A 106,704-nucleotide genomic window follows, 5' to 3' on the forward strand; every position below is an offset into this window, starting at 1 on the left:
GGCAGGCGCGCGAACATAGGCACCTGATGCACCAGTGATAACGGGGCTGGATGCGTGCTCCGTAAGCGATGACAAATCCGACCCGGTAAAGAGTCGGATAGTCCCGTTCCCTGTCGCGTCATCGAGGTACACATACCACGTCGACCCGACATAAACCAGTTCCACGGCCCGGATCGTCGACCCTGCTATGATCTGCCCCTGATCTGTCCATGTGTGCGGACTGCCTGTTGTTGACGTGTAATATCGAACATTCCCGGCGACCTCCGCAACAATCATGTGATTCGCCGCGAGCCCCGTCTTTGCTGCGCCTGCCACAGCGCATCCACGATTGCCTGTCGAAAGCAACTCGGCAGTGTCCGCGTACTCGCTATTGGGGTAACGCTCAGACATCCAGTTGTGAAGATCAGTGATGTCTGAATTAGTCACGGCGACATCGTACAAGACGAAATCCGCCAAGTGAAAAGCCGCCCCGATATCTGTCGTGGGGTGGTTGCCAATCACAAGGTCGCCCGACACTGCGGTATCAATCACCCCGGACGCGCTCACCTGGAACGCAAACTCACCGTCTATCCACACCTGCAAATTCGTGCCGTTGTGGCGAACGATGAGAGTCATCCACCCGGATGCAGTAGGAGAGTCATCCGCAACCGAGAGAGCGGTTGATGGTGCAGCAGCAAGACGGCAAAAAGCCTGAAACGCTCCGCTGAGCACTCGCAACGCAACGGTGGCCGCATTGGTCGCCACTTTGTTAAACAGCCATGTCCCGCTAGATGCCGCCTCTAAGTTTGTTAGTCGCACACGCATTGCGTATGTAACGGCTGAGCTATTGATCGTCGAGTCTGCACTGACCGTCAATCGGCCATCACCACCAGCTGCGGCAAAGCCCACGAACGGCATGTCGGAATAATACTCTGATCCATCCTGGTATGTCGGATGGTCTGTGCCGCTACCCGCTGCATCATTGCCCTCGCCGGATGAGTCAGCCCATGACGTAACATCATCGCCGTCAGACAACGCGGTAAGCGTTGACGGGTCAAGCCAAACCACGCAGCCTGAAATGTCTGTAGGGTCTGCAATGGGCATTCAGTTCGCCCCCTCAATCTCGTAATGCCAAAAGATCGGCGTCGGCTCGTATCGATTAACAGACAGATCCGCTTTCTGCTGCACGAAAACCAACTCCTGTACGTCCGGCAGCCAACACAAACCGACCTGTTCACGTTTGGGCTTGAACACCGATGCGTTGCCGTCACGCCTGCCGCCCCATCCGTACATTTCGCCGTCGAGGTACGGCAGGTTGACGACAATCTCCTGCGTGTGCCGCACTGCGGACGGGCTGCGTCCGTCGAGTGTTTTGACGTACTCGGAAAGCGGGAAAACCAACAGCCGCAATTCGTACCCGTTGGCCGCGTATCCGCCGATTTGATTTCCGTTTTTATCTCTCGGCTTGTAGTCCACCCAGCCGAGCCCAACGCCGACCAACGCAATCAGATTGTCACCGACAATCACCGCGTCCACGATGTCGTCAGAGTGCTTGGCGTGCTGGTAAGGGGCTGAATAGCTATCCCAGATCGCGGGATTGTTCAGCCGGATGCTCTCGCCGTAATCGACCCCATCGTCTGTCGGCAACAGATACGGCAGCGCGTTTGCGCCGTTCCAAAACGCCAGCGGTTCGGCCTCCATCGTGTCGAAGTCGAGCGCAAACGCAGGTGGCCCGAACGATGTTGACCCGCTGCCAGTCATCGCAACGCCGCCGACAATCGCCTCGCATCGCGAGAGCTTCGGGTGTGCTGCTTTCCAGCTATCCGGTAGCTCAACGATGTATTTAGAGATCCTGTTGTGCATTGCGTATCGGTTGCGGCCCGTGTCCGTCAGTTCGCCGCCGATGTCTGTGATTCGAAACAGTTCCCTCCCGCTGAAATCCAGATTGCACCGGCCCAAGTCCAACTGATCGTCCTCGGCAGCGGTATTGTAAAATTCAAACAGCGTGAAATAGAGCTTGCCATCAATCACCGTCAGCCCTTCGGCCTGTCCTTCGCTCGGATCACTGTCATTGATCCCGCTAATCGTTGACGTTGACGCAATCGCTGCCTTTCTCGCCTTGGGGATAGCTTTCGTTGTCGTGGCGATTCTAGGCTCGGGAAATTGCAGCAGCGCCACCGCATCAGACAGCCCGCCGTATTGACCGCCCTGCAAAATTGGTCGCTTGCCCCGAACATAGAACCGCCGATCGCCTGCATAGGCAACGCGAGCCCCAGACGCACCGATCAAGCATACGCCAGCTTCGTCGTAGCAGGTCGTGCAGCCGATGTATTGCAGCGAGATCCCATCGCCTGGCGTATCCGGTTCCGGCTCCACCGACTCCAACGCATCCAGCCGCGATTCAATCGCGTCGAGTCGCGCAGTGATCCCCGAATCGTCGTACACCGGCACGTCGATCGTCACCGGCACCGTTTGTGCCGCCGCGACCGTTGCGAGGGCGAGCCATAGTAGGAGTGTTTTCATGCGTCCTTAAATCCCCAACCCACTAACATCGTGCACGTCAAATGCTCGAATCATGCACGATCCGTGCCCGACTCGCACCCACGCATCGCGTGATAATTTTTCGTAGCCAAACAAACGCCCGTCGGCATACCGCCGGCGTACTGTATCTGCGTTGCATCCGATCTCGTCGGCCAATTGTTCGGTCGTCATGACCGCCGGTGTCGGTTCGACCGGATCGGCAATCATGACCGATACGTTACCGACGCTTTGTGTTTGATGCACCGTCGGCGAAACCGATGCGTGACGTCTGTCCCACGTGATCAACACCAGGATTCCGATCGTCGTCGCCAAAAAGACACCGCAATTGGCAAACCACGCGATAATCTTTTCATTGGTCGTCATCGTTGGTCTCTTCGAGAGTTTCGACTTGTTGACGTAGTTTTTTGTTCTCGCCTCGCAATTCGTCATTCCGTTTCAGAACGGCCCAAAAGACACGGACGAAAAAGATCCACATCGAGCCGATCGCAACGTATGTTGCGGCTAAGACGGTTTTGACAAATCCCAATTCTGACGGATCATTGTTTTGCCCCAGCATTTCATCGTTTCGCCTCGACACGGTGAATCATGTTGTAGTTTTCAGTAGCCGCAGGATGTCATCCGCATCATGCGGTTAGGCTCGGCCGATTGTGTCAGCTTTCGGTCGAGCCGCTTCTACTTCTCCGACGTGGACCGCTCCGGTACGAGACGTTCGATCAACGACACATGCCGCTCGATCGCCGCGCTGTACTCCGCACGCATCGCCGCGCGTTCGACCTGTGCGTCATTCAGAACGACGTAAAGCAACGCAAACGCCAGCCCGCCAAACCCAAGCGGCTGAACCAGTTTGACCCACCACGGGCCGACGGGCTGTTGTTGATCGTCTTCGTTCATTTATCCAGGTCGAGTACGGCTTGCGGGCCACCGACGGCGAACGCTCGCAGTTCGTCATCCGTTGCGCTTTGGATCTCGTCGATTACTTCCCGACGAGCTTCGCGAAGTTCATCCCCGGCCAAGCCGGCTTTCCGCAACGCTTGCGTCACGCGGACGCGAACAGCAAACGGTCGACGTCTGATTGCAGCGACGCGAGCTTCTTCCGTGTCGCCACATGAATCGAGCCATTTGTACAACAGGTCAAAAACCAGATCCCAAGGGATATTCATTGAGTTTTACCTACCAAAAAGGAGTTTTCTGCCGGGGAACCAAATGGTGTTGCGTTGTTGTGACGCAGCGGGTTGCTGCGATGGGCTGCGGATCGGGCATTGTCCGTCCGGGCAGTATTCGTCGGACGCTTCGCCATCGAATGACAATTTCAGAGACGCCGTCGCGGACGGACTGACGCGAGCAGCCGCCGGCGCGGACGTGTAGGGATTAATCGCTAAGCTGGAATGATTGAGGTTGTGAAGATTCCACAACCAATTCCAGTTCAACCCTTCCAGTTGCGATCGCTGATAGACGTACCGATGATCGTCTTCCGGTGTGGTCAAATGGAGCTTTGCCCACGAAGGCGTCTTGGGGCTCATGTCCGCGTAGAGATTACCGTCGTAGCGTGCTTTGATTTCGCGTTTCAACTCGTCGGGCGTCTTGAGCCGCCGGCCAAAGGACACTACCGGCTTTGAGACGGAAGCATTCCCATCACTGACAACATGCTCAACTTTCGCCGGCGAAACGACTTTGATATTTCCTTGTTCAGCACGCGTGGATTGCTGGTCGATGATGATTCGGACGACAGTTTCGCCGGGGCTTTGGTTTTCACCGGCTCCTTTCTCATTGTCTCCAATCGCCGATTGAATTCCTTTCGCTTCCGTTTGGATGCTTTCAAGTTCTTCAATACGTTGCTGCAGCTGGAAGATTCGTTTGGCATTAGGGTCGTCCTTTGGTGGATCGCAAGACTTCGGTGCTTCGAGAATCTTGACTCGAGTATCGAGGTCGCAAATCTGTTGATCGTGCTCATTGACCCTTTCGGTCAATAATTGAAGCGGTGCCGGCGTGTACGTGTCGGCGGCAACCGATGGAAGGGTGAGTAGCAGCAGGACGACGATCGCCAGTGCTGCGATTGTTTTTTGGTTTCTCATTTCGCTATCGGGAATCGAGGTACAGGACGAATACGATGATTGGGAGTGCAAGCAAGTAAACTCCGACCGCAAACGTGAATCCGACGAATGGCAGTGAAAACAGATCATTGATCAGCTTGTAGAATGCATCGCTCATCACACTTTCGGTTTTCGTGCGAGAATGAATTCACCGAGTGAACGATCGCCGTCGAATGCTTCGAAGGATCCGCGGAACACCAGCTCGTTCACCGGTACGTCCGGCTCGTCGGGCTCATCCGGCGTGTGTGGCATCGGACGGTATTGATTGTCCAGCGACGGTGGCGCCGATCCGCTCAGCGAATAACCCAGCCCGCGGGCCTGGCCAAGGTCGGTGTTGTTCGGATACCCGCGCCGGCCGAGCGATTTCGAGTGGATCGACGGGTACATGAGTGCCGAACCATCGCGGTTGTGCGGCAATCCCAACGCGTGCCCGATCTCGTGAGACGCGACGGTCGACAGAAAATTGAGCGACCACGTCCGATCGTTGTCGTAGCGTTGTTCCAGCACCGCGCGACAGTTGGATTGCGCAAGATACGACCACGCGAGCGTCGAACCACCGAGACGACCCAGCCCGGCCCAAATGTGTGCACCGGTCCGACCACGCTGCACAACCGCCGTCAAATCGCTCAGTGCGTAGTTCCAGTTGTTGATAGCACCGATGAATGCTTTCAACGTGTCATCGGATGTCATCCCCGGCGCTTTGTCGAACGCCAAACCGAATTTGATGTTTCGCCGGCAAGCCGTCGGCCAGTTCGCCTCTTGCTTGGCCGACATCGCGGCCCCAGGAACCTCGAAATCAGGGAACCCACAACGCGGCATCGCAAACAGCCTTTCAGTCGCCGGGCCAATGTCGCCGTCGGCCACGGCTAAACGTCCATGCTCTTGAAGCGTCAGTTCGTCCAGCGTTGGCCGCAAGAAATCTTGGTACGATCGCACCGCCGTTGCGAATTCCTTCGACGTCAGCGTGATCTTGTCCAGGTCGGATTCTTCAATCCCGACGGGCATTTCCGTATTGTGAAAATGCCCTTTCTCCCACAGAAACGACTTCAATTCGGTGCCGTTCATTCACTGGCCTCGTTGATGATCGAATTGGTTTTTGACACTACGGCCAAAGCCTCGCCGGGCGTGATCGATTCACTTCCACGGGCGGAATACGCTAAGCCGTACCGAACGGCTTCCAGCGTGTTCGCAATCACGGTCGCGTTGCTCAACCCGCCTTCTTGCATTTTCGCGACCAAGTAATCGCTCAGCTTGCGGCGAAACGGCTGCCAGTTCTCATCAATGACGGAATCGGCCGCGGAGTGCAGGACGTGGTAAACGGTTGCCGTGTTGACCTTGCCATCGATCGCGCCGTCGCGGACCGTTTCGAAAACGAGGGCGTATTTTTGAGCCCCCTTGGGATCGCCGATCGACGCCGACCATTCCGCCGCGTCTGCGGAGATACCCGCCGGCGGTTCGGCCGGCTGCTCGGGATCGGGCTTGGGCTCATCCGGCGATGTCGGCGGCGTCTCGTCACCGTCGCGCAGATCCACAACCGTCTCGATCCGGACCAGCGACGGAACCCCATCGGTATCCAAGACGGTCAGAAAATAGCCCGCGTCGGTGATCGTCAACGGTGGCGGTCCGGCGATGACACCGATCGACCCGACGAGAATGGCCAGCCCCAGCAAAATGTGTTGCGCAATTCGGTTCATCAATAGCCCCACGGATAAGGTCGGCTGGACGGCTCGCCATAACGGTCGTATGCATACTCCCGCACACCACGCCGCACTTGCTCCTGGCGACCGTAGGAAACGAAATCGCTGTGCAGTTGGTACTTGCTCCCGGCGCGGTCGCGGCATGTGTACGTGTCGCCCATGTGAGCCAGACCGCAGAGGGCGACCGCAATGCACGCAACCACGCAGATCATCGCGATGGTCTGGGCGTCTGATTCGGCTCGGCGGTTTCGCATGGGGGCCACGAGTGCGGGGTTGCTGATCAACTCACGCAATAATGGCAAGCCGTTTCTATGCGTCAAACGAGTTTCCGGCCTGGGCGGAATTGGGGCTAGTCGGCCTTGATGCCGCGCAACGCAAGGATTCGCTCCGTGAGCTGATCTCGCAACTCCGTGGCGGCATTGACATCCAGTCCGACCCATTCAGTCGGGTGAGCAAACCTTATGATGATCGTTCCGTGTCGATCATCGTTCGCGATTGCGTATGTCAGTTCTCCGTCGTCATCACAACCAATGCGTCCGTCGGGAAACTTTCGAGAATAGGCCCCTGTCGTCTGTTCGATAAAACGATCGCGTAATGCACCCTGCTCTCGCAGGATCCTTTCCAAGTCTTGCCCATGATGTGGGTTCATAACACTAGCTCTCCAAAGCCCCGCCGCGCCCGCTGCGGCGAGAGGTTCAAAACGCGAGCGGGCCGCGTTGGGTGCGCTAGGCAATGATCAGTCGCACTGTTCGTTCGTAAATCTCGATCGCCTTCCGATCAGCCCTTGCTTCTGCATCGGCAAGCCGGATCTCGGTATCAGCAAGCATCGCAATCTCGCGATCGATGCCGACCTGCGACATGGCGGAAGGATACGGCAGGCTCCGCTGCCGTATCTCGCTCATCTTTGCCGCAAAGCAATACCCGCAAATGTCGGCGTCTCTCGGGTCTGCGAACCCCGTCTCATCGACGTCAATGCCGCATTGCATGCACTTGTATTCCGTGTCGCATCTCATGGCTCCCACTCCTCAAAAACCTCAACCCCGCCCCTGCCCGGATACGCAACACGCGTGCCCACGTAAGACAGCGGCCTCGCTTGATCGTCAACCATCCGAATGTCACCCTCCTCTTCCAGCACGCTGACGATCTCGTACAGCGCCGAAAAGCAAACGTCGTGCTCGGTCCCTCGTATCGCCGCCGCGATTTGCTGGATCGTCATCGGCCCGCGACTGTCGACGATGCGACGGATGCGGATTGATCGGCGTTCGGCCATCCTTGGTTTTGTCATGTCAAAACCACTCCGGCGTGTCGCGGCTGTATTCATCTTTCTTGATGACCTTCTCTTCCAAGCACTTCTCGCAAAAGAAACGATCGACTCGCACAAAGTGCGTTTGGTATCCGCCGCCGTAGCAGTCCTTTTTCTTCGTGTCGAGATGCACGAAGCGATGCTCGCACGGCGGTGGTGGCGGAAGCTCTGACGGCTTCGGCACTGTCGGTCCCTTATAGTTTTCACTCATCACTCCCCATCCTCCAAAACATCACTGCACGCCAAACACACCACCACCTCGGTCGGCAACCATTGCCCCGAGTCGTTGACACAGAAGAACATCCGCGTCATCTGCAAATAGCACCGGTCGCCGCAGCCGCAGCACTCGCTGCCGTCCGGGTCGTCTTGGTCCCAGCGGAAGTCGACGTGCACCGTTAGTGTCGCCATCACTCCCAATCCCTCCGAAACTCCGGGTAACGTTTCCGATCTTCCGCCTCTGGATCCCCAACGGTCCAGGTCTCAATCACACAATCACTCGTCACACGCCACCGCTTGCCGTCATGGTTGACGATCACGCTATGACGTTCGCCGCAGCACACGGGCCGCTGTTGCTTGTCTCGCAGCATCACGTAGCCGTAGCTGATGAACCGCCGCGAGTACGGCGACCATCGCCAGAAAATTAGCTGCGTGAACACGAGCGTGCCGTCTGGCCTGTGGCAGTGGTTCACGTCGATTCTGTCGAAATGGATCGACGGGGTTTCGCACGGGATGGTCAGGGCGAGGAGGAGGAGGATGGTCATTGGTTGGCCTCCTTTTTGGCTAAATGCTCTATCACAATGTCCGCGACGACGATCAGGTGCATGTCGCCAAGCTGGGAAAAGTCAAAGCCAGCGATTGCGTCAAGGGCCGCCTGCCTCAACCCCTCTCGTCCAAGCGGTCCCTGCCTCCGTTCACTTGCCCACTCCACGAAGCTGGCGGGCTGCTTTTGGGGGTCTTGGCTCATTGGTTAGCCTCATCCAATCGAATCCCAATACACGCAGCCGTCCCTGGCTCGCCATAACACGCAATCCAATCCTTGGACCGCATCCAACGCCGTTGAAAACTTACGATCACGCCCGTGCGTCGATGCTTCTTGCCGTAGCCTTTACTCAGCGTCACACGCCGACCGACGCGACACGTTTGCTCGTTCCACCGTTTGCCGTGCTTGCGGTATTCGACCGTTTTGCTGCCGTCGCAGAATGCGTCGTAGTATTCGGTTTTCAGGGGGATGAATAGGCTGGTCATTGCTTCGCCTCCAACTCCCTCATTGCCGCATCAAAATCAAAGTCATCCCATTGGTGGATCCACTCAATCGCACACTTGCGACAGTAGCAGTCCCATTCGTCGTATTCGTAGCTGGTCTTCCGATACCAGCCGCGACTGCCGTTGCATGTGCTTTCGCAGGTTCCGCAGGTGGCGTCGTAGGAGTCGCTGTTGCCCTGGATGAAACCGTTTCGCCTTAGGTCTTCTGTGTCGCTTGCTCTGCTCATTGCTTCGCCTCCGCATCACGAATCCGCCGAGCCTCTCGCAGCACATCGACCAGTTCGCTGTGCCCGTCGTCACGAATGCCGAAGTCGTAAAGCTTGTCCGCCACAAACTGGGCAAACTCTTCCAGCGGGCTGACCGGATCGGACAGCTTCACATGCCCGCACGCACGCTCCCAGTACAGGTCCGCAAATGTTTTCTTTTCACTCACTCTTCAATCCTCACTTTGTCTTCATCAACCAAAACAACCGTCTCTCCAATAACGCCATAGATCCAGCCGCAAAACTGGTCCCTGTATTCGATCTCGACCTCTTCCCGCGACGTGTGCCGGCGATACGGAGAGCAGTCGTCGTCCTTGGCGATCTTGCAGACAGTGCCGGCGGGGATGATGTAGCGGGTCATTTCCAAAAATCCACCATCGACTTCTGGTCTGTCTGCGGCACCGTCGGCCAGCACAACTCGACATTGCCCTGTTTGTGGTATCGGTGGATCACCTCCATCGCCGTCGCGTTCTCCGCTTCGCTCACATGCCCCGCACGCAACGCCGAACCCCACGCTGCCGCGCACTTGATCGACGGGCCGAATCGCCACGACATGCTTTTGAGCGATGAGTCCGCCGGCGGTTTCGCTTGGTCTCGCAACTGTTCGGTGTTTCGCTGCTCGATGCGTCGCGCCGCTTCAACGCCGCCCCATGTGCGAAGCAGGTTTCCGAGTCGGTCGAACTCGTAGTTCTTCGGCATCTCAACGCGACCGTCTAGGATCTCATCCGCAGCAACGCGAACGTCTGACGGCTCCAGGCTTGAAAGCTGCCGGAGCCACGCATCACGCATGCCCTTTTTTTGCGTGTCGGTCAGGTTGTCGTACCACTTCGCGAACGACGGGTATGACCTGCCAATCGACTCGACGATCGGCCCCAGGTCTGATTCAGCTACCATGTGAACGGTTCCTCCTTGGCGGTGCTCCTGCCCTTGCCTGCTGACGCTTTCTGAAAATCGTTATCGCTGTCGAGAATCGACCGAGCGGATTTGCCGAGCGAAAACCGCAGGTCCGCGGCTGCCTTCGCTGGCTCCTTCGATGCCAAGTCCATCAAGTGGACCTCAGCCACAACGGGATCAAGCGGCTTTCCCATTCGAGATTCCCAGGAATCAAGCCATCGCCCCCAATCCTCCCGCCACTCATCCTCCACAGCGGGGTGATTCAAAATCTGCTCGCGCTGCGTGTGTGTGTGTGTAATACTCTTCTCTTCTCTTCTCTTCTCTGGTAACGCAGATGTAACGCTGTCCGCGTTACAATTCTTCCGGTGTGATTCCACCCGTTTTCGAGTTTGAGCCCGTGTTTTTGCAGTTTTTCCGTTGTGTCGTTCAAAGTTCGGCAACAGAAACTGCCCCCCCTCTTCTAGCAGCCAGCCGGATTCCGACATCGCTTTTGCAAAACCTGAAACGCCAGCGAGTCGATCTAGTAACGAGCGTGTAACGCTGCCAGCGTTACCGTCAACGGTCTGTTGATCGGCCCAGATCCAGATTCGAATGAGCTTTCCGGTGACAGCATCGGGGTCAATTCCAAGGGAGTCCGCCATGCGGAACACTTCGGGTTTGTCCGGCGTCGTATTCTCAATCTTGATCCAATCGCCAGCCATTACTGCACCACCCTCTCCCTTAATCCCTCGGCTTCCTTGCACTCGCAGAGCACCACAAGCCGGCGGCACCGATCACATCGGCATTTGTCGCAGATCGTGTTTTCAGTCGGGCCGCCGCAATGGTTGCAGGGTGATGCTTTCCTGGTGCTCATTTCAATTCCGCAAAAAGTAGGTTTTGCTCGTCATTCGACCGCTCCGCAATCGCTGTCCTGCAATTCTTGATTGCTTGCTGGTGGTACTCTGGCTTTAGCTCGCAGCCGTAAAACCGTCTCGGATCCGCGATCAGCTTGCGAGTTTTCGGAGACTTCCCGCCCAGTGCCACGTAGCCCTCTGATCCAATGCCGGCGAACGGGCTGAATACAATCTCGCCGGGGTCGCTGTACAGCAGCACGCAACGCCGGATCACTTCCAGTTGCAGCGGGCAGATGTGCCGTGTGTCTTCGTCTGACTTGGCTGCCTTGGTGTTGAGGGTGTCCGTCTCGTGGATGTCATGCCAGCAGCCCTCCGCCCAGTCGATCCAGTCGTTCCGGGTCACTTGATGCTTGGCGTTGATCTTCCGAGCGTTATCCCCCGGCTTCCGAAACTTGATCAAATAGTCCTGCAACGTGCCCCGCTGCCCCGCACGGTCGGATTCGAGCCCGCTGAATTGCAGTTCCCTGCTACGGGTTCTGATCGCCTGTGATTGCGGGTTCTTGCGAACAGACCAATCGTATTCGTAAACAAGCCCCGCACGTTCCCCGAGTCGAATGTTCAGACCGCGGAAATCAAACAGCCCAACGCCGCCTGATCGCTTCATGCGTGGTATCTGCATCACGTGGACAATCGCAGCCCGACCCGGCTTCAACACCCTTGCAAGGCCATTGAAGAAAAACGATAGATGCAGCTTCGCTTCGTCGCCCATCGAATCCACATTGCCGATGTCGCACTCAGAATCAGAGTATGCGTACAACGCTGGGAACGGTGGCGAGAAGATAGAGAAGTCAACCGACGACTCCGGCATCTCGTCCATCATGTGCGTGATGCAGTCGCCGTGATGGATGTCAAACTCTTTGTTATTGAAAACAGGCATGGCCCACCTCTTTAAATAATTCCTCTTGCTGCTTGGTGTCGGATTCCACGCGATCCGCTTTCCGCAGCACGTTGTCAACAAATGGCATTTCCAGTTCGGTCACTGGAATGTGAACATTCAGCGGTCGGGTTGATCCGATGCGGTTCGACCGCTTGACCGCTTGGTAAAACTCCTCATACGAATCCTTAATCCCGCTGAATACCTGCCGTGTGCAAACCTGAAGATTGAGGCCGAATCCAAGGATTTTCGGCTTGGTAATCAACACCTTCACATCGCCACGCTTAAATCGGTCAATGGCTGACTGCCGGTCTGTTTCGCTGGTCGCTCCATGAACTGACACCGCATCGGGAAACGTCCGCTCCATGCTGGTTTGCTCGTCGTTGTAGTGGCACCAGATGATGGTCGACTCATCCGGCCACGAATCAACAAGGCTGCGGATGAATGCCGGCTTATTTGTCGGTATCCCGTTCTTGCCTTTTGCGATTTGCGAAAGCTTGCCGCGGTCGCCCAGCCCGCCGATACTCGTCGGCATTAAAGTGCCAGTCACTTCCCGAGCCGCTACTCGCTGCTCTTGTGTCATCGGAACTTCGTCAATGTGGATGTGTATCGGCGGCGTTGTTCCAACGTTATCTTTCCAGCCGTATGTCGCTGGGTTCGTCAGAAAGATAGACCAGTCCGCCAGATCGCGATAAAACGGCTTTAGTGCGTGCGGCTTAAGCTCCCATCGGTTCTGCGTCTGTCCGCGATTGATGAAGTAGGACGCGAGGAACTCGTTCACCGTCTTGGCACGGTCCAGAAAGACGGCATGGTTTGCAAACTCAATCCGATCATTCGGTGCCGGTGTTCCAGTCGCACATAGCTTCCATTCGAGCCCCCTGCCAAGCTCGATTAGTCGCGTGCCCCATGCCCCATAGTGACTTTTCAACATTGACGACTCGTCAAGAATCAAAGCCCCGAGATTGCCTGTCGTCAATCCATCGCGTATCGCTTCGTAGTTCGTGACACCAATCTGTGTATCGAACGAATCAGTGCTTGTAAGCCAGTGTTGCAGATCCCTTGCAACAATCCGGCCAATGTCGAATCGTTCGCCGTAAAACGACCGGGCCTCGTCGATCGTCTGCTGCACAACCATTAGCGGCGAAACGATCAGCACCTTCTTTCCGGTAGCTTCCGCAGCGTGCTTTGCAAACTCCAGGATCATTAGCGTCTTGCCAAGCCCGCAGTCCGCAAAGATTGCAAACTTCCGTTTCTGTATCGCAATCTGGGAAATGTCCCGCTGGTAGTCGTATGCGGAATCATGTGGCGTGTAGTTGCACTTTCCGCTGATTGGTTTCGCGCCAAACATGCCAGCGTATTCGTCGGGAATCCATGCCTGCCCGCCCGTGATCTTATAGATTGGGCACTGCCGCACCTGAATGAACTGGCGATAGCTTTCTGGGCTTGATTTGTCAAAAGTCAGAATCACTGCACCACCCTCCGCCGCTCCCAGTTCTCGCGCCGCCGTTTGGCGAACGCCTCGCCCTCGCCGCCGTCGCGGTAATCAATCGCGTCCATCATTAAGCCGTATGCGTAGCACTCGATTCCAATCACCTCACGCAGCCTCACGCAGTCCGCGCAAGTCTTGTGTGTTGAACCGCCCGAGTCTTTCCAAATGCCGCTGACGTACTCGTACCGCTCGCCTGGCAGGATGTCCCGCAAGCACTCACCGCACCGGTGGACCTTGCGAGCCTTCGGTTTGGTGACGGACCCGCGGACCATCGGATTTTCCATGCAGTCGCACATCATTTGCCCTCCGTTATGTTTCGCCGCTCATCGTCGAGCCGTTGGTGCATCACACGCTCCGCCATCGTTCGCCGCCCATACTCCGCCAGCAGCACAGCGTCGGCCGTCCTGTGCGTCCACTTATGCGTCGGGAACAACTCCTGCGCCCTTGCCTTCGTGACGTTCTTGTCGCCCTTGCTGCGGCACCTCATCACCTGTTGCCACTTGGCAGGCGTGACGGTTTCAAAAGGGATCCGGTGGGCAATAAGGAGCCCGCGCAGGAACCCGTAGGATCGCCCGAACTTGAATGTTGACGACACACCCTGCTTGGGCATTGCCGAGACTTGCTCAAGGATGGCAAAACAATAGTCGTCCTTGAGCGGCTCGAATGCCGACAGCCAATCGCTAACGTCCCTTTCGGTCCAATCGTTCCGGGCGTGCATGATCTCGTTGCCGTCGATCGCCACAATCGCACCGCTCGCCCCTGGGTCCACTCCTAGATAGATCACTTGGTTTCCCTCTCCATTGTTCGCACCCTTTGCTTCACCCGATCACACAACGCCTTTCCGCTCACCGCCACCAGGTCCATGACCGTCACGTCGCCACGGTCATACAGCTTCGCCAACTTCGTAATCGCCGCACTGTCGCACTTGCTCGCACAGCCGCCGCCGCTGTCGGTGATGATCTTGCGGATCTTGGCTCTTGCTTTGTTCATTGCTCCTCGCTCGACTCCCATGCCATTTCGATACCAGGCCGGAACGACAGATCCAGCGTCCCCGTCTCGGCAAGTCGTTTCTTCGCCCACGGCTTGAACCGGACGTTTTCCGCCTTCCAAACCCGATCACGAAGCACGGTGCCACCGATCGCCCGCACATCGCCATAGGTGGCCTGTGGCTTCTGGTCGTGCCCGCTGCCAAACGTCAGATCCGCAATCCGCTTCAATTGCGTCTCGTTCATCTTTCGCCAGTCGCCGCCGCACTCGTCGATGATGCGGATGATCTTTTCCTTGCCGTTCGTCATCGGTTCCTCTGTGAATTAAAAAGCCGGTGTGTAAATCGCTCCCCCAGACTTATGTTTGGAGTTGCCACCGGCCGCCCCACGCGGGGCTGTATTGTTAGACTTCCACGTGCCCCCAACGCCTGCCCGCTCGGACATCGTTGATGGTGCTCTTGCTGACTTTCAACACCTCCGCGACTTTCGCGGACGGCAATGAGTCTCGTATGACCACACGCACCCGCATGTCGGTCATCTTCGCTTGTCTACTCTTCTCGCCCGCGGTCGATTCCCAACCGCGTAGGGCGAGTGATCCTCTCTTGCGTCGTGTCACGCCGGACGCCTCCAATACTTCGCCATGCTGCCCATCTGCACCGTCCGCGTGTGGACCATGACGATCCGACCGCACGGGTACTGGATGCGATCCCAGCGGTAATACGTCCCGCCGATGATCTCGGTGTACTGGGCTTGGCCCGCTTGGATCGCGACGAACGAACCGCAGGAAGGTCCGCCGATCAGTTCGGCTTCTTCGTAGGTGATCACTGCACAAACTCCTTCATCCGCTCGTTGAACAGCTTGCCCAACCGCTTGGCGTCAGCCGGCGGCACCTCGTCCGATCCGTCAATCTTTTTCCACGCTTCGTCGATCGCCTTGGGGTCGTCCGATTCGTGCAAGATCGCCTCGCAGTCTTTGAGCCACGATGGCGCAGCGGGTTGCTGCTCTTTCGGCTTCACGCCTAGTTGCTCCTGCCGACGACGACCGGCAAGAATGATTTCTTGACGGTGCGCGTTCTCGATCGACTCGTCGGCTTCCAGCTGGTCCTTGCACGCCTTGAGCGTTTCAACGTTCGGCGCGTTCTTCATCTCTTCCAGCAACCGCAAGACGTTCGGCGGTTTCTCCAACAATCCCACGCTACCGGGGCTGGTCGTGAACGTCGCATCGACTTGCACGTAGGGCGGTTCGGCTTCGTCGAACTCACTCACCAGACCAAGCAGTACGTCAGGACAATACCGACGCACCCAACTCCGCGCCGCCGCGTAGCTCAACTGCTGTTCCGGGTCGCAACCATCCCATGCTGCACCGCCTCGCTGCTTGCACACCGCAAACGGGTCGGTTTGCAACTCTCGGGGCTCTCGTTCGCCCGCGAATCGCCCGCTGCAAATGCACCGCTTTTGGTCGCCCTCACCGATGTAGCGGAACGACAACCGCTCTGCCAATCCGCCGCGACTGTTGGCAAGTGCCGCGTAGGTCTTGCCGTCGAAGTCCAGCTTGCCGTGAACGATAAACGTCGCTTGGGCAAACGCGAAAAGATCGACGCCGTAGCGATGGGCCGCACTGATCACAACCGTTGCGATTGCAATTTGTTTTTGACGGGTGAACCGCTCGACGATCCTGCCTTTTTCGAGTCTGCCGCGAAGGTGGGCGGGTAGCATTTCGCTATCCACGAGCACACCCGCCACGGTCGCGAAGTGTGCAAACTGGGCTGGGTCGAATACCGCGTTGACTTGCTGCGGTTGCTGTGTGGTTTCTGGTGATGCCATTAACTGATTCACTTCAATGCCTCTTCGGAAATGTGGAAATAAGAACCCTGCAGATTGAGCAGCGACTGGTGCCACCCGTCGAACCGTTCGCCGAACTCTGACGAACCGATGTAGCCGATTGGTTCAGCTTGGATGCTGGCCACTTCGTCCCGCATGTTTTCATGCGTTTCGCTTTTCATACGCTCCAGATAATCCTGAACGCGGACACAGGCGTGCTCGTTGTCGTCGGCCCGAACGATCACGCCGCGGAACTCTCCGCCAAGTGATTCAAGACGCCGGAACGTGACGCCGTAGTGTTTCCTAATCGACATGACGCCTCTCCAAAAAACGGCACAAAAGCCAAGCCGGGACTTCCACCAGCGGCACCGCGAGTGCCGCACCGATCGCGAAATGTATAAAGTCAGGATTCATTGGTGGACTCCTCGCCGCGTAGCTCGTTGGCCTCCACTGCCCTTGCAAGCCCGTGTAGTGAGCGATAGAACGCCTGTGATTCTTCAAGCGTCGTGAACTTTGCCGTCACGACATAGTGCTTGGCTGAACCGCAGGATTCACTCACGACAAAGCCAGCCCTGCCAGTGCTGACTACCTCTTTGCACCGCTCCCGCAACTCATCCCGCTCCCGCCGCAACTGCTCGACTTCATCGGGCGTGGGGTCGGTGGGGAGGACTTCGCGGATGCGAACCAGACTGCTCTTGGCCCACGATGGGGCATTCTCTGCGTCGCTGTAGAGGTGAGCCTGCTCGCCGTTGATGTCTGTCCAGATGCTCGCAAGCCACTCCCGCCGCTCACCATCCGGCACGCCGGGGGCGAGCGGGGCATGCAGCCCGTAGTCCACGACGTAATCACAGCCAACCACCGCGGTGTCTTTTTCAGGATCAACTGGGCGACGGCTGCCCTCAATCTCTCGCACGTCTCCCATGATGCACCCGTAGCAGATGTTTGTGACGCACTCGTCCCACCCGTTGTCGCTGGCTGCATCCCTCGCCTCATCCACATACGTCTCGGTTGCAGCCCTCGCTTCTTCTTCTGTCGCGTGTCGCTCCACATTGCCGTCGATGTCAATGCTGATCCACTCCCGCCGCTCACCATCCGGCGCGAGCGGCTTGCGTTTGCGTGGAACGACCAGCACATCGGCAACGTGATCGGGGGCGGGGGCGATGCGACGGCGACGGATAAGCTGATTGGTGTCGTGCGTGTGGCCGATGTCACTTGATGTGGTCCATATGTCCAAGCCGTCGAGATAAAGGTCGTCCCCCTTCTGAACCACTTCACCGTTTTGCAGGAACCGCCATCCATCACCAGCGACCAACCGTCGATGCCAAGCCAACTCCCCGTGCGGGTCCACCCACTCGCTCCCGTCCCACGACTGCTCAGCGTCGGCGATGTCGCATAGGTTGTGATGGGGGCCGGGGTCGGGGGCGGGCTCTGGCGTGTCATACGCATCGACCGGAACCTGGTCGCATCGCTCGTGTGCGTCCCACTTGCGGGCAGCTTCGATGATGCGGTCAAGATCGGATTCGAGCAGCGACGGAAACTGATCGCCGGGATAGCTGTTCGTCCGGTCCCACCTCCACTCTTCCAGCCTGTCGCAACTCGCCGCCAGCGACGTGTCGGGTTCGGGCGGTTCGGGTGGCACTGGCGGAAAGCGCGTCCATGTATCGCCCATGCTGACCTCTTCCCAGTAGATGGGCAGCCATGCACCATTTCGCAGCCACAACACATACTGGTCCGCGTCTGCATCCTCCGCAGTCGGCAGCCTGTCAGTTATCCACTCACTCATCTCGCACCTCAGTTAGTTGTTAAAAAACGCCCCTCCGTGGGCCGGATCCCATCCGCTCCGTTGCACTCATTGCCGACGGCTCCGCCATCGCTCGTATCAGTCACGCTCCAATGGCGTGAACTCCTTGCCGCTGTTCGACAGCCTGCCCTCGATCAGCAGCGGATTGCCATCCGAGTCCCTGATGTGCTCCGCGACCGCTGGCCCAAAGATTTCGCCAATGCCGTCAATGTGGATCTGGCACCATGCCGAGAACCGCTCGGGATGTCCGTTTCCTGGTGGGATTCGCACGCCAAGCGACACCGCGTCTTTATCTAGCGTGTCCTTCCAAGCCCAAAGTCTCATTGATCTCTCCTGTGTTTGATGCTCTTGATTTGCCATTGCATGTAGTCGTAGTGCCTGCTGTCCATGCTGCTGTGCTGGTCGGGCATGTTTGGTGCGTGTTTGAACCAGCAGATACAGACCAGCGCGCCGATCACGCAGACGGGCAGGATTCGGGTTGTTGCCCAGATGACCGCGTAGAATGCGATGTCGATCATGTGTCGCTCCCGGTCGGCTGTGCCCAAGTGGCGTATGCTTCCAGTGCCCAACGTGCCGCAAGGCAGGCCATCGTCAGAGCGAGCACCGCCCGGTGAACGACTTGCAAACTGTCGGTGCAGACCATCACAGCAAGCAGGATTGCACCCGCCGCAGAGATCAGGTTTCCGGCGATGGTTAATGTGGCGCGGTTCATTGCTTGTCCTCGTATGGGTTTTGCAAAAGGTCTTCAAGATGCTCCAGTCGCCAGCACCGCTCACAGCGGGCGGGAGACGTGGTGGCACATTCACACTTCGGAAAATGCGTCTCAATCAAACGCATCCCGAACACATGCACCGGCTCTGCTTGTGCGTCCCACGTCTCGTCCGGTGGCGTGTCTACGCGGTTGCCGTTGGCGTCGAGGATGCGGATTGCTTCGGTGTACAGGCTTGAGGCGTGGGGCCAGTTGGGGTTGGTCATTGGTTCGCCTCGCGATTCCGAAAGAACCACCGCACCGCTTCACGGCACCACAAGAACGCCGGCGTCCACTGCCTCAGATTCGGGAAGTCGCGGCCGTCAACCAATCCGCTGCTATACAGTTCGCTTTGAAACGTATGCTCGCAGAATGTGTATTCCTCAAGCTCCGCCGCGATGCGTGCCCGGTCGCTCTCGGTTCCTTCGGCAGTCTGTTCTTCGGCAAGGAACTCATTCGCTGTATCAGGGTCGTAGGCTTTGACGATGATGTTGTTCGGCACCTTTTCCGCGAAGTAATCAATCGACTCGACCGCCGACGGTGCCCATTCGAACATATCGTTTAACCGCTCGACAACGAGCGTGCCAACGTCACCCGTGACAATCAGCCTGCCGGGTATCGTGGTGATGTTGAACGCATAGATTCCGGTTCCTGGCTTTGCGCATCGGTAGTGCCGGAACAGGCCATTTTCCAAGTCGGTCGTGATGACGTGATCCGCAAACGCCTTTTCGGCCAGCCTCTCAATCTGCTCTTTGATCTTCATCGCATCACCTCCGGCCGACGCCCGCACTCGATCAACCACTGCTCAACAGCACCCCGCGAAACCCGCCAGCCGTACCGGTCCTGCACCCGCCGCGTACAGTAGATGTCGCCGCGGTCGATTAGCTTGCGGATGTCGTCGGGGTCGTGGTTGAGACGGCGGGCGATTTCGGGGATGGATAGGGAGTCGTTCATTGGGGGTTCCTCAGCTTCTTAGATAGGTATGAGTAAACTTCTCGGCACAGTTCGTCCTCGATCGTGTCTGGGTATCGCACCCATCGCGTGCTTGTTGAGAAGTGCGTGCCATCGTCTAGCCAAACGTCGCCGTAGCTTGTCCAGCCGCCTTCGAATTGCGTTCGATCGACACGCGGCATTTCGAACAACGCTCGACGCTTTCGCCCTTGGTTCTCTTTGCTCAGGCATGTGTCACGGGCGATCCTGAGTGACAGCAACTCGCACATGCGGGCAGCGTCTGCACAGCTTCTGCGTTTGCTCATTGGTTGACCTTTACGATTAGTGATTGCCAAACGGTGATTTTTCGGTGCCGTCGCGGTATGCGGGATTGCACAACGCGGTTCGTGTTTTTGCTAAGACGCTGCCCTGCTGCATGCGATGGAATCGCCAGGGATCTCCGAGCGGCACGCAGGGTTGTCAAAGACCCTGCCGTGCATTTCGGGGAAGTTGAGTGCGGCAAACTCGCCTCGCAACTCAATCGCCCGTTTATCAAAAGCCTCTGCCGCCGCTTCCTCGTTCTGGAAGTAACCGATCGTTTCCAGCTTTCGCTTGTGGCGTATCTGAACGCACCAGCAATTGGCGGACTTGTCCCAATGGACGCCAACAAATCGTGACGTTCCTCCGCGCGACCAAGTGTTGACGCTGTTCTGCCACGGTGTAGCTGCACGCAGGTTTTCGCGAACGTTGTTGAGTCCGTTGCGGTCCCGGTGATCAACAACGAACAGCGGGAAATCAAGAATCAGGCGGTGCATCAAGACCGGCCGCCTCTGTCCGTCGCGATCAAAGAATGACGAGCGAGTCCTTGCGTACTTCGTAGCTCCGGGGCATTTCCAGCTTCCATGGAGCTCCCACCGGAACCTCTGCACGTTGTCAATTGACGACTCGTCAATGATTGCAACGGTGTCCTTTACCGGGATCTCTGCAAGGCCGTCTCCGATGAGCCTTGCCTTCAAGTGCTCCGGTATCGCACGCAAAAAAATCCGTACCATTTCACCCGTCCATCAAATGACGAACGGTCGCGGAAGAGTCCGCAAGAGTTCGCCGGCTAGTGGTGTGCCGGCGTTTCGTAGGTCACTCAGATAGTGACCAAAAAGAAACCCGGCGTTTGTTTGACGCCGGGACTTTATCGGTTAGATTTTCATGTGTCAACAATAGTTGACACGATTAAGCAGAAATTTTCTTTCTTGTCGCCGCTTTCAGGGTAAATTGCATGCCGACAGCAGCAGCCATCTTTTCGGCGACTGGGACAGTAGGGTGTGAATCGCCGCGAAGCATCTTGTAGATGTACTCGCGCGAGACGCCGCATTCATCGGCCAAGCATTTGACCGAGATAGCCTTTGAGCTGATCGCCTGACGGACTTTTGTGAGTAGTGCATCCATGATGGCGGACATTATTGGTTGCCTCTGTCGTCGTGTCAACTAAAGTAGACACAGCAGAGGTGTCAAACAAACGCCAGGCGTTGCTTTGCGGGCCTCACGGCTACCGCCCTCTGCTGAGTGACCCCTACACGACTCGACAAACGACCGTCAGAACCGGACTGAGCAACATACGGCGGCGCAAAAGGACAAGGAGTAGCAGGTGGATTGCCTGGGATAACCTGGATGACGATCTACTCTTGCCCCATCAACGGAGGGCGAAAATGCTACTTATCGACTTTTTCGAAACAATCTACATTCCCGCAAGGTTGCGGGGGAAATCGCCGAACACGAGCCGGTTGTACCGGTTGTGCATTCGGCAATTCGGTCGAACACTCTGCAAATCAGCGGAAGTGTCTGACTTGACCGAAATCAATGTCTTGCGTCACTTGGCGAGGCGATCCGGCGTTTCGCCCGCCACTCGCAACAAGGAGCTAACTGAATTGCTTGCGATGTGGCGGCTGGCGAACCAGAAGGGCTTGATCGAAACCTGGCCGGACATCCGAGAAGAGTCGGAGCCGCAGCGTGATCCGATTGCGTGGATGCCCGACGAAATCCAAAGCTTGCTAGCTGCCATCAACCGGCAATCGGGCGAGATCGACGGGATACCCGCTTGGCTCTGGTGGGGCGGTGTTGTCCGGGTCATACTCGATACTGGAGAGCGAATCAGCGCCGTCATGGCGGCCGAGAGCACCTGGATGCAAGGGGGATGGTTGCGTGTGCCAGCGGAAGCACGCAAGGGCAAAACCCGCGACCGATCCTATCGTCTCGCGCCGCAAACTGTCGCCGGGATTGCGATGATTCGCCAGCATTCGCGGCATAAGAAATTGTTTCCGTGGCCGTATAATCGGAATTACCTATGGCAGCGATTTCGCCAGATCGTCGCAGATGCTGGCCTGCCCACTGGGCGGAAATACCAATTCCACGCACTACGAAAAACTGTCGGATCTGCCGTCTACGCCGCTGGGATGGACCCGCAAGACACGCTCGACCACTCAGATCGGCGGACCACGCAGCGGTACATCGACCCCCGTTTTTCGCGGGAAAAGCAGACCTGTGACGTGCTGGCGGAGTTTTTGGCGAACCCTGGGAAGGCGAAAAAGAGGGGGACAGCGTGATGCGTCGTTGATGTTGACATCCCGTTCCATTTCCGTAACATGCGGGAATGATCACAAAACAAATACGCGAAAGCCTCGCATCCGCCATCCAGTCCGGCGACATCACACAGGCCGCCCTGTCTCGCGCGTCCGGCGTCTCCAAACGTGCCGTCTGTGACTTTCTCGCCGGGAGGCATGTCAACTCCGACTCGCTCGATGCGATTGCCGACGCGATGCGGTGCAAGCTGACGGTCCCGAAATCTTTTGCGCGAAATGTGAAAAAATTGAGTGGTGACGCTTGACCCTTCGTTCCGATAGTGTAACATAGGGACATCGAAGCAACCAACCGCCAACCGCCAACCGGAGCAGAACGATGACGACCACGCAAAAAGCTGACGCAATTCTGGCCGCCCTGAAAAGCACAGAAGATCGCTGGGGAGACCGCAAGTTTCCCAAGGCTCGCATCTGGACCGGTGGCGACACCGTCCGCATCTACACCGGCCACGCCAGCGAATACATCACCGTTACCGACGACGGTTGCGAACGATGCAAGGCAAACATGAGCTGGGGCGGAGACATTGACGACGCAGTCGAAAGCGTGGAGGGCTGAGCAATGGACGCTGGAAAGATCAACGCTGAGTGGATGCGAAACGCTCAGAACAACGAAACGACCGGCAGTACGATCGCCGACTGGTTCATCGAGCGAACGAACTCATCTGTCGAGATCGACGAAGACGGCAGCGTGTGGGTTTACGATTCGCAGTCATGGTTGAGCCAGGAGCGGATCGACGAAATCTGCCGAGAAATTGACGCAGCAAACTAACCCGCCAATCCCGCCAATCCCGGCATTCCCACCCCGCCCCGGCGATTGCGGGGCATTTCACACGAGCGAACCAATGACGACTGAAACGAAAGCGAAACTGTTTGCCGTTCGAGCGACCTACGGCAACCAATCAGGGATGATTTCGCATGACTACATTTTCGGCTACGACCCCACCGTGTTTCGAAATCGCGCCGACGCAGAAAATCATGCCGAGTCACTCAAGGAGACTGCTGCCGGATGCAATTGGGGCGACGACGACGCGCCGGAATACTACGTGCAAGAAATCGGACAGGATGAAATGTGGGCGTCTGAGGAGATCGCCCAATGACCCCCACCCTGCACCCCGCCGGCCGCAAGTGCCGCTGCCACGAATGCCGGCACGAGATCCCCCGCGGCGAGCCGGTCGCGAAAGTCAATGGGCGGCTGACGTGCGGGGCCTGTGCCGATCGGTGGGAGTGGGATGGGCTGCGGCTGGAGTGGGTGCGGCGGGAGGTGCGCAAGTGAACGCGGACCCTGAAAAAGTATTTGAGGCATGCGCAGAGTTCGCCCTGTCGTTTAACACTGCCGCCGATCCGCTCGGAGTGTTTGACACGCTGGCAGATTTCTTTGGTCGAGACAAAGAGCTTCGCCAATCGGTCGCGGAAGTTTGGATCCGCAGGCGAAACGAATTTCCGTTCTATTGTCCAGTTGAATTGCTGCGGCGGGATTTTCAACAAGCGGGAGGAACGAAGTGAGACCAGCAAGAGAAATAACCGACGCGGAAGACAACTGGCGAACCGTGCCACTCATCGAGGGCGACCCGCGATTCGTCACGTCTCGTCGTGATTTCGTCGATCCCGAGCCGGTCGGATCGATTGTGCTGATCCCGTTCCGGGTGACTGGGTACGACCGCGACTGCGACGGGTCCGCAATGGCGAGACTGGAGGCGATCGACAAGGACGGGGGCGCTACGGGGTGGACAGAGAGCCACATCGGACTGTTCCCCGATTCCACCCTGGTCACTTCGCCGGGCGAGCTTTTGCAGCTTTTTGAGAATCCACCCACCGAGTCCCCCGATCGTGTACAGTGAATGGCTAGGCCATCCGGCCGAGTGGGCCATACTCGCCGTGATTGTGGCGGTGGGAGTTAGGTGGTTGCGGGTTACTGATTTAGGGGATGAGTGATGCGGAGTGCGGTGCTGTTTGCGTTGGCGTTGTTGGTTGCTGGGTGTGCGAAACCGCAGCCGCTGGATCCAGAGACTGTCGAATACATGGGCCAGTGGGCGCAGGGCGTCGTAAACACCCGGCCATTTATCGACGGTTATGATTGCAGCGAAAAGGGTGTCGCGTTCATCGTCAACCGCTCGTGGCTCACGATGAGCGACGGCGAGAAGGAAAAGGCGGTCGCTGAGGTTTGGGACTATTTCAAGCCGATCGTGGGCACCAATAGGTCCGCCCAAATGTACTTCGGCGACAAGGACGGCAACATCCTGGCGTTCGCAACCGCCGAAATGTACACGGTGCACTAAAACCCAACAGGAAAGACCAACTAAAGGTGCAGGGATGCCAGCGAAATTAACCACCGAGGAGTTCATCCGCCGTGCAAGAGTTGTGCATGGTGATTTCTTTGACTACTCGGAAGTTGAATACACGGGCGCAATGGATCACGTAACGATCATTTGCCCAGTTCATGGCAGGTACAAGCAGTCGCCCAATAATCACTACAGGCAGCAAGGGTGCCCTGCATGCGAGAAGAAGGGCCGGCAATTGCAGCGAGGAGACTTTTTTCGTAAGGCTAGGGCGAAATACGGAGATGACTACGACTATCCGGTGCAAGAATTCTTTGGCGCAAAGACCCCGGTCAAAGTAGTGTGCAAGAAGCATGGGGAATTCACCGCGACTGCTGGCGAACACGTCAGTTGGCGTGGGTGCCCAGAATGCCTGAGGATCAAAAGGGTCGTGCTTTCAGATCACGTTGCTGTGGCAAGAGAATGCAAAACGCCGGTGCTTGGCTTATCAGCGGCGCCGCATGTAAAGGATCTGCTTTTTCTGTGCAAGTCTTGTTTCTCGCGAATCGATCCTCGCTACCGCAGCGGACTCTGTGGTCAGTGCAGGGCGGGCTGGAACATAACCCCGTTCTCGCAGGTTGTTGCACAGGCAAGGCGAATTCATGGAGACACGTTTACCTATGATGAAGAGACGTATGTCTCAACTGTCAAGCCAATGGCGATCAAATGCAGCGCCCACGGAACGTTCCGGCAGACGCCGCAGGATCATCTCAAAGGGCAGGGGTGCCCGGTGTGCAAATCACCAAAAGGCGAAAGGAGGATAGCGAACTGGCTGGCAAAGCACGGAGTTGCATTTAAGCACCAGCACAGGATCCGAGCAGACGGCCGTACCGTTGTTGTCGATTTTTTTGTGCCAGAAGAAAATGCGTTTATCGAATTTGACGGACAGCAGCACAGGAAGCCAGTGAAGCGGTTTGGCGGCAAGGAGGCGTTCTTTAGGCAGGTGGAGCGAGACCAGTGGCTGGACCGTTACGCCGAAATCCAAGGGATTTACCTGGTTCGATTACAGTCACTTGGCGAGATAGAGCCGACCCTTGAAAACTCATTTTGAAGCACGCACCACTAATCACGGGGGCGATAGGTCGTGCCATTATGGCACATCAGAAAAAACCCGCCCCCCGTGGTAGGGGGGGGGCGTCTCGCCGGGGCACAGCACAGCGACGCTTGGGGCAATCCCTGCGATGCGACGCGACTGCTCTGGGCATGACTCGATATAGATTTGCGTGTTGCTCTCAATGCACTGTTGGGCCTTCCATGCGGCCACGTCACCGGCCTCTCGCTCTTGCTTGGTTGACCACGGTCCCATCGTCAATCGATCGTACTTGACACGTCGCCTGCTGAGCCAGTGCTCTGTCAGCCCACGGTATTTCTCAAGCCTCGCTGTGATGATGTGCGGTAGCGTGGCCACGCCTGGGTGCCTGATGATTGGCATGGACCGCATCCGCTGCCGATACATCTTTCCGTCATCGTCTTCGGCGGGGGTGAAATCTGGGCAGAGGATGCCGTCGAAGTCGATCGCAATTCTGATGTCACGCATTAATGCAGGGTTACCCAGCATGTTCCATTCGAACCAATGAGGCAGTGGCAGGATTCGATGGTGCAGGTCCACGCTTCGCGTGCCCTGCGGTGTGGCATAGATCGCACCAAACAGAACGTTGAGTCCAACTAGCCTTGACCTCGCCTCCTTGATTGATCGACCACTCGCCGTTGAGTCCTCCATCACAAGTATCGGACCATCCAAGTTCGGGGCGTTCCGCAGACGCAACCCAGTATCCAGCTTGGTCAGCCCACTGTCGCTGACCGCGTAAAGCGGCAGGCCAAGCCGCACGGCGATGTCTGACGCGACAATCATTCCGCTACGTGGGATTCCAGCGACGCCGGACAGGGGCATCGTCGCGAGTCGTGACGAGAATGCGGCTACATCCGCGCGCAATTCGCTCCAGCTAATCCATGGCGCGTCAAACCAATTGTTTCCGTGTTCTGGCTGCGTGTACTCATCGCGTGACGGATACTTCGGCGGGTTGGCCAAGCACGGCAGCCCCTTGGCGTGGAAATACGATCTGATGTCACACGGTTTTTTGTTCGGGTGCAATTCGGGAATCAGCACACACCCCTTCGATCCATTGACGCTGCCCCAGTGCTCGCAAGATTCGTTGCAGGCGGACTTCACAACCTGCCGCCAAGTAACTTCGCTTCTGGTCGTCCTGGGTCGATCACCCTTGCATTGGTGCGCCCCAAAATAGATCCGGTGGCATTTGTCGCAAACGCTTTGGCTAGTTGATTGTGATCGTCGTTGAAGCATTGTTGGGCGAAGTGAGCGAATTGGCGTCATTCAAAACCGTGTTTGGGATGTCAACGGGGTCAGTGATGCTATCCGCTAAGTCAATTTCCCACTCTCCGCCGTCAGCTTCAATCGTCAAAATAACGTCGCCACTATCACATGTCAGTTCTGCCGCGATTCGATAGATTGAATTGCTGCCGTAGGGATCACAAACGTTCAATCCCTGTTGGGTTGCCTTGCAGAAACCATCCAGAAAGATGTAGCCGCCAATGCACCACATCTCCTCGTCAATGTTGTTGCCGTAGCCATCCCAATTAGTGATCTGCAACCTCGCTTTCAGCCAAAGCGGTTTCCTTGCTTCAAGTACGTTGCAGCTATCCGTCGGCGAAAGACAATTGCCGTCCTCTGCTTGCGGATCGGCGTTCACGCACTCTTCATCACCCGGATCGTTGACCGATTGCAGCGTGAATGATGTATCGGTTGCAGTACAGTCACCGCTTGTTTGGTATCGGATATAGACCCTCTGTGCTGAGCAACTCGGCCGGTCAAGCACCAGTCTGGTTGCCCCCAGCGACTCCACGTTTGCAACCGTTGGCCCGCCCTTCCACCAAATACTCTGGGTGACTATTCCGGCCGTCTCGATCATTACACTATCGGCGAATGTCTCGATTTGAAGCCCGTCAAAATTCGTTCTTGCGTGGTTCGCCGTGACTGGCGTCCCCATCCCCCAATCGTCGACATCGATCTCGACTGTGCCATAGGTTCGCGTTGAGTGGTCGACATTAAATGGTGACGAATTGCAGCCCCATGTTTGCCAATCTTCCCAGTAGAAATAGCTGATGTTTTTGTCGTAATAGAGCCCCGGCGTTCCGTTGTAATCAAGTGCATTTTCGTTCGTGTATGTGATCACTCCAATCGCATCAACGTCGTCGTCGCTGGGATCTTCAAGGAAATATATCTTTGCCGTTCCGTCAAAGGAATAGTCCGCCGGCGGATTTGGGTTTGGGTCCGGTTGCTCGCCCTCAAACGAAAAACGGAAATTACAAATGTCAATCGGCACCAAAATCGTCACCGTCGTGACGCCGCTAACGTCCGTTCGCTCCCACTTGTCAGTGTTGTCACCCCCAGTAACGGTCAGGTCAACGCAGCAGCAACCACAGCCCGGCGAAAATCGCATTACGAGCACGCCTCATTGAGGACGACCAGAAGCTCACCCGCGTAGCCGACCCAGACGAATGTTTCGGCGGTGATGGCAACCGGAGCCCAATTAAAGACCGTTGCAGTGATGTCACTACCGCTGGTGTCCTGCGCGACCTCTTCGTCAACGTCGGTCCCGTCGTAGGATGGGTGATAGAGCGTGCATGTGGCCTTCCCCCACGTCGTGCCGCTCTTGGCCGGGATGCCGCCGACGGGTGTCTTGAAATAGAGCAGTTCGGAGTACCGATCAGCCTGCGGGCCGATGCGAACGCCGGCCGCCATCTGCTTGAGACGCTTGGCAACGTTGCGGTCTGAAAATCCGTAAGTTGCCATCGATCAAGCCTGCAAGAATGCGCTAAAGTCCGTTTCGTCGTACACGATGAAATCGCGATAATCGGGGCTGACTTGCGATCCCTTTTTTATTCCGTCATCGTCAACAAACACGAGCGATCGAATGGGCGGCTTGCTGTCGTCGACGTAAGGCTCCCACACCGGTGCCATTGCCGTACCGGTGTTGACCTTGTTGTCGATCAGCGCAAGAGACTTTTTCCAGCCCTCATCAAGAGGGCTGTGGACGAGGGTGTACGTCACGAGTGCCGCAGTGGTCGCACCGCCGGATAGCTGAACGCTCACCGTCGACGCTTCCACGTCCTCAATCAGCCACGTTCCGGCCGCCTTCGTGCGGTACGTGTCGTCGTTGACCTTGAATTTGCGATCGAGCATCTGTTGATAGGTAATGCTCGATTCGTACTGCGTCAACTTGATCGTCAGAACAGGGATCCGCTCCATCACCGGTTCGGCGAACCATGCACCCGATGGCAGCGTGACCTTCTGCGGGGTCGTCGGCGTCTTGTCCTCGTAGAGCACCTTTTCGATTTCGCCGAGACTCGGCTGCTCTGCTGTCCCGAGATTCGTGATAGCCGCCGGCGGAGCCATCGGTGCGTTCTCGGCCTCCGTCTGGTTGCCGGTGAACGTCTTGTAGGAGCACTTGACTTTCCACTCGCCAAGGTGCTTCGGGTCCATCGTTGCCGTTTTGTTTCGGCAGATCACGAACGGGATCACCTGCCCGCCGAAATAGTAGATCGACGAATTGACCGTCGGCAGCCCCGATGCCGTGATCACGTTGTACGGGTCCACGTCCGCCAGCGAATCACCACCAGACGCCTCAACCGCCACGCGGTATTCCGTCGTCCATGTGATCGAGACGCTATCGCCCTTCCCGGCAAACGACATTTGCCGACCGGTTCGCAGTTCGTGTGGTGTGTAGGTGTACGCCATCAGACCGCTTCGGCTCCCTCCAAATTCTCAATCGCGTCTCGCGTTTGCTCTGACGCTTCCGCAATTCGCTCCGATGCTTCGGCCGTCTTCTCCGCCGCCAGCTTCTGCGCGATCAGTGCGGCCATTCGTTCCTGATGCTGTCGCAATGCTTCCTGGGCCGTCTTGTTTTGACGCTCGGCCAGGAGTTTGTATTCTTCGCGGCTGCCCTTCGTGATCGACGGCGGCAGCTCGATCGACTTGGGCTGCGTTGCGTCGTTGAACCGGTTCGCGGCACCTTTGATTGCCTGGTCACGAACGCCAGACGTCAGTTCCATCTCGTTGATTTCTTTTAGTTCCTCGATCATCTTTTGGAACGGCGACTTGAATTGCTCCTTCAACTCGTCGGTCTTGCGGGCCAGTTCCTCAGCAGCCCGTTCGGCGGCGTTCTTTCGCTCCTCTTCCAATCGCAACTGCTCTTTCAGTGCGTCGTTTTGCTTTTGCGTTGCATCGAGCGACCGCAGTTTGTCCTCGGTCGCGCCCTTGAAGAACAATTGACGCCGCTCGTACTCGCGATTGCCGTACAGAATCCGCTGGTTCTCTTCGTCCAGCTTCATGATCATTTCTTGCACCGCACGGTTGGCCGTCACCCACCGTTTCTCCGGTGGTTCGCCCACGTTCGCCCCTGCCTCCATCGCCGCGTTCAATCGCTCCTGGGCTTTCGTCGCGTTGTTGATCGCCTTTTCCTGGTCCACGACCCCGCCTTGCACCTTGCGGACGTTCTCCCGCATGGTTGCGAATAGATCATTGATCTTGTTGAGCGGCGTCGTGATCAGCGTCGAGAACTCCGCCAGCGGTCCCGTGACGATCGACGTAAGGTTGCGGCGAAGCCGAGAGAATGAATCTGATAGCTGATTCAGCTTGCCCTCGTTCGACTCGCCGAACTTGTCGAGAGCCCCGCCATACAGACCGGTCTTTTCCGTTAGCTGCCGAATGATCTCAGTGACCTCTGCCGCGGCGACACCGCCGCTTCGGATCCGGTCCCGCAATCCGGCAACACTTTCCCCCGTCTGCTCGGCCATCAGTGACAGCAGCGGGAACCCAGCGTCGGCCATCTGGTTGGCTTCTTCCTGCATCAGCCGGCCATTGGACAAGACCTGGCTGTACGCCAGCGAGAGACGCTTGAACGTCTCATCGTTGCCTTGTGCGATGTCGCCAAGTCGCTTCATCGTGTCCATCAGGTCTTCGGATGCGACCTTGGCCCCGAGCAGCCGACCGGATGCCGTAGACAACGCCTCAAACGTCAGCGGCGACTGTGCGGCCAGCCGCTCCATCTCTCGCACAAGTTTGCCGGCGGCGGCACTGCTGCCAGTAAAGACCTCCGCTTGCCGCTGGGCTTTGTCGAGTTGGAATTGGTCCCGCATCCCCTCTTGGGCCTGCCGGAACAATCCGTAGGCGGCAACAGCGGGCACGATCCGTCGCGAGAGCATCCCGAACGCAGACGCCTGCTTCGTTACGCCATCGGTCGCCTTGCCCCGCATCCCGTCATAGATTTCCTCATTCAGTTGTCGCTGCGAGAGCGTGGCCTGAATGGTCTTGGCCCGGAGTTTTGTATGCTGATCGGTCAGGATCCGCATCGTGCGATAAAACTCAGTCGCGGCAACGTTTCCGTTCTTGAACTCCTGCTTCAGCTCCGACATCTGCCGTTCAAGTCGATCGACTTCCGGCGTATGGGATGAAACCAACGCCTTCACGCGGGCCAGACGCTCGGCGGTCTTGGGGAACTTGTTGTTGATCGCCTCAAGTCCACGAGCGTACTCCTGAGCGCTCAGCGCACCGGTCAGGTAAACCCGGTTCAGCGCCGCCGTAGAATCCGCCGCCAGTTCGGTATCCGATGCAGTGGAACGCATCAACCGATTGATCTTGTTGACATCCCGCTGCACCGCACGCACGCCGGCGGTAACGCCCTCGGTGTTGGCGTTGATCTTGAGCGTTAATGCGTTGAGCGTTGTTGCCACTTACTTGACCCGTATCTTGTCGGCCGTCGGGAACATGCCCGAAAGGGCCTTTACCGACTGATTAACCGCTTGCTTCGTTCGCTTCTTTCGCTTCGATTCCCCGATCCAGTCCGATGGCATGAACGACCCGAACTCTTGAATCTCGATCTTCTGCCCGTTCGCCGCGGCGGCCATCGAAATAGCCGCACTGGCGAGCGATGCTTGTGTTGCCGATCGGTGGAACTCAGCGCCCCACGGTTCGATCCGATAGAACGCCTGCCACAGAGCCAACTGACGCTCCGATGCTGAATCAAGCCACGCCTCGGGGTCATCGATCCCGAGAGCCAAGCACAACCGGCAAGCCAGCATCAACCGCCAGTTGTGCTTTAGTTTCCCAACAGCCCTTCGACTTCCTTCCCTTCGTTCAGCTTGTCGATTTCGGTGATCAGTTTGACGGTGATCGATGAATCAACGTCTCCCCACACCTCCCACTCGCTCACCTGGAACAGCGGTTCCTTGTCGTCGGGATCGACCACGCATCGGCACAGCAAATCGCACTTCTGCCGGTGCAGCTTCTTGCTATCGAATGCTCCGGTCTTTGCGTTGACCAAGATCGTTTCGTTCTCCCCCTTTTCCCGAAGGGTCAGGGATCTGATCGTGTACGTCTCGCCGCCGGCCTCGACCACTGCAAACAATCGCTTGCCGCCGCCCTGGATCTTTGCCCGCAATTCGTCTCGCTTGCTCATTCGTCCTCGTCGTCCTCTGGTTCGTCGTCGTCTTCTTCTGGCTCATCCGGCGGTGCCGTCACTCGCTCGAACTCCTGGCCGGTCAATTCCTCAACCAGCCGCTTGACTGTCGCCTTGTCCTCGTCCGTCGCGCCTCGCACCGTGTCGAACGAGATAAATCGCGACGGGCGAAACCACGCATACCCGATTTGACGCATCCGCCCCGTGCCGTCCCAGTCGCACAATAGGACTTGCAGGTCAGGGTTGAACACGTCCTCGGTTTCACCGTCAACGAGCCGATAGCCCATCTTGATCGGCTGTAGCGCGACCTTCGTGATCTTCGCGTCACTCATTAGCTGCCCGCCGTGAATGTGGGTCCGGTTTGCCCGTCGAACTTGATCTTGGCCGATCCCATTTGGACGGCGTTGTTTTCAAAGTCCGGGTACTTCGTTCCGGTGTAGAACGCGGTGCCGGTCAGGTTGGCCGCCGTGGTCAGTCCGCCCTGCGGGTGCGTAATCACGACCGATGCCGCCGCAGCGGTGATGTCGGGCACGCCGACCTCGTCGTCAAAGACGTACTCCACTTCGACTTCGCTCCATGCCGTCAAATCGCCCTGGATCGCCTCTTCGTTATTCGTTGACGCAAGGTCCGAGATGTCCAGCGATGGGCGGGATAACTCCGTGCCCGTGATGCGAGTGATGTTTGCGGAGACTGCCGAGCCCCCAAATGTGATTGTGGCACCGTTGCCAGTGTTCTTTGCCATCTAAACAGTCTCCCTGTATGTGATTGAATAATCAGTCGCCGTGATGTAGCGCAGTTCGTGACTGCCCTCGCTGTTTTGCTCGCTCAGGTACTCCGCCCCTGAATCGATCTCGATCGCACGAACATCGACGCCGTTGTCATCGCCTTCCCAATCGAGAATGCCCGAAAGGCGGACAAGCTCGGCCAGTGCGTTTGCGGCAACCCTCGTCGACGCATAGCACTCGATCGCAATGCGAGCGGTTGCCAGTCCGACCTTGGGGCCGTTAATGTCGTGTTCGTGTGTGGTCGAGATGACGCGGTAAGTGATCGCCGGCAAGGTTTCGCCTTGCGCGAGTGAATCCGGGATGACGCGAGAGCCGACCTGTGCGACAACGCTTGCATCATCCAGCAGTAAATCCCGTAGCGATTGGCCAACATCAGCCACGTCCCAGCGTCCTTAGTTGGTTGTCAACGTCTCGCGAAACCGCCGCCACCCATGCGGCGGCGGCTGCTTTCTTGGATTCGTCAAATGCCCGCTTGAGCACGTCTTGCTTGCGTCGTCGCTCGACCATCGTCATGTTGCCCCATAGCACATGACGCGAGAGCGTGTTCTTACTTTCGATGACGACGTGCCCAATGTTTCCATCCGGCCACGTAAAGCCGACCATCCCCACGCCAAAGCCCGCCGACCCCCGCCACAGCTTGATCTTGGTCGTTTTCCAAAGCGGTTTATCGTTTGCCCGCCGCAGTTTCTCCTTGGCGCTTCGCTTGTCCCTGTCCGTCTTCTTACTTCGCGGCGTCAGTTCCTTCACCCGCTTCTGCACCACCCTTGCAGCGGGTCGCAAACCTTTGCCGAACGATGCGGCCTGCATCAGGCCCGGCAGCTTTTCAAGTTCTTTGTTCAATGCGGCAACCTGCATGTCCATCGCTTTGACTTGCGACTGCATGCGCTTTTGGCCTTGCTGGTTGGTTCGTGCTGCTTCGCTCATGCTGCCCTCGCCTTGCAATGCAACGCCAGATACCGCCGCCCACCGTCCACCGGCTCGACCCGAGTGATCCCGTATGTCACACCGTCGTAAATGACGTTTTGCGTTGTGTCGTACCCGCTGCGGTATCGCACCTCGAACACCGCGATCACGTTTTCTTCCAGCTGCCGGCCCCGGTAAGTCGTCCCGCCGCCGGTCATCAGGTAGCGTGCCGGTTCATTCGTCAGCCGATCCGCCCACGTCGAAACAGCCTGCCCCGCGGCGTCTCGCGTGTCCGCGTGCGACTGGACGGTGATGCGTTGCCGCATCGCTCCGACTCGGAATGATTTACCGGGACGCCAGATCATTCGTCGCCCTCGTCCATCGAGACAATCAGCTCAGTTTTGATTGACACCAATTCCCCAACCGCAATTCGCGCAGTCCATTCGCGGATCCCAAACGTCCGGCCTGTCTCTGGACACACAAGCCGCTTCGGCATCTGGATCGCGTCATTTGCTCGCTCGTCACGCCAGTCGACGTATTCCGTCATGGGTAGCTACTCCTTCCCAACTTCCGAGCGATCCGCTCATAAGCAATGTCAAAATTCGCTTCCGTTTGCCCCAGCATCATGTCGCGATCCTCGAACCATTTCGCGACCTGCAACAAGATCGCGCGGCGGATGAATCGCGGGCACTGGCTCGCCGCGTACCCCGCCTCGAACGTGATCACGATCGCGTCCGTTTGCGTGGTGATCGACGGCCACTCTTGCTCATACTTGAGCGCTAAAAAATCCTTCTTGCGGTCCAAGTCCGCGACGGTCGTCGCGAGTGTTTCGCTACTCGACCCGTCCAAGTACGTCACCGATGTCAGCGATGTCACCGGACGCACTGGCAACCGGATTGCCCGCGAGCCGGCCGGGAAACAATCGAGCAGGTATTCGTAGGTGGACGACACACAGACATACTGCGTGTCGTGCTCCCACTGCTCGGTTGCCGCCGCGATCAGCTCGGTTAGCTGGTCATCGTGTGCCGTGTCGTCGGTCGCAATTTCAAGTTGCTTTTTTGCGTCCGCGACGCTTACCGGATAAGCCGCCGGGGCCACGGTTCTCCGCAGCCTGCCGTTGATCATTCCGGTCGTTGTCGTCGTCGACATACTCAGCCACCCTCATTCGATTGACCCAGAGATCAGCAACGCCTGGGCCGTGTGAAAACACGCGACCCTTTTTCCAGCCCTGCCAATCCCTGCTCAGCCTCACACGCAAAACCGTCATCGGAAACGCCCCCTAGACTCGGCAGACGCCACCGTCCGCCGCTTCGGTTGATGTGGTCGGGTCGCTTCGCAGTTCGCTCAAACGAGCGATGCCCGCGATGAAACCGCCCGACGTTCCATCGCCGAACGTGGCGACGACTTTCAGATACCGCTTCGTGCCGTCCAGGTTGAGCTGGAAAACACAGGTCTGGTTGTCATCGGTCGCGCTCGGCAGTGCGAGGGCGGTGCCGTCGATGTCGGTGCCGCCGTCAAAGGTCGCACCAGACACGTCGGTGTAACTGCCGCCGCTGGTGTCGCACTCTTGAACCTTCAACGCCGTGACGGCGATGTCGGTTGCCCCGAGTTGCAAAACAATCTCGGCGTAGCGTGCGTCTTTCGTATCGATCGCGGTCGCAGCCGCCGACGTGTTGTCGAGGATCGCCGCCGGTGCAATGGCTACCGCGTAGGTAGCTCGCTGTGCATTGTGCATTTCAAAACCTTGAAAAAAGGATCACGAACGTTTGAAAACCAGAGCGATCAGGAGCCCGGCGTTTGAAGAACCAAGATTGCCCCGGCTTCGGTTGCCGTACCGGTGCTGTGAACGTTGATGTCAAACCGCTCGGTTGCTTTGATGCCGATCTGGTCTTCGTCCCAGTAGCGTTGATCCGACAAGCTCAGCGACATCATGCGACGGTCGCCGAACTTGGCACCCATTCGCAAGTCGCCGAGCACGGCCAGTTTGGTGCTGGTCTGTGCTGTCAACGTCTTGTTGAGCACGTTCGTGAACCGAACGGGCAAACCAAGGAAGCGAGGCCCGCCGCCGTTCTCGAAGTTCGTGGTGGTGTTGCCGCCGGCCGCCATCATCAAGCGGTGCATCGAGGCGTAATAACCCTCTTTGCTGATGTACCACGTCGGGTTGATGCCGGGGTAATCGGGCAACTGACCAACCATCGTCTCAAAGTCGCTCAGGTCGAGCGAACTGAACGCGGTGTTGCCGGTCGCTGCGGTGTAGATGCTGCCTGCCTTGGCCGCCGACAGGATGCCGGTGATGCCGTGGTAGGCGCTCGTGCTGTCACCGTTGAACCCGGCGTTGTCTTCCGCGTAGGCGAACGCCAGGGCGGATTCCTCGGCGATCTTGTCGCCCATCGAAACGAACGAATCCTCGTTCAGTTCGTCGGACATCTTGCACCAGGTCTTCCACTTGCGGGCGACCAGTTCGATGTTTTTCCACGTTGGCGACGACTTGGTTCCGGTGTTACTGCCTTCGTTGCCGGTGGTGGTTTCAGCAACGGGATAGGCGGTCATGCCGGACACGCGAACGGGAACGACCTTGCGATCGCTGCCCATCGGCTCAACGTCCATCGCACTGCGAATGATGCCGTAGTTTTCGACGAGCCGGATGATAGCCCGGCTCATTTCGACCGGCACGAACAATCCGCCGCCGTCGTTGTCGCCGCTGCTCAGTGCGTTGGAAAAGCCGTGCTCTTCCAGCCACTTTTTGGACGCCCGATGCCCTCGGGTTCCGTCGCCGTTTTCGCCCAAGAAATGGGCGGCGAACCATCGACCAGCGACGTAGGCGTTCTTTTCGCCCTCGTCGGAATCGTCGAAGGCTTTCAGCTTGCCGTGTAGGCGGGCCTTGGCTGGAACCGCGAAATCCTTAGGTGCGTCGACTTCGGCCGGTGCGTCCGACACGCGGACTTCGCCGCTCTTGATGCGACCCGCGAGAATCTTGGCCTGGATCTCTTGCCGTTTTTCGGCACGCTCGAGCTGCTCTTCCAGGTCGTCAATTTCGCCGGGGGCGTAGCCCTCGGTTCCTTTCTTGCCCTTGCCGACGATGGAATCAAATTCCTTTTGCTCGTCGTCGGTCAGCTCTCGCCCTTCGGCTTCGGCAAGTTCGCCGATCGCCAGGGCTGCCGCCTGCTTTTCCGCGATCTCTTCGCGGATTTCCTTTGCGTTTAGCACTCGAATCATGTGGTCGCGTCTCCTGCCGGCGGCAAGGGTTCGCGCATGAAAAAAGCGGCTATGGCTTGCCGCTCGGCGCTTTGAGTCTGTTAAAAGTCAAAACGTCCGAGCAGTGAGCCACGCCGCTAATGAGTTGCGTGAGATCACAAATCGGTGATGTCGTGTGCGGGTCTTTCTCCCGCGTGTGTCCGAATCCTAGCGAATAATCGCGAGGTGTCAAGTATAAAGATAGACGGTGATCGGAGGAGGAAACCGCACCCTCAAGCGGAGGATTTCCGTTCCGCACTCCGCGACGAGAAGCCGGCCATCGTGCCTCACGCACTTCTCGCACTCGCCAGACTCTGTGTCGATTGACGTAATCAATTCTGGTAGCTTCTTGCCAGTTGCGTCATACGCCTCGCCTGGTGGCACATTGCCCCTTGACCAATCAATGAACATTTCGCAGCCTCTGTAAAGCCATTTTGTTCCGCGCCGACATCTGCCGCCGGGCGTTCTTCACCTTCGCATCTTTCGCCTTGCTGTCGGCCTTTGGGTCGATCAGTTCATCGGCCAATCCGATCTCGACCGCTTCGGTCGCACTGAACACCGTCCCGTCAGACTTGCCAACGAGCCAGCCGCGAATCTCCGATTCCTCTCGCCCAGTCTTGTCCTTGTAGATGTCGACCAGGTGACTGTCGATCGTCCGCAACCAGTCGCCCACAGACTCCATTTCTGCCTCATTGCCCCACGCCAGCGTTGACGCCCGGTGAACCCCCAGGTCGCTCGCCTTGTACATCTGCAGCTTGTCGCCGGCCAGTGCGATGTAGGACGCCGCCGAGAACGCGATACCCTCGACCGTGATCGTCACTTCCCCGTCGTGGCTTGCCAGTGCATTGTGGATCACGAACCCGTCATACACATCGCCGCCGAACGAGTTGATGCGGACGTTGACCGGCTTCCCTTTCTGCCCTGCCAGGAACGACGAGACACTTTTGGCCGAAACGCCTTCGCCGAACCAATCCTCCCCGATCTGGTCGAAAATCAGAAGCTCCGCCGGTTCGTCGCCTTCGCCCTTGTTGACGAACACCTTGAAATCGCTGCCGTCGTTGGCGTCAACGATCGCCTTGGGTGCGGCGCGATTGAATGGTTTGACTTTCACGATACTGTCTCCGCTAAAAGGATGTCGTCCACCAATTGCTCCACGCATTGGCTCAGGTCTTCGGTTGCTTCGTCCACCGCTGCGGACAATTGCTCAGGCTGCACGCTGTCGAGCACCGACAGCATCGCATCGAAACGGTCGCTGCAGTGCCGCTTGGCTGATTCTGGATCCCCGCCGAGCTGCTCGACCGCGCGGGCCAGCGTTCTCGGCCAGGTGTCGATGTAGAACTTGTCGGCCCAGTTCAAAAAGTTCTTCTGGCTCGCCGCCGCTTTGCGAACGTGCTTCTGCTCGACGCTCATCAGGTGCTCGATCCGGCCCGCGTAGGCCTTCCGCTTCGCATCCTCGGCGGAATCCGTCTCGTCGCCTTCGTCTGTGTCGTCGCCGGTTTCTGTTGCCGAGCCCGGCGAGATCGCGGGGTTCTGGTACTCGTCGCCGCCTTCGTAGGGGTTCATGTCCAGTTTCTGGCGTGCTTCGTTCGGACTGTAAATCCGATGCACAATCCCCATGCCTAGCGTTTCCATCGACGTCTTCGAGTCCGTCCGCAGCAGTGCCTTAACTTCCATCTTGAAAAAGTGCGTGCGTCGCTCTTTCTGCCGGTTGCTCAGCAACTTTCGATCGCACTCCTGCTCCCACTTCGTCACCCATCGCATCAGCGAGTTGACCAGGTAGGCCAAGTTTTTTTGCTCGATCGAGTTGTAGGACACGCTGTCATCATCGCCAAGGATGCTTTCAAGCATGAACGTCAACGCTGCTTCCTGCCGCTGGAAAAGCCGCTGCTGCACCCACTCGTTATCCTTCGCCCCCGACCCTTCGAACGCCTGGGCCTCCATCTCGCCACGCAACAGGCCCCACTTGCCGGCGTTGTCGACGCCTTGGTGATGCCGGTTCCAGTCGGCCAGGAACTCGCGGGCCTTCGTTTCGTTTTTCAGTTCGTTGCGAGGGTCGCGGACAAACCCGCCCGGATTCGCTCCGCTGCTGAAATGCTTATTGGCCGCTTTCTCGCTCGCCAGACCCAGCCCCCACGAGTTACGGAATAACTTCATCGCATACAGTCCGGCCAGTCCGTCGCACGAAAGCCCCGGAATGTGCAACACGTATTCGTCAGGGATCATAAACGTGCGGCCTTCGACCTCGATGTAGTCAAGATCCTTGAACCGCATCAGCCGGTCATCCTCGTCGACCTCCGTTGCGTGCCACTTGTCGCCCTTGATCATCTTCGTCGTGCTGCGGTCGGGATGGATCGGCAAAAGTTCCTCCACCCGGCCCGCTCCCTGGATCATCACCGCGCGACCGTTGCCGCCGAGCAATGAATGTACCATCAGTTCCTCACGGAACACCGCTGGCATCTGGTATTTGTTCGGCTCGACGTTCATCAGGTAGTCGCCACGCTCACGTAACGCGACTTCTGCCCCACGAGGCAAGCGGCGGTGAACGTGCAACGGCATTTGGCTCATGTGTCCGCACAGCTTGCTGACGCCGTACCAAACGGGCGGATAGCCAAGGGCGGTTTCCCAGTTGACCTTGACGCCGCTCTCGGACGTGCTGCCTCCGCCGACCCAATTGATAAACCACTCCGCCGGATCGGATAACCCGGTGACAATGCCCGCTGCGTCGGTCGGCTTGCTTTGCCGAAAGATACCTTTAATCCAGTCAAACATTGTACATCCTATGTAATGAACAGCTTGCCCTTCGTGCCGGGCGGAGCAATCGACGCCAGCCGATACGCCATGATCACCGCGACGATGGGGTCAATTTTGTCGGGGCTGTTGGCTTTATCGGGGATGCAGAAATAACCCGCCGAACGCTTGCCATTAACCAGCACCATGTTTCCCGCCGCCCACGTCAGCAGCCCGTTGCCTTCGTGGCGAACCCGCCCCAGTTTCAAGTCGGCCAGGAACTTCGTAATCGGTTCGGTCCACATGCCGGCGTTTTGGAAAAACTTCACCGTCTCGATGCCCTCGGGTTCCAGCGACTGCGCGAAGTCTCGCGAGTTTGCCGGGTCATACGCCCACGATCGAATCTGGTTGTCCTGGTACTCGCGGATCACTTCCTGACGCATCTCATTGATTTCCATCGACGACACACGCAGCAGTTTTTGATCGACCCAATCGGACCACGGTTCCTTTGACAGATCACGCTCGGCGGAGGTGTTGATAAACCCGACGCTATCGACCTCATACCGGTAGAGCGGCCGGCCAGTCGGCTCGCCGGTCTTGGTGTCAATCTCATCTTCGCCCGTGTCGAACCGGGCACAGAACCCCAGCGCCGCCAAGTCGTCTTGGCCGCCCATGTCCCACGCGCCGCAGATCGCGTCTGCGTCAGACCAGTCCGAAAACTCGCCCTGTGCCGCTCGCCAGGTCTCATCATGGATTGCTTTTTCCAGCGACGAAACCAAGACGTTGCAGTGATAGCGTTTGAAGACGTGCAAGCCGGCGGGGCTTAGCTGTGCATCGTCGGCCTGCTCCTGCATAAATTCCCGCTTTGGCGTCACCGGATAGTTCGGGTTGGCCTTGGCCCAATTCTTCTCGTCGAACGGGTCATCCTCTGGGATCTCGCCCGTGCCCTCGCACTTGGGACATCCCTTGATGGCTCCGCAATCACACGGGCGTTTTTCGTCCAGTCGAGCGATGAAGCAAAAGCGGTGATCGCCCGGCGGGTTATCCAGTTTGTAGCCGTCCAGCACGCGACAGGACAGCGTATCAACTTCAATCCACAGCTTCGACTGATCGTCTCCCGCCGTCGTGATCGTGATGATCAGCGGCTGACGACGTGACCCGTGAGCGGTATTTAATTTGTCCCAAAGCCCCTTGTGATGGGTGCCCCATTCGTGGATTTCATCGAGCACCGCAGCGTGAACGTTGAACCCGTCCGACGTTCGCGAATCGGACCCGAGTGGTTTGAAGAAACTGTTTGGCTGATAGGCCCCCTTCTTCGTCACGATCGACTTGGCCAAGACCGTGACTTGCTTACGGACCTCTGGCGACCCGTCAGCCATCGCTTTGGCCAGCCCGTGGACAATCTTGGCCTGATCCTCTTTCGTGGCGGCACAATAAATCTGTGCCCCCTTTTCCAGCGGATCGTCGCACGTCAGCAGCAGCAGCCCGATACCCGCCGCCACGGTTGACTTGCCCCACTTTCTGCCGCAAGTGATGTAAGCGTGGCGAAACCGCCGGCAACCGTCCGCACGTCTCCAACCCATCAGGCACCAGACGATGAAAGCCTGGTTGTCCGTCAGTTCGACCGGCTTGTCGGCCCACTCGCCCTCGACGTGACGCAGGCAAGCCGGAAACCACATGATCGCGAGCGACGCCTTTTGTTCGTCGAAGTAGTGCCCGCGAGTGTGTGCGTGCTCCAAGTCGTAGACGTGTCGCTCGACCGCTTGGCGAACCCGTCGCCCGGTGACGATTGACCCGTCCAAAACCCCGTCGATGTATCGCTGAACTTGCTGCTTAGGTGCTTCCATCTCGCGCCGCGATAAGATCGGCCATTGATGGGGCACCGTCGCCGCTTGGCTTGCTTTGCTCCGACTCGTCCTTGGGTGCTTCGCGGGCAAGATCGGCCGCGAGTCGGTACAGCCGGTCCCAGTAGGCAGTAAAAGACAGCCGGGCCTCTTTGTCGGTTGGCTCGCCTTCGATCGCGGCAAGCAGTGTTTCGCAGACGCTAGACAGTCGCCCGGCAACGTTGCCAGCATCAATGCCAAGATCAGCCAAAGACGTGACCACCGACCCGGTAGCGTGCTCAGCCGCATCGCTGCGACACGCCTGTAGCGTCCCGAGCATCTCTTTCTCTGCGTCTGTTTTTTTGTTGTGGCCACCGCTCCGCTGCCCTTTTCGTCCTGCCATCCCTCTGGCCTCATTGATGTTCAGTTCTCTTGACGCAAAGCTTGACATTCATGTCAAAGCACGGCTTCGCGCCCATGTAGACGTGATTCCCGAAGACGTTTATCAGGCTCCACATTTGCCATTTCGACCATCCGTCATCGTCTTCCACTGGCTTCGTGTATCCCGCATCCCAAAGATTGCCGCTCATTACTGACTCAAACCATTCGCGATGCACTTGGCGTCCGTGTTCGGTCAATCGCACATAGACGTAATCGTTCAGGTTGAAGGGAACGCCGCGCTCTGACGTGTATTCCTTGGGTCGCTCGTTTTCTCTAGCCCATTCTGAAAACCGCTCCACCGCCTCAGCAGCCTCCGCAAATGCCTTGCGAATGCCGATGGTGGGGTCATGGCTACCAAGCTGGACCTTTTTTCCAGTTGGCGTTATCCATGTGTCCGATGCACTCTTTCCGGTGTGTACCGCCATTACTCTGCCTCTTTTCTCAACTGTTCCAAAAAACCGTCCAGCTCCATCCGCCCCATGCCCTCAATCTCAACGTGGCACCGCTGGCAAACCGGCACCAAGTTCGCCCGATCAAGCCGCAAGTGTTCCGCATCTTCGAACCGCTCGATGTGGTGCATGTGCTCGGCTACGCTCGTGAGCTTGCCCCGCGCGACGCACACCACGCACTCTTCCAATTCGTCCCTCAGTCGTTCGCTCAGTGTTCGCCATCGGTGATCATAGCCCCGCTCTTTCGTCGTCCGTCGGTGTGTCGGTGCCGGCGGCTTGCACTCGTCGCAAACCTTCCGGCCTTGCACGATCGCCCCGCATCGGCAAAGTCTCGCGCTAGTCACCGAGCCAGCCCACGCCCAATTCATCCGGTGGCACAAACGTCCCTGCCATGATCGCGATCGAATCCCCTGCCGCCATCGTGAAGATGCCCGGATCCGCCGTCAGCGTGACCGTCTTGGTATCACCGACATAGTTCTTGATTCGCCCGACTGCCTTTTGTGTGCTCGTGGTTTGATCCGTCACAACAATAATTGCGTTGTTGTAGGCGTCGTTATCTGACGACCCGGCGGTGAGCGTGAACACCGTCTGGCTGGTCAGCGTCGCGATCGTCGTGCTTTGCAACAGTTGCGGAGGCGACCCGCCCGCCCCAGTCGTCCATGCCGCATCACCGCGGTCGCGGATCTCTTCCAGCGTGTCGGTCGACGATGACCACCCCGCGCCCTTGATGTCGGTCAGGTGCGTAATGATCGTTGATTGATTCGCCGCAGTTGCGTCACCGCCACCACCTCCGCCGCTTGGGCCGTTTTCGAGTGCCAGCGTCGTAAACTGCCATCCGCTCGACCCGTCGTCCTCGATCGACGTGGCGAGCTTGTCAGTCACAACCTGGATCGCATCGACCACCGTGTCCACTGTCGCCAGTGCCGCAACAGTCGCCGGTGCATAGTTCGCCTGCGCGGTTGCGAGCGTCACGCCGTCGCTGCCCGTGATCGTGTCCAGATCCGCTTGGGCTGTCGCAAGTGCCGAAGCCGTCGCAAGGGCACTGGTTGCCGTTGCCAGCTTTGTATCCAAATCCAACCCGCCCGCATCACTCACGGGCAATCCACCTGCGGCGTCGGCGGCTGCGTTGGGGAGTGCGGTGCCAGCGAGTCCGCGCGTCGTCGACCACGGCGATTCGATCAGGGCATCATTGAGTGCCGACGCCCTGAAACAAAACGTCTCCGATCGCCATGCCAAAACCCCGGTGCAAATGCCAGTAAAGTAGCCATAGCCCTCGGTGTCGTTGTTGATCGACGCACCACCGGTTGCCGGGATCTCGATCTTGTACATGCCGTCGCCAACATGTGTCCAATCGTAATCGCCTGCCGTTGTCGGCGTGACTGCGGTTTGCGTAATCACCCCCGCGGGCGTGACGAAATTCCACACGAGATCCATGCCCGCCGCGTTGTAAGCAATCGCCGTTTCGCGGGTCTTGAAATCCGTGTCGTCAGTCAGCGGCAAAATATTGACCGGCACTTCAACCGCTGTGTCTACGTCTAGGTACATCATCCGATTATCGCCGCCATTTGGTTGTAGTAGTAATCTGCGCCGCCCGGCGCATCGCTAGACAATCCCGTTGCGTAGCCAAGTTTTTCTGTTCCAGTCACATCAGCGGCACCGGTGTGATAGAGAACAAAGTTCTCGCCATCGTCCCAGAGGTATGGATCGCTCTTGTATTCCCCATCAAACGCACCCACGCCGTGCCCATTGGTTAGCAGTGGATTTTTGTTGACGCGACTGAATGAAATCAGGTCAAAGGACTCCGCCATCGCTAATTCGTGCGGGTATGTACTGGCGTTGGAAACCGCGAAGTGGTGCAGCTTGTTGTATCCAGCGTACAGCAACAGATAGTGCGACTCGCCTAGCTTGTATATCTGCGGGTGCGTCAAATCCGAGCCTTCGAACCCGACCCCCGTCGGCGACATGACCGGCGAGTTAAACGAGTCATACGTCCACGAAATGCCGTCTGATGACGTGTAACGAACTAGATCGCCCTCCAGCCCCGCGATCGAGTCAGTTCGCCGATCAACAATCATCACCCATTCGCCAGACTCCTCGATCACGGCAGGCGCGCGAACATAGGCACCTGATGCACCAGTGATAACGGGGCTGGATGCGTGCTCCGTAAGCGATGACAAATCCGACCCGGTAAAGAGTCGGATAGTCCCGTTCCCTGTCGCGTCATCGAGGTACACATACCACGTCGACCCGACATAAACCAGTTCCACGGCCCGGATCGTCGACCCTGCTATGATCTGCCCCTGATCTGTCCATGTGTGCGGACTGCCTGTTGTTGACGTGTAATATCGAACATTCCCGGCGACCTCCGCAACAATCATGTGATTCGCCGCGAGCCCCGTCTTTGCTGCGCCTGCCACAGCGCATCCACGATTGCCTGTCGAAAGCAACTCGGCAGTGTCCGCGTACTCGCTATTGGGGTAACGCTCAGACATCCAGTTGTGAAGATCAGTGATGTCTGAATTAGTCACGGCGACATCGTACAAGACGAAATCCGCCAAGTGAAAAGCCGCCCCGATATCTGTCGTGGGGTGGTTGCCAATCACAAGGTCGCCCGACACTGCGGTATCAATCACCCCGGACGCGCTCACCTGGAACGCAAACTCACCGTCTATCCACACCTGCAAATTCGTGCCGTTGTGGCGAACGATGAGAGTCATCCACCCGGATGCAGTAGGAGAGTCATCCGCAACCGAGAGAGCGGTTGATGGTGCAGCAGCAAGACGGCAAAAAGCCTGAAACGCTCCGCTGAGCACTCGCAACGCAACGGTGGCCGCATTGGTCGCCACTTTGTTAAACAGCCATGTCCCGCTAGATGCCGCCTCTAAGTTTGTTAGTCGCACACGCATTGCGTATGTAACGGCTGAGCTATTGATCGTCGAGTCTGCACTGACCGTCAATCGGCCATCACCACCAGCTGCGGCAAAGCCCACGAACGGCATGTCGGAATAATACTCTGATCCATCCTGGTATGTCGGATGGTCTGTGCCGCTACCCGCTGCATCATTGCCCTCGCCGGATGAGTCAGCCCATGACGTAACATCATCGCCGTCAGACAACGCGGTAAGCGTTGACGGGTCAAGCCAAACCACGCAGCCTGAAATGTCTGTAGGGTCTGCAATGGGCATTCAGTTCGCCCCCTCAATCTCGTAATGCCAAAAGATCGGCGTCGGCTCGTATCGATTAACAGACAGATCCGCTTTCTGCTGCACGAAAACCAACTCCTGTACGTCCGGCAGCCAACACAAACCGACCTGTTCACGTTTGGGCTTGAACACCGATGCGTTGCCGTCACGCCTGCCGCCCCATCCGTACATTTCGCCGTCGAGGTACGGCAGGTTGACGACAATCTCCTGCGTGTGCCGCACTGCGGACGGGCTGCGTCCGTCGAGTGTTTTGACGTACTCGGAAAGCGGGAAAACCAACAGCCGCAATTCGTACCCGTTGGCCGCGTATCCGCCGATTTGATTTCCGTTTTTATCTCTCGGCTTGTAGTCCACCCAGCCGAGCCCAACGCCGACCAACGCAATCAGATTGTCACCGACAATCACCGCGTCCACGATGTCGTCAGAGTGCTTGGCGTGCTGGTAAGGGGCTGAATAGCTATCCCAGATCGCGGGATTGTTCAGCCGGATGCTCTCGCCGTAATCGACCCCATCGTCTGTCGGCAACAGATACGGCAGCGCGTTTGCGCCGTTCCAAAACGCCAGCGGTTCGGCCTCCATCGTGTCGAAGTCGAGCGCAAACGCAGGTGGCCCGAACGATGTTGACCCGCTGCCAGTCATCGCAACGCCGCCGACAATCGCCTCGCATCGCGAGAGCTTCGGGTGTGCTGCTTTCCAGCTATCCGGTAGCTCAACGATGTATTTAGAGATCCTGTTGTGCATTGCGTATCGGTTGCGGCCCGTGTCCGTCAGTTCGCCGCCGATGTCTGTGATTCGAAACAGTTCCCTCCCGCTGAAATCCAGATTGCACCGGCCCAAGTCCAACTGATCGTCCTCGGCAGCGGTATTGTAAAATTCAAACAGCGTGAAATAGAGCTTGCCATCAATCACCGTCAGCCCTTCGGCCTGTCCTTCGCTCGGATCACTGTCATTGATCCCGCTAATCGTTGACGTTGACGCAATCGCTGCCTTTCTCGCCTTGGGGATAGCTTTCGTTGTCGTGGCGATTCTAGGCTCGGGAAATTGCAGCAGCGCCACCGCATCAGACAGCCCGCCGTATTGACCGCCCTGCAAAATTGGTCGCTTGCCCCGAACATAGAACCGCCGATCGCCTGCATAGGCAACGCGAGCCCCAGACGCACCGATCAAGCATACGCCAGCTTCGTCGTAGCAGGTCGTGCAGCCGATGTATTGCAGCGAGATCCCATCGCCTGGCGTATCCGGTTCCGGCTCCACCGACTCCAACGCATCCAGCCGCGATTCAATCGCGTCGAGTCGCGCAGTGATCCCCGAATCGTCGTACACCGGCACGTCGATCGTCACCGGCACCGTTTGTGCCGCCGCGACCGTTGCGAGGGCGAGCCATAGTAGGAGTGTTTTCATGCGTCCTTAAATCCCCAACCCACTAACATCGTGCACGTCAAATGCTCGAATCATGCACGATCCGTGCCCGACTCGCACCCACGCATCGCGTGATAATTTTTCGTAGCCAAACAAACGCCCGTCGGCATACCGCCGGCGTACTGTATCTGCGTTGCATCCGATCTCGTCGGCCAATTGTTCGGTCGTCATGACCGCCGGTGTCGGTTCGACCGGATCGGCAATCATGACCGATACGTTACCGACGCTTTGTGTTTGATGCACCGTCGGCGAAACCGATGCGTGACGTCTGTCCCACGTGATCAACACCAGGATTCCGATCGTCGTCGCCAAAAAGACACCGCAATTGGCAAACCACGCGATAATCTTTTCATTGGTCGTCATCGTTGGTCTCTTCGAGAGTTTCGACTTGTTGACGTAGTTTTTTGTTCTCGCCTCGCAATTCGTCATTCCGTTTCAGAACGGCCCAAAAGACACGGACGAAAAAGATCCACATCGAGCCGATCGCAACGTATGTTGCGGCTAAGACGGTTTTGACAAATCCCAATTCTGACGGATCATTGTTTTGCCCCAGCATTTCATCGTTTCGCCTCGACACGGTGAATCATGTTGTAGTTTTCAGTAGCCGCAGGATGTCATCCGCATCATGCGGTTAGGCTCGGCCGATTGTGTCAGCTTTCGGTCGAGCCGCTTCTACTTCTCCGACGTGGACCGCTCCGGTACGAGACGTTCGATCAACGACACATGCCGCTCGATCGCCGCGCTGTACTCCGCACGCATCGCCGCGCGTTCGACCTGTGCGTCATTCAGAACGACGTAAAGCAACGCAAACGCCAGCCCGCCAAACCCAAGCGGCTGAACCAGTTTGACCCACCACGGGCCGACGGGCTGTTGTTGATCGTCTTCGTTCATTTATCCAGGTCGAGTACGGCTTGCGGGCCACCGACGGCGAACGCTCGCAGTTCGTCATCCGTTGCGCTTTGGATCTCGTCGATTACTTCCCGACGAGCTTCGCGAAGTTCATCCCCGGCCAAGCCGGCTTTCCGCAACGCTTGCGTCACGCGGACGCGAACAGCAAACGGTCGACGTCTGATTGCAGCGACGCGAGCTTCTTCCGTGTCGCCACATGAATCGAGCCATTTGTACAACAGGTCAAAAACCAGATCCCAAGGGATATTCATTGAGTTTTACCTACCAAAAAGGAGTTTTCTGCCGGGGAACCAAATGGTGTTGCGTTGTTGTGACGCAGCGGGTTGCTGCGATGGGCTGCGGATCGGGCATTGTCCGTCCGGGCAGTATTCGTCGGACGCTTCGCCATCGAATGACAATTTCAGAGACGCCGTCGCGGACGGACTGACGCGAGCAGCCGCCGGCGCGGACGTGTAGGGATTAATCGCTAAGCTGGAATGATTGAGGTTGTGAAGATTCCACAACCAATTCCAGTTCAACCCTTCCAGTTGCGATCGCTGATAGACGTACCGATGATCGTCTTCCGGTGTGGTCAAATGGAGCTTTGCCCACGAAGGCGTCTTGGGGCTCATGTCCGCGTAGAGATTACCGTCGTAGCGTGCTTTGATTTCGCGTTTCAACTCGTCGGGCGTCTTGAGCCGCCGGCCAAAGGACACTACCGGCTTTGAGACGGAAGCATTCCCATCACTGACAACATGCTCAACTTTCGCCGGCGAAACGACTTTGATATTTCCTTGTTCAGCACGCGTGGATTGCTGGTCGATGATGATTCGGACGACAGTTTCGCCGGGGCTTTGGTTTTCACCGGCTCCTTTCTCATTGTCTCCAATCGCCGATTGAATTCCTTTCGCTTCCGTTTGGATGCTTTCAAGTTCTTCAATACGTTGCTGCAGCTGGAAGATTCGTTTGGCATTAGGGTCGTCCTTTGGTGGATCGCAAGACTTCGGTGCTTCGAGAATCTTGACTCGAGTATCGAGGTCGCAAATCTGTTGATCGTGCTCATTGACCCTTTCGGTCAATAATTGAAGCGGTGCCGGCGTGTACGTGTCGGCGGCAACCGATGGAAGGGTGAGTAGCAGCAGGACGACGATCGCCAGTGCTGCGATTGTTTTTTGGTTTCTCATTTCGCTATCGGGAATCGAGGTACAGGACGAATACGATGATTGGGAGTGCAAGCAAGTAAACTCCGACCGCAAACGTGAATCCGACGAATGGCAGTGAAAACAGATCATTGATCAGCTTGTAGAATGCATCGCTCATCACACTTTCGGTTTTCGTGCGAGAATGAATTCACCGAGTGAACGATCGCCGTCGAATGCTTCGAAGGATCCGCGGAACACCAGCTCGTTCACCGGTACGTCCGGCTCGTCGGGCTCATCCGGCGTGTGTGGCATCGGACGGTATTGATTGTCCAGCGACGGTGGCGCCGATCCGCTCAGCGAATAACCCAGCCCGCGGGCCTGGCCAAGGTCGGTGTTGTTCGGATACCCGCGCCGGCCGAGCGATTTCGAGTGGATCGACGGGTACATGAGTGCCGAACCATCGCGGTTGTGCGGCAATCCCAACGCGTGCCCGATCTCGTGAGACGCGACGGTCGACAGAAAATTGAGCGACCACGTCCGATCGTTGTCGTAGCGTTGTTCCAGCACCGCGCGACAGTTGGATTGCGCAAGATACGACCACGCGAGCGTCGAACCACCGAGACGACCCAGCCCGGCCCAAATGTGTGCACCGGTCCGACCACGCTGCACAACCGCCGTCAAATCGCTCAGTGCGTAGTTCCAGTTGTTGATAGCACCGATGAATGCTTTCAACGTGTCATCGGATGTCATCCCCGGCGCTTTGTCGAACGCCAAACCGAATTTGATGTTTCGCCGGCAAGCCGTCGGCCAGTTCGCCTCTTGCTTGGCCGACATCGCGGCCCCAGGAACCTCGAAATCAGGGAACCCACAACGCGGCATCGCAAACAGCCTTTCAGTCGCCGGGCCAATGTCGCCGTCGGCCACGGCTAAACGTCCATGCTCTTGAAGCGTCAGTTCGTCCAGCGTTGGCCGCAAGAAATCTTGGTACGATCGCACCGCCGTTGCGAATTCCTTCGACGTCAGCGTGATCTTGTCCAGGTCGGATTCTTCAATCCCGACGGGCATTTCCGTATTGTGAAAATGCCCTTTCTCCCACAGAAACGACTTCAATTCGGTGCCGTTCATTCACTGGCCTCGTTGATGATCGAATTGGTTTTTGACACTACGGCCAAAGCCTCGCCGGGCGTGATCGATTCACTTCCACGGGCGGAATACGCTAAGCCGTACCGAACGGCTTCCAGCGTGTTCGCAATCACGGTCGCGTTGCTCAACCCGCCTTCTTGCATTTTCGCGACCAAGTAATCGCTCAGCTTGCGGCGAAACGGCTGCCAGTTCTCATCAATGACGGAATCGGCCGCGGAGTGCAGGACGTGGTAAACGGTTGCCGTGTTGACCTTGCCATCGATCGCGCCGTCGCGGACCGTTTCGAAAACGAGGGCGTATTTTTGAGCCCCCTTGGGATCGCCGATCGACGCCGACCATTCCGCCGCGTCTGCGGAGATACCCGCCGGCGGTTCGGCCGGCTGCTCGGGATCGGGCTTGGGCTCATCCGGCGATGTCGGCGGCGTCTCGTCACCGTCGCGCAGATCCACAACCGTCTCGATCCGGACCAGCGACGGAACCCCATCGGTATCCAAGACGGTCAGAAAATAGCCCGCGTCGGTGATCGTCAACGGTGGCGGTCCGGCGATGACACCGATCGACCCGACGAGAATGGCCAGCCCCAGCAAAATGTGTTGCGCAATTCGGTTCATCAATAGCCCCACGGATAAGGTCGGCTGGACGGCTCGCCATAACGGTCGTATGCATACTCCCGCACACCACGCCGCACTTGCTCCTGGCGACCGTAGGAAACGAAATCGCTGTGCAGTTGGTACTTGCTCCCGGCGCGGTCGCGGCATGTGTACGTGTCGCCCATGTGAGCCAGACCGCAGAGGGCGACCGCAATGCACGCAACCACGCAGATCATCGCGATGGTCTGGGCGTCTGATTCGGCTCGGCGGTTTCGCATGGGGGCCACGAGTGCGGGGTTGCTGATCAACTCACGCAATAATGGCAAGCCGTTTCTATGCGTCAAACGAGTTTCCGGCCTGGGCGGAATTGGGGCTAGTCGGCCTTGATGCCGCGCAACGCAAGGATTCGCTCCGTGAGCTGATCTCGCAACTCCGTGGCGGCATTGACATCCAGTCCGACCCATTCAGTCGGGTGAGCAAACCTTATGATGATCGTTCCGTGTCGATCATCGTTCGCGATTGCGTATGTCAGTTCTCCGTCGTCATCACAACCAATGCGTCCGTCGGGAAACTTTCGAGAATAGGCCCCTGTCGTCTGTTCGATAAAACGATCGCGTAATGCACCCTGCTCTCGCAGGATCCTTTCCAAGTCTTGCCCATGATGTGGGTTCATAACACTAGCTCTCCAAAGCCCCGCCGCGCCCGCTGCGGCGAGAGGTTCAAAACGCGAGCGGGCCGCGTTGGGTGCGCTAGGCAATGATCAGTCGCACTGTTCGTTCGTAAATCTCGATCGCCTTCCGATCAGCCCTTGCTTCTGCATCGGCAAGCCGGATCTCGGTATCAGCAAGCATCGCAATCTCGCGATCGATGCCGACCTGCGACATGGCGGAAGGATACGGCAGGCTCCGCTGCCGTATCTCGCTCATCTTTGCCGCAAAGCAATACCCGCAAATGTCGGCGTCTCTCGGGTCTGCGAACCCCGTCTCATCGACGTCAATGCCGCATTGCATGCACTTGTATTCCGTGTCGCATCTCATGGCTCCCACTCCTCAAAAACCTCAACCCCGCCCCTGCCCGGATACGCAACACGCGTGCCCACGTAAGACAGCGGCCTCGCTTGATCGTCAACCATCCGAATGTCACCCTCCTCTTCCAGCACGCTGACGATCTCGTACAGCGCCGAAAAGCAAACGTCGTGCTCGGTCCCTCGTATCGCCGCCGCGATTTGCTGGATCGTCATCGGCCCGCGACTGTCGACGATGCGACGGATGCGGATTGATCGGCGTTCGGCCATCCTTGGTTTTGTCATGTCAAAACCACTCCGGCGTGTCGCGGCTGTATTCATCTTTCTTGATGACCTTCTCTTCCAAGCACTTCTCGCAAAAGAAACGATCGACTCGCACAAAGTGCGTTTGGTATCCGCCGCCGTAGCAGTCCTTTTTCTTCGTGTCGAGATGCACGAAGCGATGCTCGCACGGCGGTGGTGGCGGAAGCTCTGACGGCTTCGGCACTGTCGGTCCCTTATAGTTTTCACTCATCACTCCCCATCCTCCAAAACATCACTGCACGCCAAACACACCACCACCTCGGTCGGCAACCATTGCCCCGAGTCGTTGACACAGAAGAACATCCGCGTCATCTGCAAATAGCACCGGTCGCCGCAGCCGCAGCACTCGCTGCCGTCCGGGTCGTCTTGGTCCCAGCGGAAGTCGACGTGCACCGTTAGTGTCGCCATCACTCCCAATCCCTCCGAAACTCCGGGTAACGTTTCCGATCTTCCGCCTCTGGATCCCCAACGGTCCAGGTCTCAATCACACAATCACTCGTCACACGCCACCGCTTGCCGTCATGGTTGACGATCACGCTATGACGTTCGCCGCAGCACACGGGCCGCTGTTGCTTGTCTCGCAGCATCACGTAGCCGTAGCTGATGAACCGCCGCGAGTACGGCGACCATCGCCAGAAAATTAGCTGCGTGAACACGAGCGTGCCGTCTGGCCTGTGGCAGTGGTTCACGTCGATTCTGTCGAAATGGATCGACGGGGTTTCGCACGGGATGGTCAGGGCGAGGAGGAGGAGGATGGTCATTGGTTGGCCTCCTTTTTGGCTAAATGCTCTATCACAATGTCCGCGACGACGATCAGGTGCATGTCGCCAAGCTGGGAAAAGTCAAAGCCAGCGATTGCGTCAAGGGCCGCCTGCCTCAACCCCTCTCGTCCAAGCGGTCCCTGCCTCCGTTCACTTGCCCACTCCACGAAGCTGGCGGGCTGCTTTTGGGGGTCTTGGCTCATTGGTTAGCCTCATCCAATCGAATCCCAATACACGCAGCCGTCCCTGGCTCGCCATAACACGCAATCCAATCCTTGGACCGCATCCAACGCCGTTGAAAACTTACGATCACGCCCGTGCGTCGATGCTTCTTGCCGTAGCCTTTACTCAGCGTCACACGCCGACCGACGCGACACGTTTGCTCGTTCCACCGTTTGCCGTGCTTGCGGTATTCGACCGTTTTGCTGCCGTCGCAGAATGCGTCGTAGTATTCGGTTTTCAGGGGGATGAATAGGCTGGTCATTGCTTCGCCTCCAACTCCCTCATTGCCGCATCAAAATCAAAGTCATCCCATTGGTGGATCCACTCAATCGCACACTTGCGACAGTAGCAGTCCCATTCGTCGTATTCGTAGCTGGTCTTCCGATACCAGCCGCGACTGCCGTTGCATGTGCTTTCGCAGGTTCCGCAGGTGGCGTCGTAGGAGTCGCTGTTGCCCTGGATGAAACCGTTTCGCCTTAGGTCTTCTGTGTCGCTTGCTCTGCTCATTGCTTCGCCTCCGCATCACGAATCCGCCGAGCCTCTCGCAGCACATCGACCAGTTCGCTGTGCCCGTCGTCACGAATGCCGAAGTCGTAAAGCTTGTCCGCCACAAACTGGGCAAACTCTTCCAGCGGGCTGACCGGATCGGACAGCTTCACATGCCCGCACGCACGCTCCCAGTACAGGTCCGCAAATGTTTTCTTTTCACTCACTCTTCAATCCTCACTTTGTCTTCATCAACCAAAACAACCGTCTCTCCAATAACGCCATAGATCCAGCCGCAAAACTGGTCCCTGTATTCGATCTCGACCTCTTCCCGCGACGTGTGCCGGCGATACGGAGAGCAGTCGTCGTCCTTGGCGATCTTGCAGACAGTGCCGGCGGGGATGATGTAGCGGGTCATTTCCAAAAATCCACCATCGACTTCTGGTCTGTCTGCGGCACCGTCGGCCAGCACAACTCGACATTGCCCTGTTTGTGGTATCGGTGGATCACCTCCATCGCCGTCGCGTTCTCCGCTTCGCTCACATGCCCCGCACGCAACGCCGAACCCCACGCTGCCGCGCACTTGATCGACGGGCCGAATCGCCACGACATGCTTTTGAGCGATGAGTCCGCCGGCGGTTTCGCTTGGTCTCGCAACTGTTCGGTGTTTCGCTGCTCGATGCGTCGCGCCGCTTCAACGCCGCCCCATGTGCGAAGCAGGTTTCCGAGTCGGTCGAACTCGTAGTTCTTCGGCATCTCAACGCGACCGTCTAGGATCTCATCCGCAGCAACGCGAACGTCTGACGGCTCCAGGCTTGAAAGCTGCCGGAGCCACGCATCACGCATGCCCTTTTTTTGCGTGTCGGTCAGGTTGTCGTACCACTTCGCGAACGACGGGTATGACCTGCCAATCGACTCGACGATCGGCCCCAGGTCTGATTCAGCTACCATGTGAACGGTTCCTCCTTGGCGGTGCTCCTGCCCTTGCCTGCTGACGCTTTCTGAAAATCGTTATCGCTGTCGAGAATCGACCGAGCGGATTTGCCGAGCGAAAACCGCAGGTCCGCGGCTGCCTTCGCTGGCTCCTTCGATGCCAAGTCCATCAAGTGGACCTCAGCCACAACGGGATCAAGCGGCTTTCCCATTCGAGATTCCCAGGAATCAAGCCATCGCCCCCAATCCTCCCGCCACTCATCCTCCACAGCGGGGTGATTCAAAATCTGCTCGCGCTGCGTGTGTGTGTGTGTAATACTCTTCTCTTCTCTTCTCTTCTCTGGTAACGCAGATGTAACGCTGTCCGCGTTACAATTCTTCCGGTGTGATTCCACCCGTTTTCGAGTTTGAGCCCGTGTTTTTGCAGTTTTTCCGTTGTGTCGTTCAAAGTTCGGCAACAGAAACTGCCCCCCCTCTTCTAGCAGCCAGCCGGATTCCGACATCGCTTTTGCAAAACCTGAAACGCCAGCGAGTCGATCTAGTAACGAGCGTGTAACGCTGCCAGCGTTACCGTCAACGGTCTGTTGATCGGCCCAGATCCAGATTCGAATGAGCTTTCCGGTGACAGCATCGGGGTCAATTCCAAGGGAGTCCGCCATGCGGAACACTTCGGGTTTGTCCGGCGTCGTATTCTCAATCTTGATCCAATCGCCAGCCATTACTGCACCACCCTCTCCCTTAATCCCTCGGCTTCCTTGCACTCGCAGAGCACCACAAGCCGGCGGCACCGATCACATCGGCATTTGTCGCAGATCGTGTTTTCAGTCGGGCCGCCGCAATGGTTGCAGGGTGATGCTTTCCTGGTGCTCATTTCAATTCCGCAAAAAGTAGGTTTTGCTCGTCATTCGACCGCTCCGCAATCGCTGTCCTGCAATTCTTGATTGCTTGCTGGTGGTACTCTGGCTTTAGCTCGCAGCCGTAAAACCGTCTCGGATCCGCGATCAGCTTGCGAGTTTTCGGAGACTTCCCGCCCAGTGCCACGTAGCCCTCTGATCCAATGCCGGCGAACGGGCTGAATACAATCTCGCCGGGGTCGCTGTACAGCAGCACGCAACGCCGGATCACTTCCAGTTGCAGCGGGCAGATGTGCCGTGTGTCTTCGTCTGACTTGGCTGCCTTGGTGTTGAGGGTGTCCGTCTCGTGGATGTCATGCCAGCAGCCCTCCGCCCAGTCGATCCAGTCGTTCCGGGTCACTTGATGCTTGGCGTTGATCTTCCGAGCGTTATCCCCCGGCTTCCGAAACTTGATCAAATAGTCCTGCAACGTGCCCCGCTGCCCCGCACGGTCGGATTCGAGCCCGCTGAATTGCAGTTCCCTGCTACGGGTTCTGATCGCCTGTGATTGCGGGTTCTTGCGAACAGACCAATCGTATTCGTAAACAAGCCCCGCACGTTCCCCGAGTCGAATGTTCAGACCGCGGAAATCAAACAGCCCAACGCCGCCTGATCGCTTCATGCGTGGTATCTGCATCACGTGGACAATCGCAGCCCGACCCGGCTTCAACACCCTTGCAAGGCCATTGAAGAAAAACGATAGATGCAGCTTCGCTTCGTCGCCCATCGAATCCACATTGCCGATGTCGCACTCAGAATCAGAGTATGCGTACAACGCTGGGAACGGTGGCGAGAAGATAGAGAAGTCAACCGACGACTCCGGCATCTCGTCCATCATGTGCGTGATGCAGTCGCCGTGATGGATGTCAAACTCTTTGTTATTGAAAACAGGCATGGCCCACCTCTTTAAATAATTCCTCTTGCTGCTTGGTGTCGGATTCCACGCGATCCGCTTTCCGCAGCACGTTGTCAACAAATGGCATTTCCAGTTCGGTCACTGGAATGTGAACATTCAGCGGTCGGGTTGATCCGATGCGGTTCGACCGCTTGACCGCTTGGTAAAACTCCTCATACGAATCCTTAATCCCGCTGAATACCTGCCGTGTGCAAACCTGAAGATTGAGGCCGAATCCAAGGATTTTCGGCTTGGTAATCAACACCTTCACATCGCCACGCTTAAATCGGTCAATGGCTGACTGCCGGTCTGTTTCGCTGGTCGCTCCATGAACTGACACCGCATCGGGAAACGTCCGCTCCATGCTGGTTTGCTCGTCGTTGTAGTGGCACCAGATGATGGTCGACTCATCCGGCCACGAATCAACAAGGCTGCGGATGAATGCCGGCTTATTTGTCGGTATCCCGTTCTTGCCTTTTGCGATTTGCGAAAGCTTGCCGCGGTCGCCCAGCCCGCCGATACTCGTCGGCATTAAAGTGCCAGTCACTTCCCGAGCCGCTACTCGCTGCTCTTGTGTCATCGGAACTTCGTCAATGTGGATGTGTATCGGCGGCGTTGTTCCAACGTTATCTTTCCAGCCGTATGTCGCTGGGTTCGTCAGAAAGATAGACCAGTCCGCCAGATCGCGATAAAACGGCTTTAGTGCGTGCGGCTTAAGCTCCCATCGGTTCTGCGTCTGTCCGCGATTGATGAAGTAGGACGCGAGGAACTCGTTCACCGTCTTGGCACGGTCCAGAAAGACGGCATGGTTTGCAAACTCAATCCGATCATTCGGTGCCGGTGTTCCAGTCGCACATAGCTTCCATTCGAGCCCCCTGCCAAGCTCGATTAGTCGCGTGCCCCATGCCCCATAGTGACTTTTCAACATTGACGACTCGTCAAGAATCAAAGCCCCGAGATTGCCTGTCGTCAATCCATCGCGTATCGCTTCGTAGTTCGTGACACCAATCTGTGTATCGAACGAATCAGTGCTTGTAAGCCAGTGTTGCAGATCCCTTGCAACAATCCGGCCAATGTCGAATCGTTCGCCGTAAAACGACCGGGCCTCGTCGATCGTCTGCTGCACAACCATTAGCGGCGAAACGATCAGCACCTTCTTTCCGGTAGCTTCCGCAGCGTGCTTTGCAAACTCCAGGATCATTAGCGTCTTGCCAAGCCCGCAGTCCGCAAAGATTGCAAACTTCCGTTTCTGTATCGCAATCTGGGAAATGTCCCGCTGGTAGTCGTATGCGGAATCATGTGGCGTGTAGTTGCACTTTCCGCTGATTGGTTTCGCGCCAAACATGCCAGCGTATTCGTCGGGAATCCATGCCTGCCCGCCCGTGATCTTATAGATTGGGCACTGCCGCACCTGAATGAACTGGCGATAGCTTTCTGGGCTTGATTTGTCAAAAGTCAGAATCACTGCACCACCCTCCGCCGCTCCCAGTTCTCGCGCCGCCGTTTGGCGAACGCCTCGCCCTCGCCGCCGTCGCGGTAATCAATCGCGTCCATCATTAAGCCGTATGCGTAGCACTCGATTCCAATCACCTCACGCAGCCTCACGCAGTCCGCGCAAGTCTTGTGTGTTGAACCGCCCGAGTCTTTCCAAATGCCGCTGACGTACTCGTACCGCTCGCCTGGCAGGATGTCCCGCAAGCACTCACCGCACCGGTGGACCTTGCGAGCCTTCGGTTTGGTGACGGACCCGCGGACCATCGGATTTTCCATGCAGTCGCACATCATTTGCCCTCCGTTATGTTTCGCCGCTCATCGTCGAGCCGTTGGTGCATCACACGCTCCGCCATCGTTCGCCGCCCATACTCCGCCAGCAGCACAGCGTCGGCCGTCCTGTGCGTCCACTTATGCGTCGGGAACAACTCCTGCGCCCTTGCCTTCGTGACGTTCTTGTCGCCCTTGCTGCGGCACCTCATCACCTGTTGCCACTTGGCAGGCGTGACGGTTTCAAAAGGGATCCGGTGGGCAATAAGGAGCCCGCGCAGGAACCCGTAGGATCGCCCGAACTTGAATGTTGACGACACACCCTGCTTGGGCATTGCCGAGACTTGCTCAAGGATGGCAAAACAATAGTCGTCCTTGAGCGGCTCGAATGCCGACAGCCAATCGCTAACGTCCCTTTCGGTCCAATCGTTCCGGGCGTGCATGATCTCGTTGCCGTCGATCGCCACAATCGCACCGCTCGCCCCTGGGTCCACTCCTAGATAGATCACTTGGTTTCCCTCTCCATTGTTCGCACCCTTTGCTTCACCCGATCACACAACGCCTTTCCGCTCACCGCCACCAGGTCCATGACCGTCACGTCGCCACGGTCATACAGCTTCGCCAACTTCGTAATCGCCGCACTGTCGCACTTGCTCGCACAGCCGCCGCCGCTGTCGGTGATGATCTTGCGGATCTTGGCTCTTGCTTTGTTCATTGCTCCTCGCTCGACTCCCATGCCATTTCGATACCAGGCCGGAACGACAGATCCAGCGTCCCCGTCTCGGCAAGTCGTTTCTTCGCCCACGGCTTGAACCGGACGTTTTCCGCCTTCCAAACCCGATCACGAAGCACGGTGCCACCGATCGCCCGCACATCGCCATAGGTGGCCTGTGGCTTCTGGTCGTGCCCGCTGCCAAACGTCAGATCCGCAATCCGCTTCAATTGCGTCTCGTTCATCTTTCGCCAGTCGCCGCCGCACTCGTCGATGATGCGGATGATCTTTTCCTTGCCGTTCGTCATCGGTTCCTCTGTGAATTAAAAAGCCGGTGTGTAAATCGCTCCCCCAGACTTATGTTTGGAGTTGCCACCGGCCGCCCCACGCGGGGCTGTATTGTTAGACTTCCACGTGCCCCCAACGCCTGCCCGCTCGGACATCGTTGATGGTGCTCTTGCTGACTTTCAACACCTCCGCGACTTTCGCGGACGGCAATGAGTCTCGTATGACCACACGCACCCGCATGTCGGTCATCTTCGCTTGTCTACTCTTCTCGCCCGCGGTCGATTCCCAACCGCGTAGGGCGAGTGATCCTCTCTTGCGTCGTGTCACGCCGGACGCCTCCAATACTTCGCCATGCTGCCCATCTGCACCGTCCGCGTGTGGACCATGACGATCCGACCGCACGGGTACTGGATGCGATCCCAGCGGTAATACGTCCCGCCGATGATCTCGGTGTACTGGGCTTGGCCCGCTTGGATCGCGACGAACGAACCGCAGGAAGGTCCGCCGATCAGTTCGGCTTCTTCGTAGGTGATCACTGCACAAACTCCTTCATCCGCTCGTTGAACAGCTTGCCCAACCGCTTGGCGTCAGCCGGCGGCACCTCGTCCGATCCGTCAATCTTTTTCCACGCTTCGTCGATCGCCTTGGGGTCGTCCGATTCGTGCAAGATCGCCTCGCAGTCTTTGAGCCACGATGGCGCAGCGGGTTGCTGCTCTTTCGGCTTCACGCCTAGTTGCTCCTGCCGACGACGACCGGCAAGAATGATTTCTTGACGGTGCGCGTTCTCGATCGACTCGTCGGCTTCCAGCTGGTCCTTGCACGCCTTGAGCGTTTCAACGTTCGGCGCGTTCTTCATCTCTTCCAGCAACCGCAAGACGTTCGGCGGTTTCTCCAACAATCCCACGCTACCGGGGCTGGTCGTGAACGTCGCATCGACTTGCACGTAGGGCGGTTCGGCTTCGTCGAACTCACTCACCAGACCAAGCAGTACGTCAGGACAATACCGACGCACCCAACTCCGCGCCGCCGCGTAGCTCAACTGCTGTTCCGGGTCGCAACCATCCCATGCTGCACCGCCTCGCTGCTTGCACACCGCAAACGGGTCGGTTTGCAACTCTCGGGGCTCTCGTTCGCCCGCGAATCGCCCGCTGCAAATGCACCGCTTTTGGTCGCCCTCACCGATGTAGCGGAACGACAACCGCTCTGCCAATCCGCCGCGACTGTTGGCAAGTGCCGCGTAGGTCTTGCCGTCGAAGTCCAGCTTGCCGTGAACGATAAACGTCGCTTGGGCAAACGCGAAAAGATCGACGCCGTAGCGATGGGCCGCACTGATCACAACCGTTGCGATTGCAATTTGTTTTTGACGGGTGAACCGCTCGACGATCCTGCCTTTTTCGAGTCTGCCGCGAAGGTGGGCGGGTAGCATTTCGCTATCCACGAGCACACCCGCCACGGTCGCGAAGTGTGCAAACTGGGCTGGGTCGAATACCGCGTTGACTTGCTGCGGTTGCTGTGTGGTTTCTGGTGATGCCATTAACTGATTCACTTCAATGCCTCTTCGGAAATGTGGAAATAAGAACCCTGCAGATTGAGCAGCGACTGGTGCCACCCGTCGAACCGTTCGCCGAACTCTGACGAACCGATGTAGCCGATTGGTTCAGCTTGGATGCTGGCCACTTCGTCCCGCATGTTTTCATGCGTTTCGCTTTTCATACGCTCCAGATAATCCTGAACGCGGACACAGGCGTGCTCGTTGTCGTCGGCCCGAACGATCACGCCGCGGAACTCTCCGCCAAGTGATTCAAGACGCCGGAACGTGACGCCGTAGTGTTTCCTAATCGACATGACGCCTCTCCAAAAAACGGCACAAAAGCCAAGCCGGGACTTCCACCAGCGGCACCGCGAGTGCCGCACCGATCGCGAAATGTATAAAGTCAGGATTCATTGGTGGACTCCTCGCCGCGTAGCTCGTTGGCCTCCACTGCCCTTGCAAGCCCGTGTAGTGAGCGATAGAACGCCTGTGATTCTTCAAGCGTCGTGAACTTTGCCGTCACGACATAGTGCTTGGCTGAACCGCAGGATTCACTCACGACAAAGCCAGCCCTGCCAGTGCTGACTACCTCTTTGCACCGCTCCCGCAACTCATCCCGCTCCCGCCGCAACTGCTCGACTTCATCGGGCGTGGGGTCGGTGGGGAGGACTTCGCGGATGCGAACCAGACTGCTCTTGGCCCACGATGGGGCATTCTCTGCGTCGCTGTAGAGGTGAGCCTGCTCGCCGTTGATGTCTGTCCAGATGCTCGCAAGCCACTCCCGCCGCTCACCATCCGGCACGCCGGGGGCGAGCGGGGCATGCAGCCCGTAGTCCACGACGTAATCACAGCCAACCACCGCGGTGTCTTTTTCAGGATCAACTGGGCGACGGCTGCCCTCAATCTCTCGCACGTCTCCCATGATGCACCCGTAGCAGATGTTTGTGACGCACTCGTCCCACCCGTTGTCGCTGGCTGCATCCCTCGCCTCATCCACATACGTCTCGGTTGCAGCCCTCGCTTCTTCTTCTGTCGCGTGTCGCTCCACATTGCCGTCGATGTCAATGCTGATCCACTCCCGCCGCTCACCATCCGGCGCGAGCGGCTTGCGTTTGCGTGGAACGACCAGCACATCGGCAACGTGATCGGGGGCGGGGGCGATGCGACGGCGACGGATAAGCTGATTGGTGTCGTGCGTGTGGCCGATGTCACTTGATGTGGTCCATATGTCCAAGCCGTCGAGATAAAGGTCGTCCCCCTTCTGAACCACTTCACCGTTTTGCAGGAACCGCCATCCATCACCAGCGACCAACCGTCGATGCCAAGCCAACTCCCCGTGCGGGTCCACCCACTCGCTCCCGTCCCACGACTGCTCAGCGTCGGCGATGTCGCATAGGTTGTGATGGGGGCCGGGGTCGGGGGCGGGCTCTGGCGTGTCATACGCATCGACCGGAACCTGGTCGCATCGCTCGTGTGCGTCCCACTTGCGGGCAGCTTCGATGATGCGGTCAAGATCGGATTCGAGCAGCGACGGAAACTGATCGCCGGGATAGCTGTTCGTCCGGTCCCACCTCCACTCTTCCAGCCTGTCGCAACTCGCCGCCAGCGACGTGTCGGGTTCGGGCGGTTCGGGTGGCACTGGCGGAAAGCGCGTCCATGTATCGCCCATGCTGACCTCTTCCCAGTAGATGGGCAGCCATGCACCATTTCGCAGCCACAACACATACTGGTCCGCGTCTGCATCCTCCGCAGTCGGCAGCCTGTCAGTTATCCACTCACTCATCTCGCACCTCAGTTAGTTGTTAAAAAACGCCCCTCCGTGGGCCGGATCCCATCCGCTCCGTTGCACTCATTGCCGACGGCTCCGCCATCGCTCGTATCAGTCACGCTCCAATGGCGTGAACTCCTTGCCGCTGTTCGACAGCCTGCCCTCGATCAGCAGCGGATTGCCATCCGAGTCCCTGATGTGCTCCGCGACCGCTGGCCCAAAGATTTCGCCAATGCCGTCAATGTGGATCTGGCACCATGCCGAGAACCGCTCGGGATGTCCGTTTCCTGGTGGGATTCGCACGCCAAGCGACACCGCGTCTTTATCTAGCGTGTCCTTCCAAGCCCAAAGTCTCATTGATCTCTCCTGTGTTTGATGCTCTTGATTTGCCATTGCATGTAGTCGTAGTGCCTGCTGTCCATGCTGCTGTGCTGGTCGGGCATGTTTGGTGCGTGTTTGAACCAGCAGATACAGACCAGCGCGCCGATCACGCAGACGGGCAGGATTCGGGTTGTTGCCCAGATGACCGCGTAGAATGCGATGTCGATCATGTGTCGCTCCCGGTCGGCTGTGCCCAAGTGGCGTATGCTTCCAGTGCCCAACGTGCCGCAAGGCAGGCCATCGTCAGAGCGAGCACCGCCCGGTGAACGACTTGCAAACTGTCGGTGCAGACCATCACAGCAAGCAGGATTGCACCCGCCGCAGAGATCAGGTTTCCGGCGATGGTTAATGTGGCGCGGTTCATTGCTTGTCCTCGTATGGGTTTTGCAAAAGGTCTTCAAGATGCTCCAGTCGCCAGCACCGCTCACAGCGGGCGGGAGACGTGGTGGCACATTCACACTTCGGAAAATGCGTCTCAATCAAACGCATCCCGAACACATGCACCGGCTCTGCTTGTGCGTCCCACGTCTCGTCCGGTGGCGTGTCTACGCGGTTGCCGTTGGCGTCGAGGATGCGGATTGCTTCGGTGTACAGGCTTGAGGCGTGGGGCCAGTTGGGGTTGGTCATTGGTTCGCCTCGCGATTCCGAAAGAACCACCGCACCGCTTCACGGCACCACAAGAACGCCGGCGTCCACTGCCTCAGATTCGGGAAGTCGCGGCCGTCAACCAATCCGCTGCTATACAGTTCGCTTTGAAACGTATGCTCGCAGAATGTGTATTCCTCAAGCTCCGCCGCGATGCGTGCCCGGTCGCTCTCGGTTCCTTCGGCAGTCTGTTCTTCGGCAAGGAACTCATTCGCTGTATCAGGGTCGTAGGCTTTGACGATGATGTTGTTCGGCACCTTTTCCGCGAAGTAATCAATCGACTCGACCGCCGACGGTGCCCATTCGAACATATCGTTTAACCGCTCGACAACGAGCGTGCCAACGTCACCCGTGACAATCAGCCTGCCGGGTATCGTGGTGATGTTGAACGCATAGATTCCGGTTCCTGGCTTTGCGCATCGGTAGTGCCGGAACAGGCCATTTTCCAAGTCGGTCGTGATGACGTGATCCGCAAACGCCTTTTCGGCCAGCCTCTCAATCTGCTCTTTGATCTTCATCGCATCACCTCCGGCCGACGCCCGCACTCGATCAACCACTGCTCAACAGCACCCCGCGAAACCCGCCAGCCGTACCGGTCCTGCACCCGCCGCGTACAGTAGATGTCGCCGCGGTCGATTAGCTTGCGGATGTCGTCGGGGTCGTGGTTGAGACGGCGGGCGATTTCGGGGATGGATAGGGAGTCGTTCATTGGGGGTTCCTCAGCTTCTTAGATAGGTATGAGTAAACTTCTCGGCACAGTTCGTCCTCGATCGTGTCTGGGTATCGCACCCATCGCGTGCTTGTTGAGAAGTGCGTGCCATCGTCTAGCCAAACGTCGCCGTAGCTTGTCCAGCCGCCTTCGAATTGCGTTCGATCGACACGCGGCATTTCGAACAACGCTCGACGCTTTCGCCCTTGGTTCTCTTTGCTCAGGCATGTGTCACGGGCGATCCTGAGTGACAGCAACTCGCACATGCGGGCAGCGTCTGCACAGCTTCTGCGTTTGCTCATTGGTTGACCTTTACGATTAGTGATTGCCAAACGGTGATTTTTCGGTGCCGTCGCGGTATGCGGGATTGCACAACGCGGTTCGTGTTTTTGCTAAGACGCTGCCCTGCTGCATGCGATGGAATCGCCAGGGATCTCCGAGCGGCACGCAGGGTTGTCAAAGACCCTGCCGTGCATTTCGGGGAAGTTGAGTGCGGCAAACTCGCCTCGCAACTCAATCGCCCGTTTATCAAAAGCCTCTGCCGCCGCTTCCTCGTTCTGGAAGTAACCGATCGTTTCCAGCTTTCGCTTGTGGCGTATCTGAACGCACCAGCAATTGGCGGACTTGTCCCAATGGACGCCAACAAATCGTGACGTTCCTCCGCGCGACCAAGTGTTGACGCTGTTCTGCCACGGTGTAGCTGCACGCAGGTTTTCGCGAACGTTGTTGAGTCCGTTGCGGTCCCGGTGATCAACAACGAACAGCGGGAAATCAAGAATCAGGCGGTGCATCAAGACCGGCCGCCTCTGTCCGTCGCGATCAAAGAATGACGAGCGAGTCCTTGCGTACTTCGTAGCTCCGGGGCATTTCCAGCTTCCATGGAGCTCCCACCGGAACCTCTGCACGTTGTCAATTGACGACTCGTCAATGATTGCAACGGTGTCCTTTACCGGGATCTCTGCAAGGCCGTCTCCGATGAGCCTTGCCTTCAAGTGCTCCGGTATCGCACGCAAAAAAATCCGTACCATTTCACCCGTCCATCAAATGACGAACGGTCGCGGAAGAGTCCGCAAGAGTTCGCCGGCTAGTGGTGTGCCGGCGTTTCGTAGGTCACTCAGATAGTGACCAAAAAGAAACCCGGCGTTTGTTTGACGCCGGGACTTTATCGGTTAGATTTTCATGTGTCAACAATAGTTGACACGATTAAGCAGAAATTTTCTTTCTTGTCGCCGCTTTCAGGGTAAATTGCATGCCGACAGCAGCAGCCATCTTTTCGGCGACTGGGACAGTAGGGTGTGAATCGCCGCGAAGCATCTTGTAGATGTACTCGCGCGAGACGCCGCATTCATCGGCCAAGCATTTGACCGAGATAGCCTTTGAGCTGATCGCCTGACGGACTTTTGTGAGTAGTGCATCCATGATGGCGGACATTATTGGTTGCCTCTGTCGTCGTGTCAACTAAAGTAGACACAGCAGAGGTGTCAAACAAACGCCAGGCGTTGCTTTGCGGGCCTCACGGCTACCGCCCTCTGCTGAGTGACCCCTACGGGACTCGAACCCGTGTCGCCGCCGTGAAAGGGCGGTGTCCTAGACCGCTAGACGAAGGGGCCATGGCGATGAGCAACCTGGGTGACTCATCACTGGGCGGAGTTTTAGCGAAGACCCCAAGGAACCGTCAAGGGTTCGTGTCGCCCACTCGGAAAAACGGCGCAATTTTTGCTCGAATCGACGAGCGAGACAGAAATGACGCACCGTGGTGGGGGCTCGGGGGCGGCCAGATCAGGCGTCTGCTTGGGAAAAAACGCTACTGGGCCGGTCCTTCGAAGAAAACCTCGTCGCCGTGTGAGACACTATGCGTCGACGGCCGCGTCTCCCGACTCCAAACTTTTCTGAATCGCCTCGTAGACTTCGCGGCGGTGCACGGGGACTTCGCGTGGAGCCTCCACGCCGAGTCGAACCTTGTCGCCACGGATCTCGACAACAACGATCTTGATGTCGTTGTTGATGACAATACTCTCGTTCTTTTTTCGCGATAAAACCAACATTGTTTCAGTCCTTTCGTTGACCGGCCTGATAAATCGAATTGATGCCTACGGGGCGAACCAGCGTCCGACGGGAGGTCATTCGGCAAGATCGCTGTAGGCCGGTTCAATGCGGCGTCACTATTGGGAGGTAGGGACAGCCACTCCTGACAGTCAACTCTAGAACAAAATTAGTATCGGTCAAGGAATTCTGGCTTGACAAAACCCGATTTCTGGCCTTTCCACTCATCCAGGGGCTCGCCTAACCGTCAAACTCCGCCGTAAAGGGGGTGTTTTGCACCGCCCGTCGCGAACTCCCGTCCGCCAGCGACGCCACACGGGGGGGCAAGTTTCGGGTTTCGGGTTTCGGGTTTCGGGTTTCAGGTTTCAGGTTTCAGGTTTCAGGTTTCAGGTTTCAGGTTTCAGGTTTCAGTACTCAGTACTCAGTACTCAGTACTCAGTACTCAGTACTCAGTACTCCCCGTACTCCGTACTCCGTACTCAGACGCTAATCGCTAACTGCTAACTGCTAACTGCTAACTGCTAACTGCTAACTGCTAACTGCTAACTGCTAACTGCTAACTGCTAACTGCTAACTGCTAACTGCTGTTGAAACTTGAAACTTGAAACTTGAACCTTGAAACTTGAAAAAAAAAACGCGGCGTGACCCATCTGGCCGCGCCGCGTTTTCGGTTGATCGTGTTCGATCGGTGACCGCTTAGCGGTTGGGATCGAATCCGGTTTGAGCGAACTCTTCTTCCTCTTGGATGATGATCCGTGGGGTGACCATCAGCATCAAGCTGGAGGCGTCGCGTCCGACGGCGACGTTGCGGAACAGTCGGCTGATGTACGGAATCTTGCTGAGCATCGGAACACCGCGTTCGGTGCGTCCTTCGCTGAGTCGTTTGATTCCGCCGAGCAGGATCGTTCCTCCGTCCGGCACGCTCACCGTCGTGCTGACTTGGGTGAACGCGAAGGTCGGCAACTGGACGGTCGAACCGGAGATGATGTCTTCTTCATCTTCGCTGTTGACCGCGTCGTCGTCGTTGACGACACCGTCACCGTTGGTGTCTTCTTCGGCCCGACTGCTGCGTCGGGTCGTCCGTGAACCTTCGAACGTGAAGGTGTCGACGTCCCCGATTTGGCTGAAGAACGGCACCAGCGTCAGACGCACGAATCGCTTGTCATCGCTGACGATCCCTTGCACGTTCAACTGGGTGCCTTCGTTGAGGACCACGATCACGGGTTGTTGGGCGACGGCAAAGTCACCGACAACGGGCGTGATACTGGTCACGAAGGGACGTTGACTCTGGTCGGAGATCGTGGCGATCTGGCCGTCGAACAAGGTGACCTTGGGAGCCTGCATCACGTTCGTCCGCTCGTCGCCTTGGGCGGCTTGCAGGAAGAAGAACGCTTCGATGTCGCTAAGGATGGCGAAACCGATCGATGACAGGGCTCCGGGGTCGGGTGCCCCGAAGGCCGGGACGACGCCGAAGGATCCGTTGTTGAACGCGATGTCCAAGTCCGCCGTCGGCAATCCAGAGATCCCGTCGAATCCGACGGTGACACTCGGGCCACTGTCGTCATCGGGAAGCGTCTGGACGTTGTCGTCGAACTGGACGTTGAAGTCGACGCCGATCTGTTCAAAGAACGTATCGGAGAGCGTGATGAATCGCACTTCAATTGTGATTTGAAGGTTCTGCAGCGAACGCAGCGATTCGATCAAGTCGACGATCTGGTCGTGAACATCGCTGGTCGTGCTGATGATCAGACTGAGGTTCTGGGGATAGGGAGCCATGGTGCTGTTGCCACCAAGCGCTTCCCAGGTGTCCGGAACGACGGTCGTTTCGATCAGGCTGATCAGCGAATCGAAGTCCGCGAAGGAGCCACCACCACCGCTGCCGTTGGGCGGGTTCTGGGGGCCGAAGCCGCCCTGAGCGCCACCCGGTGCGTATTGGCCGAGCATGTTCGGTGCCATCTTGCTCGGCTGCAGGGCGTTGGCCTGTCGCGAAGCAAGGTCGGTCATCCGGACCGGCATCATCTGCACGTCCATCCGTGGGTTGGTCATTTGATAGGCGGCTCGCAGAGCCCCGGCCAACCCGTCTTCGTAGCTGGACGTGAAGTTCGGGATCGGAGTCACCAGGTCGGCGACCTTGTACACCCGCGTGATCACGTTGGCACGTTTGGCTTCGGCACTGGTGATTTGCAGCACTTCGTCCTTGATCTCATAGCCCAGATCCAAGGGTTCCAGAATCAGATTCAGGGCACTCTTGAGTTCGATCTGGTTTTGCAGTTCCAGGGTCACCGGAGTATCGATCAGAACGCGAACCGCTTCCATGGCGCGTTGGTTCATCACGATCGGCATGCCGGTGACTTTCTTCAAGTCTTCGATGACTTCGACCAGCGGGCGATTGCGGTACTGGACATTGACCGGAGTGCTCAACTGTTGTTTCAGTTTCTGCTCTTGGACGGTGCCGTACAGCGAACCGGTGTCACGGGATCGACGAAGTGTCAATTCGTGCCACGATTGTGGATCGCGTCCGAAGGTCATCGGTTGATTGGGATCCAAGCCGTCGGAGAGCGACGCGGAGTACTCGACGTCTTCCAGGCCCTTGTAGACCAGCTCTTCTTTACCGGCTTGGATGTCCCGCATGATTTGATCGCGAGTGGCGAACCGACTCTTGTGGAACATCGTCGTCGCGATGGTGGAGCCGGGTTTCAGCTCGCCCACTTGTTTCGCAACCACTTCCGCTTCGGAGTACCGTCGCTCGCGGATCAAGTCGTTGAACGTGTTGACCAACTCGGAGATCTCTTCATCGATTTGGGCTGTGCGAGCGGCATCGGTCGCCAGCTCGGTTCGGACCGCATCGTTTTGAAGTTCCAACTCGATCGACGCACGATTGGATTCGACGTATTGCTTTTGCTTTTCCAGTTCACGGTCGACCAAACGGGCGAGCGTGCGTTTGCTGGTTTCATCGACATTGGAACCGTCGACGCGTCGGCGCAGGCGGTTCAAGTTGTCCAATGCGTCCAACGGAGCCGATTCTCGGATTTCGGCGGCGTTGGCCATTTCGGCGGTGATCTCTCGATACAGCCGTTGGGTTTGCTCGCGTGATTCCGCATCGGCTTGATCGATCGCGGAAAGCTGAGGCTCGCCGCCGGTCCGCGGAAGCCGGGCCGGTTGCAGCAGCGTCAGTTTGTCCTTGAGCCCTTGTCGGGTCGCCAAGTCCAATTGATCTTCGTACTTCCACGCTTCGACAAAGTTCTTGCGAGCGGTTTCCTGGTCGCCGGCTTGAAGCGCCTGCAGTCCGGCTTGATACAGCCGGTTGGGATCGGCTCCCGGTGGGCCCAATTCGGCTTGAGGCAACGGTGGGATCGGCGCGCCGAGTGCTTGCACTTGGGCAACGGCTCCGCCGCCGACGTTCTCCAGTCCGGCGTTGGCGTCGGCATTGAACAGCATCTGCTTGATGAAGCCTGCTTCGTCGCTACCGATTTCTTGTTGTCCACCGGCCAAAGCGATTTGGGAATCCATCGTGCCGGAGCGTTTGGCGGCCGATTCGGCATCCAAGACGAATTGCCACACCTGGGGTGCCGCTTCGGGGGCGTTGAGCGATTGGGCCTGACGTGCCAGACGCAGTGCCGTGGCGGTGTCGCCCCGATCCAGCGTGGCGCGTCCGACGGCGATCAATCGCCGTGCTTCACGTTCGGCCGCGGACATGTCCGAGCTGCCCAACGCTGTTGCGGTGGCCAGCGGTGCGGCGTTGATCCCGGCGGACAAACGCTTGGGCGCCGGGGCCGGGATGTTGAGCAGTTCGCCGTCGATTCCGGCGATCTGCAGATCGACACGCAGTCGTGCGACATCGGCCGATAGGTTCGAATCCGACTTGGCCGCCGCCGAAGCTTGGCGGAAAGCGTTGACGGCCATTTCGTAATGGCCGCCGGCCAGCGCGGCGCGAGCCTGCTGGACGAGTTGTTTCCCACCGGCGGGGCGACTTTCGACCGTCGCGTTGGGCACCCTGTAGCCGGCCGGCAGGGCCGAGCCACCTTGTGCGTAGGAAGGAGCGACAGCAGTTGCCGCACCCGTTTTGTCGTTGGATGGCAGGCTCATGCCTGGCATCGGTAGCTGGGCAGAGACGCTGGACGCCCCTACAAGCCACGCCATTACGGCGCCGCCCCATCGATTGCGATTGAGGCCGAAAAGTTTTTCGTGGCGTTTCAACGCGACACTCCTTCTTCGCGGTGAGACTTCGTTGGATACACATGGAGTTTCCGCCTACGTTCACGAAAACCCATCGTCGGCTTAGCCCCACGGCACGTCTGTCCAACCAATGAGGACCGACCTTTCGCGAGCCCCGGACGGTGACGGACCGCGTCTGGCCGTCGCCATTCGGGCCCCGACGCTTGACCGACCAAAGTGGGCGGAAGTGCCGGGAGCTAATGGACACGGAGCCGGGGATACGGTGTTTTCGATTGCCCTGTCAAGCTCGGCCGAGCCCGGTTTTTGGCTTTTTTTCGAATTGAAACCCCCGTCGGCAGACGTCCAGTGCGACTTGAGTCAAAGCCGAAAAAAAGATCCCCCATTTGCGTCAGTCTGGGGTGTCTAGGTAAGGATCCTGGCCGATTTCACGCTGCATCTTCTTGCGTTCCTTTTCGTGATGCAGCAGCACCATCCGATCGCGAAAGTGCTTCTTTTCCACTTTGCGTTGGGCGCGGCGGAACAGTTTGGCGTAGGAGTCGACCGAATCGGTCAAACGTTCCCCGCGGGCTTTCAGCTTCTCGGCTTTGTCCGGGCCCAAGCCGCCTTTGAGAATGTCGTCATCCAACGACAGGTATTGGCGGTACGAACCCGGGTCGCCCTGGCGTCCACAGCGTCCGATCAGCTGGCGGTCGATCCGTGCCGCATCATGCAACTCGGTGCAGATCACGTGCATCCCGCCGAGTTCGACGATCTGGTCGGTGAGTTTGATGTCGGTACCGCGGCCGGCCATGTTGGTGGCCACGGTGACGCGGCCGTGTTGACCGGCATCGGCAACGATCTCGGCTTCCATCGCGACGTTGTTTGCGTTGAGAACCTGGTGCTCAATGCCGATCTCGTGCAGCATCCGCGACAACATTTCGCTCTTGTCGATCGAACGCGTTCCAATCAACACCGGGCGACCCGTCTCGTGAATCGTTTTGACCTCTTCGACGATCGCTTGAAATTTGGCATCGATCGAACCGAACACACGGTCGGCCAGTCGCTTGCGTTTGGGCGGTCGGTTGGTCGGGACCCGCAACACGGGCGTGCGGTAGATCCGTTTCAATTCACGCGCACTGGTCGCCGCGGTCCCGGTCATACCGGCCAAGTGGTTGTAGCGGAGGAACAGGTCTTGGACCGTGATCCGTGCCGCCTGGCCGGTGGGAACGCTGATCTCGATATTCTCTTTGGCCTCGATCGCCTGGTGGATTCCGTCGCGCCACTTGCGCCCTTCGGCGAGTCGGCCGGTGAATTCATCGACGATCACGATTTCATCGACGCCCTTGTCGTTGGGACGGACGACGTATTGGCGATCGAGCAGGAATTCGCGGTAAACCTTGATCGCCCGCTCGGTGTATTCGTACAGATCGACCAAGCCCATCGTCCGCACCAGGTTGCTCTTGGGCAACGCACGGACCTTCTGCCGGCCCCGCGCGGTCAGTTCGTATTGTTTGGTGTCGTCGTCGATCGTGAAGTGATCGTCCAGCTCGTATTCGGGCGCGTGCTCGGAAGCCCAGCGATAGGTTTCCACGATTTGGTCCCGGACGGTGTCTTCCAGGCTACCGATGATCAGCGGCGTGCGGGCTTCGTCGATCAAGATGCTGTCCGCTTCGTCGACCAGGCAGAAGTGCATGCCCCGCATCACCGGTTTATCGCCGGAATCGGAGAAACCGCCGCCGCCATCACCCAGCATTTCGGTCTGGATGCGGTTCTGGGCACGCAACAGCAAACGATCTCGCAGGAAATCGAATCCGAACTCTTTGGCCGTCCCGTAGGTGACCGCGGAGCCATACGATTTGCGTCGGGACCCTTGGTCGTCGGGCGTCTGGATGATTCCGACGCTGACGCCCAGCAAGTTGTAGATCGGGGTCATCCATTCGGCGTCCCGTTTGGCCAAGTAATCATTGACCGTTGCCAGGTGGGCGCCTTTGCCGACCAAGGAATGCAGGTACAGCGGCAGCGTCGCGGTCAACGTTTTTCCTTCACCGGTCTGCATTTCCGCGATGTGGCTTTCGAACAGCGAGATGCCGCCGATCATCTGCACGTCGTAGTGTCGCATGCCGAGCGTTCGGCGGCCGGCTTCGCGAACCAAGGCGTAGGCTTCGGGAAGCAGCTTGGCCAGTTTTTCGCCGGCCATGGCGCGGTACCGCAGCGCCAACGACCGTTTGCGAAGGTCGTTGTCGGACTCCGGTTGCAGCGTCGGTTCGAGCTCATTGATTTCGGTGAGCATCCGCTTCCAACGCACCATTTTGGGGTGGAAGCCGCCGCCGGAAAAGATCGACATCGACTTGGTGCCGACCGACTGAAAACGCTCTGGGGCGACGGTGGCCGGGGGCGTTCCGGCGTCACCGCGGGGCTTGTCTGAGTCGCCGCGGGGCTTGTCGGCGGGAATGATTTCGGTCGCTTGGACGACCTTGCGTTCGGCCGGCTCGGGGGCGACGTTGGGCTCGGGTTCGGTGATCGCTTCGGTCGCGGTGTTCGACTCGTGTTCGGTGACCGGCTGGTGTTCGGTGACCGGCTGGGGAGGCTCGATCGGTTCGACGATCGTATTGCGGGTTTCGGTGGGAGGCTCGATTTGCGTGTCAACGGAATCGGTCGGATCGGGCTGGCGGCTCGATCTGGCGTCGTTTTGGCCGGGGTCTTGGTCGGTCATCGAGCTGTTTAGGGGACCAATTTGCGAAAAGATTTAGCAAAAGCAGAGTGCTTGGGGAGCTTTGCGAACCCCAGTCTACCGCTCAAAACGCTGTTTTTCCTGCACTTTGGAAAGTCCAGGCAGTTTGAGTGTTGAAGTTGGGAGGGATACGCCGACTTTAAGCACCATAAGGGACGTTCTCGATCTAACGCTCGTTTTCGTCGATCGTCTTATACCAGTCGTTCCAGTAATCCCGGACTGCGCGAGACTACAATAATGAAGAAAAACTTTCGAGGCATGACCCTGGCAGCGCTGTTGCTGTCCGCCTCAGCGTCGGCCCAGGCTGACAACAATCAGTATGTACCCGCCAACGATTCCCCACAAGCATTCGTCGGCGATGTCGCCTCCGATGCCCCGGTGCACGTTGGTTCCCCTTTTGCCGCTCCCGTTGCACCGATCAGCGATTACGCTCCGGTGACCGTGGGTGATCTGCAGCCTGCCGGCTTCTTTGACGGCGGATTGAAGCGAGCGATCGGCGGTTGTGACAGTTGCGACAGCCCCGGCTGCGATGGTGTCGGCTGCGACAGCATGTGTGGCAGCAAGGGCGGCGGCTTGGCCGGCCTGCTCAACCTGTGCGGCAAGGACGGCTGGATGCGAGCCGAAGCGATGTTGATGTTCCATGCCGAGCGACAGGCACCACCACTGGTGACCTCTGCCGCACCCGGTGTGTTTCCCGTCTTGCCGGCAGCCACTGTGGAGTTCGGTGACGATCTCGATGGCGGCCTTTCCGGCGGCATTCGCACGGACGTGGGACGCTACCTGACCGACAGCTTCGGCATCGGCGGACGCACCCTGTGGATCGGCGAAAACGGCGACGATTACTCCGCCAGCGGTGACCAAACCGATGCGACTGCCCGTTCGCTCGGCCGCCCCTACTACTTCGTCCCCCGGTTCAATCCGGGCACGGCGCAAGAGGACTCGGTCATCATCAGTCAACAGAACTTGTTCTCCGGCAATGTCCAAGCGGAATACGCCACGGACTTGTTCATGGCCGATGGCTATGCCCGGATGACGTTCTGCCACAACAAATCATCGCGTCTGGAGTTCATCGCCGGTTACACCTACGCCGAGCTGGACGACATGATCTCGATCAGCAGCTTTCGCAGTGACACCAATGCCGGTACGAACCCGAACCTCGCCGGAACGGCCTTCTCCAGCTTGTTCGACACCGAAAACCGCTTCAACGGTGGTCAACTCGGTTTTGAATCGATGGTTGCTCGCGGACGTTGGACGGCCCGAGCGCTGACCAAGGTTCACTTGGGGAACATGGAGCAAACGGTCCGCAAGGTCGGCACGACGACCGATTTTCTGGCCAACGCCGCGATCTCGACACAGAATTCGAGCGTCTTGATCAACGACGAACAGGGAACGCAAACGCAAGACGTGTTCACGTTCATTCCCGAAATGGATTTCACCATCGGGTACCGGTTCCGCGATCACGTCTCGTTCACCGTCGGCTACACGTTCTTGTACTTCGACAACGTGGCGATGGCGGGCGACCAGATCAATCGCAATCGTGACACCGGCAACATCGGTGCCAACGTGACCCCGGTCGCCTACGACATCGTCGAAGGCAGCCACTGGGTCCAAGGGGTCAGCCTGGGCGCTTCGATCGACTATTAGGCTGCGGAGAATCATTTCGGCCGGTTGGAAGCTCTTTGCGTCATCCGGGATCACGACAAAGAATCTTCGCGTACCGAACCGATTTGTTTCAATTTCCAAAGACGCGTGGTCTCATCGACCACGCGTTTTTTCGTTGTTTCACCAGGCGGTTTGTTTTCGAGTTCGCCGACAGAGCCGGCGAAGGTGGCAAGCAGGATGCTTCCACCCTTTTTTCTCTCGTTTCCAACGAGCACTCATCACCATGCATTCCTCGAAACTTGTCTTGGGACTTTGGCCGATCGCCGGCATCACGACGATCGGCGTCACGCGCGATGACGCCAAAGCCACGCTGTTGGCAGCGATCGACGCCGGCATCACCACCTTTGACACCGCGTACAGCTACGGCTACGACGGAGAGAGCGATCGATTGCTCGGCGAGTGCGTTCGCGGCCGGCGCGATTGCTTCACCGTGATGGGCAAAGTCGGCCAGCGATGGAACGAGCAACGCGAACGCATTGTCGACGGCTCTCCACAACAGTTGACGCGCGACGCCGAAGCCTCGTTGCGGCGGATGGGGATCGATTCGATGGACACCCTGTTTTTGCATCAGCCCGATCCGAAGGTTGCCTTGGACGTGTCAGCCGAGGCGATGGCACGGCTGCAAGCACGCGGGCTCTGCAACCGCGTCGGGATCTGCAACGCGTCGGCCGAACAAGTCGAACAGTTCGCCGCAACGGTCCCCGCCGACGCAATCCAATGTCCGTTGAATCTGGTTCAGCGGGAGAGCCTTGTCGACTTGATTCAGCCGGCGCAATCAGCCGGTCGGGACGTCTACGTTTACTGGACGTTGATGAAAGGCTTGTTGGCCGGAAAGATCACCCGCGACCACGTGTTCGAGAAAGGCGACAGCCGGCCGGGTTACGCGATCTTTCAAGGCGAGACGCGTCGTCGGATTCACGATGCGATCGACCGTTTAAAACAGTTGGGCCGGGAGGTCGACCAGAGCGTCGCACAGCTGGCCGTCGGCTGGGCGATCTCGCAGCCTGGTGTGACCGCGGCGTTGGTCGGGGCACGCCGTGAAGAACAGATTCGAGAGCTGGCGGGGACGCGTGTGCTGTCGCCCGAAACGCTCGCCGAGGTGGAGCGGATTATGGTCGACGTCACTTAACTTCATCGAACGCGTCGTCTTCGAGCGCTTCGACGTCGCCGCCGCCGAAGTCATCTTCGAGCACTTCGTGGTCATCGCCACTGCCCTCGGCTGCCGCATCTTCCTCCAATTCCGCGTCGCCGTTGTCTGTCTTTGCAACGCGCCCGCCGGACGACATTTTTGCAGCGACCGGAACGGCGACGATCACGGCCAGCATCAAGACGGCCCAAAGACTAAAATACAGCATGACTGAAATGAAAAAGGTGTGTAACGAGGGTTCCCCAAAACGAGAGGCGTTCTAGTTTAGCTCGATCGATCCCCGGGTGAAATTTTATTCGGTCGGGGCGGGTTCGATTCCCAATTCCAGCCGCTCGCGTCCGGAAAACACCGTCTCGAACAGGGTAATCGCCGCCGCATTGGACGACTTGATGTCCGAATAGGCGGCTTTGAGTTGTCGTTTCGCTTCGTCGACGCGTAATTTGTCCCCGCTCTGTTTGGCGGCCTGGACCCGTCGGGCCAACGCGATCAAGCGATATTTCCGGTCGGTCGTGGGATTATTGAGCAATTCGACCAGCGTGGCTTCAGCCTCAGCGATTCGATCTTGCTCCAGATACAATCTGGCCAGCTGTAACTTTGCCTTGCTGACATACGCCTGCATCACGGCGCTGTCGCCGGGGGGGAAATAGGTTTCGATCGCTTTCCAACCCGGGACGTCGTCTCGCTCGGCGGCTTCCAAATACTGCTCTTCGATCGACCCCCGCTGGGGGACTTGGTCGGGGCGCAACAGGTCCGCCACGGCGGGGCGTTTGACTTGGGATGCCGTGGCGATCCCCAGCCCGACGGCCAGGATCGGAACCAGGCTGAGTGCGATCATCCGTTTTCGACGTCGAGCACGGTTTTGTTTTTCCTCATCCGCGACCCGTTGCAAACGTGCCGTTGCGGTCGCGGCGCCGGCCAAGCGACGCGTGTTGCTGCGTTGGGTCGCATCGTCACCGGTCAGCGCGTCGAGCAACGCGCCGGGTGATTGAAAGCGTTCGGCCGGATCTTTCCGCAGCAGCTTGGCGATGATCGCGACCAACCATTCCGGGACATCTTTGTCACCTCGAACGCGATCGAGCGGCTTGGGCGTTTCGTTGACATGGGCAAACGCCAGGGCGAGCGGATCATCGGCTTCAAACGGAGGGCGTCCGGAGAGCAGGTGGTACATCGTCACACCCAACGAATACAAATCGCTGCGCGGATCCACCGGCCGACCTTGGACCTGTTCCGGGCTCATGTACCGTGGCGTTCCAAGGGTCAGCCCCGCCTGGGTCAAATCGGCGCGACTGCCGTCGACGTCGTCGCCCAATCGGGCCAGGCCGAAATCGGCAACTTTGACCGACCCCGCCTTGGACCACATGATGTTCTCGGGTTTGATGTCACGGTGCGTGATGCCCTCGATCGCCGCCGCGTCGAGTGCGGACGCGACCCCGTAGAGAATCTCGATCGCCTGCTCGGGACCGACGGTCCCGTTGCGTTCGAGGTATTCGCGAAGGTTTTGCCCGGAGATCAGTTCTTGGGCGATGTAATGTCGCGAGGCGTCTTCACCGACTTCGTAGATTTGGACGATGTTGGAATGATTCAGCTTGGCGGCCGCCTTGGCTTCGCGGCGGAAACGCGTGATGTAGTCTCGGTCACGGGCCAAGTCGGGGCGCAACACCTTGATCGCGACATCGCGTTCGAGCGCCATGTCTCGGGCGGCGTAGACGTCGGCCATGCCGCCGCGACCGAGACGGCTGAGGATCAGATAGCCTGCCAGTCGCGATCCGACCAAGCTGGCCGTCGAAAGTGGCAGCGGTATGGATTCGGTGACGCTCGCTTTGTTTCCCGCTGCCGAATCGCCAACCGAATCATCGGTCGTGGCAGCTTGCTGCCATGTCGCGTCGGTGGTTTCCCTCGCATCGCCATCGCGGGAGTCTTCGTCTGACGAATCATCAGCTGCGGTCTTGTTCATGAAGTCTCTCGAAAACGTTGTGTGGGGCTCGATCGGATTGCCCCGGGCGGGAGTCACTTGCCGGGATCAATGGGTTGGCCGAGCGAGACGAGTTGGCGGTTCATGCTGCCGCTGGAAAAGCCTTGCAAGTCCAGGGTGATGTAACGAAAGCCGATTTCGACCAATTGCTCTGACAGCCGAGTACGGATGGGGGCGGCGGTCAGTTGGACGATTTGGTCCGCGGGGACTTCGATGCGCGCCAGGTCGCCTTCGTGGTACCGGACGCGAACGTCGTCCAATCCCAGACCACGCAACAAGTCTTCCGCTTTTTCCACCCGCCGCAATCGCTCGACCGTCACCGGCACCCCATAGGCGATCCGGCTAGCCAGACACGGCGAAGCGGGCAAGGTTGCATTGGGCAAACCGAATCGGTGTGCGATCTCGCGAACGCCGGCCTTGTCGATGTTCAATTCCGCCAGCGGTTTCAAGACACCGGCCTGATCACCGGCGGCGATGCCCGGTCGATAATCGCCCAAATCGTCGGCGTTGGTTCCCGAAACGATCGTTGCGTCCCGAAGCGTCGGACTCTGGCACAGCTGGTAAAGTGTTTGATACAGCGTGCTCTTGCAGTGAAAGCAACGCGAGCCGTCATTGACTTGGTACGCGGGCAATTCGACTTCGCGTGTTTCCATCAATCGATGCGTTGCCCCCAGGTGCTTGGCGACCGATTGGGCCAGTTCGAGTTGCCAGGTCGCGACACTGGGCGAAACTGCCGTGACGGCTGTGACCGCGCGGGCGGTGCTGCGGAGCGCCGCGGCCAATACCACGCTGCTGTCGACCCCGCCGGAGAACGCGACGGCGATCTCACCGCGGCCGTCGAACCAGCCAATCAGCTCGGCCTGCAACTGCGCCACCGAGCGGGCGGGCGCTGTGGGGGCAGTCGAGCGGTCGGCAGTCGAGCGGTCGGCGGGCAGTGGTGTGGAAGAATCAGTCGTCATGCATCAGGCGAATGGAAAGTGACCCGAACAAAAAAGCCGGCATCGAGTTTTCGGCCACCCGAACCGTCCAGCGTTAAACGTCCGCTGTCGACGATCGAATCAAACCGACGGGGCGAAAACGAGAACGTTTTCGGCATCTTGGATGCTAAATAGTCTACCACGTCTTCGCCGGCGACTTGCGGAGAATGCCCCGTGATGAGCAGACGAAAACCGTTCGGCGACAACAGGGACACGCAATCCTGCAACAGCGGCCAGAGGTCGCGTTCGAGTCTCCAGGCTTTGCCCGATGGCCCATGCCCATACGCCGGGGGATCCAGGACGATCGTCTGATACCGGTTGCCGCGGCGGACTTCGCGGGCGGTGAATTTGGCCGCGTCGTCGACCAGGTATCGAATCGGATGATCGGCCAGTCCGTTCAGCTGCGCCGCTGCTCGCGCGGCCGTGACGTTCGGTTTGGCGGCGTCGACGTGCGCGACTTTCATCCCCGTCGCGGCCATCACGATCGAACTTGCGCCGGTGTAGGCAAACAGGTTCATCCCGCTGGCGTCTCCACCGGTTCGGGCAGCGGTCTGACGCAGCCACCGCCAGTTGGCCGCCTGTTCGGGAAAAACACCGACGTGACCGAAGGGCGTGGGGGCGATCGGCATTTGAAATCCGTCGCAGTCGACCCGCTGGTCCGCCGGCCAAGGCGTCCGATGTTCCCAGTCGCGGGAATCGACATGGAAAACAGAATCGGCGGCCGCCCACAGATCCGGGCGGTGTTTTCGTTGGCCTTCGGCCGCCGGCGAGGGGCGGTCCAAGATCCGGCCGCCGAATGATTCCAATTTGCGTCCGTGGCCGAAATCAAGCAGCCGATAGCCGGGGCCGTTCGATCGTTCGTTCACCGTGTTGCTCATTTCTCAAGCCTGCACTTTTGCCGAACGCCTGTAAAGGAGACTACAATAGCCATTCCCACGCGTTCCCTCCCCCCCCGCTGAACACGCACGCCTCCAGGTCCCTCCATGCCCAGCCTCTCTCGATCGCGGCTCCTGTTGATTCTGTTCGCCGCCCTGGCACTCTTGTCCGCCCCATCACTCCTTGCGCAGCAACCTGATGAGTGGGAGCAAAAAAAGGCCGAGCGATTTAAACCGTTGTCGGAAAATGAGAAGCACCAGATTGCCGCGGCTGTTCCCAGCGAGTTGGCGGCCAAACCGTTGCCCAAGCGACGTGTCCTCGTTTTTTATCGCTGCGAAGGATTCATTCACACGTCGATTCCGCATGGCAACGAATGCGTTCGGATGATGGCGGAAAAATCCAAGGCCTTTGAAGTCGACTTCGCCGACACCTATGACGTCTTCCGGGCGGAGAATCTGGCGCGGTATGACGCCATCCTGTTGAACAACACCACCCACATGCAATTCCCCGAACCGGCGATGCGTGACGCCTTCATGGACTTCATCATCGGCGGCAAAGGGTTGGTCGGTTTCCACGCCGCCAGCGACAACTTCAATCGGCATCCCGAGTGCCTGGCGATCGTCGGCGGTACGTTCGCCGGCCACCCCTGGGGCGCCGGCGGCAAGTGGGCGTTCAAATTGGACGATCCCAGCCATGTCCTCAACGCCGCGTTCGACGGTTCGGGATTCTGGCACTCCGACGAGATTTACCAATACGACCCCAAGTCCTACGTCGGTACGGGCGTGCTGCGTCTGTTGGTCAGCCTGGACATGAGCAAGGAAGCCGTCTCCAGTCGCATCAACGATGGGCCGCGTGAGGTTCCTGTTTCATGGATCCGTGCTGCCGGTGACGGCCGGGTGTTCTACACCAACTTCGGCCACCGCGAGGACACGTTTGCCAATCCGGTGATCGTCAAGCACATGCTCGACGGCATTCAATACGCGCTCGGTGATTTACCGGCGGACGCCACGCCGACGGACAAAATGGAGAGCCTCGAGCCCGCCTTGGCTCCCGCTATCAGATAGGTGTCGATCCACCACGGCAGGTCCGTTATTCATCCAATGCCATGTGCCGCTTCGCGTAATCTTCACGACAAGTCCCTATGATCACAGGCCGATCGTGGCTGATGATGTGTTCTTCGTCAAACCGGACTTGGCAGTCGACTCTTGTTTCGTCTCACCCTTCTGCAGACCAATGGCTCGCGAAGAGGCAGTCGACACATCATTGACCGATCGCCCTACTTGATCGGTCGCAACGAGCAGTGCGATCTGACGTTTGCTTCGCGGTCGGTCAGCCGAAAGCACTGCAAGATCACGTTCAATGACACCGACGTCTTGATACAAGATTTGGGCAGTCGAAACGGAACCGTCGTGGAAGGGGAATTGATCGAGACTGGCGTTCCCAAGCCGCTCAGCCACCACGATCATCTGAAAATCGGCAAATACACCTTCCGCGTTTCCATACGCGACCAGGCAACCGGGAAGCCCTTTCGTTTCAAGCCGACCGATCTTTCCACGCTGTCGGGGCCACCGGTGGTTCCGGCAGACACGTCCAAAGGGGCGGCGCAACTGTTGGTCGAGCTTGATGAACTCGCGTCGGACCTGGGGCGTTCGCAGGGATCCGCATCCCCGTTGCTGCGCCGTTTCGCGGCCACCGACGAGCCGGAGATCAAGGCCGATCCGGTGAAGGCGGACGAGTCGGAACAGGACGACCAAACGTCCTCGACCACATCGATCCAGGTTGCCGACGGCGGCGTTCCCTCGACGGACCGTTTGGACGTGTCCGCGGACGACACCGAGTCGGCTTCCCCGGAGTCGCGTAAAATTCCCGATCATCTCCGCCCGAAGCGACCCAAGGATTCACAGAGCGCCGCATCAGCGGCGCTCCGGAATCTGTTCATTCGCTAGGTTCGATGGACCGTGTCGGTCACACGTGCGGGCGCGTTAGGGTTTCGGTGCGGCAGCGGCCATCACGGTCAGGTCTTCCTGTCCGACCCGGGCACAGAAATCGCCCAGCGACTCGCCTTCGTTTCGATTGGCTTTGTACGCCGAGGCGATGGCGACGATCTCGCCGGCGATCTGATCCGACGGGACCAAGTCCTTGTACAGATACGCCAATCGATTGCCCAGCCATCCGCCGCCGGCAAACAGGGTGTACTTGTCCTTGGCCTTTCCGACCAACGCCAAGTCCGCGTTGTAGGGGCGGGCGCATCCGTTGGGGCACCCGGTCACTCGAATCGTGAACCGTTCCTTGTCTAAACCGAGTTTGGCCAGGGGTTGTTCCAGGTCGTCGATCAGACTGGGCAAACGGCGTTCGCTTTCGGTGATCGCCAAACCACAGGTCGGCAATGCGACGCAGGCCATGGACCAGCGGCGGACCGTGCTGGTTTCCTCGGTCGTGCGAACGTTGTGTCGCTGGATGATTTCGATCAGCTTGTCTTTGTCGGCCGGATCGATGTCCGTCACGATGATGCTCTGGTGACCGGTCATCCGCAGTTCGGTGCCAAAGGTTCGACAGACCTCACGCATCATTGCTTTGAGTTGACGGTGATCGTTGTCGTACAGACGGCCGTTTTCGATGTTCAGTCCGTAGGACCATTTTCCGTCGCCCTGGTCTTGCCAGCCCATGTGGTCGTCGAAGCCGGTCACATCATCGGGCTCGCAATCGGCCAGCGGCTGGCCGAATTGCTCTTCGACCGCGCGGCGGAATTTTTCAACGCCCCACTCATCGACCAGGTACTTCATCCGTGCGACCTTGCGGTCGGCGCGGTTGCCATGGTCGCGCTGGACCTTGATCACCGCCTTGCTGACTTCGACCGCTTGTTCGGGCGTGCAAAACGCCATCCGCTTGGCCAGCGCGGGATAGGTTTTCTTGAGGGCGGGCGTGACGCCCATGCCGCCGCCGACCAAAACGTTGTAGCCGACGATCGCACCGTCGCGGACGACGGCCAGGAATCCCAGGTCTTGCGTGTAGATGTCGATGCAGTTGTCTTCCGGCAACGCGATCCCGACCTTGAACTTTCGCGGCAGATAGGTCGGTCCGTAGAGGGGTTCAACGACCGGCCCGCCGCCTTGGAGCGTTTTTTCACCGGTCTCCGGATCGGTCAGCCACAGCTCGTGATAGGCCGGTGTTTGCGGGGCCAGCGCGGTGACCAGTTCATCGGTCAGTTGGACCATCGCCTGGTGCACTCCGTCGGCACGTTTGGCCGGGCAGCACATGACGTTGCGATTGACGTCGCCGCAGGCGGCCAACGTCGACAATTCGATTTCGTTGATGCGATTGATCGTCGCACGCAGGTCTTTCTTGAGCACGCCGTGCAATTGCAGTGTTTGCCGGGTCGTGATCTTCATCGTCGAATCACCCAGCTCGTCGCACAGATCCAATTGGGCGAGCATCTGCTGGCTGGTGATTCGGCCACCGGGGATCCGGCAACGGACCATCATCGCGTACGCTTTACCGCCGCCGGCTTTCTTCAATTCCACCCGCTTGTCGCGATCGTCTTGCTGGTAGGTGCCGTGAAATTTCAGCAATTGAATGTCGGACTTGCCAAAATGATCGGTCTCGGCGGCCATCTCGGTGTCGATGGTGCCCTTGAGATACTGGCTTTCCTCTTTGATTTTTTCGACCGGGCTAAGCTTCGGCGCTTCGGTAGACATCGAGTCAAAAATCCTGTGTGATATCGTTTCGCGGGTCGGGGACCTGGCGAGAGAAGAACTGTGAATCTACGCGAACTATAACGCTCAATCGCAATTCCCACTATGGTAAACCCATCGGCCGATCACAGGCTGGCAGAACAGGGGTGCGACGAGCTGACGCAACACGAGGCGAACATGACGGCAGTGATTTTGGATGGAAAACAGGTTGCGGCAGAAATCCGCGCAGATCTCGCCAAGGAAGTCGCAGATTTTGTTGCCGGCGGCGCCCCGCCACCCTGCCTGGCCGCCGTGTTGGTGGGCGAGGACCCCGCCAGTCAGGTCTACGTGCGAAACAAGGCGCGTGCCTGCGAAAAAGCCGGCATCGACGGCCGCACTCATCGCTTGCCCGCCGACGCCGGTCAAGACGAACTGATGGCGTTGATCGCTGAACTCAACACCGACACCAACGTCAACGGCATCTTGGTTCAACTCCCGCTGCCGACAGGCTCCGGCGTGGAGTACGACGAGCGGGAAATTCTCGACGCCATCGATCCGCTCAAGGATGTCGACGCCTTTTCGCCCGTCAATGTCGGCCTGTTGATGCAGGGCCGGCCGCGATTCCTGCCCTGCACCCCGCACGGCATCGTTCAGCTGCTCGGGCGATCAAACCTGTCGGTCGCGGGGAAAAAGGTCTGTGTCGTCGGGCGCAGCGACATCGTCGGCAAACCGATGGCGATGATGCTGGCCCAGAAAACCGGTTCGTGCGGCCCCGACGTCGCCAATGCCACCGTGACGATCGCCCACAGCCGGACCGCGAATCTGGCCGACGTGTGCCGCGATGCGGATTGCTTGATCGCCGCGATCGGCCGCCCCGAAATGATCACCGGCGACATGATCAAACCCGGCGCGATCGTGATCGATGTCGGGATCAATCGCGTCGGCGACAAACTGGTCGGCGACGTGGCCTTCGATCAGGCCAAAGACGTCGCCTCGGCGATCACGCCGGTTCCCGGCGGCGTCGGCCCGCTGACGATCGCGATGCTGCTGCACAACACCCTGGCAGCGGCGAAACTGCAAAGCGGCCGTTAGATGCGAGTCGACGCGTTTCGAGATCGCGTGATGAACCGTTGCCTCCGGCATGGTCGAGAGAGAAAATGGGTCAAAAAATGGGTTGGTCAAAAAATGAAGGCAGCTGCTCGGACTCGATTGGCGAACCACCCCATCGCTCCTCCTGCCTCATTTTTGCTGCCCCCATCCATCTCTGGCCAACCCATTTTTTGACCAACTCATTTTTTGACCAACCCCTGCTTTACGCCCGTTTCGGCCCCATCAAGCATTGGGTCGAACAGGCTTAGCGGGACGCCTATTGCACGATCATCCGGGCCGCGGCGGGCAGGTGATTTTTGCCGGTCCCGCGAGACGCCTTCACCCAGCCCAGCGCTCGGCCCTGGTAACGCACGACGCACCAGCCCGATGCCTCGCACGGGATCGGTTCGCCACCGAGGAACCGCTGTGCCGTCGTCGCATCGACTTCGATCCCTTCCGTCGCCCGCAACGCACCGGTTCGACGTAACGCCGCACCATGCGCGGGCTTCCAGGTTTGGCCGGTGCGATAGGCCGCTTCGGGACCGCCGGCGGCAATCGATTCGACCCACGGCGGGGCGTCTTCGGGCCATGCCCAAATGACCGCGCCGGCAACTTGGTATCGCTGCGGCGTCGCGTCGAACCAGTCGCCCAATTCCTCCGGCAACCGCTCCGGCTTCTTGCGGCGTTTGCGTTTCGCTCCAATCGCCGGCGCAGCGGGAATCGCGTCGTCGAGGTCACAGCGCAGCGACGCGGCAAAACTGCCCGCACAGTCGTGGCGGTGGGGCCACAAGCGATAGCTGCATCCGGTCTCGTCGCTCGCATAGTCTGCCAGGCGATCGAGTGGTTCGGATGTCACGCCGTCTTGGTCCAATAACCAACGCACTTGAGATTCGTTTTCCGCTTCGGCGAACGTGCACGTGCTGAGCACCAATCGGCCTCCGGGGCGGAGCAGGTGGACGGCCGACGCAAGAATCCGCTTGGCCCGCAACGCGCTGTGTTCGATCTGTGTCTTCGAAACCGCGGCCAGACTTTGTTTGCCGCGTCCCAACAATGCTTGCCCGCTGCAGGGGACATCGGCCAAGACCACATCAAAGATGCCGCCGAGTCGCGATTGCAGCCGCTCGGGATCGAGACTGGAGATGGCGTAGCGGTCGCTCCCGGTGCGAGCCAGGTTGTACGCCAACGGTGCAATGCGAGATTGGATCGGTTCATTGGCCAGCAAAAAGCCGTCGCCGATCGATTCCAACAGGGCAGTCGATTTGCCGCCGGGCGCGGCGCATAAATCACAGATCAATCGGTCGCGTTGCGGAGGCCGATCTGCGTCGGCGGCTGCCAAGGCCAGCATCGAACCGGCATCCTGAATAAAAAAATCACCGGCGGCGTACGAGAGTGTTCGGCTCGGTCGGACCTCCGGGTCGGTGCACTGATAACCGAGCGAATACCACGGGATTGGGCGGACCGGGAACGCGATGTCCTGGGGATCGATGTCCTGTCGATAGCGCACCGCGCTGGGGTGTCGCGACATCAAGGCGGCCGAGAACGCGGCGAATTCTTCGGGACGCATCGAGACGTTTCCGAGTGCCGCCACCAGCGGTTCCAACATGTCAGCCTGATCCGCGCCAGACGGTTCGTCGTTCACGTTGTGGTGCGCTGCAAGTATTTCAAGGCCGAGACCACCAGCGACAGGACGCAAGCCAGCAGCAGGGGCGATGTAAACGTAAACATGATGAATGCCCGATGCGCCAGCCGACCGACGTCTTCACCACCGTCCTCCGCTTTCCCGTACAGCAGCACACTGAGTTCTTCGCGGATCGCCGGGACTTGTGATGCGTAGAACAGGGCAGCCGAAATGAAGGCGAACACGACCATCATCAACAACATCATCGACAGACTGATTTGAATCCTGGGGCCATGCTTGGCGGGGCGCGGCGAGGCATCCGATTCGGCCGGCCCGGTCGCACCGCGTGGTGAGGATTCAGGATTTATCGAAACTGGACTCATCCGTCGATCGCCTCCTTGGGCAATTCCGGCAACGGCTCCACCGGCGCTGCGGGCGGTTCCCAAAGATCCTCCGCCTCTTGGCCACCGGTGTCACTACGGAGCAACAAATAGACTCCCCCGAGTAGACCAAATGCCAGCGTGGTTTGCCAGGCAACGACGACCATGGTGATGGCATCAACGGCGGATTGAATCTGAACACCGTTCGGCGAAATCACCCACGTGACGATCCGTGCCGCCAGCACCGATGCCCCGCCGATTCCGCCCAACAATATGCCGAACAGAAACACCATCGCTCCGGAAAACGCCACGTACCAGGCCAGCGACAGCGGTCGACGATACAACGATTCGTAGCCGCGGCTGAGCGAATCGATCGGGTCGGGCGTCGGTTCACAGACCATTGCCGCGAGCGCCAGCGGTACGGCGAACAGGGCTCCAAATCCCAGGATACCGACCGGGATCGCGGCGACGCCGATCGCCCAGCCGGTGATGCCAGAGACCAAGGGCACGTCTGCCACGAAACTCGGAAGTCGGATCAGAAACACGCCCACCATCAATGCCACGATGCACAAGCAGGGCAGGATCGGCACGAACAGCGATCGCCAAAGCCGCGATCCAACCAAACGCAGCGTCTGGCCGGCACGCGGCAGAGGTTTGCCCGCAGCCAACGCCGCGCCGCCACGGCAAACGAACTGAATCACCGGAATCCAAATGATCAGCAACACGGCGGCCAGCAGCGATCCGAGCAGCGGACCGGTCCACTGAAACATCGCCACCAGCAGTTGAATGTGGGAATGCAGCTCCCAAAATCGGCCCGGCTGGAGAGGTCCCTCTGCGAAAAACGACGCGATCGTTCTGGTCGCAATGCAGGCGAGCAAGACGACTGCGACGTGACTGGGGGAAGCGAGGATCCTGGGGATGCGGGTCAGGCGAATCCAGGATGCCACGTCGACCCAGGAACGCATCCGAGAGAACATCCCGGATTCGAAGTCGTAACCGGCGTGAATCTCGCTCTTGTTCAAGCCTGGGCTCCGCTTCGTCCGATCAACCGTGGGCAATTCCGACCAGGGGCGACACGCACCGTCGTGGTCGCTCGTCTCCTTCAGGCCGCAGTATCACGTACGCGGTGCCGATCACGCAAGAAGCCCACTGCCGCGTCGTCGAGATCGATGGAGCTCCGCTGAAATCAATCAAGCCGCCTGGACGCTGGCGCGAACCGGCTGATGTCAATCGATGATCAGCCGTTTGCCGCGAGCCTTCGGGCCCAAGCCTCGACACCAACCTGCGTGTCACTGGCTCAGCGGTTGATCACGCCGCCATCGCGGACGGTTTGCTTTCGGCTGGTTTCCCGCGATCGCGAGCCCGTCGCCACAGCGCCTTGATCTCGGCGGTCAAACTGGTCGCGACCGTTCGATGATACGGCGAGTCGGCCGGCAACCCCTCGATCAGCCGACGATGAGCTTCGCCCAGGTTGTGATAGGGCAAGCGGGGGAACAGGTGGTGCAAGGCGTGGTAGCGTGTTCCGATCGGACCCCACAGTTCGCTGATCCACGGATGGTGGGGATAGTTGACCGAATCGAGCAACTGTTCTTCGAACGTCATCTCGCCGCCGTCGCCCGTCCATCGATGCGCTCCCAACGTGCGGACTTCATTCAGCGTCAACAATCCGATTGCAACGCTGTACGCGACGATCCACAACGGATCAAACCATTCCCCGGTGACAATCTTGTGGCGGAAGATCAATCCGCTTCCGACCAGAAAACAGAAGAACTCCTGCATCACCACGATCCGCATTTCCTTGTCCGACGGATCGTCACGCTCGTAAAACGGATCCACCACCATCGTCGACGCGTGGCGGTGCACGAACGCGCGGGCTCCCGGGATCAGCCAGCAAACCGGGCTCAGCACCACGAACCGAAACAGACCCAAAACGGGAATGATCAGCGCCTGGCCGATGAAGCCGACGATCATCCACGGGCTGTGATGGCTGAGCGACAGGTACTCTCCGTCATGGTCGGTGCCGTAATGTTTGCGTCGATGGTGATCGACGTGCGGATAGTACAGAAACGACGGCACAAACAACGGGATGCCGCACAAGGCATTCCACGCGAACCGAAATCCTTTGAACCCTTCTTTGGGTAAATGGACCAGCTCGTGAATGAACATCACCGAGCGCATGAACAACAGCACGGTCGCCAGGTACGACACGATCACAACGGGAATCACCCAGGGGGCCGGCCAGAACAATCGCGGCACGTGCAGCGTCGCGTTCAAGGCAATGAAGCCGCCGACGATCGACAGCAAGAAATCTGTCCAGTAGATTCGCGGATTCGGTTTCGTCAAATCACCGATTAGATTGCGCGCTTCGGCAAAGGAAAACTTGCCGTCGCCACGCGGCGGAGCAGGAACCACCTTCGGCGTTCGTTTGGGGTCTGGATTAGTGTCGCTGGCGAGTTGGGCTGGGCTATCAACGGACATCGCAGAACAATCGTGTAGTGGGTCGCGGTGGTGATCCGACACGCGGTTGGGTAAACCACGTGGTCGAACGGAATCCTCGTTTGGATTGTATCGTCCCTGGAAGTGGGCAAATCTGACTGGCCGTCCTAGTAAACCCCCAGTTTAAATCGCTTCTTACGGCCTTGCCCGCATATTCCCCAAAGTTACTGACGTCACGATTGTCGCAGGCAGACCGCACATGACCCATTCACCGATGCTCGACAAATCCGCACACTCGATCGTGGTGATCGGCGCCGGGGCGGCCGGTTTGGTCGCTGCGGCGGAGGCCGCGATGAGGGGGGCGAGCGTACTGCTATTGGAGAAGAATGGCAAAACCGGGGTCAAGATCTTGATGTCCGGTGGAACCCGCTGCAACATCACCCAGGACACCGATGCCAAAGGGATCGTCCAGGCTTTTGGCAAGGCGGGGCGATTTTTGCAAAAGTCCGTCGGTGCCTTCGGACCGGCCGATGTCGTGGCGATGTTTCACGAACACGGGGTGCAGACCAAGGTGGAGTCGACGGGGAAGGTGTTTCCGCAATCCGATCGCGCGATCCACGTCCGTGACGCCTTGCAACGACGCGCCGTCCAAGCGGGTGTGAAACTTCATTTGCGGTGTGCCGTCACCGCGGTCGAAAAAGCGGCCGACCAGTGGCTGGTCCATACCGAATCGGAATCGATCCGCTGCGATCGGCTGATCGTGACCGCCGGCGGCAAAAGTTGGCCGGGCTGCGGCACGACCGGCGATGCGTACGCCTGGCTGCACAAGTTGGGACACACCATCGTCCGGACCCGGCCCGCACTGGTTCCCTTGGTCGGCGGATACGATTGGACGCACAGCCTGTCCGGTTTGACGCTCGATGATTGCATCGCTTCGGTTTACCAACGCAGTGATTGGCAATCCAAGGCACCTTCCAAACGCAAGCCGCTGGTCAGCCGCCGCAGCAGTTGGCTGTTCACGCATCTGGGGTTCTCCGGCCCCGCAGCGATGGACGTCAGCGGCACGATCACCCGCGCCGATTCGTTCGACGACGTCACGCTGGCCGTCGACCTGGTGCCCCAGATGTCGGTCCCGCAACTTGAGAAGGCACTGACCGATCGTGGCGGCGGGGGACGCCGCACGACCACCGCCGTGATCACGGAGTGGTTGCCAAGTCGACTGGCCGAATCGGTCGCCCGAGCGAGTGACGCCGAGTGCCCGATCGCAGAACTTTCACGCACCAAGCTGCAGTCTCTCCTCAACGGGCTGAAATACGCGACGTTTCCCGTGCAAGGCACACGGGGGTTCGCCAAGGCGGAGGTCACCGCCGGTGGCGTGAAGCTGTCGGAAGTGGATCCGCGAACGATGGAAAGTCGCAAGGTCTCGGGGCTCTACATCGCCGGCGAAGTGCTGGACGTCGATGGCTGGATCGGAGGCTACAACTTTCAAGCCGCCTTCAGCACCGGACGAGCCGCCGGAATCGCCGCCGCGCAGTAACCTTCCAGCCTGCGATCCTCACCAGTGGCGTAAGCTTCCAGCTTGCGACTCTCGGCCGTCCCGGCCGACCCCCCTTCAAACCTCATCCGATTCGCGAAACCGTTCACGCCCCACAGCGTGTTGTGCCCCCCAACTCGACACCCAACCGCCGGTTCCTCGACCGACCCAAACAGACAACGTGCGCAAACACGACTCAGGACTGCGTATGGCGCACCGCGACGCCGTGTCACGCCGGTTTCTTGTGGCAGAGTCGCTCTGCTCTGCTTCGGCAAGCGAGATGCTTGCTCTACACTGCAGTTACACTGTCGACATCGAACAAGAACCTTGATCATCAGACGAGAACCCTTGGCGTGAATCGAATCCTGCTCGCCGCACTGCTGTTTGTACTCGGTTGCCATGCCGCGCGGGGACTGGCGCAGTCCGCCCCACAGCCCTCGTTGACTGATCAACTACTCGCCGAGGGCAGCCGAACATTGGCCGCCCAGGCTCGCGAGCGGGGAGATGCGGTCCGGGGAGCCATTTTGTTTTCGACCCAGTCACTCTCGTGCACCAAGTGCCATGCCCAGGGCGCTGTTGATCTGCTCGGACCGGATCTCACCCAAGTCTCCGCGGACCGGAATGACGAAACGATCGTCGAAGCCATTCTGCAACCGTCCAAATCGATCGCCAAGGGATTCGAATCGGTAAAGATCCTGACCCTGGAAGGTCGCGTGGTTACCGGGCGTCCGATCCGGCAGGACAATGACACGATTGTTCTGAGGGAACTGTCGGATACCAATCGCGTGATCGAGCTCGCATTCGACGACATCGATCTGTTGGAACCGCAAACGGTTTCTGCGATGCCGACCAAACTGGCTGATCAACTCAAAGACCGGCAACAGTTTTTGGATTTGGTCAAATACCTGATGGACATCGCCCAAACCGCGCAAGCACCAAACGTCGCCGCGTCGATGCACGCTTCACGGTCCACCTCGCTGGATCCTCGAATCCACGGATTGGTTTTGATGGACCAGTTCGGTTGCGTCCGCTGTCATGGCGACAACGCCGCGGCACCGACGATGCACGCTTCCACGCCGCCCAAACAGGCTCCGGTTCTGACCGCGGCGGCATCGCGAATCGATCCGCATTACATCCGACGATTCATCGCGGATCCCCACGGCGTGAAGCCGGGGACCAGCATGCCGGATCTGATGCAACATCTTTCCGATGAGGATCGCGATGCGGTGTCGACGGCGATCACCCACTATTTGATGTCACTGTCGAAGGATCCTTTTAAACGGGGATCGATCGACGACCAGTCGGCGGCGCGCGGTCGAGAACTGTTCCACTCGGTCGGATGCGTCGCCTGTCATTCACCGCGCGGCAAAGACGGCGACGAGTTGATGGCCGACAGTTCGGTTGCCCTCGGCGATCTGAGCCAGAAGTACAGCGTCGACGGACTTTCGGCCTTCCTGGAAAATCCGCATTCGGTGCGCCCGTCTGGACGCATGCCCGACATGAAACTGACGCACTGGGAAGCGGTCGATCTGGCAAACTATCTGGTCAGCGGTGCGGGAGACGATGCCGATCGCCGGCCGATGCAAACCGATCCCGAGAGGATTCGGTCCGGCCGCAAGTCGTTCACCGAACTCGGATGCGTCCAGTGCCATGTCGCCGAGGGCGGTCAAACGCAACAGGTGCAAGCCCGAGGGCGTGCCGATCGTTATCCGTCCCTGGCTGAATTGAACACGGCGCAAGGCTGTCTGTCGGCGAAGTCGGGGGCGTGGGCGAATTACCGATTGGACGACGCCCAGCGCGACGCGATTCGAGTCGCCCTTCAATCGTCCGCCGCCACGCTTGATGATCGAGAACACGTCGTTTTGACGATGGCAACGTTTCGCTGTGACCGTTGCCACTCGCGCGATGGCTGGGGCGGGGTGTCGGACCAACGCGATCCGTACTTCCACACGACCAATGAAAACCTCGGTCCCCAAGGACGGATCCCGCCGACGTTGAGCGGCGTCGGAGGGAAGCTACGTTCCAAATGGCTGCGCGACGTGTTGGTCAACGGTCGTTCCATCCGCCCCTACATGAACACCAGGATGCCGCAGTACGGCGCGGCCAACGTGGCCCACCTGGTCGATCGGTTTGCAACGGTTGACCCCAAGCCGTTGGTCGAAATCACCGAGACGCAGGATCCCAAGGAGGCTCGCCAAACGGGCTTGGAACTGGTCGGCAACGGCGGACTGAACTGCATCGCGTGCCACACCTTCCAACACAAACCGGCGCAAACCATGCCGGCGGTCGACCTGACCGAAATGGCCGAGCGACTTCATCGGGAATGGTTCTATCAATACATGGTCTCGCCGCAATTGGTCAGCCCGGGAACGGTGATGCCCTCTTTTTGGCCCGGCGGAAAAGCGATCCGCAAAGAGATCCTGGGCGGAGACCCGAACCTTCAAGTCGGAGCGGTCTGGGAATACCTGCTCGAAGGGCGGCAGGCCAGGACGCCGCGCGGATTGCAGTTGGAACCGATCCGGTTGTTGGCCGATCAAGGCCGTGCCGTGATGCTGCGTCGAAGCTATCCAGGCATCGGCAAACGAGGCATCGGAGTCGGCTATCCGGGCGGATTGAATCTGGCCTTTGACGCCGAACAGATGCGGTTGGCAATGATTTGGAAAGGCGACTTCGCTGATCCGGGCGGCGTCTGGCGCAGCCAGGGCCACGGAACCGTACGACCTCTGGGAAGCGACTTGATTCGTTTCCCGCCCGGGCCGGACTTGGACGATGCCCAATCACCCTGGATCGTTGACGAAGGTCGTCCGCCGCGTCACCAATTCACCGGCTATGACCTGGACGACATCGGCCGACCGACATGGACCTATCGATTCGGCGAAATCGAAATCGAAGATTACGCGATCGATTCGAAAGACACCGACGCCGACCAAGCGGTGTTGAAACGGACGGTGACATTCACGTCGAAGGACAAGCGTAACAACCTTGTCTTTCGAGTCGCATCGGGCGAGACAGTGAAAGCCATCGATCAGCAAACGTTTCTCATCGGTGAATCGCTGCGCGTCCGAGTCGACGCCCAACATCAAGCCGAAGTGGAGCAATCGGAAACGGGAATGCATTTGGTCGTTCCGCTCAGTTTGCCTGCCGGCGACACCACGTTGGAGATCCAGTACCGATGGTAACCCAGTGGGACAGGCTGCCAGCCTGTCATCCCCCGGAATGAGTCACGCGACTACGAAGCAATGATCAATCACCGAAGCTCAATGCGTCTTACAACATCCCTCATCGTCATCTTCGCCCTCATCCTTTCCGCGGCCCCATCGACGCGCGCCCAAACATTGGGTGAATACTGGGACACGGCCGAAGAGGAATCCAAGTACTACAAGATCGTCGAGATCCCGATGCCCGAAGGCACGGCGATCGAAGCGGGCAGCTTTGAAGTCCTGCCCGACGATCGGTTGGCCATCGGGACCCGCCGCGGTGACATCTTTTTGGTCGAGGGCGCGTTCGACGATTACCCGCAACCAACCTACAAACGCTTTGCCAGCGGGCTCGATGAAGTCCTCGGGATGTCGTTCAAGGACGACGCGTTCTACATCACCCAACAAACCGAAGTCACGAAGATCACCGACGAAAATGGTGACGGACTGGCGGACCGTTTTCGAACCCTTAGCGACGCCTGGGGATTCCGCAACTATCACGAATTCGCCTTCGGCTCGAAACTGGATCCCGAAGGAAACATCTGGGTCGCACTGTGTCTTTCCAAATCCTATCAGTCCGATGAACCGTTTCGCGGCTGGTGTGTGAAGGTCACTCCGGATGGAAAAACGATTCCGATTTGCAGCGGCATTCGCAGCCCCTGCGGGATCGGTCCCAACGAACACGGCGTGATGTTCTACGCCGAAAGCCAAGGACCGTGGAACGGATCGTGCAGCTTGAAGGTCTTGGAGCCGGGAGGGTTCATGGGGCATCCGGCGAGTTTTCGCTGGTACGACTTGGCGGAAAATCTGGAAAAGCCCAAGGTGGAACCGAACACGCCGTCGCGGTTGATGATCGAACGAGCCAGAGTCAAAGAGTTGGTGCCGTACGCGGTCGTGTTTCCGTACATCAAGATGGGGCGATCGATCTCAGGCTTCATGGTCGATCGCACCGGCGGCAAATTTGGGCCTTTCGAAAATCAGATCTTTGTCGGCGATTTCAGCCTGAGTGTCGTGATGCGAGCAACGACCGAGAAGATCAATGGGGTCTGGCAAGGCGCCTGCTACCCGTTCCGCGAAGGACTGGCGACCGGATTGTTGGCGTGTCAGTTCACTCCGCAAGGCGACTTGATCGTCGGCGGCACCAACCGCGGTTGGCCCGTGCGCGGCCCGCGAGAATTTGCCATCCAACGAATCGACTGGACCGGGATCGTCCCCTTCGAAATCAAGCAACTCAATGCGTTGCCGGATGGGTTTCGTGTGACGTTCACCAAACCTGTCGACCCCAAGATCGCGTCGCAACCGGAATCCTACCAGCTGGCGACCTACACCCACCTCTATCGACAAGGTTACGGCAGCCCCGAAGTCGACCAGACGACACCCACGGTGACCGAGGCGACCGTGTCCGACGACGGTCTGGCCGTTCAGCTCAAGATCGATGGATTGGTCCAGGGGCACGTCCATGATTTTGACCTGTCCCCGATCCGATCAGCCGAAGGCGGAAAGCTGGTCCACACCAAGGCGTACTACACGCTCAATGAAATCCCCAAGCGGCCCAGCGACGTGACGGCGATGAAGTAGCGGAGGAGGTAGGAAGATTTTGGAGGTAGGAAGATTTTGTGTCGTGCCACGACTCATCGTTTTCTCAATTTTCTTACCTCCGAAATCTTCCTACCTCCATACGGATCCCCAGCCTCATACCGTTTTGTCATCCTTTCATTCCGCCTCATCGTTCTTCATGATCCCGCACCTCGTCCCGATCACGCCTGTACCTCCCCGCGACGAAATCACCAAGGGCCGTCTGACATGCACACACGTGACCTGATCAGCAGCGAGGAAACGTGGGAGTTCGGTCATCACGATCGGTACGTCCGATCCTGGTTCGATCCCGATGTGCAGCCATCCTCTCATCCGCGAGAGATCGTGTTGGGAGTCGTGCATGGTTTGGGGGACCATTCGGGACGATTCGATGCTTTGGGACGTTGGTTTGCCGGTCGAGGGATCCGCGTGTTTGCTTTTGACCAGGTTGGACACGGCAAGAGCCCGGGACCGCGGATGCGGATCCCCAGCTACGACGCACTGTTGGACGACGTCGAGATCTTTTTGAATCGTCTCAGGCAGCGGCATCCCGACGCATCGATCGGTCTGTTGGGGCAGAGCATGGGAGGCAACTTTGTGCTCAACCATCAGCTTCGGCAGTATTCCAAGGTGGAGTGGATGATTGCGGGATCGCCGATGTTGCGTTCGATGAAGCAGCCGGGACCGATCTACCTGTCTCTATTGCGTTTGTTCGCGAAAGTTCGCCCGGACCACGTGTTGAACACGCCCGTCGATCCGACCCAGCTCAGTCGTGACCCCGCCGTGCAACGAGCCTTTCTCGACGATCCGCTCGTGCAGCAACGGATCAGTCTCCGTCTCGGCCGGGACTTGATCGACTCCGGCCGTTGGGCGCTCGATCACGCCGACCAACTCACCACGCCCACCCTGATCACCCACGGCGACGCCGACCAGATCACCTGCCATCAAGCCTCCGTCGAATTCGCCCAGCGATCCGGAGGCCGCGCGATCACAAAGATTTGGGCACAAGGAAGGCACGACCTGCATCACGACATCATCCGTGAAGACTATCTCAGCAGTCTGTACGACTGGATCGTCGCCGAAGTAGCGAGTCGAGGCAGGTAGTCGCGCTCCCTGCCGCTAACGGTAGCACGCCGGAAGGTGTTAGCGGAACGGCGCGAGCCGTCCGGTATTAGCGTAAAAGACCGGAGGGCTCGCGCCCTGCCGCTAAAACCTTGTTGTTCGCATCGCAGGCCTGCCGTCGCCTTGATGGTTGTAAGGGCAATCGGTGACGCGACGAGGAACACGGGCACAATGAACTCTCCAGTGAAAACGCTCCTGCGGCGAATCCATCAGCTCCATCAAGGCGCGGACCCGCCATCCGCCACCGACCCGATGCCGTCTTTGCGACTGAGTCGATTCGATGCGGTCAGTTCGTTCTTGTCCGCCTTGATGATCTTTCTCAGCGCGATGGTGTCGATGTTGTTCCTGCTGTGGTGGTTGGCAAGCGGTCCAGCCACGCAACCCGGGATGCAGATTGAGCGGACGCTGACCAGCGCCAGTCCGATCGGTTTTGCCCAAGACTTCGAACCGCCGGCGGCGTTCGGAGGCGGCGACAACGCGATCGAATCCGCCTCCCATTTGGCGACGCAACCCGTCCGTCACGTCAATCGCCAACCCGGCACCGAGCAGCGATTGTATTTTTCTTGGAAACGCACCAACCCATTTGCCCAGTTCGATCGCCAACTTCTGGCGGCGGCCAACATTCCCACCGCGGGGCGGAACGTCGTCCGATTCCTACCACGCGACCTCGAAGAAATATTGGCGTCGATGGAGAAGGGATTTTGCGAAAACAATGGCAAGTCGTTCCCGGGCGACATCGCCAAAACCACGTTCCAGAGCGACGCGACGGAAAACGGATTTGCGTTCCAGGTCGTCAATCAACGGTATCGGTCCGACCCTGATCGGTGAGCCGCCGAGTGATCCGGGAGAAGCAGACGATCGCGGAGAAGTCGAGCGATGCCCGTCCGCGGGCGGCTTCGGCACCCGTTGTAGACGATGTGTCTGTTTTGGGTTATGCTGAGGCTTGGTTTTCGCACGTTGATCGACAAACCGCATGCTCGTCTTCCGCCCACCGTCGTTCAAGGGAGTTGTGTTGATGTTTCGTCTGTTGGGAACGTTCTTTGTCATCGGTGTCGTGTCCGTTGCAGTCGCACCCGCCCAAGACGCTGCGGTGCCCGGTCAGGAAACGAACGAACGCAGCCAGCGATTGTTTGATCGATTTGATCAGACCGCAAAAGAATTGGAAATCCAGTCGCAGGACGGCCAAGTCTATCAGTGGCAAAGCAACCCACTGTTCCGGTTCAGTTCCGAAGGCAATGTTTTTGGCAGTGTCTTCGTTTGGAAAACGCCCTCCAAGCAACTGGCCTTGATCGGAACAATCGGGTCGATTCCCATCAATCAGCAAGATTACGAGTTCGTTGAACTACACCTGTTACGGCCGACACCGATCGTTCCAATGGCCGTCGGCCGGGCGCCGCGAAAACGGTGGATGCCGGAGGTCGATACACTTGAGTTGAAAACGGTGCCGTCCGGTCCAGCGGTTTCGGCCGATGCCGGACGACGATTGGTTCAGATGCGCGGCATGGCTCGTCAATTCAAGGCCGAGATGATTCATAACGGCCAGACGAACCATCTGCGATTGCTCCCGCAGCCGCTGTTCCGCTACGAGGATTCGACGGCGGAGTTTGACGGCGCCCTGTTCGCGTTTGTTTGGGACAACGGGACGGACCCAGAGCTGCTGCTCCGTTTTGAAATTCAAAGGGAAGGCGACAAGAGTGTCTGGACGTATCAAGCGGTCCGTTTCACGTGGCGGCAATTGCGGTTATTGCATCGGGGCGAGACGGTGTGGCAGGCCGAAGAATTCCTGGAACGGGACCGCGTCGAGCAACGTACGCCCTACCTGACCGGACTGACGGACGTCATTCCGCAGTGAAGGATTGGGGACGGGAGCACGACTTTAGTTCATCGTGACACACTCGCGTCGTGTTTCGGTGTAGGTCAGGCTGTGCCTGACGGCTCCTCGGCATGCATAGATCCACGGTCGCTGGAACGCGTCAAACCACCGTCTGGCGACGGTGGCTACAACGTTTCGGGACAGAGCCTAGCATTCTGGTCCGGAATGGGGGACGATGGATACAGCGAAACGAGGTTGTTTCGCGATGATCTAAACGCCAGGAGCGGATTGATGACAGTAGTCCCTCGCATCGTAGGCTTCTCGTTGTTGCTGACAAGCTTGGCTGTGGCGCAGACCGCGCCCGAGCCCGCAGACTCAGTATCGACCGATTGGATCCAAAAGTTCGACGGTGATTGGACAACGATTTCTCGTTCACCCGATCAGTCGGTGACCTACAAGGGATCGATGACGTCGCGTCGGATCGGCGACCGTTGGGTCGTCAACGAGTTTCGGACGAACATGGGCGGATTTCATTGTCACGCCCAGCAGACGCTCGGTGTTGACCAAAAGAGAAACGTGTTCACCGCGACTTGGGTCGACAATGCACTCGACTTCAAGTGGGACTACGAAGGAACGCTAGATGAAACGCAGAAACAGCTGGTCTTCGTCGCTGAAGGGCCCAGCATGTCCGTCAAGGGAGCGACGGCTCGTTTCCGAGAAATCTACGAGTTCCGTCATGCGGATCGGATCGCAACCACGTCCCAAATCCTCACCGACGATGGAAACTGGAAGACGTTCATGTCGGGCGAGATGATTCGCAAGCAGCCCGATGCCCCGATCGTGAAACCGAGCGCAGCGCCGCTACTGATGTTCGAAGGCGAAGCGGAACGGGCGATGAAGTTCTACGTTTCGGTCTTTCCCGACAGTGGCATCGAAAAGGTCTTAAAATATGTCGAAGGCGAAAACGGCAAGGCGGGTTCGATCAAACATGCGGCGTTTCGCGTCGCCGGGACCAGGCTGCTTTGTATCGACAGCCCCGTCGATCACCAATTCGAATTCACGCCGTCGGTTTCTCTTTTCGTGGACTGTGAAAGCAAGCAACAGGTTGAATCAATTTTTAAGAAACTTGCTGACGGCGGAAACGTTTTGATGCCGTTGGATGACTACGGTTTCAGTACCCGGTTTGGATGGGTGACGGACTCGTTCGGCGTGTCCTGGCAATTGAATTTTGGCGAATTGAAGTGAATCGGGTTAAATGGTGATGTAGGGCGTCTGCCGCAAACGGGGAGAGCAATCATGTCCAAATGTTTGATCGCCGAATACAAAACGCACGCTGCTGCGAAAGTCGGGCTGGAAGAGCTCGAACAAGAACACTACACGTTAAAACACATCTCGGTGGTCTCCAGTTCCACCGATCCGGCCGCGGTGCACCTCAGTGAGCTTCATGAGGAGCACGAGCACGGTTCGGGCAAGCATGGACCCGACGGGCGGAGCACCTCGTTGGGAATGCTGATCGGAGGGACGGTTGCCGCTCCGATCGCGGCCGGCACCTTGGTCGGGCCGTTCATCATGGCGGGACCTTTGGTGGGAATGGCGATCGGCGCCGCCATCGGCAGTCTGCTCGGCGTGATGGATCGCTGGGGTGTCGACCACGACGTCAGCTCCGACTACGCAGCCCGCGTGGAATCGGGATCGGTGCTGGTCATTGTGCACGATGTCGACAACAAAGCTCTCAACCACGCCGAGAAAGTGCTCAAAGCAACCGACCCCAAGACCTTGGAGAGATACGAGATGGACTAGTATTCCGTCTCAGCTCAATTTTCAGGTAGTGGACGAGGCGACGAGTCCTCGGCGTTTTCGGGTAGTGGACGAGGCGACGAGTCCTCGGCGTTTTCAGGTAGTGGACGAGGCGACGAGTCCTCGGCATTTTCGGGTAGTGGACGAGGCGACGAGTCCTCTACATTTTCGGGTAGTGGACGAGGCGACGAGTCCTCTGCAGTCGGCATCTCGGCAAGGACTCGTCGCCTCGTCCACGACCGCCTACCCGAAACGCAAGGTGACAAGGAGGACTAGCTTTATTCGTCGCCGACGTCGTCACGACGCTCGGCGATCACTGGGGTGAAGTGTCCATCGGCAAGTTGCGTTGGCCCAATGCGTTGTCGAAATCTAAAACGGCCGCGGGATCATCGGCGATCATCTTGATCCGCGCCAAGTTCGTCCGGGCGGTTTTTTCTTCTTCCACTTGTTCGGTCACGAACCATTGAAGTTCGACCAGCGACGCGAATGCCTTTTGTTCCATCGCCATGTGGAACAGCTCGTCGATCCGTTTGGTGTTTGCCTGTTCCTGCTGCAACGCACACTCGAAAATCTCGACGATCGAATGGAACGTCTCCCGCGGCGCGTCGAGCGGTGACAGTTTGACTTCAACGTCGCGATCGAGCAGGAATTCGTAGATCTTCATCGCGTGTGTGTACTCTTCCTGAGCTTGTGCACGAAGCCAGCCCGCACAACCGGAAAGTTGTTCGCGAGAACACCAGGCACTCATCGCCAGGTAAGAATACCAGGACTCAAATTCCGAGGCGATTTGTCCGTTTAAGGCGTCGTTGATTTGTTGATTTGACATTTGTGAGGGGCCTTTCGTGTGAATGGGGTAACGACCTGTTGATTTGATTCGATGCTCCTCGGTCAACGCGCTGGCATCAGACGCTTGCGGGCTTCCATCAACAGGTCGATCACCGAGGTCGCTAAGCATCGGTTTTCGCAGCGCCGCCGCGTTCTGTCGAGTCCCGGTGCCGGAGAAGGGCTCGCAACGGGCTGGAACACCTGCGTTCGGCGGTTTGTCGATCGCAGACCAGCGGGGACGCTCAACGAGCAAGCGTCCGCGCTCGGGCAGCCGCGTCCATCGGTTTTTCCCCCCTGTATGTACCCTCCTAGTAGTCTAGCGCAGCTCAATTTCCAGGTAGTGGACGAGGCGACGAGTCCCCTGTCGTCGGCATCCTCTGTCGTCGGCACCTCGGCCGTAGCGAGCGATCCTACGTGCGAAACGTTGGCGCGCCGTTTGCAATTGTCGTTGTCCAACGCGATGGTCACGCGATCAGCGACGTACGGCCATTGGCGAAAAGCATTGAAGACAGGAAGTCTTGCGACGTCTGGCGGTGAGTCTGCCGCCGGTTCTCGCATGACTCACATTTTTCAGCGGTGGCGAACGCATGCTCGACTGGTTCAACGATCTCGACCCGATTCTGCAATCGCTCCTCGCCGGTGGTTTCACCTGGCTGCTGACGGCCGTGGGGGCGTCGCTGGTGTTTGGTCTGGTGCGAGTCCATCGATCGCTGTTTGATGCCATGCTGGGGTTGGCCGGCGGTGTGATGTTGGCCGCCAGCTATTGGAGTCTGCTTGCGCCGTCGATCGAAGTCGCGGGCGAATTGGGATGGCCGAGCTGGTTTCCCGCCGCCGTCGGCTTTTTACTCGGCGGCCTCTTCTTGTATGGGCTCGATCGAACGCTTCCACACTTGCATCGCGGCTTGCCCGATGCGTCGGCCGAAGGCGTCAAGACGGCTTGGCAGAGAAGCGTGCTGCTCATCCTTGCGATAACGCTGCACAACATTCCTGAAGGCCTCGCCGTGGGCGTTGCGTTCGGGAGCGCGGGGAGTGACCTTTCCATCGCCAGCATCGGTAGCGCGACGGCGTTGGCGTTTGGCATCGGTTTGCAGAACATTCCCGAGGGCCTCGCCGTGGCGGTCCCACTGCGCGGGGAAGGCATGAGTCGCACCAAATCGTGGCTGCTCGGTCAAGCCTCGGCCTTGGTCGAACCGATCTCGGCCGTGATCGGGGCAGCGGTCGTTGTCTACGCCGCACCGGTGCTGCCCTTCGCGCTCAGCTTCGCCGCGGGCGCGATGGTCTATGTCGTCGTCGAAGAGTTGATTCCGGAAACTCAACAAGAAGGCAATGAGGATCTCGCGACGCTGTTTCTGATGATCGGCTTTGTCGTGATGATGATACTCGATGTCTCTCTGGGCTAAGCCCAAGTCTTCAAGACAAGCGTCCCTGCAGTCGGCCGTTCTGATCAGAATGAATGTCACGTGAGGCGGGATCTTGATCCCACTTGCCTTCGCTACAGTGCTGGCGGCGTCCAGTCGGGGATTCCTTTCTCGGCCAACTGTTTTTCGTAACGCACTTTTTGTGGCTGTTGCTCGGCATAGGGGGCATCTTCGTTGACCATCAACGGCACCGTCTCGGCCCACCACTGGTCGTATGCCTTGCGCAATTCCGCGATGACTTCGGGGTGATCTGCCGCGACGTCCTTCGCTTCATAGGGATCCACCGAGATGTCGTACAGTTCCTCGTTGTTGACGAACCGCCAACGCTGCGTCCGGACGGCACAGTTTTGGAACTTGCTGTTATTGGGGTCATCACCCTTTTCCCAGCGACCTCGATGGACGAACAGCTTGCGATCCGGCCACGGGGCTTTGGGGTTTTCCAAGAGCGGAATCAACGATCGTCCGTCGATCGCTTGAACACCGTCGGGGATCGAGACGCCGGCGAGCGCGCAAAACGTCTTGTATAGATCGATGTGCGCGGTCAGCGCCGGGATGTCGACGCCTTCACCCAGTTTTCCCTTCCAACGCCAAAACGCCGGCACATGGGTTCCTCCTTCATATGGTGAACCCTTCCCGGTTTTGAAACCGGCCGTGAAGACGGGTTCGACCTTGCCGTTCTTCTTGGCGGTGCGTCCGGCTTGGCCATTGTCGGTCATGAAAATCACCAGCGTGTCGTCCCACAGGTCCCACTGGTCGAGCTTGTCCATCAAGATGCCGAAGTTGTCGTCGATGTTCTCGATCATCCCGTAGCGGCCTTGCAGATTTTGATCCCAGCCCAATTCGCGGAATCGCTTTTTGTACTTCTGCGGTGCGAGCATCGGTCCGTGCGGCGCGTTGGTGGTGATGTAGGCAAAGAACGGCGTATTGGATTCGTGTTGGTGTTTGATGAAGCCGAGTGCCGCTTGAAAAAACACGTCGGTGCAGAACCCTTTGGTTTGCACGATGGTGTCGTTGTGCAGGATGACGTTGTCAAAGTACTTTCCGTTGGCGACTCGATTGGGCGGGAAATCGGCGCAACTGCCGGTATACGCTTGTCCGATCCCGCCGGCTCCATGAATGAAGGTCTCGCTGAAGCCGCGGTTGTAGGGCTGGTAGGCATCTTCATCGCCCAGGTGCCACTTGCCGAAAATCCCGGTCGCGTACCCCGATTCTCGCAACAGCTGCGGAAACGTCGTCGTCGACAGCGCCATTCGCTCGCGTTCTTTGATCGTGTGCGTGACGCCGTTGCGAAATTCATGGCGGCCGCTGAAGATCGCCGATCGGGTCGGGGCACAGGTCGGGCTGACGTGGAAATCAGTGAACCGAGTCGAGATCGAATGGAACCGATCCAGATGGGGCGTCCGCAAAAGCTGGTTCCCCATGCAGGACAGATCGCCCATCCCCTGGTCGTCGGTCATCACCAAGATGATATTCGGTCGCGAGCCGGCAAGTGATTCCGCGGGCAACCGGGCTGCGAACAGGCAACCGACAAGAACGCTCAGTAGGCAAAGGGAAAACCGGATCTTCATCGTTGGACATTGGGGGTGCGAGCAAGGTGCGGATCAGAGCAGAAGATTCTACCCACGGTGGGTTCTCAACGCCAATTCACTTGCCTTGGTACGTCCGAATGTTCCGCTGGCCGGCCGCCAGTTCTTCCAGTCGCCGCTGGAGATACTGGTGTGAAATCTCGCGTGCCTTCGCCTGGTCCGCGTCGTCATAGTCCCAGAACTCTTGCACGATCGCTTCGCACGCCGGGTAATGCGACCCGTCATCACCGACACGCTGACGGGTCTCAGCCAGCTGAGATTTCAGCTTCGCGGCCAATTTCGCGTGCTCGGGATCATGGTACAGGTTGCGCGTTTCATGGGGATCGTTGACCAGGTCGTACAGCTCCCAACCGGCGGGCGTCTGGTAACCGCCGTCGTAATTGCAGCCATAGTAATAGATCAATTTGTGCGTCTTGGTACGAATGCCCATGTGGCCGGGGTTGTCGTGATGGGCCATGTGCATCCAGTAGCGGTAGTAGGCCGCCTGCTTCCAATCGTCGGGCTCTTCGCCGGATTCCAGCATGGATTTGAACGAGCGACCTTGGACGGTTGCGGGGATTTCAGCGCCGGCGAACTCCAGCATCGTGGGACCGTAATCGACGTTTTCGACGATCGTGTCGAAACGTTGACCGGCGGGAACAGTTTTGGGGTAGCGAACCAGGAAGGGCATCCGCTGGGATTCCTCGTACATCCAACGTTTGTCTTGGTAGTCGTGTTCGCCAAGCATGAAGCCTTGATCGCCGGTGTAAATGATGACGGTGTTGTCCATCTGGCCCGTCTTTTCAAGGTGATCGAACAGTCGCCCCAGGTTGTCATCGATGCCTTTGACGCAGCGCAGGAATTTCTTCAGGTACGCGTTGTACGCCAGTCGTGTGTTTTGCTCGTCGGAGTAATCCGCCGGGTCATAGCCCTTGGGGAATTCGTTGGGATACAACTTGGGCAAATCCAGCAGGTAGGATCGACGTGGGTTACGCGACCCGATCGACGTGCCGATGTGGGGAACCAGCTCGTCGTTGTCGCCGCGTGTCGCCAGGGATCCGAACGACTCGCCACGATTCCACAGCGTTTCGGGTTCGGGAATATCGACATCGGCCAAATAGGATTCGTAACGCGCCGCATTGTCAAAGTAATCGTGCGGCGCCTTGTAGTGATGCATCAAGAAAAACGGTTTGTCTTCGTCGCTGCGTTGGGAAAGCCACTTCAGTGACAGGTCGGTGATCGCATCGGTGACATGTTTGTCTTGAAAACTGATCAGGTTCTTGCCCCACGGCTTGTCGCCCCGCACGCGAAAATCAGGGTTGTGGTATTTCCCCTGTCCGGGCAGGACGCAGTAGTAGTCAAAGTCGGCCGGCTCGGCTTTCAGGTGCCACTTGCCGATCATGGCGGTTTCGTAACCCGCCTTGCGCATTTCAATGGCCAGCATCTGCTTGCCCGGTTCAACACTGCCGCTCAGGTCGAACGATCCGTTGACGTGGTTGTATTGACCGGTCAGCACGCAGGCCCGCGACGGCGAACAGATCGAATTGGTGCAGAACGCGTTGGTGAACAGTGCGCCTTCCTCGGCCAGACGGTCGATGTTGGGCGTCGGAGCGATCTCGGCCAGGCGGCTGCCGTACGCGGAGATCGCGTGTGCCGCATGGTCGTCCGACATGATGTACAAGATGTTCGGACGCTCGGCAGCGTCTCCATCCCGGACCACCAAACAGAAAACCAACAAGAAACAAAGCAAGCACGCAACGGGGCGAAGGGTCATGATCAAATCAAACGTGGGGGAGATCGAGTGGGGTGTGATTCAAGTGGTCAAACCGGCCACGCAGTATAATGCAGCCACTGACGATGATCACCGCTCGTGATCAGATTGTGGGCGATGTCGAGAAAGTCCCTTGCCGATCGTTGCCAACGCACGCCCGAATCAAAACAATTTTGCGCAACCGGGATCGCAGTGATCCCCCCCAGCGTTGTTCATCAACCGGAGTCTAGCCGATGAAACCGACCTGCCTGATGCTCTTGTTGCTCGCGATCCTGGTCCCGCCGAGAGCGTTCGCCGAGGACTTACGACAGTCGGTCCGCGCCGACTATGAAACGCATCTGGCAGATCTGTTCGATCACTTTCACCGCAATCCCGAGTTGTCGTTGGTCGAATACAAGACCGCGGCCAGGATGGCGCGGGAGATGCGCGCCGTCGGGTTTGATGTCACCGAAGGCGTCGGAGGCACGGGAGTCGTCGCGCTGCTGCGCAACGGCGAGGGGCCGACGGTGATGATGCGGGCCGACATGGACGGATTGCCCGTCGAAGAAAAATCGGGACTTCCCAACGCGTCCAAAGTGACCCAGCAGAGCCCGATCACCGGTGAGGTGGTTCCCGTGATGCATGCCTGTGGTCATGACGTACATATGACCAGCCTAGTCGGGACGGCACGCTACATGTCCGCTCACCGCGATGCCTGGCAAGGCACGTTGATGTTGATCATGCAACCGGCCGAAGAGCGTGTGATGGGCGCCCGTGCGATGAAACAAGATCGATTGTGGGAACGTTTCGGCGTCCCCGATTATGCACTCGCGTTCCACGTCACCTCACGCGACCGATCCGGATTGATCAATGTTACCGAAGGCAGCCCGTATGCCGGTTCCGACACGGTCGACATCGTCGTCCACGGTATCGGGGCGCATGGCGCGAGCCCGCACCGGGGAAAAGATCCCATCGTCCTGGGCAGCCAAATCGTGTTGACGCTACAAACTCTGGTTTCCCGCGAGATCGCGCCGCGTGTTCCGGGGGTGGTGACGGTCGGTTCCTTTCATTCCGGAACGAAACACAACATCATCTCCGACAGAGCACATCTTCAGCTGACCGTCCGTAGCACCAGTCCGGAAACACGCAAGACGCTGTTGGATGGCATCCGCAGAATCGCAACCAACATGGGACGCGTGGCGGGGTTACCGGAAGACAAGTTGCCCGAAGTCACCGTGTCCAAAGAAGGTGTACCGCCGACAAACAACACGCCCGAACTGGCGCGGCGACTGCGAGCCGCA

147 protein-coding genes and 1 tRNA gene (2 of these 148 cut by a window edge) are annotated in these 106,704 nt (G+C 58.4%); 24 read left to right on the forward strand and 124 right to left on the reverse strand.

The features are described from left to right. From TBK1r_RS28430 to TBK1r_RS28635, 43 genes are all read right to left on the reverse strand, one after another. Positions 1-1,083: the 5' portion of a LamG-like jellyroll fold domain-containing protein gene (locus TBK1r_RS28430; RefSeq protein WP_145218419.1), read on the reverse strand. Its footprint begins 558 nt before the window's first position; 1,083 of the gene's 1,641 nt are visible here — the first part of the coding sequence; the start codon lies at positions 1,081-1,083; its stop codon lies beyond the left edge, outside the window. Continuing rightward, positions 1,084-2,502, reverse strand: coding sequence for a hypothetical protein (locus TBK1r_RS28435; RefSeq protein ID WP_145218421.1), 1,419 nt, complete (start codon positions 2,500-2,502; stop codon positions 1,084-1,086). Positions 2,503-2,508: 6 nt separating this feature from the next. Further along, positions 2,509-2,883 carry a hypothetical protein gene (locus tag TBK1r_RS28440; protein WP_145218423.1) on the reverse strand — a complete coding sequence of 125 codons (375 nt, stop codon included), beginning with the start codon at positions 2,881-2,883 and terminating at the stop codon, positions 2,509-2,511. Continuing rightward, complete coding sequence (locus TBK1r_RS28445; RefSeq protein ID WP_145218425.1) at positions 2,870-3,097, reverse strand: hypothetical protein; 228 nt, start codon at positions 3,095-3,097, stop codon at positions 2,870-2,872. The genes TBK1r_RS28440 and TBK1r_RS28445 overlap by 14 nt, the downstream gene beginning before the upstream one ends. 95 nt (positions 3,098-3,192) lie before the next feature. Then, a complete protein-coding gene (locus tag TBK1r_RS28450; protein WP_145218427.1) occupies positions 3,193-3,411 on the reverse strand; it encodes a hypothetical protein in 219 nt (72 codons plus the stop codon). After that, positions 3,408-3,680, reverse strand: coding sequence for a hypothetical protein (locus tag TBK1r_RS28455; RefSeq protein WP_145218429.1), 273 nt, complete (start codon positions 3,678-3,680; stop codon positions 3,408-3,410). Before TBK1r_RS28455 ends, TBK1r_RS28450 begins: the two co-directional genes overlap by 4 nt. Before the next feature lie 6 nt (positions 3,681-3,686). Then, a complete protein-coding gene (locus TBK1r_RS28460) occupies positions 3,687-4,592 on the reverse strand; it encodes an RNA-dependent RNA polymerase family protein (RefSeq protein WP_145218431.1) in 906 nt (301 codons plus the stop codon). Between the two features lie 4 nt (positions 4,593-4,596). Then, positions 4,597-4,728: a hypothetical protein gene (locus TBK1r_RS39170; protein ID WP_419580490.1), complete on the reverse strand. Its 132-nt coding sequence runs from the start codon at positions 4,726-4,728 to the stop codon at positions 4,597-4,599. Then, complete coding sequence (locus TBK1r_RS28465; protein WP_145218433.1) at positions 4,728-5,675, reverse strand: matrixin family metalloprotease; 948 nt, start codon at positions 5,673-5,675, stop codon at positions 4,728-4,730. The genes TBK1r_RS39170 and TBK1r_RS28465 overlap by 1 nt, the downstream gene beginning before the upstream one ends. Further along, the gene (locus TBK1r_RS28470) at positions 5,672-6,304 is read right to left on the reverse strand and encodes a hypothetical protein (RefSeq protein ID WP_145218435.1); all 633 of its coding nucleotides are present in this window, start codon (positions 6,302-6,304) and stop codon (positions 5,672-5,674) included. The genes TBK1r_RS28465 and TBK1r_RS28470 overlap by 4 nt, the downstream gene beginning before the upstream one ends. After that, a complete protein-coding gene (locus TBK1r_RS28475; RefSeq protein ID WP_145218437.1) occupies positions 6,304-6,561 on the reverse strand; it encodes a hypothetical protein in 258 nt (85 codons plus the stop codon). The genes TBK1r_RS28470 and TBK1r_RS28475 overlap by 1 nt, the downstream gene beginning before the upstream one ends. Before the next feature lie 95 nt (positions 6,562-6,656). Next, the gene (locus tag TBK1r_RS28480; protein WP_145218439.1) at positions 6,657-6,956 is read right to left on the reverse strand and encodes a hypothetical protein; all 300 of its coding nucleotides are present in this window, start codon (positions 6,954-6,956) and stop codon (positions 6,657-6,659) included. Positions 6,957-7,032: 76 nt separating this feature from the next. Further along, positions 7,033-7,320: a hypothetical protein gene (locus tag TBK1r_RS28485; RefSeq protein ID WP_145218441.1), complete on the reverse strand. Its 288-nt coding sequence runs from the start codon at positions 7,318-7,320 to the stop codon at positions 7,033-7,035. Continuing rightward, positions 7,317-7,592 carry a hypothetical protein gene (locus TBK1r_RS28490; RefSeq protein ID WP_145218443.1) on the reverse strand — a complete coding sequence of 92 codons (276 nt, stop codon included), beginning with the start codon at positions 7,590-7,592 and terminating at the stop codon, positions 7,317-7,319. Before TBK1r_RS28490 ends, TBK1r_RS28485 begins: the two co-directional genes overlap by 4 nt. Before the next feature lies 1 nt (position 7,593). Then, on the reverse strand, positions 7,594-7,821 hold the full coding sequence (locus tag TBK1r_RS28495; protein ID WP_145218445.1) for a beta-glucosidase: 228 nt from the start codon (positions 7,819-7,821) through the stop codon (positions 7,594-7,596). Next, the gene (locus TBK1r_RS28500) at positions 7,821-8,018 is read right to left on the reverse strand and encodes a hypothetical protein (protein WP_145218447.1); all 198 of its coding nucleotides are present in this window, start codon (positions 8,016-8,018) and stop codon (positions 7,821-7,823) included. Before TBK1r_RS28500 ends, TBK1r_RS28495 begins: the two co-directional genes overlap by 1 nt. After that, a complete protein-coding gene (locus tag TBK1r_RS28505) occupies positions 8,018-8,371 on the reverse strand; it encodes a hypothetical protein (protein WP_145218449.1) in 354 nt (117 codons plus the stop codon). Before TBK1r_RS28505 ends, TBK1r_RS28500 begins: the two co-directional genes overlap by 1 nt. Beyond that, positions 8,368-8,574, reverse strand: a complete 207-nt coding sequence (locus TBK1r_RS28510) for a hypothetical protein (RefSeq protein ID WP_145218450.1) — start codon at positions 8,572-8,574, stop codon at positions 8,368-8,370. The genes TBK1r_RS28505 and TBK1r_RS28510 overlap by 4 nt, the downstream gene beginning before the upstream one ends. Continuing rightward, positions 8,571-8,855: a hypothetical protein gene (locus TBK1r_RS28515; RefSeq protein ID WP_145218452.1), complete on the reverse strand. Its 285-nt coding sequence runs from the start codon at positions 8,853-8,855 to the stop codon at positions 8,571-8,573. Before TBK1r_RS28515 ends, TBK1r_RS28510 begins: the two co-directional genes overlap by 4 nt. Further along, on the reverse strand, positions 8,852-9,100 hold the full coding sequence (locus TBK1r_RS28520; protein ID WP_145218454.1) for a hypothetical protein: 249 nt from the start codon (positions 9,098-9,100) through the stop codon (positions 8,852-8,854). Before TBK1r_RS28520 ends, TBK1r_RS28515 begins: the two co-directional genes overlap by 4 nt. Further along, a complete protein-coding gene (locus TBK1r_RS28525) occupies positions 9,097-9,306 on the reverse strand; it encodes a hypothetical protein (RefSeq protein ID WP_145218456.1) in 210 nt (69 codons plus the stop codon). The genes TBK1r_RS28520 and TBK1r_RS28525 overlap by 4 nt, the downstream gene beginning before the upstream one ends. Further along, the gene (locus TBK1r_RS28530) at positions 9,303-9,497 is read right to left on the reverse strand and encodes a hypothetical protein (RefSeq protein WP_145218458.1); all 195 of its coding nucleotides are present in this window, start codon (positions 9,495-9,497) and stop codon (positions 9,303-9,305) included. The genes TBK1r_RS28525 and TBK1r_RS28530 overlap by 4 nt, the downstream gene beginning before the upstream one ends. Beyond that, complete coding sequence (locus TBK1r_RS28535; RefSeq protein ID WP_145218460.1) at positions 9,494-10,030, reverse strand: hypothetical protein; 537 nt, start codon at positions 10,028-10,030, stop codon at positions 9,494-9,496. Before TBK1r_RS28535 ends, TBK1r_RS28530 begins: the two co-directional genes overlap by 4 nt. Further along, positions 10,024-10,731 (reverse strand): hypothetical protein, encoded by a 708-nt coding sequence (locus tag TBK1r_RS28540; RefSeq protein ID WP_145218462.1) that lies wholly within the window; start codon positions 10,729-10,731, stop codon positions 10,024-10,026. The genes TBK1r_RS28535 and TBK1r_RS28540 overlap by 7 nt, the downstream gene beginning before the upstream one ends. Before the next feature lie 148 nt (positions 10,732-10,879). Then, positions 10,880-11,800 (reverse strand): DNA-methyltransferase, encoded by a 921-nt coding sequence (locus TBK1r_RS28545; protein WP_145218465.1) that lies wholly within the window; start codon positions 11,798-11,800, stop codon positions 10,880-10,882. Further along, positions 11,784-13,265, reverse strand: a complete 1,482-nt coding sequence (locus TBK1r_RS28550) for a helicase-related protein (RefSeq protein ID WP_145218467.1) — start codon at positions 13,263-13,265, stop codon at positions 11,784-11,786. The genes TBK1r_RS28545 and TBK1r_RS28550 overlap by 17 nt, the downstream gene beginning before the upstream one ends. Continuing rightward, positions 13,262-13,585, reverse strand: coding sequence for a hypothetical protein (locus TBK1r_RS28555; protein WP_145218468.1), 324 nt, complete (start codon positions 13,583-13,585; stop codon positions 13,262-13,264). Before TBK1r_RS28555 ends, TBK1r_RS28550 begins: the two co-directional genes overlap by 4 nt. Next, entirely contained in the window at positions 13,582-14,070 is a 489-nt protein-coding gene (locus TBK1r_RS28560; protein ID WP_145218470.1) for a RuvC family protein, read from the reverse strand. Before TBK1r_RS28560 ends, TBK1r_RS28555 begins: the two co-directional genes overlap by 4 nt. Next, positions 14,067-14,276, reverse strand: a complete 210-nt coding sequence (locus TBK1r_RS28565; RefSeq protein WP_145218472.1) for a hypothetical protein — start codon at positions 14,274-14,276, stop codon at positions 14,067-14,069. The genes TBK1r_RS28560 and TBK1r_RS28565 overlap by 4 nt, the downstream gene beginning before the upstream one ends. Continuing rightward, positions 14,273-14,581, reverse strand: a complete 309-nt coding sequence (locus TBK1r_RS28570) for a hypothetical protein (RefSeq protein WP_145218474.1) — start codon at positions 14,579-14,581, stop codon at positions 14,273-14,275. The genes TBK1r_RS28565 and TBK1r_RS28570 overlap by 4 nt, the downstream gene beginning before the upstream one ends. A gap of 94 nt (positions 14,582-14,675) precedes the next feature. Next, positions 14,676-14,888, reverse strand: coding sequence for a hypothetical protein (locus TBK1r_RS28575; RefSeq protein ID WP_145218476.1), 213 nt, complete (start codon positions 14,886-14,888; stop codon positions 14,676-14,678). Next, complete coding sequence (locus tag TBK1r_RS28580) at positions 14,885-15,097, reverse strand: hypothetical protein (protein ID WP_145218478.1); 213 nt, start codon at positions 15,095-15,097, stop codon at positions 14,885-14,887. Before TBK1r_RS28580 ends, TBK1r_RS28575 begins: the two co-directional genes overlap by 4 nt. Then, positions 15,094-16,107 carry a hypothetical protein gene (locus tag TBK1r_RS28585; RefSeq protein WP_145218480.1) on the reverse strand — a complete coding sequence of 338 codons (1,014 nt, stop codon included), beginning with the start codon at positions 16,105-16,107 and terminating at the stop codon, positions 15,094-15,096. The genes TBK1r_RS28580 and TBK1r_RS28585 overlap by 4 nt, the downstream gene beginning before the upstream one ends. Further along, complete coding sequence (locus tag TBK1r_RS28590; RefSeq protein WP_145218482.1) at positions 16,104-16,406, reverse strand: hypothetical protein; 303 nt, start codon at positions 16,404-16,406, stop codon at positions 16,104-16,106. Before TBK1r_RS28590 ends, TBK1r_RS28585 begins: the two co-directional genes overlap by 4 nt. Before the next feature lie 89 nt (positions 16,407-16,495). Then, positions 16,496-17,875: a hypothetical protein gene (locus TBK1r_RS28595; protein ID WP_145218484.1), complete on the reverse strand. Its 1,380-nt coding sequence runs from the start codon at positions 17,873-17,875 to the stop codon at positions 16,496-16,498. A gap of 96 nt (positions 17,876-17,971) precedes the next feature. Beyond that, entirely contained in the window at positions 17,972-18,217 is a 246-nt protein-coding gene (locus tag TBK1r_RS28600) for a hypothetical protein (protein WP_145218486.1), read from the reverse strand. Then, positions 18,214-18,411, reverse strand: a complete 198-nt coding sequence (locus TBK1r_RS28605; protein ID WP_145218488.1) for a hypothetical protein — start codon at positions 18,409-18,411, stop codon at positions 18,214-18,216. The genes TBK1r_RS28600 and TBK1r_RS28605 overlap by 4 nt, the downstream gene beginning before the upstream one ends. Beyond that, entirely contained in the window at positions 18,408-18,605 is a 198-nt protein-coding gene (locus TBK1r_RS28610) for a hypothetical protein (protein ID WP_145218490.1), read from the reverse strand. The genes TBK1r_RS28605 and TBK1r_RS28610 overlap by 4 nt, the downstream gene beginning before the upstream one ends. Beyond that, entirely contained in the window at positions 18,602-18,868 is a 267-nt protein-coding gene (locus TBK1r_RS28615) for a hypothetical protein (RefSeq protein WP_145218492.1), read from the reverse strand. The genes TBK1r_RS28610 and TBK1r_RS28615 overlap by 4 nt, the downstream gene beginning before the upstream one ends. Continuing rightward, positions 18,865-19,404 (reverse strand): hypothetical protein, encoded by a 540-nt coding sequence (locus TBK1r_RS28620; RefSeq protein WP_145218494.1) that lies wholly within the window; start codon positions 19,402-19,404, stop codon positions 18,865-18,867. Before TBK1r_RS28620 ends, TBK1r_RS28615 begins: the two co-directional genes overlap by 4 nt. Further along, complete coding sequence (locus tag TBK1r_RS28625; protein WP_145218496.1) at positions 19,401-19,595, reverse strand: helix-turn-helix domain-containing protein; 195 nt, start codon at positions 19,593-19,595, stop codon at positions 19,401-19,403. The genes TBK1r_RS28620 and TBK1r_RS28625 overlap by 4 nt, the downstream gene beginning before the upstream one ends. A 392-nt stretch (positions 19,596-19,987) precedes the next feature. Then, positions 19,988-20,386, reverse strand: a complete 399-nt coding sequence (locus TBK1r_RS28630) for an HNH endonuclease (RefSeq protein WP_145218498.1) — start codon at positions 20,384-20,386, stop codon at positions 19,988-19,990. Between the two features lie 412 nt (positions 20,387-20,798). Then, positions 20,799-21,026, reverse strand: a complete 228-nt coding sequence (locus TBK1r_RS28635; protein ID WP_145218499.1) for a helix-turn-helix domain-containing protein — start codon at positions 21,024-21,026, stop codon at positions 20,799-20,801. Positions 21,027-21,502: 476 nt separating this feature from the next. Between TBK1r_RS28635 and TBK1r_RS28640 the strand changes: the two genes are divergently transcribed. From TBK1r_RS28640 to TBK1r_RS28680, 9 genes are all read left to right on the forward strand, one after another. After that, a complete protein-coding gene (locus tag TBK1r_RS28640) occupies positions 21,503-22,168 on the forward strand; it encodes a tyrosine-type recombinase/integrase (RefSeq protein ID WP_419581601.1) in 666 nt (221 codons plus the stop codon). A gap of 47 nt (positions 22,169-22,215) precedes the next feature. Next, positions 22,216-22,449 carry a helix-turn-helix domain-containing protein gene (locus tag TBK1r_RS28645; RefSeq protein ID WP_145218359.1) on the forward strand — a complete coding sequence of 78 codons (234 nt, stop codon included), beginning with the start codon at positions 22,216-22,218 and terminating at the stop codon, positions 22,447-22,449. A 71-nt stretch (positions 22,450-22,520) separates the two neighbouring features. Next, positions 22,521-22,757 carry a hypothetical protein gene (locus TBK1r_RS28650; protein WP_145218361.1) on the forward strand — a complete coding sequence of 79 codons (237 nt, stop codon included), beginning with the start codon at positions 22,521-22,523 and terminating at the stop codon, positions 22,755-22,757. Between the two features lie 3 nt (positions 22,758-22,760). Continuing rightward, positions 22,761-22,970: a hypothetical protein gene (locus TBK1r_RS28655; protein WP_145218363.1), complete on the forward strand. Its 210-nt coding sequence runs from the start codon at positions 22,761-22,763 to the stop codon at positions 22,968-22,970. Between the two features lie 73 nt (positions 22,971-23,043). After that, positions 23,044-23,298, forward strand: coding sequence for a hypothetical protein (locus TBK1r_RS28660; protein ID WP_145218365.1), 255 nt, complete (start codon positions 23,044-23,046; stop codon positions 23,296-23,298). Further along, on the forward strand, positions 23,295-23,474 hold the full coding sequence (locus tag TBK1r_RS39175) for a hypothetical protein (protein WP_419580484.1): 180 nt from the start codon (positions 23,295-23,297) through the stop codon (positions 23,472-23,474). The genes TBK1r_RS28660 and TBK1r_RS39175 overlap by 4 nt, the downstream gene beginning before the upstream one ends. Before the next feature lie 226 nt (positions 23,475-23,700). Continuing rightward, positions 23,701-24,039, forward strand: coding sequence for a hypothetical protein (locus TBK1r_RS28670; RefSeq protein WP_145218369.1), 339 nt, complete (start codon positions 23,701-23,703; stop codon positions 24,037-24,039). Positions 24,040-24,132: 93 nt separating this feature from the next. Next, positions 24,133-24,477 (forward strand): hypothetical protein, encoded by a 345-nt coding sequence (locus TBK1r_RS28675; protein WP_145218371.1) that lies wholly within the window; start codon positions 24,133-24,135, stop codon positions 24,475-24,477. A gap of 34 nt (positions 24,478-24,511) precedes the next feature. After that, positions 24,512-25,567: a PDDEXK family nuclease gene (locus TBK1r_RS28680; RefSeq protein WP_145218373.1), complete on the forward strand. Its 1,056-nt coding sequence runs from the start codon at positions 24,512-24,514 to the stop codon at positions 25,565-25,567. A 39-nt stretch (positions 25,568-25,606) separates the two neighbouring features. On the opposite strand, the gene TBK1r_RS28685 is transcribed toward TBK1r_RS28680, so the two are convergent. The 69 genes from TBK1r_RS28685 to TBK1r_RS29020 form a co-directional block, all read right to left on the reverse strand. Then, positions 25,607-26,623: a hypothetical protein gene (locus TBK1r_RS28685; RefSeq protein ID WP_145218375.1), complete on the reverse strand. Its 1,017-nt coding sequence runs from the start codon at positions 26,621-26,623 to the stop codon at positions 25,607-25,609. 166 nt (positions 26,624-26,789) lie between these two features. Next, positions 26,790-27,974, reverse strand: coding sequence for a hypothetical protein (locus TBK1r_RS28690; RefSeq protein ID WP_145218377.1), 1,185 nt, complete (start codon positions 27,972-27,974; stop codon positions 26,790-26,792). Continuing rightward, positions 27,974-28,327, reverse strand: coding sequence for a hypothetical protein (locus TBK1r_RS28695; RefSeq protein ID WP_145218379.1), 354 nt, complete (start codon positions 28,325-28,327; stop codon positions 27,974-27,976). Before TBK1r_RS28695 ends, TBK1r_RS28690 begins: the two co-directional genes overlap by 1 nt. Before the next feature lie 3 nt (positions 28,328-28,330). Further along, positions 28,331-29,272 carry a hypothetical protein gene (locus tag TBK1r_RS28700; RefSeq protein ID WP_145218382.1) on the reverse strand — a complete coding sequence of 314 codons (942 nt, stop codon included), beginning with the start codon at positions 29,270-29,272 and terminating at the stop codon, positions 28,331-28,333. Continuing rightward, complete coding sequence (locus TBK1r_RS28705; RefSeq protein ID WP_145218384.1) at positions 29,272-31,266, reverse strand: tape measure protein; 1,995 nt, start codon at positions 31,264-31,266, stop codon at positions 29,272-29,274. Before TBK1r_RS28705 ends, TBK1r_RS28700 begins: the two co-directional genes overlap by 1 nt. Then, positions 31,267-31,614: a phage tail assembly protein T gene (locus TBK1r_RS28710; RefSeq protein ID WP_419580485.1), complete on the reverse strand. Its 348-nt coding sequence runs from the start codon at positions 31,612-31,614 to the stop codon at positions 31,267-31,269. It lies immediately after the preceding gene. 17 nt (positions 31,615-31,631) lie between these two features. Next, positions 31,632-31,991 (reverse strand): hypothetical protein, encoded by a 360-nt coding sequence (locus TBK1r_RS28715; RefSeq protein ID WP_145218388.1) that lies wholly within the window; start codon positions 31,989-31,991, stop codon positions 31,632-31,634. After that, a complete protein-coding gene (locus TBK1r_RS28720) occupies positions 31,988-32,323 on the reverse strand; it encodes a hypothetical protein (RefSeq protein WP_145218390.1) in 336 nt (111 codons plus the stop codon). Before TBK1r_RS28720 ends, TBK1r_RS28715 begins: the two co-directional genes overlap by 4 nt. Next, on the reverse strand, positions 32,323-32,733 hold the full coding sequence (locus tag TBK1r_RS28725) for a hypothetical protein (RefSeq protein WP_145218392.1): 411 nt from the start codon (positions 32,731-32,733) through the stop codon (positions 32,323-32,325). The genes TBK1r_RS28720 and TBK1r_RS28725 overlap by 1 nt, the downstream gene beginning before the upstream one ends. Beyond that, positions 32,734-33,156 carry a tail completion protein gp17 gene (gene gp17 / locus TBK1r_RS28730; RefSeq protein WP_145218395.1) on the reverse strand — a complete coding sequence of 141 codons (423 nt, stop codon included), beginning with the start codon at positions 33,154-33,156 and terminating at the stop codon, positions 32,734-32,736. Continuing rightward, positions 33,149-33,700, reverse strand: a complete 552-nt coding sequence (locus TBK1r_RS28735) for a hypothetical protein (protein ID WP_145218397.1) — start codon at positions 33,698-33,700, stop codon at positions 33,149-33,151. Before TBK1r_RS28735 ends, gp17 begins: the two co-directional genes overlap by 8 nt. Beyond that, positions 33,697-34,044, reverse strand: coding sequence for a phage head closure protein (locus TBK1r_RS28740; protein ID WP_145218399.1), 348 nt, complete (start codon positions 34,042-34,044; stop codon positions 33,697-33,699). The genes TBK1r_RS28735 and TBK1r_RS28740 overlap by 4 nt, the downstream gene beginning before the upstream one ends. A gap of 178 nt (positions 34,045-34,222) precedes the next feature. Next, positions 34,223-34,828 carry a head-tail connector protein gene (locus tag TBK1r_RS28745; protein WP_145218401.1) on the reverse strand — a complete coding sequence of 202 codons (606 nt, stop codon included), beginning with the start codon at positions 34,826-34,828 and terminating at the stop codon, positions 34,223-34,225. Positions 34,829-34,958: 130 nt separating this feature from the next. Beyond that, positions 34,959-35,414, reverse strand: a complete 456-nt coding sequence (locus tag TBK1r_RS28750) for a hypothetical protein (protein ID WP_145218403.1) — start codon at positions 35,412-35,414, stop codon at positions 34,959-34,961. Between the two features lie 47 nt (positions 35,415-35,461). Next, the gene (locus TBK1r_RS28755; RefSeq protein WP_145218405.1) at positions 35,462-36,895 is read right to left on the reverse strand and encodes a phage major capsid protein; all 1,434 of its coding nucleotides are present in this window, start codon (positions 36,893-36,895) and stop codon (positions 35,462-35,464) included. A 418-nt stretch (positions 36,896-37,313) separates the two neighbouring features. After that, a complete protein-coding gene (locus TBK1r_RS28760; protein ID WP_419580486.1) occupies positions 37,314-38,024 on the reverse strand; it encodes a head maturation protease, ClpP-related in 711 nt (236 codons plus the stop codon). Beyond that, positions 38,021-39,682, reverse strand: coding sequence for a phage portal protein (locus TBK1r_RS28765; RefSeq protein WP_145218409.1), 1,662 nt, complete (start codon positions 39,680-39,682; stop codon positions 38,021-38,023). Before TBK1r_RS28765 ends, TBK1r_RS28760 begins: the two co-directional genes overlap by 4 nt. Positions 39,683-39,690: 8 nt before the next feature. Beyond that, a complete protein-coding gene (locus TBK1r_RS28770; protein WP_419580487.1) occupies positions 39,691-41,487 on the reverse strand; it encodes a terminase large subunit in 1,797 nt (598 codons plus the stop codon). After that, positions 41,474-41,866 (reverse strand): hypothetical protein, encoded by a 393-nt coding sequence (locus TBK1r_RS39180; RefSeq protein ID WP_419580488.1) that lies wholly within the window; start codon positions 41,864-41,866, stop codon positions 41,474-41,476. Before TBK1r_RS39180 ends, TBK1r_RS28770 begins: the two co-directional genes overlap by 14 nt. 10 nt (positions 41,867-41,876) lie before the next feature. Beyond that, positions 41,877-42,329 (reverse strand): hypothetical protein, encoded by a 453-nt coding sequence (locus TBK1r_RS28775; protein ID WP_145218413.1) that lies wholly within the window; start codon positions 42,327-42,329, stop codon positions 41,877-41,879. Continuing rightward, positions 42,329-42,661, reverse strand: a complete 333-nt coding sequence (locus TBK1r_RS28780) for an HNH endonuclease (RefSeq protein ID WP_419580489.1) — start codon at positions 42,659-42,661, stop codon at positions 42,329-42,331. Before TBK1r_RS28780 ends, TBK1r_RS28775 begins: the two co-directional genes overlap by 1 nt. Before the next feature lie 28 nt (positions 42,662-42,689). Next, positions 42,690-43,901, reverse strand: coding sequence for a hypothetical protein (locus tag TBK1r_RS28785; RefSeq protein WP_145218417.1), 1,212 nt, complete (start codon positions 43,899-43,901; stop codon positions 42,690-42,692). Beyond that, positions 43,898-45,538: a LamG-like jellyroll fold domain-containing protein gene (locus TBK1r_RS28790; RefSeq protein WP_145218419.1), complete on the reverse strand. Its 1,641-nt coding sequence runs from the start codon at positions 45,536-45,538 to the stop codon at positions 43,898-43,900. The genes TBK1r_RS28785 and TBK1r_RS28790 overlap by 4 nt, the downstream gene beginning before the upstream one ends. Continuing rightward, positions 45,539-46,957 (reverse strand): hypothetical protein, encoded by a 1,419-nt coding sequence (locus tag TBK1r_RS28795; protein ID WP_145218421.1) that lies wholly within the window; start codon positions 46,955-46,957, stop codon positions 45,539-45,541. 6 nt (positions 46,958-46,963) lie between these two features. Further along, a complete protein-coding gene (locus TBK1r_RS28800; protein ID WP_145218423.1) occupies positions 46,964-47,338 on the reverse strand; it encodes a hypothetical protein in 375 nt (124 codons plus the stop codon). After that, complete coding sequence (locus TBK1r_RS28805; protein ID WP_145218425.1) at positions 47,325-47,552, reverse strand: hypothetical protein; 228 nt, start codon at positions 47,550-47,552, stop codon at positions 47,325-47,327. The genes TBK1r_RS28800 and TBK1r_RS28805 overlap by 14 nt, the downstream gene beginning before the upstream one ends. Before the next feature lie 95 nt (positions 47,553-47,647). Next, positions 47,648-47,866 (reverse strand): hypothetical protein, encoded by a 219-nt coding sequence (locus TBK1r_RS28810; protein WP_145218427.1) that lies wholly within the window; start codon positions 47,864-47,866, stop codon positions 47,648-47,650. Continuing rightward, the gene (locus tag TBK1r_RS28815) at positions 47,863-48,135 is read right to left on the reverse strand and encodes a hypothetical protein (RefSeq protein WP_145218429.1); all 273 of its coding nucleotides are present in this window, start codon (positions 48,133-48,135) and stop codon (positions 47,863-47,865) included. Before TBK1r_RS28815 ends, TBK1r_RS28810 begins: the two co-directional genes overlap by 4 nt. A gap of 6 nt (positions 48,136-48,141) precedes the next feature. Further along, complete coding sequence (locus tag TBK1r_RS28820) at positions 48,142-49,047, reverse strand: RNA-dependent RNA polymerase family protein (protein WP_145218431.1); 906 nt, start codon at positions 49,045-49,047, stop codon at positions 48,142-48,144. Positions 49,048-49,051: 4 nt separating this feature from the next. Next, positions 49,052-49,183: a hypothetical protein gene (locus tag TBK1r_RS39185; RefSeq protein WP_419580490.1), complete on the reverse strand. Its 132-nt coding sequence runs from the start codon at positions 49,181-49,183 to the stop codon at positions 49,052-49,054. Beyond that, on the reverse strand, positions 49,183-50,130 hold the full coding sequence (locus TBK1r_RS28825) for a matrixin family metalloprotease (RefSeq protein WP_145218433.1): 948 nt from the start codon (positions 50,128-50,130) through the stop codon (positions 49,183-49,185). Before TBK1r_RS28825 ends, TBK1r_RS39185 begins: the two co-directional genes overlap by 1 nt. Beyond that, positions 50,127-50,759, reverse strand: coding sequence for a hypothetical protein (locus TBK1r_RS28830; RefSeq protein WP_145218435.1), 633 nt, complete (start codon positions 50,757-50,759; stop codon positions 50,127-50,129). The genes TBK1r_RS28825 and TBK1r_RS28830 overlap by 4 nt, the downstream gene beginning before the upstream one ends. Further along, positions 50,759-51,016, reverse strand: a complete 258-nt coding sequence (locus tag TBK1r_RS28835; protein ID WP_145218437.1) for a hypothetical protein — start codon at positions 51,014-51,016, stop codon at positions 50,759-50,761. Before TBK1r_RS28835 ends, TBK1r_RS28830 begins: the two co-directional genes overlap by 1 nt. A 95-nt stretch (positions 51,017-51,111) precedes the next feature. After that, the gene (locus tag TBK1r_RS28840; RefSeq protein ID WP_145218439.1) at positions 51,112-51,411 is read right to left on the reverse strand and encodes a hypothetical protein; all 300 of its coding nucleotides are present in this window, start codon (positions 51,409-51,411) and stop codon (positions 51,112-51,114) included. Positions 51,412-51,487: 76 nt separating this feature from the next. Then, positions 51,488-51,775: a hypothetical protein gene (locus TBK1r_RS28845; RefSeq protein WP_145218441.1), complete on the reverse strand. Its 288-nt coding sequence runs from the start codon at positions 51,773-51,775 to the stop codon at positions 51,488-51,490. After that, positions 51,772-52,047 (reverse strand): hypothetical protein, encoded by a 276-nt coding sequence (locus tag TBK1r_RS28850; protein WP_145218443.1) that lies wholly within the window; start codon positions 52,045-52,047, stop codon positions 51,772-51,774. The genes TBK1r_RS28845 and TBK1r_RS28850 overlap by 4 nt, the downstream gene beginning before the upstream one ends. 1 nt (position 52,048) lies before the next feature. Further along, positions 52,049-52,276, reverse strand: a complete 228-nt coding sequence (locus TBK1r_RS28855) for a beta-glucosidase (protein ID WP_145218445.1) — start codon at positions 52,274-52,276, stop codon at positions 52,049-52,051. Then, positions 52,276-52,473: a hypothetical protein gene (locus TBK1r_RS28860; protein WP_145218447.1), complete on the reverse strand. Its 198-nt coding sequence runs from the start codon at positions 52,471-52,473 to the stop codon at positions 52,276-52,278. The genes TBK1r_RS28855 and TBK1r_RS28860 overlap by 1 nt, the downstream gene beginning before the upstream one ends. Further along, positions 52,473-52,826: a hypothetical protein gene (locus TBK1r_RS28865; RefSeq protein ID WP_145218449.1), complete on the reverse strand. Its 354-nt coding sequence runs from the start codon at positions 52,824-52,826 to the stop codon at positions 52,473-52,475. The genes TBK1r_RS28860 and TBK1r_RS28865 overlap by 1 nt, the downstream gene beginning before the upstream one ends. Continuing rightward, positions 52,823-53,029, reverse strand: coding sequence for a hypothetical protein (locus TBK1r_RS28870; RefSeq protein WP_145218450.1), 207 nt, complete (start codon positions 53,027-53,029; stop codon positions 52,823-52,825). Before TBK1r_RS28870 ends, TBK1r_RS28865 begins: the two co-directional genes overlap by 4 nt. Further along, on the reverse strand, positions 53,026-53,310 hold the full coding sequence (locus TBK1r_RS28875; protein WP_145218452.1) for a hypothetical protein: 285 nt from the start codon (positions 53,308-53,310) through the stop codon (positions 53,026-53,028). The genes TBK1r_RS28870 and TBK1r_RS28875 overlap by 4 nt, the downstream gene beginning before the upstream one ends. Further along, the gene (locus tag TBK1r_RS28880; protein ID WP_145218454.1) at positions 53,307-53,555 is read right to left on the reverse strand and encodes a hypothetical protein; all 249 of its coding nucleotides are present in this window, start codon (positions 53,553-53,555) and stop codon (positions 53,307-53,309) included. Before TBK1r_RS28880 ends, TBK1r_RS28875 begins: the two co-directional genes overlap by 4 nt. Beyond that, complete coding sequence (locus TBK1r_RS28885; RefSeq protein WP_145218456.1) at positions 53,552-53,761, reverse strand: hypothetical protein; 210 nt, start codon at positions 53,759-53,761, stop codon at positions 53,552-53,554. Before TBK1r_RS28885 ends, TBK1r_RS28880 begins: the two co-directional genes overlap by 4 nt. Continuing rightward, complete coding sequence (locus tag TBK1r_RS28890; RefSeq protein WP_145218458.1) at positions 53,758-53,952, reverse strand: hypothetical protein; 195 nt, start codon at positions 53,950-53,952, stop codon at positions 53,758-53,760. Before TBK1r_RS28890 ends, TBK1r_RS28885 begins: the two co-directional genes overlap by 4 nt. Next, the gene (locus TBK1r_RS28895; protein ID WP_145218460.1) at positions 53,949-54,485 is read right to left on the reverse strand and encodes a hypothetical protein; all 537 of its coding nucleotides are present in this window, start codon (positions 54,483-54,485) and stop codon (positions 53,949-53,951) included. Before TBK1r_RS28895 ends, TBK1r_RS28890 begins: the two co-directional genes overlap by 4 nt. After that, positions 54,479-55,186 (reverse strand): hypothetical protein, encoded by a 708-nt coding sequence (locus TBK1r_RS28900; protein ID WP_145218462.1) that lies wholly within the window; start codon positions 55,184-55,186, stop codon positions 54,479-54,481. The genes TBK1r_RS28895 and TBK1r_RS28900 overlap by 7 nt, the downstream gene beginning before the upstream one ends. 148 nt (positions 55,187-55,334) lie before the next feature. Further along, complete coding sequence (locus tag TBK1r_RS28905; protein ID WP_145218465.1) at positions 55,335-56,255, reverse strand: DNA-methyltransferase; 921 nt, start codon at positions 56,253-56,255, stop codon at positions 55,335-55,337. Then, positions 56,239-57,720: a helicase-related protein gene (locus tag TBK1r_RS28910; RefSeq protein ID WP_145218467.1), complete on the reverse strand. Its 1,482-nt coding sequence runs from the start codon at positions 57,718-57,720 to the stop codon at positions 56,239-56,241. The genes TBK1r_RS28905 and TBK1r_RS28910 overlap by 17 nt, the downstream gene beginning before the upstream one ends. Then, positions 57,717-58,040 (reverse strand): hypothetical protein, encoded by a 324-nt coding sequence (locus TBK1r_RS28915; RefSeq protein ID WP_145218468.1) that lies wholly within the window; start codon positions 58,038-58,040, stop codon positions 57,717-57,719. The genes TBK1r_RS28910 and TBK1r_RS28915 overlap by 4 nt, the downstream gene beginning before the upstream one ends. Beyond that, entirely contained in the window at positions 58,037-58,525 is a 489-nt protein-coding gene (locus TBK1r_RS28920) for a RuvC family protein (protein ID WP_145218470.1), read from the reverse strand. Before TBK1r_RS28920 ends, TBK1r_RS28915 begins: the two co-directional genes overlap by 4 nt. Next, on the reverse strand, positions 58,522-58,731 hold the full coding sequence (locus TBK1r_RS28925; protein WP_145218472.1) for a hypothetical protein: 210 nt from the start codon (positions 58,729-58,731) through the stop codon (positions 58,522-58,524). The genes TBK1r_RS28920 and TBK1r_RS28925 overlap by 4 nt, the downstream gene beginning before the upstream one ends. Beyond that, entirely contained in the window at positions 58,728-59,036 is a 309-nt protein-coding gene (locus TBK1r_RS28930; protein ID WP_145218474.1) for a hypothetical protein, read from the reverse strand. The genes TBK1r_RS28925 and TBK1r_RS28930 overlap by 4 nt, the downstream gene beginning before the upstream one ends. A 94-nt stretch (positions 59,037-59,130) precedes the next feature. Next, complete coding sequence (locus TBK1r_RS28935) at positions 59,131-59,343, reverse strand: hypothetical protein (RefSeq protein WP_145218476.1); 213 nt, start codon at positions 59,341-59,343, stop codon at positions 59,131-59,133. Further along, complete coding sequence (locus TBK1r_RS28940) at positions 59,340-59,552, reverse strand: hypothetical protein (RefSeq protein ID WP_145218478.1); 213 nt, start codon at positions 59,550-59,552, stop codon at positions 59,340-59,342. The genes TBK1r_RS28935 and TBK1r_RS28940 overlap by 4 nt, the downstream gene beginning before the upstream one ends. Continuing rightward, positions 59,549-60,562, reverse strand: a complete 1,014-nt coding sequence (locus TBK1r_RS28945; RefSeq protein ID WP_145218480.1) for a hypothetical protein — start codon at positions 60,560-60,562, stop codon at positions 59,549-59,551. Before TBK1r_RS28945 ends, TBK1r_RS28940 begins: the two co-directional genes overlap by 4 nt. Beyond that, entirely contained in the window at positions 60,559-60,861 is a 303-nt protein-coding gene (locus TBK1r_RS28950; protein WP_145218482.1) for a hypothetical protein, read from the reverse strand. The genes TBK1r_RS28945 and TBK1r_RS28950 overlap by 4 nt, the downstream gene beginning before the upstream one ends. Before the next feature lie 89 nt (positions 60,862-60,950). Continuing rightward, positions 60,951-62,330, reverse strand: a complete 1,380-nt coding sequence (locus TBK1r_RS28955) for a hypothetical protein (protein ID WP_145218484.1) — start codon at positions 62,328-62,330, stop codon at positions 60,951-60,953. A gap of 96 nt (positions 62,331-62,426) precedes the next feature. Next, a complete protein-coding gene (locus TBK1r_RS28960; RefSeq protein ID WP_145218486.1) occupies positions 62,427-62,672 on the reverse strand; it encodes a hypothetical protein in 246 nt (81 codons plus the stop codon). Then, positions 62,669-62,866 carry a hypothetical protein gene (locus tag TBK1r_RS28965; RefSeq protein ID WP_145218488.1) on the reverse strand — a complete coding sequence of 66 codons (198 nt, stop codon included), beginning with the start codon at positions 62,864-62,866 and terminating at the stop codon, positions 62,669-62,671. The genes TBK1r_RS28960 and TBK1r_RS28965 overlap by 4 nt, the downstream gene beginning before the upstream one ends. Further along, entirely contained in the window at positions 62,863-63,060 is a 198-nt protein-coding gene (locus tag TBK1r_RS28970) for a hypothetical protein (protein ID WP_145218490.1), read from the reverse strand. Before TBK1r_RS28970 ends, TBK1r_RS28965 begins: the two co-directional genes overlap by 4 nt. Then, positions 63,057-63,323, reverse strand: a complete 267-nt coding sequence (locus TBK1r_RS28975; RefSeq protein WP_145218492.1) for a hypothetical protein — start codon at positions 63,321-63,323, stop codon at positions 63,057-63,059. Before TBK1r_RS28975 ends, TBK1r_RS28970 begins: the two co-directional genes overlap by 4 nt. Continuing rightward, positions 63,320-63,859, reverse strand: coding sequence for a hypothetical protein (locus tag TBK1r_RS28980; protein WP_145218494.1), 540 nt, complete (start codon positions 63,857-63,859; stop codon positions 63,320-63,322). The genes TBK1r_RS28975 and TBK1r_RS28980 overlap by 4 nt, the downstream gene beginning before the upstream one ends. Beyond that, positions 63,856-64,050: a helix-turn-helix domain-containing protein gene (locus tag TBK1r_RS28985; protein WP_145218496.1), complete on the reverse strand. Its 195-nt coding sequence runs from the start codon at positions 64,048-64,050 to the stop codon at positions 63,856-63,858. The genes TBK1r_RS28980 and TBK1r_RS28985 overlap by 4 nt, the downstream gene beginning before the upstream one ends. Before the next feature lie 392 nt (positions 64,051-64,442). Then, entirely contained in the window at positions 64,443-64,841 is a 399-nt protein-coding gene (locus TBK1r_RS28990) for an HNH endonuclease (RefSeq protein ID WP_145218498.1), read from the reverse strand. A gap of 412 nt (positions 64,842-65,253) precedes the next feature. After that, positions 65,254-65,481 (reverse strand): helix-turn-helix domain-containing protein, encoded by a 228-nt coding sequence (locus TBK1r_RS28995; protein ID WP_145218499.1) that lies wholly within the window; start codon positions 65,479-65,481, stop codon positions 65,254-65,256. A gap of 106 nt (positions 65,482-65,587) precedes the next feature. After that, positions 65,588-65,660 (reverse strand) — tRNA-Glu (locus TBK1r_RS29000). 240 nt (positions 65,661-65,900) lie between these two features. Then, positions 65,901-66,095, reverse strand: a complete 195-nt coding sequence (csrA, locus tag TBK1r_RS29005) for a carbon storage regulator CsrA (RefSeq protein WP_095742250.1) — start codon at positions 66,093-66,095, stop codon at positions 65,901-65,903. A 694-nt stretch (positions 66,096-66,789) separates the two neighbouring features. Beyond that, the gene (locus TBK1r_RS29015; RefSeq protein WP_419580491.1) at positions 66,790-70,179 is read right to left on the reverse strand and encodes a hypothetical protein; all 3,390 of its coding nucleotides are present in this window, start codon (positions 70,177-70,179) and stop codon (positions 66,790-66,792) included. A 478-nt stretch (positions 70,180-70,657) separates the two neighbouring features. Beyond that, a complete protein-coding gene (locus TBK1r_RS29020; RefSeq protein WP_419581602.1) occupies positions 70,658-72,592 on the reverse strand; it encodes a preprotein translocase subunit SecA in 1,935 nt (644 codons plus the stop codon). Between the two features lie 624 nt (positions 72,593-73,216). Here TBK1r_RS29020 and TBK1r_RS29025 point away from each other — a divergent pair. After that, positions 73,217-74,623 carry a BBP7 family outer membrane beta-barrel protein gene (locus TBK1r_RS29025; protein WP_095742248.1) on the forward strand — a complete coding sequence of 469 codons (1,407 nt, stop codon included), beginning with the start codon at positions 73,217-73,219 and terminating at the stop codon, positions 74,621-74,623. Positions 74,624-74,864: 241 nt separating this feature from the next. Next, a complete protein-coding gene (locus tag TBK1r_RS29030) occupies positions 74,865-75,770 on the forward strand; it encodes an aldo/keto reductase (RefSeq protein ID WP_145218506.1) in 906 nt (301 codons plus the stop codon). Here the strand turns inward: TBK1r_RS29030 and TBK1r_RS29035 are convergent. From TBK1r_RS29035 to TBK1r_RS29050, 4 genes are all read right to left on the reverse strand, one after another. Next, on the reverse strand, positions 75,763-75,996 hold the full coding sequence (locus tag TBK1r_RS29035) for a hypothetical protein (protein WP_145218508.1): 234 nt from the start codon (positions 75,994-75,996) through the stop codon (positions 75,763-75,765). The two genes, TBK1r_RS29030 and TBK1r_RS29035, sit on opposite strands and share 8 nt — an antisense overlap. 84 nt (positions 75,997-76,080) lie before the next feature. Continuing rightward, the gene (locus TBK1r_RS29040) at positions 76,081-77,742 is read right to left on the reverse strand and encodes a protein kinase domain-containing protein (protein WP_145218510.1); all 1,662 of its coding nucleotides are present in this window, start codon (positions 77,740-77,742) and stop codon (positions 76,081-76,083) included. Between the two features lie 53 nt (positions 77,743-77,795). Beyond that, complete coding sequence (larE, locus tag TBK1r_RS29045) at positions 77,796-78,719, reverse strand: ATP-dependent sacrificial sulfur transferase LarE (protein WP_419580492.1); 924 nt, start codon at positions 78,717-78,719, stop codon at positions 77,796-77,798. Then, on the reverse strand, positions 78,716-79,603 hold the full coding sequence (locus TBK1r_RS29050; protein ID WP_419580493.1) for a class I SAM-dependent methyltransferase: 888 nt from the start codon (positions 79,601-79,603) through the stop codon (positions 78,716-78,718). Before TBK1r_RS29050 ends, larE begins: the two co-directional genes overlap by 4 nt. 117 nt (positions 79,604-79,720) lie before the next feature. Between TBK1r_RS29050 and TBK1r_RS29055 the strand changes: the two genes are divergently transcribed. Together TBK1r_RS29055 and TBK1r_RS29060 are read left to right on the forward strand one after the other, a co-directional pair. Beyond that, positions 79,721-80,677, forward strand: a complete 957-nt coding sequence (locus TBK1r_RS29055; protein ID WP_145218514.1) for a ThuA domain-containing protein — start codon at positions 79,721-79,723, stop codon at positions 80,675-80,677. Positions 80,678-80,818: 141 nt separating this feature from the next. Then, positions 80,819-81,559 (forward strand): FHA domain-containing protein, encoded by a 741-nt coding sequence (locus tag TBK1r_RS29060; protein WP_145218516.1) that lies wholly within the window; start codon positions 80,819-80,821, stop codon positions 81,557-81,559. 36 nt (positions 81,560-81,595) lie between these two features. Here TBK1r_RS29060 and TBK1r_RS29065 read toward each other — a convergent pair whose 3' ends face one another. Beyond that, positions 81,596-83,308 (reverse strand): NADPH-dependent assimilatory sulfite reductase hemoprotein subunit, encoded by a 1,713-nt coding sequence (locus TBK1r_RS29065; RefSeq protein ID WP_145218518.1) that lies wholly within the window; start codon positions 83,306-83,308, stop codon positions 81,596-81,598. Between the two features lie 174 nt (positions 83,309-83,482). Between TBK1r_RS29065 and folD the strand changes: the two genes are divergently transcribed. Beyond that, positions 83,483-84,376 (forward strand): bifunctional methylenetetrahydrofolate dehydrogenase/methenyltetrahydrofolate cyclohydrolase FolD, encoded by an 894-nt coding sequence (gene folD, locus TBK1r_RS29070; RefSeq protein WP_145223141.1) that lies wholly within the window; start codon positions 83,483-83,485, stop codon positions 84,374-84,376. A gap of 274 nt (positions 84,377-84,650) precedes the next feature. On the opposite strand, the gene TBK1r_RS29075 is transcribed toward folD, so the two are convergent. From TBK1r_RS29075 to TBK1r_RS29090, 4 genes are all read right to left on the reverse strand, one after another. After that, on the reverse strand, positions 84,651-86,012 hold the full coding sequence (locus tag TBK1r_RS29075) for a methyltransferase RsmF C-terminal domain-like protein (RefSeq protein WP_145218520.1): 1,362 nt from the start codon (positions 86,010-86,012) through the stop codon (positions 84,651-84,653). Further along, positions 86,009-86,374: a hypothetical protein gene (locus TBK1r_RS29080; RefSeq protein ID WP_145218522.1), complete on the reverse strand. Its 366-nt coding sequence runs from the start codon at positions 86,372-86,374 to the stop codon at positions 86,009-86,011. Before TBK1r_RS29080 ends, TBK1r_RS29075 begins: the two co-directional genes overlap by 4 nt. Next, the gene (locus TBK1r_RS29085; RefSeq protein WP_145218524.1) at positions 86,371-87,393 is read right to left on the reverse strand and encodes a hypothetical protein; all 1,023 of its coding nucleotides are present in this window, start codon (positions 87,391-87,393) and stop codon (positions 86,371-86,373) included. The genes TBK1r_RS29080 and TBK1r_RS29085 overlap by 4 nt, the downstream gene beginning before the upstream one ends. A 286-nt stretch (positions 87,394-87,679) precedes the next feature. Then, entirely contained in the window at positions 87,680-88,849 is a 1,170-nt protein-coding gene (locus TBK1r_RS29090) for a fatty acid desaturase family protein (RefSeq protein WP_145218526.1), read from the reverse strand. Between the two features lie 217 nt (positions 88,850-89,066). Here TBK1r_RS29090 and TBK1r_RS29095 point away from each other — a divergent pair, with 217 nt between their 5' ends. The 8 genes from TBK1r_RS29095 to TBK1r_RS29130 all read left to right on the forward strand — a co-directional run bounded on the left by TBK1r_RS29095 (position 89,067) and on the right by TBK1r_RS29130 (position 99,848). Continuing rightward, complete coding sequence (locus TBK1r_RS29095) at positions 89,067-90,344, forward strand: BaiN/RdsA family NAD(P)/FAD-dependent oxidoreductase (protein WP_419580494.1); 1,278 nt, start codon at positions 89,067-89,069, stop codon at positions 90,342-90,344. Between the two features lie 350 nt (positions 90,345-90,694). Next, positions 90,695-93,520 carry a c-type cytochrome gene (locus TBK1r_RS29100; protein ID WP_419580495.1) on the forward strand — a complete coding sequence of 942 codons (2,826 nt, stop codon included), beginning with the start codon at positions 90,695-90,697 and terminating at the stop codon, positions 93,518-93,520. 81 nt (positions 93,521-93,601) lie between these two features. Then, the gene (locus tag TBK1r_RS29105) at positions 93,602-95,116 is read left to right on the forward strand and encodes a DUF7133 domain-containing protein (RefSeq protein WP_145218532.1); all 1,515 of its coding nucleotides are present in this window, start codon (positions 93,602-93,604) and stop codon (positions 95,114-95,116) included. A gap of 225 nt (positions 95,117-95,341) precedes the next feature. Next, the gene (locus TBK1r_RS29110) at positions 95,342-96,217 is read left to right on the forward strand and encodes an alpha/beta hydrolase (protein ID WP_145218534.1); all 876 of its coding nucleotides are present in this window, start codon (positions 95,342-95,344) and stop codon (positions 96,215-96,217) included. A 189-nt stretch (positions 96,218-96,406) separates the two neighbouring features. Then, positions 96,407-97,063, forward strand: a complete 657-nt coding sequence (locus tag TBK1r_RS29115; protein ID WP_419580496.1) for a hypothetical protein — start codon at positions 96,407-96,409, stop codon at positions 97,061-97,063. A gap of 187 nt (positions 97,064-97,250) precedes the next feature. Next, positions 97,251-98,087 (forward strand): hypothetical protein, encoded by an 837-nt coding sequence (locus TBK1r_RS29120; RefSeq protein ID WP_145218537.1) that lies wholly within the window; start codon positions 97,251-97,253, stop codon positions 98,085-98,087. Positions 98,088-98,339: 252 nt separating this feature from the next. Then, the gene (locus TBK1r_RS29125) at positions 98,340-99,293 is read left to right on the forward strand and encodes a VOC family protein (RefSeq protein WP_419580497.1); all 954 of its coding nucleotides are present in this window, start codon (positions 98,340-98,342) and stop codon (positions 99,291-99,293) included. Between the two features lie 51 nt (positions 99,294-99,344). Further along, positions 99,345-99,848, forward strand: a complete 504-nt coding sequence (locus TBK1r_RS29130) for a DUF1269 domain-containing protein (protein WP_145218542.1) — start codon at positions 99,345-99,347, stop codon at positions 99,846-99,848. Positions 99,849-100,158: 310 nt separating this feature from the next. Here the strand turns inward: TBK1r_RS29130 and TBK1r_RS29135 are convergent, their stop codons facing one another. After that, positions 100,159-100,671, reverse strand: a complete 513-nt coding sequence (locus TBK1r_RS29135; RefSeq protein WP_372895356.1) for a ferritin — start codon at positions 100,669-100,671, stop codon at positions 100,159-100,161. A 586-nt stretch (positions 100,672-101,257) separates the two neighbouring features. Here TBK1r_RS29135 and TBK1r_RS29140 point away from each other — a divergent pair. Beyond that, the gene (locus TBK1r_RS29140; RefSeq protein WP_145218546.1) at positions 101,258-102,070 is read left to right on the forward strand and encodes a ZIP family metal transporter; all 813 of its coding nucleotides are present in this window, start codon (positions 101,258-101,260) and stop codon (positions 102,068-102,070) included. A 92-nt stretch (positions 102,071-102,162) separates the two neighbouring features. On the opposite strand, the gene TBK1r_RS29145 is transcribed toward TBK1r_RS29140, so the two are convergent. Next, positions 102,163-103,656 carry an arylsulfatase gene (locus TBK1r_RS29145; protein ID WP_145218548.1) on the reverse strand — a complete coding sequence of 498 codons (1,494 nt, stop codon included), beginning with the start codon at positions 103,654-103,656 and terminating at the stop codon, positions 102,163-102,165. Between the two features lie 76 nt (positions 103,657-103,732). Beyond that, on the reverse strand, positions 103,733-105,427 hold the full coding sequence (locus tag TBK1r_RS29150; RefSeq protein WP_145218550.1) for a sulfatase family protein: 1,695 nt from the start codon (positions 105,425-105,427) through the stop codon (positions 103,733-103,735). Between the two features lie 230 nt (positions 105,428-105,657). Here TBK1r_RS29150 and TBK1r_RS29155 point away from each other — a divergent pair, with 230 nt between their 5' ends. Then, positions 105,658-106,704 carry the 5' portion of an amidohydrolase gene (locus tag TBK1r_RS29155; RefSeq protein ID WP_145218552.1) on the forward strand. Its footprint extends 300 nt past the window's final position, so 1,047 of the gene's 1,347 nt are visible here — the first part of the coding sequence; it begins with the start codon at positions 105,658-105,660; the stop codon falls past the right edge of the window.

The sequence above is a fragment of the Stieleria magnilauensis genome (genome assembly GCA_007753675.1).
In the GTDB taxonomy this organism is placed as follows: Bacteria; Planctomycetota; Planctomycetia; order Pirellulales; family Pirellulaceae; genus Stieleria; species Stieleria magnilauensis.

Excerpts from the sequence above, each read along its gene's own strand:
- TBK1r_RS39185 (WP_419580490.1), bottom strand. The coding sequence starts at position 49,183 with ATGAGCGATGCATTCTACAAGCTGATCAATGATCTGTTTTCACTGCCA.
- TBK1r_RS28635 (WP_145218499.1), bottom strand. The coding sequence starts at position 21,026 with ATGTCCGCCATCATGGATGCACTACTCACAAAAGTCCGTCAGGCGATC.
- TBK1r_RS29105 (WP_145218532.1), top strand. The coding sequence starts at position 93,602 with ATGCGTCTTACAACATCCCTCATCGTCATCTTCGCCCTCATCCTTTCC.
- TBK1r_RS28765 (WP_145218409.1), bottom strand. The coding sequence starts at position 39,682 with ATGTTTGACTGGATTAAAGGTATCTTTCGGCAAAGCAAGCCGACCGAC.
- TBK1r_RS28630 (WP_145218498.1), bottom strand. The coding sequence starts at position 20,386 with ATGCACCGCCTGATTCTTGATTTCCCGCTGTTCGTTGTTGATCACCGG.
- TBK1r_RS28775 (WP_145218413.1), bottom strand. The coding sequence starts at position 42,329 with ATGGCGGTACACACCGGAAAGAGTGCATCGGACACATGGATAACGCCA.
- TBK1r_RS28795 (WP_145218421.1), bottom strand. The coding sequence starts at position 46,957 with ATGAAAACACTCCTACTATGGCTCGCCCTCGCAACGGTCGCGGCGGCA.
- TBK1r_RS28460 (WP_145218431.1), bottom strand. The coding sequence starts at position 4,592 with ATGAGAAACCAAAAAACAATCGCAGCACTGGCGATCGTCGTCCTGCTG.
- TBK1r_RS28440 (WP_145218423.1), bottom strand. The coding sequence starts at position 2,883 with ATGACGACCAATGAAAAGATTATCGCGTGGTTTGCCAATTGCGGTGTC.
- TBK1r_RS28755 (WP_145218405.1), bottom strand. The coding sequence starts at position 36,895 with ATGATTCGAGTGCTAAACGCAAAGGAAATCCGCGAAGAGATCGCGGAA.
- TBK1r_RS28975 (WP_145218492.1), bottom strand. The coding sequence starts at position 63,323 with ATGACCAACCCCAACTGGCCCCACGCCTCAAGCCTGTACACCGAAGCA.
- TBK1r_RS28640 (WP_419581601.1), top strand. The coding sequence starts at position 21,503 with ATGTGGCGGCTGGCGAACCAGAAGGGCTTGATCGAAACCTGGCCGGAC.
- TBK1r_RS28800 (WP_145218423.1), bottom strand. The coding sequence starts at position 47,338 with ATGACGACCAATGAAAAGATTATCGCGTGGTTTGCCAATTGCGGTGTC.
- TBK1r_RS28530 (WP_145218458.1), bottom strand. The coding sequence starts at position 9,497 with ATGACCCGCTACATCATCCCCGCCGGCACTGTCTGCAAGATCGCCAAG.
- TBK1r_RS28710 (WP_419580485.1), bottom strand. The coding sequence starts at position 31,614 with ATGCTGGCTTGCCGGTTGTGCTTGGCTCTCGGGATCGATGACCCCGAG.
- TBK1r_RS28495 (WP_145218445.1), bottom strand. The coding sequence starts at position 7,821 with ATGAGTGAAAACTATAAGGGACCGACAGTGCCGAAGCCGTCAGAGCTT.
- TBK1r_RS28905 (WP_145218465.1), bottom strand. The coding sequence starts at position 56,255 with ATGCCTGTTTTCAATAACAAAGAGTTTGACATCCATCACGGCGACTGC.
- TBK1r_RS29095 (WP_419580494.1), top strand. The coding sequence starts at position 89,067 with ATGACCCATTCACCGATGCTCGACAAATCCGCACACTCGATCGTGGTG.
- TBK1r_RS28600 (WP_145218486.1), bottom strand. The coding sequence starts at position 18,217 with ATGAGACTTTGGGCTTGGAAGGACACGCTAGATAAAGACGCGGTGTCG.
- TBK1r_RS28680 (WP_145218373.1), top strand. The coding sequence starts at position 24,512 with ATGCCAGCGAAATTAACCACCGAGGAGTTCATCCGCCGTGCAAGAGTT.
- TBK1r_RS28570 (WP_145218474.1), bottom strand. The coding sequence starts at position 14,581 with ATGACGAACGGCAAGGAAAAGATCATCCGCATCATCGACGAGTGCGGC.
- TBK1r_RS28790 (WP_145218419.1), bottom strand. The coding sequence starts at position 45,538 with ATGCCCATTGCAGACCCTACAGACATTTCAGGCTGCGTGGTTTGGCTT.
- TBK1r_RS28475 (WP_145218437.1), bottom strand. The coding sequence starts at position 6,561 with ATGCGAAACCGCCGAGCCGAATCAGACGCCCAGACCATCGCGATGATC.
- TBK1r_RS28745 (WP_145218401.1), bottom strand. The coding sequence starts at position 34,828 with ATGTCGACGACGACAACGACCGGAATGATCAACGGCAGGCTGCGGAGA.
- folD (WP_145223141.1), top strand. The coding sequence starts at position 83,483 with ATGACGGCAGTGATTTTGGATGGAAAACAGGTTGCGGCAGAAATCCGC.
- TBK1r_RS29030 (WP_145218506.1), top strand. The coding sequence starts at position 74,865 with ATGCATTCCTCGAAACTTGTCTTGGGACTTTGGCCGATCGCCGGCATC.
- TBK1r_RS28955 (WP_145218484.1), bottom strand. The coding sequence starts at position 62,330 with ATGAGTGAGTGGATAACTGACAGGCTGCCGACTGCGGAGGATGCAGAC.
- TBK1r_RS28650 (WP_145218361.1), top strand. The coding sequence starts at position 22,521 with ATGACGACCACGCAAAAAGCTGACGCAATTCTGGCCGCCCTGAAAAGC.
- TBK1r_RS28700 (WP_145218382.1), bottom strand. The coding sequence starts at position 29,272 with ATGGCGTACACCTACACACCACACGAACTGCGAACCGGTCGGCAAATG.
- TBK1r_RS28770 (WP_419580487.1), bottom strand. The coding sequence starts at position 41,487 with ATGGAAGCACCTAAGCAGCAAGTTCAGCGATACATCGACGGGGTTTTG.
- TBK1r_RS28990 (WP_145218498.1), bottom strand. The coding sequence starts at position 64,841 with ATGCACCGCCTGATTCTTGATTTCCCGCTGTTCGTTGTTGATCACCGG.
- TBK1r_RS28895 (WP_145218460.1), bottom strand. The coding sequence starts at position 54,485 with ATGGTAGCTGAATCAGACCTGGGGCCGATCGTCGAGTCGATTGGCAGG.
- larE (WP_419580492.1), bottom strand. The coding sequence starts at position 78,719 with ATGACGACTGATTCTTCCACACCACTGCCCGCCGACCGCTCGACTGCC.
- TBK1r_RS29120 (WP_145218537.1), top strand. The coding sequence starts at position 97,251 with ATGTTTCGTCTGTTGGGAACGTTCTTTGTCATCGGTGTCGTGTCCGTT.
- TBK1r_RS28900 (WP_145218462.1), bottom strand. The coding sequence starts at position 55,186 with ATGGCTGGCGATTGGATCAAGATTGAGAATACGACGCCGGACAAACCC.
- TBK1r_RS28520 (WP_145218454.1), bottom strand. The coding sequence starts at position 9,100 with ATGAGCAGAGCAAGCGACACAGAAGACCTAAGGCGAAACGGTTTCATC.
- TBK1r_RS28870 (WP_145218450.1), bottom strand. The coding sequence starts at position 53,029 with ATGAGCCAAGACCCCCAAAAGCAGCCCGCCAGCTTCGTGGAGTGGGCA.
- TBK1r_RS28675 (WP_145218371.1), top strand. The coding sequence starts at position 24,133 with ATGCGGAGTGCGGTGCTGTTTGCGTTGGCGTTGTTGGTTGCTGGGTGT.
- TBK1r_RS28660 (WP_145218365.1), top strand. The coding sequence starts at position 23,044 with ATGACGACTGAAACGAAAGCGAAACTGTTTGCCGTTCGAGCGACCTAC.
- TBK1r_RS28840 (WP_145218439.1), bottom strand. The coding sequence starts at position 51,411 with ATGAACCCACATCATGGGCAAGACTTGGAAAGGATCCTGCGAGAGCAG.
- TBK1r_RS39170 (WP_419580490.1), bottom strand. The coding sequence starts at position 4,728 with ATGAGCGATGCATTCTACAAGCTGATCAATGATCTGTTTTCACTGCCA.
- TBK1r_RS28845 (WP_145218441.1), bottom strand. The coding sequence starts at position 51,775 with ATGAGATGCGACACGGAATACAAGTGCATGCAATGCGGCATTGACGTC.
- TBK1r_RS29130 (WP_145218542.1), top strand. The coding sequence starts at position 99,345 with ATGTCCAAATGTTTGATCGCCGAATACAAAACGCACGCTGCTGCGAAA.
- TBK1r_RS28490 (WP_145218443.1), bottom strand. The coding sequence starts at position 7,592 with ATGACAAAACCAAGGATGGCCGAACGCCGATCAATCCGCATCCGTCGC.
- TBK1r_RS28835 (WP_145218437.1), bottom strand. The coding sequence starts at position 51,016 with ATGCGAAACCGCCGAGCCGAATCAGACGCCCAGACCATCGCGATGATC.
- TBK1r_RS29035 (WP_145218508.1), bottom strand. The coding sequence starts at position 75,996 with ATGCTGTATTTTAGTCTTTGGGCCGTCTTGATGCTGGCCGTGATCGTC.
- TBK1r_RS28515 (WP_145218452.1), bottom strand. The coding sequence starts at position 8,855 with ATGACCAGCCTATTCATCCCCCTGAAAACCGAATACTACGACGCATTC.
- TBK1r_RS28720 (WP_145218390.1), bottom strand. The coding sequence starts at position 32,323 with ATGAGTGACGCGAAGATCACGAAGGTCGCGCTACAGCCGATCAAGATG.
- TBK1r_RS28450 (WP_145218427.1), bottom strand. The coding sequence starts at position 3,411 with ATGAACGAAGACGATCAACAACAGCCCGTCGGCCCGTGGTGGGTCAAA.
- TBK1r_RS28510 (WP_145218450.1), bottom strand. The coding sequence starts at position 8,574 with ATGAGCCAAGACCCCCAAAAGCAGCCCGCCAGCTTCGTGGAGTGGGCA.
- TBK1r_RS28565 (WP_145218472.1), bottom strand. The coding sequence starts at position 14,276 with ATGAACAAAGCAAGAGCCAAGATCCGCAAGATCATCACCGACAGCGGC.
- TBK1r_RS28860 (WP_145218447.1), bottom strand. The coding sequence starts at position 52,473 with ATGGCGACACTAACGGTGCACGTCGACTTCCGCTGGGACCAAGACGAC.
- TBK1r_RS28980 (WP_145218494.1), bottom strand. The coding sequence starts at position 63,859 with ATGAAGATCAAAGAGCAGATTGAGAGGCTGGCCGAAAAGGCGTTTGCG.
- TBK1r_RS28950 (WP_145218482.1), bottom strand. The coding sequence starts at position 60,861 with ATGTCGATTAGGAAACACTACGGCGTCACGTTCCGGCGTCTTGAATCA.
- TBK1r_RS28785 (WP_145218417.1), bottom strand. The coding sequence starts at position 43,901 with ATGATGTACCTAGACGTAGACACAGCGGTTGAAGTGCCGGTCAATATT.
- TBK1r_RS28605 (WP_145218488.1), bottom strand. The coding sequence starts at position 18,411 with ATGATCGACATCGCATTCTACGCGGTCATCTGGGCAACAACCCGAATC.
- TBK1r_RS29055 (WP_145218514.1), top strand. The coding sequence starts at position 79,721 with ATGCCCAGCCTCTCTCGATCGCGGCTCCTGTTGATTCTGTTCGCCGCC.
- TBK1r_RS28815 (WP_145218429.1), bottom strand. The coding sequence starts at position 48,135 with ATGAATATCCCTTGGGATCTGGTTTTTGACCTGTTGTACAAATGGCTC.
- TBK1r_RS28435 (WP_145218421.1), bottom strand. The coding sequence starts at position 2,502 with ATGAAAACACTCCTACTATGGCTCGCCCTCGCAACGGTCGCGGCGGCA.
- csrA (WP_095742250.1), bottom strand. The coding sequence starts at position 66,095 with ATGTTGGTTTTATCGCGAAAAAAGAACGAGAGTATTGTCATCAACAAC.
- TBK1r_RS28655 (WP_145218363.1), top strand. The coding sequence starts at position 22,761 with ATGGACGCTGGAAAGATCAACGCTGAGTGGATGCGAAACGCTCAGAAC.
- TBK1r_RS28535 (WP_145218460.1), bottom strand. The coding sequence starts at position 10,030 with ATGGTAGCTGAATCAGACCTGGGGCCGATCGTCGAGTCGATTGGCAGG.
- TBK1r_RS28465 (WP_145218433.1), bottom strand. The coding sequence starts at position 5,675 with ATGAACGGCACCGAATTGAAGTCGTTTCTGTGGGAGAAAGGGCATTTT.
- TBK1r_RS28690 (WP_145218377.1), bottom strand. The coding sequence starts at position 27,974 with ATGCGATTTTCGCCGGGCTGTGGTTGCTGCTGCGTTGACCTGACCGTT.
- TBK1r_RS28865 (WP_145218449.1), bottom strand. The coding sequence starts at position 52,826 with ATGACCATCCTCCTCCTCCTCGCCCTGACCATCCCGTGCGAAACCCCG.
- TBK1r_RS29040 (WP_145218510.1), bottom strand. The coding sequence starts at position 77,742 with ATGAACAAGACCGCAGCTGATGATTCGTCAGACGAAGACTCCCGCGAT.
- TBK1r_RS28960 (WP_145218486.1), bottom strand. The coding sequence starts at position 62,672 with ATGAGACTTTGGGCTTGGAAGGACACGCTAGATAAAGACGCGGTGTCG.
- TBK1r_RS28555 (WP_145218468.1), bottom strand. The coding sequence starts at position 13,585 with ATGATGTGCGACTGCATGGAAAATCCGATGGTCCGCGGGTCCGTCACC.
- TBK1r_RS29145 (WP_145218548.1), bottom strand. The coding sequence starts at position 103,656 with ATGAAGATCCGGTTTTCCCTTTGCCTACTGAGCGTTCTTGTCGGTTGC.
- TBK1r_RS29015 (WP_419580491.1), bottom strand. The coding sequence starts at position 70,179 with ATGAGCCTGCCATCCAACGACAAAACGGGTGCGGCAACTGCTGTCGCT.
- TBK1r_RS28455 (WP_145218429.1), bottom strand. The coding sequence starts at position 3,680 with ATGAATATCCCTTGGGATCTGGTTTTTGACCTGTTGTACAAATGGCTC.
- TBK1r_RS29140 (WP_145218546.1), top strand. The coding sequence starts at position 101,258 with ATGCTCGACTGGTTCAACGATCTCGACCCGATTCTGCAATCGCTCCTC.
- TBK1r_RS28995 (WP_145218499.1), bottom strand. The coding sequence starts at position 65,481 with ATGTCCGCCATCATGGATGCACTACTCACAAAAGTCCGTCAGGCGATC.
- TBK1r_RS28820 (WP_145218431.1), bottom strand. The coding sequence starts at position 49,047 with ATGAGAAACCAAAAAACAATCGCAGCACTGGCGATCGTCGTCCTGCTG.
- TBK1r_RS28590 (WP_145218482.1), bottom strand. The coding sequence starts at position 16,406 with ATGTCGATTAGGAAACACTACGGCGTCACGTTCCGGCGTCTTGAATCA.
- TBK1r_RS29065 (WP_145218518.1), bottom strand. The coding sequence starts at position 83,308 with ATGTCTACCGAAGCGCCGAAGCTTAGCCCGGTCGAAAAAATCAAAGAG.
- TBK1r_RS28825 (WP_145218433.1), bottom strand. The coding sequence starts at position 50,130 with ATGAACGGCACCGAATTGAAGTCGTTTCTGTGGGAGAAAGGGCATTTT.
- TBK1r_RS28930 (WP_145218474.1), bottom strand. The coding sequence starts at position 59,036 with ATGACGAACGGCAAGGAAAAGATCATCCGCATCATCGACGAGTGCGGC.
- TBK1r_RS28620 (WP_145218494.1), bottom strand. The coding sequence starts at position 19,404 with ATGAAGATCAAAGAGCAGATTGAGAGGCTGGCCGAAAAGGCGTTTGCG.
- TBK1r_RS28810 (WP_145218427.1), bottom strand. The coding sequence starts at position 47,866 with ATGAACGAAGACGATCAACAACAGCCCGTCGGCCCGTGGTGGGTCAAA.
- TBK1r_RS28890 (WP_145218458.1), bottom strand. The coding sequence starts at position 53,952 with ATGACCCGCTACATCATCCCCGCCGGCACTGTCTGCAAGATCGCCAAG.
- TBK1r_RS28735 (WP_145218397.1), bottom strand. The coding sequence starts at position 33,700 with ATGAGCGAAGCAGCACGAACCAACCAGCAAGGCCAAAAGCGCATGCAG.
- TBK1r_RS28695 (WP_145218379.1), bottom strand. The coding sequence starts at position 28,327 with ATGGCAACTTACGGATTTTCAGACCGCAACGTTGCCAAGCGTCTCAAG.
- TBK1r_RS28625 (WP_145218496.1), bottom strand. The coding sequence starts at position 19,595 with ATGAACGACTCCCTATCCATCCCCGAAATCGCCCGCCGTCTCAACCAC.
- TBK1r_RS28985 (WP_145218496.1), bottom strand. The coding sequence starts at position 64,050 with ATGAACGACTCCCTATCCATCCCCGAAATCGCCCGCCGTCTCAACCAC.
- TBK1r_RS28485 (WP_145218441.1), bottom strand. The coding sequence starts at position 7,320 with ATGAGATGCGACACGGAATACAAGTGCATGCAATGCGGCATTGACGTC.
- TBK1r_RS29110 (WP_145218534.1), top strand. The coding sequence starts at position 95,342 with ATGCACACACGTGACCTGATCAGCAGCGAGGAAACGTGGGAGTTCGGT.
- TBK1r_RS29090 (WP_145218526.1), bottom strand. The coding sequence starts at position 88,849 with ATGTCCGTTGATAGCCCAGCCCAACTCGCCAGCGACACTAATCCAGAC.
- TBK1r_RS28880 (WP_145218454.1), bottom strand. The coding sequence starts at position 53,555 with ATGAGCAGAGCAAGCGACACAGAAGACCTAAGGCGAAACGGTTTCATC.
- TBK1r_RS28500 (WP_145218447.1), bottom strand. The coding sequence starts at position 8,018 with ATGGCGACACTAACGGTGCACGTCGACTTCCGCTGGGACCAAGACGAC.
- TBK1r_RS28545 (WP_145218465.1), bottom strand. The coding sequence starts at position 11,800 with ATGCCTGTTTTCAATAACAAAGAGTTTGACATCCATCACGGCGACTGC.
- TBK1r_RS28715 (WP_145218388.1), bottom strand. The coding sequence starts at position 31,991 with ATGAGCAAGCGAGACGAATTGCGGGCAAAGATCCAGGGCGGCGGCAAG.
- TBK1r_RS28875 (WP_145218452.1), bottom strand. The coding sequence starts at position 53,310 with ATGACCAGCCTATTCATCCCCCTGAAAACCGAATACTACGACGCATTC.
- TBK1r_RS28970 (WP_145218490.1), bottom strand. The coding sequence starts at position 63,060 with ATGAACCGCGCCACATTAACCATCGCCGGAAACCTGATCTCTGCGGCG.
- TBK1r_RS28470 (WP_145218435.1), bottom strand. The coding sequence starts at position 6,304 with ATGAACCGAATTGCGCAACACATTTTGCTGGGGCTGGCCATTCTCGTC.
- TBK1r_RS29020 (WP_419581602.1), bottom strand. The coding sequence starts at position 72,592 with ATGTCGATCTTTTCCGGCGGCGGCTTCCACCCCAAAATGGTGCGTTGG.
- TBK1r_RS29115 (WP_419580496.1), top strand. The coding sequence starts at position 96,407 with ATGAACTCTCCAGTGAAAACGCTCCTGCGGCGAATCCATCAGCTCCAT.
- TBK1r_RS28830 (WP_145218435.1), bottom strand. The coding sequence starts at position 50,759 with ATGAACCGAATTGCGCAACACATTTTGCTGGGGCTGGCCATTCTCGTC.
- TBK1r_RS28915 (WP_145218468.1), bottom strand. The coding sequence starts at position 58,040 with ATGATGTGCGACTGCATGGAAAATCCGATGGTCCGCGGGTCCGTCACC.
- TBK1r_RS28645 (WP_145218359.1), top strand. The coding sequence starts at position 22,216 with ATGATCACAAAACAAATACGCGAAAGCCTCGCATCCGCCATCCAGTCC.
- TBK1r_RS29125 (WP_419580497.1), top strand. The coding sequence starts at position 98,340 with ATGACAGTAGTCCCTCGCATCGTAGGCTTCTCGTTGTTGCTGACAAGC.
- TBK1r_RS29025 (WP_095742248.1), top strand. The coding sequence starts at position 73,217 with ATGAAGAAAAACTTTCGAGGCATGACCCTGGCAGCGCTGTTGCTGTCC.
- TBK1r_RS39180 (WP_419580488.1), bottom strand. The coding sequence starts at position 41,866 with ATGGCAGGACGAAAAGGGCAGCGGAGCGGTGGCCACAACAAAAAAACA.
- TBK1r_RS29080 (WP_145218522.1), bottom strand. The coding sequence starts at position 86,374 with ATGAGTCCAGTTTCGATAAATCCTGAATCCTCACCACGCGGTGCGACC.
- TBK1r_RS28480 (WP_145218439.1), bottom strand. The coding sequence starts at position 6,956 with ATGAACCCACATCATGGGCAAGACTTGGAAAGGATCCTGCGAGAGCAG.
- TBK1r_RS28750 (WP_145218403.1), bottom strand. The coding sequence starts at position 35,414 with ATGCACAATGCACAGCGAGCTACCTACGCGGTAGCCATTGCACCGGCG.
- TBK1r_RS29150 (WP_145218550.1), bottom strand. The coding sequence starts at position 105,427 with ATGACCCTTCGCCCCGTTGCGTGCTTGCTTTGTTTCTTGTTGGTTTTC.
- TBK1r_RS28725 (WP_145218392.1), bottom strand. The coding sequence starts at position 32,733 with ATGGCAAAGAACACTGGCAACGGTGCCACAATCACATTTGGGGGCTCG.
- TBK1r_RS28740 (WP_145218399.1), bottom strand. The coding sequence starts at position 34,044 with ATGATCTGGCGTCCCGGTAAATCATTCCGAGTCGGAGCGATGCGGCAA.
- TBK1r_RS28610 (WP_145218490.1), bottom strand. The coding sequence starts at position 18,605 with ATGAACCGCGCCACATTAACCATCGCCGGAAACCTGATCTCTGCGGCG.
- TBK1r_RS28855 (WP_145218445.1), bottom strand. The coding sequence starts at position 52,276 with ATGAGTGAAAACTATAAGGGACCGACAGTGCCGAAGCCGTCAGAGCTT.
- TBK1r_RS28925 (WP_145218472.1), bottom strand. The coding sequence starts at position 58,731 with ATGAACAAAGCAAGAGCCAAGATCCGCAAGATCATCACCGACAGCGGC.
- TBK1r_RS39175 (WP_419580484.1), top strand. The coding sequence starts at position 23,295 with ATGACCCCCACCCTGCACCCCGCCGGCCGCAAGTGCCGCTGCCACGAA.
- TBK1r_RS28965 (WP_145218488.1), bottom strand. The coding sequence starts at position 62,866 with ATGATCGACATCGCATTCTACGCGGTCATCTGGGCAACAACCCGAATC.
- TBK1r_RS28595 (WP_145218484.1), bottom strand. The coding sequence starts at position 17,875 with ATGAGTGAGTGGATAACTGACAGGCTGCCGACTGCGGAGGATGCAGAC.
- TBK1r_RS28505 (WP_145218449.1), bottom strand. The coding sequence starts at position 8,371 with ATGACCATCCTCCTCCTCCTCGCCCTGACCATCCCGTGCGAAACCCCG.
- TBK1r_RS29135 (WP_372895356.1), bottom strand. The coding sequence starts at position 100,671 with ATGTCAAATCAACAAATCAACGACGCCTTAAACGGACAAATCGCCTCG.
- TBK1r_RS28850 (WP_145218443.1), bottom strand. The coding sequence starts at position 52,047 with ATGACAAAACCAAGGATGGCCGAACGCCGATCAATCCGCATCCGTCGC.
- TBK1r_RS28615 (WP_145218492.1), bottom strand. The coding sequence starts at position 18,868 with ATGACCAACCCCAACTGGCCCCACGCCTCAAGCCTGTACACCGAAGCA.
- TBK1r_RS28540 (WP_145218462.1), bottom strand. The coding sequence starts at position 10,731 with ATGGCTGGCGATTGGATCAAGATTGAGAATACGACGCCGGACAAACCC.